The sequence below is a fragment of the Rhizobium acaciae genome, assembly GCF_025941625.1.
Taxonomy (GTDB): Bacteria; Pseudomonadota; Alphaproteobacteria; order Rhizobiales; family Rhizobiaceae; genus Rhizobium; species Rhizobium acaciae.
This window is the reverse complement of the sequence record NZ_JAPCZO010000004.1, coordinates 285,236-371,170: the sequence shown is the minus strand read 5'-3', so window position 1 is coordinate 371,170 and position 85,935 is coordinate 285,236. Positions and strand designations below refer to the sequence as shown.

The window sequence follows — 85,935 nt, the reverse complement described above, 5'->3', positions numbered from 1 at the left end:
TAGACTTCGCTCTCGGAAGCACTCCTCCAGTGTTTCCAGCCTTCACCCTGTATGAGCCCGTGATCGGACAGGTCCTTCCAGCTTCTGTAGGTGCCCGTATCGTCGTAGACGAAGTCATCCATGTCCTTGCCTGAGGAGTATACGGTATATTCTTCCGTATGTTGGGACCGGTGTGCCTCATCGGCGACCTTGTGCACGAAGGTCGACAGGAACTTGAAATGCAGAAGGGCGCCGGATACGCCGAGCGCTCCGCGCATGTCGCCCAAATTCAGGGAGAGCGGCCAGACCTGGTGCGATGATTTGAGAAACAGACGTTCACCCGCCACATAGACGAGGGGTATCTTGTTGAGCGCGGGGCCGTCCCAGAGCCGGTCGTGGAAATAGACGCGCCCGCGAACGCCGCCCTTGATCCATATCGTCTCGTTGCGTTTGTCGAAATGCGCCACATAGCCGGAGCGGTCGAAGAGATTGCAGACCTCGAGCGGGTTGCGACCGGGTTCGCATATGTTTTCGAGAACGGGATGCGGGCTGTACATGTCGATCATGACCGAGCGGAGGGAATGGCCGCCCGTGGAATCGATATAGGAAGTCAATTGATCGATCGGCCGTGTGTCGCAATGCGGATAGACCAGGAACTCGTCTGCATCGACATACAGGACCCACTTCTGCCGGCAGTGGCGGTTGATGACTTCGTTGATCCAGTCGTTTCCGAACCTCGCCGCCTTATAGGACCCGTGAGCTGAAAGAAGGGAGACATCGTCGAAGCCGGACAGCAACTCGGCCGTGCCGTCGGTCGAGCCGTTGTCGATACAGATGAAGTGCTCGAAACCGAGATCGCGATAATACTGAAGGAAGAAGGCCAACCGGTGCCCCTCGTCACGGATGACGCAGATGACGACGTGGCGCGCTTGCTTGAGCCCGTTGCGCAGCAGGTCATAGCGGACCTGCCGAGCCTTAAGCGACCGGCGCAGACGGGCTTTCACGTAATGCGAGATACTGGCGGCGGAAGCCCTATAACTCATATTCTGTCCTGAAGATTATCCATTCCCGGAATGAATGGATGAATACTTTGCGCTTCCGTCTGCAAATCCACGGCTCGACCGGCGACGCTGAGTTCAGTCACGCGGACATTCAAGTCGGACCAACAATACATCATCATACGGCGTAGTCGCCAACCAGCAGGCTCTGGACCCTGGGATTAGGTCCTTCTTTCTCAACTGCGTGCTCGATGCGCGCCCGTATCGACCGGTATTTATACAGCATCTTCCGATCGAAGGTTATTCCACGATACAGCGAGTTGTAAATCGGATGTGCTTTGCGCAGGTCGACGTACACTTGGCTTTCCTTATCGGTCCAGGGAAAGAAAGTTCCATGCCATGGCTTCGGATGCGCCATATAATGGACGATCGACAAGGAGGACATGTTCACCAGATGAAGGAATTGTTTGGGAAAGTTCCAGCGGTTCGACACCAGGATGAGCGATGAACCGCAGACATAATTCAATGCACCCTGATCATGTTTGCCCTCGCAGGCCTCGGGATTTCTAGCGAAAAGCTCGAGCGCCTCCTGCCCGATCCAGCCGTTTCGATGGAATTTCAGGACGCCTGCGTTGAAATAGTGGCTGTCCTTGCCGGTGTCGAGGAAGTCATGGATCGCCGTGTAATCGCGCGCCGCGAAAAACCTGCCTTCGGGCACAGTGGCACTTTCGAACGCACCGAGATCGCTGACGATCTGCGTATCCCCATCGAGGTAGATGATCTGGGTATAGTTGGAAGGCAGGATCTCGCAAAGGACCAGCTTGGCCATTGTGCTGACGCTGATGCGTCCTTGGAAATGCGAACTGTCGAGCTTGCCGAGCGAGTCCTGCAGCGCTTCGGTCGCATCGGTCAATATGACCCCACTCCTTGCGAGCAGGGCTTTCAGCTCTTCGAAATTGTCGAGATGTTCCGACATCAGAACGCAGACGTCGGTCGCGGGGCTTGCGAATTTGCGAGCCTGAAGCGCCGAGAGAATGGTCGGAAATGAATACTCGACATCCGTGACGTAGACGACGCACTGGTTGTTCATGTCATCACCTTTCCGATTGTGCGCAATACAAGTGAATCGGTATTGTCTTTGCGAGGCGAGGGACCAGTTGTGAATTGAGCCGACGGGTCTGTCATATGAAGGCCCTGTTCGGTATATATAGGCCAGCATCCAGTGCGCTGGTGCTGAATCGGTGTCTGGCTGTCGGCGGCTTTTGTATGTTTCATTGTTGAGATATTCACCATGAAGATTGCCTTGCCTGTCATAAGGCTATGTTTCGACATGTTGTTTCGCGGTACAGCGATTGGTGCCGGGATCCTTGTCGGAATGCAGAGGGAAGGGGGATTGTCATGTTGATCACCACACTCGGGGCAGCCGTGATTTCGATCGCTGCCGGGGCTTCCATCCGCGCCTGGGCTTTCGCGATTTTTGCAATCCTGGTGGCAATCGGCTTCGGCGGCGTGGCTTTCGCCGACGGGTCTTCCGTGATCGCGGCCGTGCTCTCCGGTATCGCCATCCTCGTGCTCATGGAAATCGGCTATCTGGCAGGCGTGTTCCTGTCGGGGCTTTTGCGGCGCAGTGCCAAGCTGCGCGAAAACAATTCCGTTGCAGATAGCGTCGCGACCACCAGCGAGCGTCCGCAAGGCTGATGTCGACATAAAACCTACAGCATAGCCTTCCGCGACTGACCTCCGACGGCGTTTGTTCGATGGACTGCTTTTACAGGCGATCCTTGAAAGATGCGGTGCGGCCGGCCGGCTTCGGCCCAATGCGAGCACGCCGATGGCTCGACGAGATTGCCATCCCGCGCCGTGGCGGAGTTCCAAAGCGGGCGTCATCGTGTTGAAAACATCGGCGCTCTCATCAGAGATGTCGATGTCTCCAGCGGGGTTCGATTAGCGAGCGATCGGGTCGCGCGCCGGGGAGAGGTATTGGTTGCCAGGCAGCCGGCCGCCAGACCTGCCGTGGTGCTGAACAGCAAGCCGAGATCCGTGCCGCTCCCCGATATCGCCGCGGAGGCGACCTGCGCGATGGATGCCATGACCGCAGCGTTTCCGATCGCGTGCGTCTCCCGATCGCCTGACATGTGCCGGCCGGAGGCCCTTGCAAGGCTGTACAGGAAGGCGGCGAAGAGAAGAGTGCCGGTCAATCCGACATTGGAGAGCAACGCAGCGATAAAACTCGAGGCCCGAACCGTGCCGAGCCCGGCGCCGAAGGTGGCGGTATCGACGAATGCGATCAATGCAAGTGTATTCCAGGCGGTGCGCTCTTCACCGGATTGCGATTGGAGCTTGTCCGACAAGGTGGTGCTCATCAGGCCGGCGATGGAATTCCACGCATCGGGGACAAGGCTGAGTGCGACGATGGCGCAGGGAATCAAAAACAGCGTGATCACCAGGAAAGTCACATGCGGGGTCTTCGCGGGGCCGCTAATCAGTCGTTTCAGGCAAAACAGAACGAACATGCAGACAACGAAAATGCCGGCAATATAGGCGGTTGTCGATGTGCAGAGGACGATCGTCGGGCCGATGAAAAGCGTTGCAAGTCCTGCCATACGGCTTTGGACGCGCTCCAGCCAGAGCAGAAGCGTGAAGGAAAAATAGGCTAATGCGACTGCGCCGTAAGTGCTTGCTTCGGGGAACGGGCCGACGATGCGTTTGAAGCCGCTGATCGTCTCGGCCGTATGCATCGTATAGTTCGCGTTTCTGATGACATCGAGCAGGTAGGACTGGTCGGTCAGGAATGTTCCGATATCAATGAGTGCCAGGGTAAAACATGCGATCGAGGCGACGATTAACTGCAGTGCGATGAAACGGGCATAGCCGAGCCTGGCAAGCCCCGAGACGACGGCAAAGCAGGCGAGGTCGCCGAGCAGATAGACAGACTGGCTGAGATTGGACGAACCCGGCGACAGGGGAGCGGCCACCGTCGACATCATGCCAGTGGTGTCTCGCGCAGAGGAGTAGACGAGGGTCGCGCCTGCAAAGATGCGCGGCAAAAAGAAAGATGATGCCACGGAAAACAGGATGTAGGCGGCAAACCAGAAACCGGGACCCGGATAGGCCATGCTGGCGAGCGTTGCCTGTGTTTGAGCCGGGCGCAGCAGGGCGGCTACCACGAGAAAAAGCACGAGAAGATGGCTTGGCTGGATGCTGCTGCCGCCGAGCGCGGGCAATTGCAGAGCCGCTGCCGCTCCGAGCAGCGTCGACAGGCAAAGGGTCGTGATCGCAAAACGCGCCCCGTTGACCATGCTGAGCAGGCCAAGCAGCAGAACGATGAAGCCGATCGGTTCTATCGACATGCTTCAGATCCCGATCCGGACGGAGCGGCGGAGGCATCGGGTTTGCCGAAAACCGGCATCCGCCTTCCGATGCAATGCCCGAGGCGAAAGCCGCCAGCTGTCGTTAATGGTCACGACCGCCCCCTAATTCGATCCCGTCTGGGATATCCAGCCGGGAGCCGTCTGATTGTCTCCTGCCACATCAGACAGCGGGACTGCCGAGCTTTGCTGCTGTGGCGCGGACTGCAGCTGCAGCGTAGGCGACGGCGTCTGGAGATCCGTATCGATGCCGATTTCGACGACATCATGCGGCCGCAAGCTGGTCGTCTCGTCCGCCTCGATATTGCGATAGGTGCCATCGTCGTTGCGCCGCACGATCCTGTAGTTCTTCTGCGCTCTGCCAAGACCCGGCGTGTCCATGTTCATCTGGGCGAGTTGAGCGCTGTAGCCAGCCTGTTCACCCAGAAGCTGGGCCACCTGGATGTCGATTGCCGCTCTGCCGATCGCGAGATTGACCTGGTTGAGCAACTCCTGGTTTTCGCTGTTCTGCCGGTTGACGATATTGATCTTCGAGCGATCGGCTTCGCTGAGCCCCTGGCGAGCCGTGGTCAGGGCGACCTCGAGATCGATCAGGGTGCCTTGTGCATCGGCAACGCCACGGTCGACCGTGACCTGCCGGGAATTGCTGACCAGACCCTTGCTCACCAGGCTGTTGACATTGTCCAGTTCCTTTTGCGCAAGGTCGATCTGCCGCTTTTGCGAATTGATCTTGGCCTCGAGCGACTGGACCTGCTGGCCGTAGAGACGGACGAGGTCGCTTGCCGCTTCGATCTGGCTTTCGATATCGACGCGTCGCAGCCGCATCAGGTTCAATTCCTGCGCCTTCAGCTTGTCCACGTCGGGTGTTCCGGCGAGTTCGGCAGGGATCTCGAAACTCTGTTCGCCGGCGATCTCGGCGCGCAACCGCGCCTGGCGCATCAGAAGATCGCGCCGGTTGAGAATGGCCGTTCGGTAGGCGCCGGCAGCCTCGATCCGGTCGCGCTCGAAGACGGTATTCTCCTCGCGCTCCCGAAGGAAGCCGCCGGCGATGCTGACGGCCTTCATGACCGTCATATCGGCTTCAAAAGCATAGCGCCCAGGGGTCTGCACGGTCCCGGTTACGAAGATCGGCGCATGCTGGGCAATTTCCACGGCGATGAACGGCTTTCCCGGCAGTTCGGCCTTTTCGGAGAGCGCGGTGGCGATCGCATCGGAAACCTGCTCCGTCGTCTTGCCGATCGCCTGCACCTGGCCGGCGATCGGGATAGCCAGATTGCCGGCATCGTCGACTGTATATGTTCCACCGAGCGCTTCCCAGCTGGCATACCGGGAATCCGACGATCGCCATTCGACGACACGCAGTCTCACCTGATCTTCCGGCACGAGGGTATAGTTTTCCGCATGGGCGACGCTCCAGCCGGTCACGCCGGAAAATACCAGCAAGGCAAGGGCGATGGAGATGAGGCGACCGGACAAGGATGTACGCTGCATTGTCTGCTATCTCCGTTTCGTTGCGATCGACGGCGAAGGCATTTCGCGCGGCGCGGGATTGCCGAATTCCAGGATGCGGGACGGAGAGGCGCGGCCGACAAGAAGATCGGATAGCGCCAGCAAATTGCCGTTCAAGCGTCCCCATCGGTCGATCAAGCGGTCATTGAATAACAGGCCCCGCGTATTCGCCAGGATGTTGCGGCAGATCTGTGCGACAGCACGGCCCTTCGACATCGTGCCCTTCCGGATCAGGTAGACAGGATTGGCAACCTGCGAATAGCCGAGCTTTCGGCCGGGCTGGCGCCCGGATCGGACGCCGAGATGCACGCCGCGAGCGCCTTCGACACGCACGGACCTGCCGTAGCGGGCGATGGACCGGCTGAAATCGACATCTTCGAGCCAGCCGTAGAGCGGCAGTTTTTCATCAAAGGCCAGCGCGTGCTCGACAACGGGTGAAAGGCGAACCGCCATGTTGCATCCGTAGGCGTTATAGACCTCCGTCACCTGCCCGGCACCTTCGCCCGCAGTTTCAAGAACCTGCAGGGCCTTTGACATGTTGAGGCCGCCATCGAGGATGCCGTCGGCCAGGACTTCGCCAGTGGCGATCGCCACATCGGGGCTTGCGGCGAAAACAGCCGCCATCCGCGACAGGAAGGTCGCGGCGGGAATGAAATCGTCATCCAGGAAGATCAGAATATCCGTATCGGCGGCGGCCGCCTGGATGATCCTGTTGCGCTGGGAGGTCAGGCCACGGCTGCCGACGATGACTTCCACATCGAGGCGGTCGGCGAGGCCGGCGGCGTCGTCGATCACGGGCACGCAGACGATCAGCCGCTCCGCCTGGTCCGGCAGGGCGGTCAGATAATCGACGGTCTCCCGCAGTATCGAGGGGCGGCCTGCCGAAGCAATTCCCACAGCCACACGCAATGGGCGGCGCGCCCGGCCCGCGATGGCTTTAGCGCCGCAAGGAACAGGCGCCGGTCCGATCGGGCCGTCCTGTCTGGTTGCTTCTGCCGAAGGTGAAGTCATGACTCTATTCTTTTCGGTGCATGGTTGATGATCGCGCCGAGGATCTCCGCGCCGATATTCCGCAGGGTCTCGATGACGTGCATCGTATCGTCGATCGAGGTGTGCCCGTGCGAGGTGACCACGAGGACACCGTCCAGTTCCGGCGCGATCGCATTGGCATCCGGCGAAGCAGAGAATGCGGAAATGTCGACGAATATGGCGTCGAACTCCTTTTTCAAGTCGGCGAAGCTCAACTGGGTGCGGCGGGAACTGAGGCGAATGGCCGGCGTCACCGCTTCGACTTTGCCGAGGGGTAGGAATTTCAGCGTCGGGGTGAGGGGCAATGCCGCCGTCTGGATCAGTTCGCCATTGTCGAGAACATCGACGAGGCCTGTGGAACTATGGGGCGCGATCGACTTGCTGAGCGACGATTTCTGCGCAGCCGCATCGATCAGCAGCGTCTGCGCTCCTGATATCGACGAGAGCATCGCAAGTTCGCATGCGATGGTCGATGCCCCGCTGCCGGGATTGACGGCGACGATTCCGATGACGACCCGGCGTTTGCGCCGAAGACCAACGACCGTCGCGCTCAGCTCCGCCATGCCCGGAATAACAGGATAGGCAGGTGCGGTGCTGCTGCTGCCGGTACCGGCGGCGAGGAAACGCGCAGAGTGACCATCGCGGGTCCTCGATGTCGCCAGCAAAGTGACAAAGGGCAGCCCACCGGCTTCCGCGATCTGGTTGGGCCGGACGATCCGGCGATCGCCGGCGTGCCTTATCAGGGCGAGTGCGAAGCCGACGCCAAGACCAACCGCCGCCGCAAAGGCGATGATGAGCGTGCTGCGTGGCCTGGCTTTCGAAAGAGGCAGGGTGGCTCGAGAGACGATCGTGGCATCCGACACCGGGTAGGTGATACGCTGCTTGGCTTCGGTCAGCTGATTCAAGGTATTTTCATAGAGGGTGCGGCGAGCGTCAGTCGCGCTCTGCAGCTCTGCAAGCTTGAACTGATCGCGCGGATTGCTCGTGAAGCTGGCCAGGGCGCTGGCAGCTTCGGCCAGTCCGCGCTGCTGCTCGCTTACGAATCTGGTCAGCCATTCGCTGTATTGCCGGGACGCATTGGCCTTCATCGCGATATTCTTCTGGATATACTGCCTGGCCAGCGTGTCGGCGATGTCGACGGCCTGCTGCGGGGTCGATGCTGCAGCCGATATCTCGATGATCGTCGAACTCCCGATCCGGCGTACTCCCATCATGTTCAGCAGTGTGGCGACCGCCCTATCATGGATCCGCCCGTCCTCGATCTGCTGTTGCGGCAGTGTGTCACGCGCTCCTGCGCCCGCCGTTTCCTGCGATGCCGTATCCGGTTCGGAAGAAGCGCCCATCAACCAGTTCTTTGCCCTATCCTGCAGCGAAGGCGTCTGGTCGACAAAGTCAGGATCGGTATCGAGACCAAGTGCCGTTACCGTTCCACCGACGACATCGCTGGATTTGGCGATCTCCAACTGTCCCTCGATGAACGCGTCTTCCGCGAAAGCCCTCTGCGCTTCGGAGCCGCTGACCTGGGGGACGATCACAAGTTGCGTGTTGGCAACGAACGTCGGTTCGGCGGTCAGCACGTAGCTCCCTGCCAATACGAGGAAAGCGAAAGTCGTCGCCGCAATCCACAGCCAGCGCATTCTGAGAAAGAAGAGCATATCCCGCAAGGTGAGCGGCGAATTGCCGCCGGTGGGTGCGGCAGGCAAAGATATCGGAGAAACACCGCTGAAGATCGTGCTTGAGGTCATGTCGTCCTAATCCAAAATGGCGAGATCACGGAGTAACCAGGTAGTGGCAGCTTGGAGGGACGGGGGAGTAGCGTGTCTTCCGATTCCAGGCATGATCGGCGGCTCTCCCCGTGAATGCTCAATACGAGCCGCGCTGCGAAAACAGAGCGGGAATGGTCTTGGCAATGATGATGAAGTCCCGGCCGAGCGACCAGTTGTTGAGATAGTGAACGTCGAGGGAAACCCGGTACTCGTAACTGACATCATTGCGTCCGCTGGTCTGCCAGTGACCGGTCAGGCCCGGGCGGACGGCCATGTAGGCCCATATATGCTCGCCGTAGCGCGGCAATTCCTCGGCCGTGATCGGTCGGGGGCCGACAAGGCTCATGTCGCCACGCACGATATTGATCAGTTGGGGAAGCTCGTCGATGCTCGACCGCCTGAGGATATCACCGACGGCCGTGATCCTCGGATCGTCCTTCAGCTTGCGTGTCTCTTCCCATTCGCTTCGCGCAGCCGGGTTGTTTTGCAGCAATTCGGCAAGCTGAGCACTCGCATTGGTCTTCATCGTGCGAAACTTGAGGCATCCGAACGGCGCTCCGCCGACGCCGATGCGCGTATGGGAATAGAAGACCGGGCCGCGGTCGCTCATCTTCACGATCATTGCGACGATCAACAGAAGCGGGGAAAGCAGGATCAGCGCCGTGACTGCGACGACAAGGTCTAGCACGCGCTTCGACGATCTGCCTGCCGCACGAGGCCGGGACGAATGGAGATCGCCGTCTTTCGCGGACCGTCCGACACGCGACCAAGCCTCGAAACTATGTGCTTCCCATGTCATCGGTGGTCTCCAAAACATTCCGATTAAGAACCGTTCAAAGTTTGCTGCGCCGCACTCTGGTTGTCTGTTACCAAGGTCATAATCCTTAACAAATTCTTTATGCTACTAACGGGCAATCGAGAATTCGGATTACACCTTGATGGCCATTTTTTCATCTAAATCGACAATCTAATCTAATTCGTGGTGATTATCTGCTGACATTTATTTATCAGTTTTGATGTCATCACTTTGATTATTGCCGATTTTTATTCAGTAAGCCATTTTAATAGGCAAAGATCTTCGGTCTCGTGGCGGTTTTTTTGGCTTCTTTGGGATTTTTGTCCTTTTTGCGGTGTATATTTCGTTTTGAAGTTAAATATATACTTTATCTTTACGTCATATCTCCGTGATGTTATTTGACTCTCATATTAAGACGATATAAATGATGCAGTGCAGCATTGCCTATGGTTATCGAGTGGAGTTATGCGCATGGATGGGGCGACACACGCATCAGATCGCAGGGCCGGCATCGGCAAGGCGGCGGTATCGGCTAACGGCGGCATTCATCTGAACAGCCGCATCGTCATCGACGACGAATTCCTTTCCTGCCGGTCGAGCGTCCGGCGTTTCCGGCGCGGCGAGATCATCGCCGGGGCCGGCGTCCTCGTCGATACGTTCGCGCGCGTTCATTCGGGGGTGGTCAGCGCAAGCACGATGCTGCCCGACGGCAGGGAATTCATCGTCGAGATCATTCCGAAATCCGGCCTCATCGGCGAGCTCGAGGTTCTGCGCAGGCAGACATTGAGCCTCGAATACCGTGCTGGTTCCGCCTGCGAGCTGCATTTCTTCGAAGGCCGGCTGCTGCGCGACATGTATGCCAGCGATCCCTGCTTTCGCGAAAAGGTCTTCTCCAGGGCGTTGGCGCGTATTTCAGAGCTTGAACTCCGGATCATTGCGAATGCGGCGTCGAGCCTGCAATCGAGGCTGGCCAGCACGCTGCTGCGGCTCTCCACTGTTTATGGAAAAGATGCGGCAAACAGCGGCGACGAACTGATCATCTCGCAAAATGATCTGGCCGCGACGCTGCCGGCGTCCCGCGAGAAGGTCAATCAATGCCTGCGGCGCCTGCGGGAGGGCAAGATCATCGACGGGGGCCAGGGCAGGATCCGCATCCTCAACCGCAAGGCGCTGGAGGCCTGTGCCAATGGCGCGGTTTCGGTGAAGTGATGCGCCCGTCGCTTCCCGAGGCCCTCCGATCCGCCGCAAATGTCGGCCGGTTTGCCGGCCCCGGCACGACAAAGATCGATCGCGTGGTCATCATCGATGATTACTCGATGGCCAGAGGTGGCGCGACGGCGCTGGCGGTGCTGTCCGCCAAGCTTTTTCGGGGCCTCGACATCCCCGTGACCTATATTTGCGGAGATGACGCCGCCAATGCGGAGCTCGTCGCACTCGGGGTCTTGATGGTCGGGTTGAACAGCCGCGATCTGCTCAGTGCCGAGCGTGCGAAGGCTTTCGTGACCGGTATTCACAATGGCGCCGCCGTCCGCATGGTCGGGAACTGGATTGCCGCAAACGACACCGCCAATACCGTCTACCATGTGCATGGCTGGCACCAGATCCTGTCTCCGGCGATTTTCAGGGCGTTGATGCCGGTCGCCAGACGATGCGTGGTGCACGCGCATGACTTCTTCACGGCCTGCCCCAACGGCGCCTTCTTCGACTATCAGGCGCAGGAAGTCTGCCTTCGACGCCCGCTCGGCGGAGGCTGCATTGCGACGGCCTGCGACAAGAGAAGTTATTCGCACAAATTGTGGCGGGTTGCCCGCGGCTCCAATATCCTCCGGCGGCTGAAGGATCAGGCCGATTTCGGCCGGATAATCCTGCTGCACGACAAGATGGCAAGCTTCCTCGTCGGCGCCGGATATCGGCCCGAACGACTGACGACAATCCGCAATCCCGTTGCTCCGCTCTCCATCAAACGCATCGAGGCAGAGGCCAACGAGGAGTTCGTCTTCATCGGGCGGCTGGACGAAGAGAAGGGCATAGAGGACGCCGTGGCCGCCACACGCAAAGCCGGCGTCAGGCTCTGCGTGATCGGAGACGGGCCGCTGATGCCGCTGGTTGCGGCTTCGGGAGATCACGTCAGGGCCGTCGGCTGGCAGTCGCATGCGGAGATCGGCCCGACCATCCGCAAGGCGCGTGCACTATTGATGCCGTCTCGCTATCCCGAGCCATTCGGCCTCGTCGCTATCGAAGCGGCCAGGAGCGGTCTGCCGGTCATCATGTCGCAAAGCGCCTTTCTTGCCGAGGAAATGCAAAGAGCCGGCATGGCGATCGCCTGCGATACGGCTGACGAAAGCACCTTTGCCGATACTTTGACGCGATTTAGCCAAATGCCGAGGCACGAGGTCCGCGCCATGAGCGAGCGGGCTTTCCTGAAGTCACCGGATCTTGCGTCGACACACGAGGAATGGCGCGACGCGCTTCTTTCCGAATACCACAGCCTGATTTCGACGAATGCGGTTCCCGAGCTGACAGACGATGTGGCGATACAAGGAGTATTGAGTTGACCCTTAAGGCAACAACCTCTCTTCCCGACGCGAGGGCATTTCTCGGCGATGCGCCTGTCATGGCGAAAAGACGTGTCACCGAGGCCGGAAGCGCGAGCGATACCAAGCAGCTTCGCGTCGCCATCGTGCATTATTGGCTCGTTTCGATGCGCGGCGGCGAGAAGGTCGTCGAAGAGCTGTGCCGCATGTTTCCGCAGGCCGACATCTTCACCCTCGTCTGCAACCGGGATCGCATCAGCGATTTTCTGAAGACGCGGAACATCCGCACATCCTTCCTGCAGAAGATCCCCGGTGCAAAGCGGCATTATACCAAGATGTTGCCGCTGATGCCCTTCGCGCTCGAGCAGTTCGATCTGCAGGATTACGATCTCGTGCTGTCGAGCGAATCCGGACCCGCCAAGGGCATCATCACGCGCGCCGACGCCCTGCATGTCTGCTACTGCCATTCGCCGATGCGCTACATCTGGGATCAGTTCCATGTCTACCGCCATGGCCTGCCCTGGGTGGGTCGCGCAATGATGTCGATCACCGCACCGATGCTGCGCGCTTGGGACGTGACGACCTCCTCGCGGGTCGATGTGTTCGTTGCCAATTCCGATTATGTCGCAAGCCGCATCCGCCGCTTCTACGACCGGGAATCCATCGTCATCCATCCGCCGGTTGCGACCGACGATTTTGCGGTGGGAAAGGGGAAGGGCGAATTCTATCTCTATGCGGGACAGCTGACCACCTACAAGCGGCCGGATATCGCCGTTCGCGCCTGCACAGAGGCCGGCAGGAAACTGGTCGTGATCGGCGAGGGAGAACAACTGGCCCATCTGAAGTCGATCGCCGGACCGACCGTTGAGTTTCTGGGCCATCAGCCCTTCAACGTTCTACGCGACCATCTGTCGCGATGCCGTGCCCTCTTGTTTCCGGGCACGGAGGATTTCGGCATCCTGCCGGTGGAAGCCATGGCATCAGGGCGGCCTGTCCTGGCTTTCGACGCCGGCGGCGCCAGGGAAACCGTTTCCTCGCCGCAGGTCGGATTTCGCTTCGCGCAGCAAACTACGGAAGCTCTATTGGAAACAATGGCGGCGTTCGAAGAGGTGGAGGACGATATCGATCCGCATGCCATCCGCGCGCACTCGCTGAAATTTTCTTCCGCCGTGTTCCGCGACCGCCTGTCCCGCCTGATCGAGCAGCAACTGTCGGACCAAGGCGACCGATCCGCCGAGGTCTTCAGAAGACGGGCGGGCTGAGGGCAAGGAACGGAGCTGCCTGTCTTGCCGCCGCGACCGAAACCGTCGACGAGGAATAGAAAATAGATCATGTCAAGCGTATCTCACAGGACGGCGACGGCGAGTATCTGGACTATCAGCGGAAAGTTCCTGGCGCGACTGCTCGATTTCGTCAGCCTCCTGATCCTCGCAAGGCTTTTAAGCCCGGCGGATTTCGGCCTTGTCGCCATCGCGACCTCGGTTCTGGTCATCGTCGAGACAATCCTGGATCTGCCGCTGACGCAGGCCTTGATGCGCCAGCCGTCGCCTTCGGACGATATGTTTGCCACGGCCCTTACCCTCAGCCTGCTTCGAGGCGTGGCCATCAGCATGCTGATGATGTTCATCTCCTGGCCGATGGCTCTGATCTATGACGATCCTCGGCTTTTCTCCCTTGTCGCCGTGCTCTCGATTGCACCGGCCATGCGCAGCGTCATCAGCCCGCGCATGGTTCTGTTCATGCAGCGGTTCGATTTCAAACGCGAGTTCGCACTCGATCTCATCACCAAGGGGTCGACACTGCTGTTCGGTGTCGGGGTGGCGGTCGCGACCGGCAGCTATTGGGGACTGGCGATCGGCGCGGTTGCAGGCCCGACCGCCGCGGCGATCACCTCCTATGTCTTTGCGCCGATGCGACCGAGGTTCAGCCTTTCCGAGTGGAAGCACTTTCAGGACATGATCAGCTGGAACACCGTCTCGCAGGTGCTGAGTTCGATCAACTGGCAACTGGACCGGCTGCTTTTGCCGCGCTTTACGGGCTTGTCGACTTTCGGCGCCTTCAGCGTCGCCGACAATATCGCCGCTATTCCATACCAGACCTTCGTCGGGCCATTGTTGCGTCCGCTGATGGCGGCATTCTCGACCGTCGATGACCGTCGTAATCTGATCGCTGCCTATCTGAAGGCGACGAACGCGATCACCTTCGTCGCAGCGCCCATCCTCATCGCGCTCGCCTTGCTTGCCGAGCCGGCCGTGCGGATCATCGTCGGCGAGAAATGGGCATCCGCCGCGCCGATTCTGCAGTGGTTGTGCATCGGCAGTCTGCTCGGTCTTCCGACGAACATGATGCCGCCATTGGCCATGGTGCTGAACAAAACCCGTTATCTCGCTCTCCGGATGTTTGCCGAGTTCGCCGTCAGGGTTCCGGTCACCATCCTGGGCATTGTCTATTTTCAGGTGGCAGGAGCACTGGGCGCGCGGATCGTGGCGGTGCTTGTCGCCTATGCTGCATCGCTGATCATCACGCGGCGGCTGATCGGCGCGACGTTCGCCGCTCAGTTGCACGCCTTTTTAAGGCCTCTGGCCGCGAGCTTGCCGATGATCGCTTTCCTGCTGTGGATGGAGCCGATTCTCGCCGCCATGCCTGTCGGCCTCAACCTGGTCGCCAGCCTGGCGCTTTGCGGCGGGGCGGCAGTGGCGATCTTCTGGGCCTTCGCGCTGCTCGTGTGGCAGGTTGTCGGAAGGCCCGACGGCATCGAGACCATCGTCGTCCAAAGGCTCATGCCGCGACGAAACGGAGTTCTCATCTCATGATCCAGACAAGTGCAACCCAAAAATTGGTTTGGCGTTTTCGGAGGAGCAGAATGCGTTACGGGATATCTTCTAAGGCTCTGGGTTTGCTTATCGTTCTTGGTCTGGGTGCGTTGCCCGGCCAACCCAGCGTGGCTCAGGAACCGCTCAATATCAATGCGTACCAGCTGACGTTCGAGGAAAGATTCGACAGTCTCGACGTCTCGGCCTGGGGGGAGAGAAGCTCCCGCTGGATCGCACATACGCCCTGGAACGGCGATTTCGGTGACGCTCGCTTTACAGATCCGGCCCCCGGCTTTCCGTTTACCACCGATCAGGGAATTCTGAAGATCGAAGCGCGCAAGGAGGCGGATGGAACCTGGCGCTCGGGCCTGCTGTCGTCGGTGAACCCGAAAGGCGAAGGGTTCTCGCAGCAGTTCGGCTATTTCGAAGCAAGGATGAAACTGCCGCCCGGCAAGGGCGTCTGGCCGGCCTTCTGGCTCATCGGGCTCGACCGGTCGAAATACACCGCCGAGATCGACGTCCTGGAATATTATGGACGCGCGCCCTACGAATTCAGCATGGGCTTTCATATCTGGCGTCAGAGCCAGGGCGGCCAGAACACGACCGGCGGCCATTGGCAAAAGGTCCAGGACGGAATTTTGAACAGCGAATATCACACCTACGGCGTCGATATCCAAGCCGACAAAACGAGCTTCTACTTCGACCGTCAGTTCATCTGGAGCTTCGACACGCCGAAGGAATTCCACATGCCGTTCTATCCGCTGGTGAACCTGGCACTCGGCTCGGGTTGGCCGATCGATGAAACGCCAAATCCTTCCATTCTGCTCGTCGACTATATTCACGTCTACCAGCGCAAGCCTACTGACGCAGCGAATTGACCAACTGAAGGAGATAGCCGTTCCGTGGCTAAAGCGCGTCGCGATCTTTCAGATTCGCTCCTCGCGCTTTAGGTCCTTGTTTTTAGGCATGTCGTTGTCGCGAAATCGCTGCTCGTTTTTGCGCGACATGCTCTGGAGAATGATGCCGAAAAGAGTGAGCGGTTTTCGGACGACATCATGCTCTAACTATATAATGCAGAACAGGATTCAGATTTTAGGCCGACCCGGCCTAAAATCATCCTGTTCTAAGCTGAGACCGGTTTCCGGGTCGAAGAGATGCATTGCCTCCTCGTCGAAATAGAGGGTGAGCTTTTCGCAGTCGCGGATCGGTGTGCGTGGCGGCAGGCAGGCCATCAGGCGTTGGTTTCCGGCAAGGGCGGTGACGACGAGTTCCGGGCCGGTCAGCTCTGCGACCTCAAGAGTTGCCTCGATCGACGGGCCAGTGTCGTCCGTGCGAAGTGCCTCGGGACGGATGCCGAGGATAAGGTCGCGGCCATTGCCGGCCGTCTCACGGAAACGAGCGGGCAGGGGCAGGATCGCATCGGAGCCTGAAAGCGCCAGCCGGCCGTCCCGCGCCGTTGCCTTCAGCAGGTTCATCGGCGGCGCGCCGACGAAGGTCGCGACATAGAGCGTTGCGGGATGGTTGTAGATCTCCTCCGGCGTGCCCAACTGCTCGATGCGGCCGTCGCGCATGACGGCGATGCGGCTTGCAAGGGTCATCGCCTCGATCTGGTCATGGGTGACGTAGACGACCGTGGTCTTCAGCATCTGATGCAGCCGCTTGATCTCGGTGCGCATCTCCATGCGCAACTTGGCGTCAAGGTTGGAGAGCGGCTCGTCGAAGAGGAATACCTCAGGTTTGCGCACCAGCGCGCGGCCGATGGCGACGCGCTGGCGCTGACCGCCGGAAAGCTGGCTCGGCTTGCGGTCGAGGAGGTTTTCGATCTGCAGGAGCTTTGCAGCATCGTGTACGGCCCTGTCGCGCTCCTGCGCCGGCACCTTGCGCATTTCCAGGCCGAAGCCGATGTTCCGGTGCACCGTCAGATTGGGATAAAGCGCGTAGGATTGAAAGACCATGGCGATGTCGCGGTCCTTCGGATGCACGCCGAGTACCGAGCGGCCGCCGATCCTGACATCGCCGCTCGTCGCCTCGGCAAGGCCGGCGATGATGTTCAGCAGGGTGGACTTGCCGCAGCCGGAGGAGCCGAGCAGCACCAGGAACTCGCCGCTTTCCAACGAGATGTCGATGCCTTTCAGCGTCTCGACGTCGCCATAGGTCTTGCGGATGTTTTGAATTTCGAGCGCGCTCATCGCACGGGCTCCTGAAGAGATGTCGGGCCGCCATAGTTGCGGGGAAGAGTCGATATGGCGCGCGAGGCAACCTCGGTTCCCGCCATCAGGCAGGAAACCAGCGGCTCACCGCTTGCGAGCGCGGCGAGAAAGGCGGCGTTGAAGACATCGCCGGCGCCGATCGTATCGACGACTTCGACAACGGGTGCTGCCACCGAAACCAAGCTGCCGTCCGGCCCGATCGCGAGAGCGCCGTCCGGGCCGCGTTTGACGACGACGATCGCACCCGCGGGCATATGTGATTTGATGTGACGCGCGGCCTCGATCGGATCGGCGATGCCGGCAAGCGTCGTCGATTCGACTTCGTTCAGCAGCGCGATGCCGCAGCGGGAGAGCCAGGCGCGCGTCGCTGCGCAATTCTCGTCTGTCCAGCCGTCGAGCGGCCAGCCGGTGTCGAGCGCGACGATGATGTCATGGCTGTCGGTCCAATCGAAGAAGGCGTCATATTCCGCCGTCAAATCGTCGGTCAGGAACGAGCCGCAGAGAAGGGAGTAACCGCCGGCGAGGCGTGCGCTGTCGAGGACCGCGAAGACATCTGCCAGGCTGAAACGCGGCAGGTGGCCCCTCGTCGTGAAGAAGGTGCGCTCGCCGTCCGGATGGGTGATGCCGACGGAGAGCGTCGTTTTCTCAGGACGTACCGGCCACTTGTCGGAACGGTGGCCGAAGGCTTCGCTCAGCCAGCGACCGAACTGATCACTGCCGATATTGGCGGCGATCTCGAATTCGACGCCGAGCGCTTGCCAGGCGAGCGCGCTGTTGCCGGCGGCCCCGCCGACGCGCAACTCGTCATGGTCGACGATGATTTCCGTCCCGGCCTTCGGCCAGGGCGCGGCCGGGCCAAGGATCAGGTCGACATTGACGTTGCCGATGACTGCAAGCGGCCGCATTCATTCGCTCCGGGTGATTTTGGTGGATCGAACCGGCGTTCCCGCATTCTCCACGCGGGCATCGGCAAAGGCGATCATCAGCCGCTGGGCGACCGGCAGCATGGCGAAGATCGCGGCAAGACCGGTTGCAGGCGCAAAGCGGATCGTCACCGCGCCAGCGACCGGCGCTTCGCTGGACGCGTCGAACAGGATGACGGAGGCGCCGGTCTCGACGGCGGATATCGCCATTGCCGTCACCAGGCCGGCCGTCTCTTCCAAGCCGCGGAACAGCACGACGCCGATCTCCGGCCCCAGCATCTCCATCGGCCCATGGCGCAGCTGGCCGCCTTCGAGCGAGAAGCAGGGACGGCGCGACAGCTCGGTCAATCCGAGTGCCAGCGCCTCGGCGACACCCTGCAGCCGGCGGCCTGACGTGACGACGGTCGCGACGTTTTCGAGTGCCGAGAGGGCGGCGGCGATGTCACGGTCTTCCGGCGCCTTGAGGGCGGTAAGTGCGGCGCTGGGATCTTCGCCGAGGGCGGAAAGGATTGCCAGATGCAGGGCGAAGGTCACCGTCAGGCTGCGGGTCGCGGCGAAGGCTAGCTCGGTGCCGCCGCTACCCACCAGCGACGGGGCGGTTCTTGCGAGGAAGGAGCCACCTTCGAGCGTCAGGCCGAAAGTCTCTTCCGTGCCGCCGGTCTCGTTGAACCAACGCACGACTTCGGCGCTTTCGCCCGATTGCGAGGTAACGAAGATCGTCCTGCCGGTGATCGGCAGCGGCTGGCCGAGCTGTTCGGACAGCGGCAAGGCGACGGCGTCGATGCCGAGGGCCCGGTAGAGTGGCTCAACGGCGCGGTTGACGGCATGCGAGCCGCCCATGCCGATGAGCAGCAGCCGGCCGGTCTTCTTCAGCGAGGCGGCGGCCCTCGCCGCCATCGGCTGGGCCGCTTCATAGGAGACGATCGCATCGGCATGCTGGCGCGCCATTTCGCGATCGATCGCGGCAAGTCCGGCCGGCCGGGGTCTTTCTGATGTCATGTTCATCCCTTGACGCCGCCGCTGGTGAGCCCCGAAATCAGGGCGCGTTGCATGACGAGACCGATCAGCACCGGGGGCAGGGCGGCGAGCACCCCTGCCGTCGCGATCAATCCGTAATCGGAAACGCGGCCGCCGGCGAGATCGGCAATGGCGACGGTCAGCGTCTTGGCGCGCTGGTCCGAAGTGAAGAGCAGCGCGTAGAAGAATTCATCCCACGCAAGCAGGAAGGCAAAGAGGCTTGACGTCGCCACCACGGGGGCGGCCAGCGGCAGCGTGATGATCCGCAGCGTCTGGAAGAGACCGGCGCCGTCGATCATCGCGGCGGATTCGATCTCGCGCGGGATGGAATCGAAGCCGGATTTCATCAGCCAGGTGGTGAAAGGCGCAAGGATGGTGAGATAGACGAGGGCGAGGCCGAAGACGTTGTTCAGCATGCCGAGATGGGAAAGCCCCATATAGAGCGGCACGGCGAGCGCCACCGGCGGCAGCATGTAGGTGGCGATCACCATCGACAGCGACCAGCCGATGGACGGCGTGCGTGATACTGCCCAGCCGGCCGGAATGGCCAGCGCAATGGCGGCGATCGTCGCCATGCCCGCCACCTCGATGCTGTTTCGCAGCGACGAGGTGAAGGCGTCGCCGGCGCTGTTTTCGAGCGTCGAGAGCAGCACGCCGTAGCGCGAGAAATCCGCCGTCTGCGGCCACCAGCGCAGCGGCTTTGCCGCAAGGTCGGCGGCCGGCGAGATGCTCATGATGAACAGCCAAAGGATCGGCGCCAGGATGACGGCGGCAAGCAGCAGCGCGCAGAGGTGGATGAAGGCGGAAAAGAGCGTGCTCCGGCGTTCCATCAGGCAGCACTCCCGGCCGTCTTGCGCACCAGAGCGGCGTAGCTGGCGGCCAGCAGCGTCACCAGCAGCGTGACAATCAATGCCAGTGAGGCGCCCGAGCCTGCCCGCTGGAAGGAAAAGGCTTCCTGATAGACCAGGATCGACAGCGTGCGCGTGCTGTTGGCCGGGCCGCCGCGGGTCATGACCCAGATGATATCGAACACTTTGAAGGCCTCGATCGTGCGCAGCACCAGGGCCACCATCAATGGACCGGCGAGATAGGGCAGGATGACGAAGCGGAAGCGGGCGAAAGCGCCGGCGCCGTCGACCAGCGAGGCGGCGGTGATGTCGCGCGGCACGGCCTGGAGTGCGGCCAGCGCGATCAGCGCCACCAGCGGGAAATTCTTCCAGCAATCGGCGACGATGAGGGCCGCCAGCGCCGTGCCCGGTTCGCCGAGCCAGGAGCGGTAAGCCTCCAGCAGGCCGAGTTGAGTCAGCGCGGCGTTCAGTGCGCCGTATTCCGGATTGTAGATCAGCCGCCAGAGCGTGGCGTTCACAACGGTCGGCAGCGCCCAGGGCAGGATCATCAGAGCGCGAAGCGCGGTGCGGCCGCGAAACTGCTGGTTCAGCAGCAGGGCTGCCAAAACGCCGATTACCATTTCGGCGGCGACCGAGATGATCGCGAACCATGCGGTGGTAACAAGCGTGCGCTGGAAATTCGAGCCGGAGATCATCTTCACGTAATTGTCGATGCCGACGAAGTTTCCTTCCGTGCCGACGAGCTTGGCATCGGTGAAGGAGAGGCCGACGGTATCGATCAGAGGCCAGCCAATGACTGATATCATGACCACGAGAAGCGGCAGCATCAAAAGCCACGCGCGGGTTGTCAGCCAAGTGCCCGACATCAAGGCGACCCTTCTTCCTTATAGGTGTTCGAGACCGGGCGACGGCAGGCGCCGCCCGGGTCTTCATGCTTGATCAGAGGCCGCTATTGTCGGCGGCCGACTTCAGCGCGTCCTCGGGAGAGGACTGGCCGAGCAGCGATTCCTGGATCGCCTGCTGCAGCGCGGTCGAGAGCTCCTGATATTTCGGCGTCGTCGGACGCGGATACATCGCGGCAAGGCCGATCTTGGCGGCGGAGATCAGCTCTTCCTGGCCCTTGGTGACATCAGGGTCCTCATAGGACGACGCCCAGATCGGCAAGCTGAGCTTGGCATAGGCATTCTGCGTCGCCTGCGAGGTCATGAAGGTGATGTATTTCCAGGCCTCCTCGGGATGCTGGCTGGCCGAGGTGATGCCGAGGCCCATCGAGCCGTTGACGGCCGAAGCCTCGCTCTTGCCGGCAATACCCGGCGCCGCCACGACGCCGACCTTGCCCGCGACCTTGCTGTCCTTCGGATTGTTGGCCATGTTGTACATGTAGGTCCAGTTCAGCGCGAAGGCGGCATCGCCGTTTTCGAAGACCTTGCGGACGTCCTCTTCCAGGAATTCCTTGGAGTTCGGATTGGTGAGGCCCGAGGAATAGCTGGAAACCATGTATTTCAACGCATCGAGGCCGCCGCCGGTCTGGAAGGCCGGCTTGCCGTCTTTCAGGAAATCGCCGCCATAGGCGCTGACGAGCGTGGTGTAATCGCAGATCGCGGCTTCGGCCTGCGACCAGCTCCAGGCGATCGGGGTGGCGAGCAGGCCCTTGTCCTTGATCGTCTTTGCCTGCTCGGTCAGCTCGTCCCAGGTCTTGGGTGGAGCCTTGATGCCGGCCTTTTCGAGGATTTCCTTGTTATAGAACAGATATTTAGTGTCGAGGATCCACGGCATGCCGTAATATTTGCCGTCATATTGCACGGTGGTCCAGGCACCCGGCAGCACGCCCTTCTTCATCTCGTCGGTGACGCGCGAGGAGACGTCGACCAGCACCTTGTTGGTGGCGTATTCGGCCGGCCAGATGACGTCGAAGAGGACGACGTCATAACCACTGCCGGAACCCTGCGCCAGCACCGTCTTGTCGTGCAGGCCTTCATAGGGAACGAATTCGAGATTGACCTTGATATCGGGGTTCGCCTTGGCGAAGGCGTCGGTCATGGCGCGCACATCGGCCTCGCTATAGGCGGCCTGCGCCATGAAGAGCGCGTTCAGCGTCGTTTCGGCGAAAGCGTGCGGCGCAAGGGATGCGCCGATCAAGGCCGCACCCAGAAGCGTCTTGTTAAAGGATTTCAGCATTGCAGCCTCCAGTTTTTGACAATTACGCATTGCCGAGGGCGGTCCTCCGCCATCGGTGTTCGAGAGGGCACGCGCGGAAAGCGTGCCGGTTCGTCGTCTCGGAGCGTCGTCGGAGCCGTTGCCCAGCTCCTGCGTTCCCTGGAACTCTCCGGTTCCTCATTAAGTCAAGTGTCTTGACTTATTACTTCTTCAACATTCTATTGGAGTCAAGAGGGAATTGCACATGAATGACAATCGCCCGATCCGGGCCAAGAGCGGCACCAATCACGAAGGCACCAGCGCGCATAACCGGCGCGTGATGATCGATGCCCTGAGAATCAACGGTGCGCTTTCACGCGCCGATCTGGCACGGGCGACGCGGCTGACCAAGCAGACGGTGTCCAATATCATCGAGGAACTCGAGCGCGACGGTCTCGTCAGTTCGCAAGAGGCGGTGAGGAGGGGCAGGGGGCAGCCGTCGACACCTTATTGTCTCGTGCCCGAAGGCGCCTTTGCGATCGGCCTGCAGATCGACCGGCATGTGACGCGGGCGGTCGCCGTCGATCTCGTCGGCAGCGTTCTCGTGCGTGATGAGGCCGGCCTCCCGCCCGGAGGTCCGTCGAACGGGACGAAGGTCATCCTCGATCTCGTCGCCGGCATACGCTCAAAGCTTGCTGGGATCGTCCAACAGTCGGAAAAGCGGCTGGTCGGCCTCGGCGCCGCCATGCCCGGGCCCTTCGGTGTCGCCGGCAGCGGTGACGATCCGTGGATGATGGAGGCCTGGCAGAAATTTCCGCTGCTCGAAACGCTGGCCGCCGGCACTGGGCTCGATGTCGGCCTGCAGAACGACGCGGCCGCGGCCGCCACCGCCGAGCGCATGGTGGGCGCCGCCCACGGCCTCGACCATGCGGTCTGCCTCTTCGTCGGCTACGGCATCGGCGCCGGCCTCATTCTGAACGGCGAGCTCTATCGCGGCACCAATGGCAATGCCGGCGAGATCGGCATGGCACTGCTGTTTGCCGACGGCAAATCGACGCCGCTCGAACATCGCGCCTCGCTCGCCTCTCTCTATCGGCATCTGTCGGTCGATCCCGCCGATCCCGGCCTTTATGCACGGATCAACGACCTTGCATTGCGGGGCGATCAAAGCATCGACGCCTGGGTCGAAGCAGCGGCAGTGGACCTGCGCTGGAGCATCCATCTCATCGAGACGCTGTTCGATCCGCAGACGGTGATCCTCTGCGGCAGCGCGCCGGAAGCGCTGGTGAACAGGTTGATTGCGGCAATCGGCCCGTTGCTGCCTTCGATCGCCGAACGTCGTGGCCGGACGCTGCCGCGCCTGCAGCCCGGCATGGCCGATCCCTGGTCTGTGGCGCTCGGGGCTGCCGCGGGACCGATCAGCCGTGCATTCGACCCGCGGTTTGCTGCAATTTTGAAGGATTCCCTTTGATTTTGAGGCTGAAACCGAGCGTTGCACAGCAGTGCAACGGCAAAATGCGGCTGTTTTTGCAAGTTTCATTCCAGCTGGACGCACGAATAAAGGCGCTTTCTTCCAATATAATTCAACATTAAACGCCTTCTAAAATTGTGTTTATTTTAATGTAGATATATAGTATTTCAAATACATTTGAGAGCACCGCTAAGTTCCTCTAAATATTTCTCGAAATGTTACGAATAATGATTGTATGACTGTTTTGTGACAACTAGAATTGGAACATTTCATGTCATGTAATATTCATTGGCGGCGGCAATTTGAACCAGCTAATAGGGCGTGCGCTGAAAGTGCGCGTCCTTTTACGTTCGAGGTTCTCATGCAAGCCAAGCTTCTCGGCGCCGTTGGCGCCCTTCTCGCTACAGCGTTTCTTGCTGGTCCCGCTGCCGCCGCCGATAAGACCAAAATTGACTTCTGGTTCGGCAATTCCGGTGACATCGCAAAGCGTGTCCAGGAGCAGTGCGATCGCTTCAACCAGTCGCAGGCCGACTACGAAGTCGTCTGCACCAGCCAGGGCAGCTACGACGCGTCCCTGCAGAACACCATCGCTGCCTTCCGCGCCGGCAAGCAGCCGACCATCGCCCAGGTCTCCGACGCCGGCACCCTCGACATCATGCTCTCCGGCGCCTACTACCCGGCCAACAAGCTGATGACCGACATGGGCTACACCGTCGACTGGAAGGACTACTTCTCCGGTATCTCCGGTTACTACGCGACATCGAAGGGCGAGATGTACTCCTTCCCCTTCAACTCCTCGACCGCTCTTCTCTACTGGAACAAGGACGCCTTCGCCAAGATCGGCAAGGATCATGCTCCGGCGACCTGGAAGGAAGCAGGCGAGGACCTCAAGGCTCTGAAGGATGCAGGCTATGCTTGCCCGCTCGGCTTTGACATCTCCAACAACGAAGTCTGGCAGTACATCGAGCAGTTCGAAGCCGTCAACGGCGAAGCGATCGCCACGAAGAAGAACGGCTTTGAAGGTCTCGACGCCGAGCTGGTGTTCAACAAGAACCCGCTTCTCGTCAGCTACATCAAGGACCTCAAGTCCTGGTACGACGACAAGCTGGTCGTCATCAAGAATAAGGCTGTCGGCCAGACCTTCGTCGAAGCCTTTGCCGCTGGCGATTGCCAGGTCATCCTGACCTCCGTCGGCGACCACGGCAACGTTGGCCGCACCGCCAAGCAAGGCATGAACTGGGACGTTGCCATGCTCCCGACCTACGGCGACGCAACCCGTCACAGCTCTTATGTCGGCGGCGCTTCGCTCTGGGTTCTGCAGGGTCACTCCGACGCCGAATACAAGGCTGCTGCCGCCTTCTTCAACTTCATCGCAAAGCCGGAAGAAGCTCTTACCTGGTCGACCGTTACCGGCTACATCCCGGTTCGCAACTCCGGTTTCGAATATCTGAATAAGCAGGGCTTCTATGGCAAGGCGCCTTATGCCGGCCGCGAACTCGCCATTCAGAGCCTGACCGCTTCGCCGGCTGGCGACGCGGCTCCGCAGGGCATCCGCCTCGGTGGCCTGCTGCAGGTCCGCACCGAAATCGCCAATGGTCTGCAGGCAATCTTCGTCAACAATGCCGATGTCCAGGCTTCGCTCGACAGTGCTGCCGAACGCGGCAATACGCTCCTGCGTCGCTTCCAGCAGACCTACAAGAACGTTCAGCTCCCCTGATCGGCTGATATGAGCCGCACCCGGCCCGCATTTTGCGCGCCGGGTGCGTCTTTGTAAGTTCTTTAGTCGGCCGCGGATGCGAGCTCGCCGCCCGCGCCTGAAGCGCGCCGCAATCTTTCAGGTTCGCTCCTGGCGCTTTAGATCTATATTTTTACGCATCTCGCTACAGCAAAACTGCTGCACAGTTTTGCGCGACATGCTTTAAACCAAACCAGGACGAAAACGGCCACTCATGGAAAAGCGCGTCACTTTCTCCTCGACGACGATCGGACTGCTCTTCGCATTTCCGATGCTGTTGCTGATCTTCGTCTTCTTCTACTGGCCGAGCGCGCAGGCGCTCTATTGGGCGTTCACGCTCGAGCAGCCATGGGGCGGCGGTAATGCCTGGGTCGGTTTCGACAATTTCAGACAGTTGCTCACCGATCCTGTTTATTGGGACTCGATCACCCGCAGCATGATCTTCGGCTTCAGCTCGACGGCCATCGCCATGGGGCTGGCGCTGATCCTGGCGCTTTTGACGGATCGTGAACTGCGCGGCCACAAAGTCTACCGGTCGGTCTTCATCTGGCCTTACGCAATTGCCGCCCCCGCTCTCGGCCTCGCCTTCCGCTTCATCCTGGCACCGGAGGCCGGCCTTCTGTCTGTTATCAACCACGTCTGGCCCGGCCTCTGGAACCCCGCGCTCGACGGCAAGGACGCGATGATCGCGGTCGTCGTCGCCTTCTCCTGGAAATATATCGGCTACAACTTCATCTTCTTCCTCTCAGCGCTGCAAGGCATTCCGCGCTCGCTGATCGAGGCCGCCGCAATGGACGGTTCGGGGCCGATGCGCCGGATCTGGGATATCCAGCTGCCCCTGCTGACGCCGACGCTGTTCTTCCTGCTCGTCATCAACATCACCGAGAGTTTCCAGGATTCCTTCGGTATCGTCGACGTCATGACGCAGGGCGGCCCGGCGCGCGCCACCGAGCTCATGGTCTACAAGATCTATTTCGACGGCTTCAGAGGTCTCGACTATTCGGGCGCCGCAGCGCAGTCCATCATCCTGATGGTGCTCGTTGTCCTGCTCACCATCTTCCAGTTCCGCTTCATCGAGCGGCGCGTGCATTACAAGTGAGGTCGCGGACATGATCGAACGCACGCCGATATTCAACTTCATCTGCTATACGCTTCTCGCGCTCGGCATGGTGATCGCGCTTCTGCCTTTCGCCATCGTCATCATCGCCTCGACGCTTGATCTGGAGACGGTCAATCGCGTGCCGCTGCCGCTGGTTCCAGGCTCGCATTTCTGGGAAAACGCGCAGACCGCCTGGGTTCGCGCCGATCTCGGCAACAAGCTGTTCCACAGCATCATCTTCGCCGCAACCGTCGGCGCCGGCAAGGTCATGCTGTCTTCCATGGCAGCCTTCTCGATCGTCTACTTCCGCTTCCGCGGCCGGTATGTGATTTTCTGGATCATCTTCATAACGCTGATGCTACCGCTGGAAGTCCGCATCGTGCCGACCTATTCGATTGCGGCCAACGCGCTGCAGCCTTTCCAGACGATCCTCGACGTCACCGGCATAAGCTGGCTCGTCGCGCAGATCACCGGCGTCCAGATCAAGCTCGAATGGGGCCTGTTGAATTCCTATCCCGGTCTCGTTCTGCCGCTGGTCGCAACCGCGACCGGCACCTTCCTATACCGGCAGTTCTACCTGACGGTTCCCGACGAACTGGCCGAGGCCTCGAAGATGGACGGATCGGGCCCGGTCCGGTTCTTCTGGGATATTCTGCTGCCGCTCTCGCGGCCAAATATGATTGCGCTCTTCACCATCATGTTCGTCTGGGCCTGGAACCAGTATCTCTGGCCGCTGCTGATCACCACCGATCCGAATTTCGGCATCGCCGTGACGCAGCTCAAAACCCTCATCCCGTCCGAATTCGGCCTGCCCGACTGGAACGTCGCCATGGCCGGAACCCTGATCATCATGTCGCCGCCATTGATCCTCGTCATTCTGATGCAGCGCTGGTTCGTACGCGGCCTTATCTCCACCGAGAAGTGAAGGAGTATTTCCCTTGGCACCGATCTCCATTCGTGGCGTGAAGAAAAACTACGGCAAGATCCCCGTCGTTCACGGCGTCGATCTCGACATCCAGTCGGGCGAGTTCATCGTCATCCTCGGCCCGTCCGGCTGCGGCAAGTCCACGCTGCTGCGCATGATCGCCGGCCTCGAGGAAATCACCGGCGGTGAAATCGCCATTGACGGCCGCGTCGTCAACCAGTTGGAGCCGCGCGAGCGCGGCTGTGCCATGGTCTTCCAGAACTATGCGCTTTATCCGCATATGAGTGTTGCCGAGAATATCGGCTACGCATTGAAAGTGGCCGGCGTCTCGAAGGCGGAGCGTCAGCAGCGCATCGGCGAGGTCGCCAAGGCGCTCAGCCTCGAACCCTTCCTCGAGCGAAGGCCCGCCGCTCTTTCGGGCGGTCAACGCCAGCGCGTCGCCATGGGCCGCGCGATGATCCGCGAGCCAAAGGTGTTTCTCTTCGACGAGCCGCTGTCGAACCTCGACGCCAAGCTGCGTATCGCCATGCGCGCCGAAATCCGCCGCCTGCACCGCCGCCTCGGCGCCACTTCGATCTTCGTCACGCATGACCAGACCGAGGCGATGACGCTGGCCGACCGGCTGGTGGTGATGAACGGCGGCAGGGTGGAGCAGGTCGGCACGCCCGAAGAGGTCTATCATCATCCGGTTTCGCGCTTCGTCGCGGGCTTCGTCGGCACGCCGGCGATGAACCTGCTCGAGGGTACGATCAATGACGAGGGCGTCTTCGTCTACGATCAAAGCCGCAAGGTCGCACTGCCGCGCGAGCGCGCCGCCCCGCTGAAAGGCAAACGCGTCGTGCTCGGCATGCGCGCCGAGGCTGCCCGGCTGGTGGCCCCGGATGCGCCGGGCGCCCTCACCGCAACGGCCGATTTCATCGAAGAACTCGGCGCAAGCCGCGTTGTCCACGCCGATTTCGATGGGCTGCCCTTTGCCGTGGCGCTGACTGAGGCCGTGAAGGTGAAGTCGGGCGATCCGATCGGCATCGCGATCGATTACGACCAGATCCACCTCTATGCCGCCGATACCGGCCGGATCATAGAGAACCCCGTTATGAACAGCGCAGGCGCCGTCCACGCCTAAAGCGTCTGCGATGATCCTTAGAGAGCGTTCGGCGGCTGAGGATGTCAGCCGCTTGCTCGAAGGTGAATTGCTCTATCGGTGGATCGGGTCGATCCACGCGACGTCCTCTGGCTTTTCGACCGGCTCGATATCGAGGTTGACGACGACCGGTTCCTGGGCTGAGCGGACGAGCACGCATTCCAGCGTCTCGTCGCGGCTGGCGTTGATCTCCTGATGCGGCACATAGGGTGGAACATAGATGAAGTCACCTGGGCCGGCCTCGGCGGTATATTCCAGATGCTCGCCCCAGCGCATGCGGGCCTTTCCCTTGACCACGTAGATGATGCTTTCGAGATCGCCGTGGTGATGTGCACCGGTCTTGGCGTTGGCATGGATCGTCACCGTGCCGGCCCAGATCTTCTCGGCTCCGGCGCGCGCATTGTTGATCGCGGTCGCGCGGTTCATGCCCGGCGTTTGTGCGGTGTTCGGATCGAGCGAATTGCCGGGAATGACCTTGACGCCATGTTCCCGCCAGTCGACATGGTGATGCTCGTGGTCGTCGCTCATGCCTTATCTCCGCTTTCGATGTGGTCAGTCTAGGCTCGAGCCGGGCGGTGGCCAAGCGGATTTGCCGCGCGCGGCCACACGACATCTCGGCACCGATAGCTTCTGTGCGCCTAAGGAAAGAACGGACCCGATGAGCCACCTCCCGCAGATCGACTATGACACCGCTTCGGAAGAGGTTCGTGCGGCGCATGACGAGGAAGTCAGGCTACGCGGGCGGATGACCAACATGAAGCGGACGCTGCTGCATTCGCCCGCCGCCCACCGCATCTATGCCGAATGGTTCACGCTGCGGGCGGAGCTCGATCCTGCTGTCAGCGACCGGGCGATCTGGATCTTCTCGCATGCGATCTCGAAGGCGGCGAAATCGAAAATCGCCATCACCTTCTTTCGCCGGGCGCTGATCAACAAGGGTTTCAATCCCGATGCGCTGGAGCTTTCCGACGAGGAAGCGCTGCTCGACGCCTTCGGCAAGGCGGTCGTCGCCGATTCCAACGCTGTTCCCGCCGAACTCTGGGCGAAGCTGAAAGAGCGCTACGAGACCAAGGTGCTCGTCGATCTCGTCGCCTTTGCCGGCATCATGCTGGCGACCGCCGTCTTCAACAATGTCGTCGAGGTCGACTTCGACCCCGAGCTTGAAGCCTTTGCCGAAGGCGCCAGTTCATCCGCATCCTGAAGTTTCAGCTGTCGAGCGGCAGGATCAGCACATCGCGCGGCGGCACCTCGATGCCACTATTGCCGATATGGTCGATCGGCCAGACTGCCTGGCTTTGCGCAAGCGTTCCTCGGGCGAGCGTCACCTCGGTCTTCTGCGCCGTTCTCGTTGGATTGACGAGCCAGAGGAAGCTGCCCTTTTCTCCCTCGTGGATACGGGCGAAGAGTGCGGTATTCGATAGCGTCACATGGCGTTTCTTCCCGCTCCATCTCAATAGTTCAGCGAAGAAAGCGCGGTTCGCCTTCCCTTGCGTGCGGTAACAGGCAACGGAAGGATTGGTGCCGATCAGCAGCGTGCGGCCCTTGCCATAGGCATTTTCGACGACGGCAAGACGGCCGTCGGTGAAGTGGCCGCGTCCCGTTCCGCCGGTCAGCCGATAAGACTGCAGGAAGCCGCCACCATCGACCGCGGCGCCGTCGAGATCGAAATGGATGCGGTCGCCGATATCGGGCATGAATTCGACTTCCTCCTCGCGCGCGCCGAAGACCTCGTCGAGGCCCATGTTCGGCTGCACGGTGCCGACATGGCCGCGATCGCCGAAATAGCCGGGGCATGCCTCGGCAATCAGCGTGCCGCCGTTTTCGACCCAGGCTTTCAGGCGTTTCGCCTGTTCCGATGTGAACATGATCGGATAGGGGAAATAGAGGAAATCATAGGCTGCGATATCGTCGATATGCACCCAGTCCGGCTGCACGCCATTTTCGAGGAAGGCACGATAGGCGCCCCACATGGCTTCGGGATAGGGCTTTTCCTTGCGGTCGTGGTTCAGGAGGTAATCGAACTCCTGCGTTTCGCGAACGACAAGGATGCCGACCTCGCCGCGCACGGGCTTTGCCTCCCAGAGGGGGCCTTGCGCCTTGTCGTTTGCCCATTTCGCCATGGCGCTTGCCATGTCGGAGCGCGGCGTGCGCGAGCCGTCCATGCCGTAGGAGCCGAAAGCGCCGAAGAGCGGGCCATCGAGCAGCGGGCGCCAGCGCAGATTGATCACGCCGCGGGCGCCGCCGGCAAGCGAGGTCATGCTCCAGAGGCGGATATCCTCGGGCTCGGCGATGCGGCCATCCTCCTTGTCGCGGCCGATCACCTGCGGCTGCAGCCAGAGCGGGCCGCCCTGGCGCTCGGCGTGCCAGAACGGCTTGCCGCGGGCGGCAGCGCGGTTGATGTCGACGCCGTACCAGTTCTTCCAGGCTTCCGACCCCTTGCGGGCCTGGATCCAGGTGAAGCCGTAAACCTCGACCTTGGAGGCGGCGAGCCAGTCGTCGCAGCCGTTGGCCGCCATGTTGGGAATTGCGCCGGATATGCCGTGGGCAACGATGGTGTTCTTCTGGTCGACGGCGCGGATGGTGTCGATGCGCCATTGCATTTGGTCGTAGAAATTGTCGCGCTTGAACTGCAGCCAATCGATACATTCGGGGTAGGGCGCCATGTGCACCGGCGGCTCGATATCGTCCCATTCGGCATAGCTGTAGCGGTACCAGGCTTTCGCCAAGACCTTCAGGCTGCCGTACTTCTTCTCCAGCCATTTGCGAAAGGCTGATTTGGCATAGGGGCTGTAATCGACATCGGCGGAATAGTTGCACTCGTTCCAGACGTCATAGCCATAGATCGCCGGATGATCCTTGTAGCGGGTGGCGAGCGCGGTCAGGAATTTTCCCGCCGCTTCCTTCACTTCGGGGCAGTTCAGCGTCAGGGCGCCGGCGCCGCCACCATTGTTGGAGAAGCCGCCGGTCGCCGACGAGACGCCCATATAGGAACCGAGTTTGGTGCCGTCGGCATTGACCTGCAGCGCATGAGCATATTTGCGCACTGCCCAGTCCGGCACGGCATGGATCAATTCGGCGATGACGGTCTTGATGCCGTTTGCAGCGGCAAGGTCCATCTGACGGTCGTATTCCTCCCAATCGTAGACGCCGGGGGCGGTTTCGATCGCGCTCCACATGAACCAGTGGCGGAAGATGTTGAGGCCGTCCTGCCCGGCGGTGGCGTAGTCGCGTTCCCAATCTTCGCGGGGCGGGTTGGACTTGCGGAAATAGACGGCGCCGTAGGGCAGCTGGATATCTTTGTTGAGCATTTTCCTGTCCTTCTCTATCGATGACCGGACATGGCTTCGCCGTCCGGAAAGAAGGCTCCGGCAGTCGGCAATCGAAGATGTCGTCCGGTTGTTCTAAAAAGCGTTGATCTAGCGCGGCCCTCCGGCGAGGAGTTCCAGGGTGCGGATGAGGGCGGAATGGTCGCGTTCGCCGTCGCCATTGGCGATCGCGGCATTCATCAGCTGCTGCGTGGCGGCCGTGTTCGGCAGCGACAGATCGAGTGCGCGGGCGGCATCGACGGCAAGCGTCATGTCCTTGCGGTGCAAGCGGATGCGGAAGCCGGGCTCGAAGGTCTCCTTGACCATGCGCTCGCCATGCACTTCGAGGATGCGCGAGGAGGCAAAGCCGCCCATCAGCGCGGTGCGCACCTTGGCCGGATCGGCGCCGGCACGCTTGGCAAACAGCAGCGCTTCGGCAACCGCCTCGATCGTTAGACCGACGATGATCTGGTTGGCGACCTTCGCCGTCTGGCCGTCGCCGCTACCGCCGACATGGGTGATGTTCTTGCCCATCTTCTCGAAAAGCGGTTTGGCGCGTTCGAAAGCCTGCTCCTTGCCGCCGACCATGATCGTCAGCGAGGCGGCCTTGGCGCCGACCTCGCCGCCGGAAACCGGGGCATCGAGATAATCGCAGCCGAGCGCCTCGATGCGTTTGGCGAAAGTCTTGGTGGCGACCGGCGAGATCGAACTCATGTCGATAACAAGCTTGCCCCGGGAAAGGCCGGCGGCGACGCCATCTTCGCCGAACAGCACCGCCTCGACATCTGGTGTATCCGGCAGCATCAGGATGATGATGTCGGAGGCCTCAGTCACGGCCTTGGCGCTGGCGGCGGCTTTGCCGCCCTTGTCGACAAGATGCTGCGAAGCCTCCTTCACGCGGCTCAGATGCAGCGTGTGGCCGGCGTCGATCAGGTGTTCCGTCATCGGGCGGCCCATGACGCCCAGTCCGATAAATCCGATGTTCATGCTGTCCTCGCTGACGTCAGATAGGGTTTCATCCAGCCGAGGCCTTCGCTGGTGCCGGATTTCGGCTTGTACTCGCAGCCGACCCAGCCGTCGTAGCCGAGGCGATCGAGCTCGGAGAGGATGAAACCGTAATTGATCTCGCCGGTGCCGGGTTCGTTGCGGCCGGGATTGTCGGCGATCTGCACATGGGCGATCTTCTCCTTCAGTCTTGTGAAGGTGGGGATCAGGTCGCCCTGCATGATCTGCATGTGGTAGAAATCATACTGGATGTAGAGATTGTCCGAGCCGACCCGGTCGAGAATGCGTTCGGCATCAGCGGTGGTCGACAGGAAGAAGCCGGGAATATCGCGCAGGTTGATCGGCTCGACCAGCAGCTTGACGCCGACGTCGGCACAACGCTTTGCAGCATATTTCAGATTGTCGACCAGCACATTTTCCAGCGTTTGAAGGTCCGCACCCTTCGGCACCAGCCCGGAGATGACATTCACCTGCCGGCAATCGAGCGCTGCGGCATAGTCGAGCGCCTGCGCGATCCCGTTGCGGAACTCCTCTACGCGCTCCGGCAGGCAGGCGATGCCGCGCTCGCCGCCGGCCCAGTCGCCTGATGGCACGTTGAAGAGCGCCTGTTTCAGGCCGCTCGCCTCCAGCGCCTCGGCGACCTTCTCCTTGGGTTCGGCATAGGGGCCGAGATATTCGAGGGCGCCAAAGCCGTCCTCTGCGGCTGCCGTGAAGCGGTCGAGAAAGGGCAGGTCCTGGTAGAGGAAGGAAAGGTTGGCGGAAAATTTCGGCACGGGATCGTCCTTAAATATTGGCAGGCGCGACGAAACGATGCCGGTGCAGCATGCGCTTGTCGCGAGGGTCGGGATTGGGAACGGCGGAGATGAGGCTCTTCGTATAGGCCTCCTCGGGAGCGGTGCAGATCTGTTCGGCCTCGCCGAGTTCGACGATTTTGCCGCGATGCATGACGGCGACGCGATCGCAGAAATAACGCACGACCGAAATGTCGTGCGAGATGAAGATAAAGCTCAGGTTCAACCGTTGACGAATATCGAGCAACAGGTCGAGGATCTGGCTGCGGATCGAGACGTCGAGTGCCGACGTTGCCTCGTCGGCGATGATGATGCGCGGATCGAGTGCAAGGGCGCGGGCGATGCCGATGCGCTGGCGCTGGCCGCCGGAGAAGGCATGCGGATAACGCTCCATGCCCATCGGATCGAGGCCGACCAGGCGCATCAGTTCGGCGACGCGGTCCTCCAGCGCCTTGCCCTTGGCCAGACCGTTGACAACAAGCGGATCGCCGATCACTTCCTTGACGGTCATGCGCGGATTGAGCGAGGCGAAAGGATCCTGGAAGACCAGGCGGACTTCGCGGTGGAAGGTGCGGAGTTCGCGCTTGGTGAGTTTCGTGACGTCGATCTCGCTACCGTCCTTGCCGCGATAGCTGATGCTGCCCGATGTCGGCTCGACGGTGCGCAGGATGAGCCGGCCGAGCGTCGTCTTGCCGGAGCCGCTTTCGCCGACGATGCCGAGGTTTTCGCCGGGATAAAGATCGAAGCTGGCGTCGTCGACGGCGCGCAGCGTATTGGCCTTGCCGTGCCAACCGTAGATCTTGCCGAGATTGCGGACGGACAGGATCGGCTGCGGTGCCTCCGGCGACAGCGCCACGGCGGGCAGCCTGCCTTCGACATGGTGGGTGAGCTTGACCGTCGAGGCCAGCAATTGGCGGGTATAGGGATGCTCGGCGGCGTGGTAGATCGCATCGACCGGTCCGCGCTCGACGATGCGGCCGAAGCGCATGACGGCAACATCATCGGCCACTTCGGCGACGATCCCCATGTCATGGGTGATGAGCAGCATGGCCATGCCGCGTTCGACCTGCAGCCGCTTGATCAGGTCGAGGATTTCGGCCTGGGTGGTGACGTCGAGCGCCGTCGTCGGCTCGTCGGCGATGAGAATATCGGGATTGCCGGCAAGCGCCATGGCGATCATGGCGCGCTGGCGCATGCCGCCGGAGAATTCGAAGGTGTAGCGGTCGGCCATCTTGTCCGGGTTCGGGATCTCGACCTGGCGCAGCAGTTCGACGGTCCTTTCGCGGGCGGCGCGATGATCGAGATTGCTGTGCAGGCGCACCGCCTCGATGATCTGCGAGCCGATGGTGTGCACCGGCGACAGCGAGCTCATCGGCTCCTGGAAGATCAGGCCGATGCGGCGGCCGCGGATGGCGCGCATCGCCCGGTCGGACGGCTTCAAGGCGGCAATGTCGATGACCCCGTTACCCCCGTCGCCATTGCTGAGCAGGATGCGGCCGGAAACGATGCTGCCGGGGCTGTCGACGATCTGCAGCAGCGAGCGGGCGGTGACGCTTTTGCCGGAGCCGCTTTCGCCGACGAGGCAGAGCGTCTGGCCACGCTTCAGCTCGAAGCTGACATTTTCGACGGCGTGCAGGATGTGGGTGCGCAGCCTGAAATCGATCGAGAGGTTTTCGACGGAGAGAACGACGTCTTTTGAAAGATCGGCCATGGTTTCCTCCTCAATTGTCGTAAGGGTCGGCGGCATCGCGCAGGCCGTCGCCGAAGAAATTGAAGGATAGGACGGCGACGACGACTGCGAGCGACGGCCAGATCAGGAGCCACGGCGCGGTAGCGACGGTGCGGATGTTCTGGGCGTCCTGCAGCAGCACGCCCCAGCTGACGACCGGCGGCTTGAGGCCGATGCCGAGGAAGGACAGCGAGGTCTCGGCGACGATCATGGTCGGCACGGCCAGCGTCACGACCGCAAGGATGTGGCTCGTCAGCGACGGCAGGATGTGGCGGAAGATCAGCCGCGCTTCGCTCGATCCGTCGAGCCGGGCGGCGACGACGAAATCCTCGCTGCGCAGTGCCAGGAACCGGCCGCGCACCTCCCGCGCCAGGCTGGTCCAGCCGAGCAGCGAGACGATGATCGTTATGACGAAATAGACATTGACCGGCGACCATGTCAGCGGGATCGCCGCCGCCAGGCCGAGCCATAGCGGGATGGTCGGCATGGCGCTGACGACCTCGATGACGCGCTGGATCAGCGTATCCACCCAGCCGCCGTAGAAGCCGGAGATCGAGCCGAGCACGACGCCCAGGATCAACGACATGGCGACGCCGACGAGGCCGATCGACATGGATACGCGGGTGCCGTAGACGAGGCGCGAGAAGACGTCGCGGCCGAGCCGGTCGGCGCCGAGCAGATACATTGGGTCGTTCTTGTTAAGGGGGCCGATCAGGTGACGGTTCATCGGGATCAGGCCCCAGAGATCGTAGGCCGCGCCTTTGACGAAGAAGCCGATCGGGACGACCTTGGTTTCGTCGACGACGAAGGTGCGGCGCAGCGCCACCTTGTCGATCTCGACCTTGTAGCCCTTCACGTGGAAATTGAACTCCGAGCTGCCGTCCGGTTTTTCGACGAAGAAGCTGAAGCCCTGCGGCGGTGCATAGGTATATTGCGGCCGTGAGGTCATCGGCAAAGCCGGCGCCAGGAATTCGGCGAAGAGGCCAACCAGATAGAGGAAGAGGATGATGGCGCCGGCCACCATCGCCACTTTCTGGCGGACCAGTTTGCCGGCGACCAGCCGCCAGGGGCCGATCGCGGCGGTCGAGACGGTCTTGCCCTGTTTCAGCGGGCTGATCGAGGGACCGTCGGCAACAGTGTGAAGCGGACCAGCATGGGCTCCGAAGGTTTCGTGCGTGCTCATCGCATCCCCCTCAATTGAACCGGATGCGCGGATCGAGCAGCGCCAGCAGCAGATCCGACAGCAGCATGCCGACAAGGGTCAGCGCGCTCAATAGCAGGATGAAGCTGCCGGCGAGATACATGTCCTGCGAGATTAGCGCGCGGAAGAGCAGCGGGCCGGCCGTCGGCAGGTTCAGCACGATAGCGGTAATGGTGACGCCGGAGACAAGATGCGGCAGCACCCAGCCGATCGCCGAAACGAAGGGATTGAGCGCGATTCTGACCGGATATTTGAGGATCACCTTGTATTCCGGCAGTCCCTTGGCGCGAGCGGTGACGACATAGGGCTTGTGCAGCTCGTCGGTCAGGTTGGCGCGCAGGATACGGATCATCGCTGCCGTTCCGGATGCGCCGATGATGATGATCGGTATCCAGAGATGAGCGAGGAAATCGCCGACCTTGGCGAGGCTCCAGGGCGCCTCGGCATATTCCGGCGAAATCAGCCCGCCGACGCTCTGGCCGAGATATTTATAGGCGACGTACATCAGCGTCAGCGCCAGGATGAAGTTCGGTACGGCAAGGCCGATGAAGCCGAGGAAGGTAAAGACATGGTCGCCGATGGAGTGGCGGCGGACAGCGGAATAGATGCCGATCGGCAAAGCCACGATCCAGACGAAGAGCAGGCTCAAGAGCGAGATTACCAGCGTCGAGCCCATGCGCGCCCAAATCAGCCCGGAGACGGGCTGGCCCCACTCGAAGGAGTAGCCGAAGTCGCCGCGGCTGACGATGCCCCAGATCCATTTCAGATATTGGACATAGAAGGGGTCGTCGAAGCCGTAGATTTCCTTCAGCCGCTCGATCTGCGCGGGATCGACGGTCTGGCCGCTGTCGCTCATGGTGGCGATCATCGACGTCAGATAGTCACCCGGCGGCAGCTGGATGATCAGGAACGAGATCAGCGACATGCCGAACAAGGTCGGGATCATGTAGAGCACGCGCTTGAAGATATAGCCAAGCATCGAAACGTTTCTCCTCCCGTCGGGAACGCTGTGACGCGCTTCCCCCGGATCTTCATCCGCCTTCGGCCCTCCAGGCCGAAAGCGCTCCTCCGTCGCATGTCATCTCATTTCCAAGTGAGATGCAGGACCTCCAGCCGATCGATACCAGGTACCTCCACCTGGGCGCGGCCATTCCCGAGGCTGAAGCTTGCGGCGCGGTCGGCAACGACGAGCCAGGCCTTCGCCACCGATCGGCCCTCCGGAATCTCCACCGAAACGGTCTGCGCTGCCAGAGGGTAATTGTCGCGGATCGGGCCTTTCATCATCATCGGGTTGGTGAGGTTGAAGAGGCTGAGCGCCAGACCCTCACCGCTTTCGCGCAACGCCAGATCGATGACGCCCTTGCCCTTGACGGTGACGCGTGGCGTCTTGCCGAGTGCCCAATGGACGGCGTTGGCGATGAGACGGGCGTGGTCGACGGCAAAGACCTCCCAGAAGATCTCGCCGATGTTCCAGGGGATGTAGACCGTGCGTCCGCCCCTGCCGGTTTCGCGGGCGATGACGGCAGCACCTTTCGGGGCCTCGCGCGGGTAGACCTCTTCCATCGGCAGGTCGGGAAAATCGGGGACATAGAGGAAGGGCGTCTTCGAATCGGCCGACGGTTCGGCGTGGATCAGGCGGGTGCCGCCCATGATGCGTTCGGCGCCGTCGAAGCCCCGATTGATCGGGTGATCGCCGGAAAGGGCGACATAGGTGTTCTTGACGATGCCGCGCGGGCCGGAGACGTATCTGGCGCCGAGCACGTCGGCCAGACCGAATTCGTCACGCTTCTTGCCGAATTCGTCACGCAGCGACGTCTCGTAGGAGGCAATGACGCTGCCGCCGCGATCGACATAGGCGCGGATCGCCGCGTTCTGCGCATCCGAAAGGCAGGAGGCGTTGGCGAGAATGATGAGCTTGAAGCGGTCGAGGTTTTCCGCGGTCAGCACCTGGTCCGAGAGCAGCTCGAAGGGCAGGCGGGCTTCGACGAGGGCATGGTAAAGACCGAGATCGTGCTTTTCGGCGGAATGCCGCTCTTCCGGCGCCCAGTGGCGCAGCGTCGTCGAGGGATCGACGACGGCGATTTCGGCGGTCGGCTTCATGCTTTCCAGCACCGGCTCGACGGCTGCCTGCAGGCCGAAGGCGTCGGCGACCGGCTCGACCCAGCGTTTGTCGGGCACGACACCGTTGAACTTGGTGAACCAGGCATAGAGACCGTGGGCGGTGCCGTCATTGATCCAGAGCTGCATCTCCTCACCCGAGGTGACGGCATCCTTCCAGCGATATTCCTCCTCCGGGCCGATCGAGGTGATCAGCACGACCGGGCGGTCGGGGAAGGTGGCGCGAATGCGCTTGCCGTTGCGGCCAGCCGACCAGCCGAGTTCGAGCCCCTTGCGGCCCTGATGGTCGACTACGAGGAAGGGGCAGTGCCTGGCGATGACCGAGAGGTCGAATTCCATCAGCGACGCGCCGCCCATGTTCGGAATGAAGCTCGCATGCGGGCGGATCGCTTTGACGGCATCGTCCCATTGCGCGATCATGTCGGTGAGCACGCGGCGGCGCCATTGCACCCAGGCCTGCCAGGCCGGATCCTCGGCATCGGGCTTCTTCGGCAGAGCATGGCCGGACATGTCTTTGAAGCGGCGGGCGCTGTCTTCGCTATAATCGACGCCGTGGCCCTGCCAGCGATTGGCGAAGACCGCATCGATATCGTATTTGCGGACGATCTCCTTGACCACCTCAGGCATGAAGACGCTGTTGTAGTCGCCATAGGCATTGGTCACCCAGACATCGGGATAGGCCCAGTGGCGGCGCGGCGTGCCGTCGGCATTGATCATCACCCATTCGGGATGGGCTTTGGCGGCATCGTCATGGATCGCATGCGGGTCGACGCGGGCCATGACATGCATGTCGAGCTTGCGGGCGGCATCGACGAGCGCGCCGAAGATATCCTTGTCGCCGAGATACTTGCTCACATAGTGGTAAGGCACTTCGCTCGGATAATAGGCGATATAGCCGCCGGCACTGAGGCAGACTGCGTTCGATTTCGTGCGTTTGAAGACATCGATCCAGAAGGCCGGGTCGTATTTCTCCGGATCGTCTTCCACGAAGGTCAGTTGGGTCCACCGGGTCGCCGTCTTGAACCAGTCCGGCGTCCTCAGCGTGTGGGTATTCTGTTTTCTGGCATCAAGCATCGTCTTCATCCAATCATTGGCAAAAGAAGAGCCTCGGCGCCAACCGGAGGGCCGGCGCCTGGCATGCATCATGGAGAAAAGGCCATCAGGCCTTATAGAACTGCTCCGGCATGGTCGGAGCGGGTGTCGGCCAGCCGAAGGAGTTCGGCATGATCTTCGTGATGTTCTTCATGTTGTTCTTGACGATGCCGTAGCCGTCAGGCGGAAGCGAGATGCCGAAGACATAGAAATTGTCGGCGGCGCCTTGAAGGATCTGCTTCATGACCTCGCGCTGGCCTGATGCGTCGGAAGTCGCCTTCAGCTTGTCGTAGAGCGCAAGCTGGCTCTTCGTGCTTTCCGGCGGTTCCTCGGCATTGGCATTGGCGCGGTCGCGATACCAGAGTTGCCAGGCCGGGGCATACATGGCGTTGGCATCGGTCGGCACATAGTAGCGCGGGTCGAGCATGGCGGCGACGCCGCCATTCGCGCCGAACTGATGGGCGGTCGCATCGAAATCACGGCCCTGGCGGACGCGCGTCTCCCAGAGCGAACGGTCCATCGAGCGCATCTGCGCATCGATGCCGACCGCCTGGAACATCGGGATCACCAGCTGGAAGAGGTCGAGGAAGACGGCACGCGCCTGGTCGATCTCGAAGATGATCGTCAGGCGGCGCCCCTTTTCGTCGAGGCGGAAGTTCTGGTCGTCGCGCTTCGGCACGAGCTGGTCGAGCATGGCATTCGCCTTGTCGACGTCATAGGCCGTGAACTGCGTGGCGAGCTGCTCGTTGTAGAGCGGGTCCTCCTTCTTGATCGACGGCTGGGCAGCCGCGCCCTGGCCGACGAGCACCGCATCGATCAGCGACTGCCGGTCGAGTGCTGTCGAGAGTGCCGCACGGAAATCCTTATTCCGGAAGAGCTTCCGCTTGGTCTCGTCATTGTGGTTCAGGTTGAAGATGAAATTCATCACATTGGCTTCGGTCGAGGTCAGCGTGTAGAAATCATAGCCGCCCTGCTCACGCGCATCGTAGAGAACCGACTTGTTGTTCGGCGTGGCGATGTACTGGTCCATCAGGTCGACTTCGCCCTGCATTGCCTTCAGCAGCAGAACCTGCGGGTCGGCGACCATCTGATAGACGATGCGGTCCATATAGGGCAGCTGGTTGCCCTCGGTATCGACCTTCCAGTAGTAGGGATTGCGCTCGGCAACGGCGCGTTCGGTGTTTTCGCCGGGCGCTATCGTGAACATCCAGGCATGCACGCAGGGCTTCTTCGAGGAGTTCAGGAAGAAGGCGTTGTCATCCTGGAAACCGGCGGCCGCCTGGAAGGAGGCGATCCAGCTTTCGAAGCCGCGTTGCTTGGCGAGTTCATCAGCCTTCGGATTAAAGTCGATGTGAAACTGCTCGAGATAATGCTTCGGCGTGCGCGTCGTCTGGTCGTTGTTCGCCCAGGCGACCTGCAGCGGGAACAGGCCGTTCGGCTTGTCGAAGATGACCTTGAAGGTCTGCTCGTCGACGATCTCCAGCTTGGCCGGCTTGCCGCCGGACTTCCAATGATCCTGACCGACAAAGGCGACGCGCTTGTCGGTGAAAACGGTGTCGTACCAGAACTTGATGTCGGCGGTGGTGTAGGGATGGCCGTCCGACCATTTCATGCCCTTGCGCAGGCGGATCGTATAGACCTTGGAGTCGGCGTCGCCCTCAAAGGACTCAGCGACATTCAGCGTCACGCCAGACCAGTCGGGCGTATAGCGCAACAGCGGCTCGTAGGCCTGGTAGCGGAACAGCATCGACAGCGACCCGCCGCCGACCAGCGCCATGTTCCAGTCGCCGCCGTACTTGCCGACGCTTTCGACCGGTTTGACGACGAGCGGATTTTCAGGAAGCCGCTCCTTCACACCCGGCAGGGCGCCGCTCGACACTTTCGCTTTCAAGATACCCGCTTCCTTGAAGTCAGCGGCGAAAACCGGCAGGGCCGGCGATATCAGGGCGGCCGACGTCCCGGCCAGAAACGCACGTCGTTTCAGCTTGATCATAGGGATCTCCTCCAAAAATCCGTGCCCTTATCATTATTTTTGCTGTGGGCTGGGATGAGGGAAAGATTACATTTGGATATTGTTAGGTAAAGCGTTATGTTTCTGTTAGTGCGAAAATTTGCCATACCGGCGCGGTTGATATAGCCAGCGTCGCATCAATCGAACGGCGAGGTGCCACGTGGGAAGCAGGGGCCGGGTTACATTGCAGACGATCGCGCGGGAGGTCGGCCTGTCGAAATACGCCGTGTCGCGCTCGCTTGCCGGCAAGAGCGGCGTCAGCGAGGAAACGCGCGCGCTGATCCGCGAGACGGCGCAGCGCCTCGGCTATACCAAGCCCGCCGGACAGGGTGCTGCCGGCGAGGTCGCGGTTGTCTTTCACGATCTCGATGCCGTCAACAGTGAGCTCTATATGCAGGTACAGAACGGTGTGCAGCGCGAGGCTCATCGGCTTGGCATGACGCTCCGCGTACGCTGGACCCATGATGCCGGCCAGTTGGAAGAGCTGGCGCGCAGCTGCGATGGACTGATGCTCGTCGGTCCGCATGCCCGTGAGGCCGTGGCGGCTGTGAGTGCCACCGGCGTTCCGATCGTGCGTTTCGGCTGGGTCGATGCGCTCGAACAGATCGACCATGTCGGCGGCACCGACCATGAGGCAGGGCAGGCGGTGGTGGAGTATCTGGTCGGGCTCGGCCATCGGTCCATTGTTTACGTCTATGGAATGCCAGGCCTGCGGGGGCGCCAAGAGCGGCACTACGGCGCCCGCGAAATCGCCGAACGTTATCCTGACGTTGCGCTTCATGTTATGCAGTTCGACGAAGAGAATGGCTTCAGCGCGGCCTTCCGGGCGCTCGTGGAAAAAGGCATCCGGCCGACGGCTTTTTTCTGCGCCCATGACGGGCTGGCGCTGACCGTGGTTTCCGAATTGCTCGGTCAGGGATACCGCATTCCCGACGATATTTCGGTCGTCGGGTTCGGCGACTACTCGCCGGCAACGCAGATCTCACCGGCGCTGACGACGGTGAGGATGGAGGGGCAGGAATGTGGGGCGGTCGGCCTGCGGCTTTTGCTCGAGCGCATCGAAAATCCGCGCCTGCCGGGCATGCCGGCGCGGCGCATCATGATTGCCTCGCGCATAATCGAGCGCCGCTCGGCCGGACCCTGCAAGGCGGCGGCAAGCGTCGATGCCGCCGAGGTTTAACCGCCGAGCGAAGCAATCGCGGCCTTGACCGCGTCCGCGCCGGGCCTGGTCGGCCGGTATTCCAGACCGACGGTGCCGTCGTAACCGTTGGCGAAGATCCAGTCGAGGCGTCGAGCAAGGTCGATATCGCCGGAGCCCGGTTCGTTGCGGCCAGGGTGATCGGCGACATGGACGTGGATGATACGGTCGAGACGGCCGTTCAGCACCTCCTCGGTGCGCTCGTCCATCACGGCGGAATGGTAGATGTCGTAGACGATACCGATCTCGAGGCGAGCGACGTCATCGATGATGTCGAGACCTTCGCGGGTCGAATCGAGGAAATAGCCGACATGGTCGATGCGGATGTTGAGCGGCTCGACGCCGAGGCGGACACCGCTGCCTTCGAGGATGTCGGCGCCGGCTTTCAGCGTTTCGGTAAGCGCCCGGCGCTGTTCTTGGCGGGTCAAGCCTGGGAGATCGTTGCCCGCCTGGGCAATCAGCACCGGCGCGCCGAGACGCTTGGCGACAGCGGCGGAATCGGCAAGGCCTTTCAGCCAGGCCTGCCGGTTGGCGGCGTCGGTCAGCGCGATCATCGGTTCGGCGACGAGGCTGGTGACGGCAAGGCGGGTTTCTTTCAGCGCCGCTTCGATCGCATCCAGATCCTTGCCGGTCCAGCGCCAGAATTCGATCGCCGTCAGGCCGGCCGCATGGGCGCGGCGGATGCGATCGGGAAAGCTGTCGCCCTCTTCGGCAAACAGCCACTCTATGCAGGCTGAATAACGTCGCATGAAAACTCCTCCCATCAGTTGATGCAGGCATGCGACAGATCGGCGCCTGCCGCAAGAGGAGTGTGGGCGCTTGACGCCCGGGGTTCATTGGCGGAACACTCAGCACATCAGGCCGGGATCTCCGGCCGTTTGCGGAGGAAGACATGGATCTCGGATTGAAGGGCAAGACTGCCGTTATAACCGGTGCGTCGGTTGGTATCGGGCTGGCGATCGCCGAGGGGCTGGCGGCTGAGGGCGCCGACCTCGTGCTGGCAGCGCGCGGCGGTGAACGGCTCGAGGCGGAAGCCGCCCGTATCGCCGAGAAGTACGGCGTCAGCGCCGCCGCTGTCGCGGCCGATGTGGCGACGGTTGCGGGAACCGAGGCGATCATCGCGGCGGCGGCCGAAAAAGGTGGCGCCGATATCCTCATCAACAATGCCGGCACCGGATCGAACGAGACGGTGATGGAGGCGCCCGACGAGAAGTGGCAGGACTATTGGGACCTGCATGTGATGGCCGCCGTGCGGCTGGCGCGCGGCATCGCGCCGCAGATGAAGCAACGCGGCGGCGGGGTGATCCTGCACAATGCCTCGATCTGCGCCGTCCAACCGCTCTGGTACGAGCCGATCTACAATGTCAGCAAGTCGGCGCTGATGATGTTTTCGAAGACGCTTTCGACCGAGCTCATCAAGGACAATATCCGCGTCAACTGCGTCAATGCCGGCCTGATCCTGACGCCCGACTGGATCAAGACCGCCAAGCAATTGACGGCGGAAACCGGCGGCAACTGGGAAGGCTACCTGCAGAGCGTCGCCAACGAGCACGCCGCCTCCAAACGCTTCGGCATGCCCGAGGAGCTAGCCAACGTCTTCGTCTTCCTGAGTTCGGAGCGTGCGAGCTATTGCATCGGCTCGACCTATTTCGTCGATGGCGGCATGCTGAAGACGATCTAATTGAGCCAGCTGCCAAGATGCGCGGCGGCCGGTCCTTCTTAAGGCTGCCGCGCGAGCCTGTGGACGTTGCCGATACAAGCTATAAATAATAGCTATTTTGTTGTATGTTCACGCTTTTGACGCTATTTGCCTGCTATTAGCAGGATAAATACTGCGATTTCTACAAGGCGACGACGATGCTGACGAAAAAGGGAAAATACGGGCTGAAGGCGCTGGTCGACCTGGCGCGGCTGGCGCCGGGTGAGACCGCCTTCATCAACGACATCGCGGCCCGCAACAATATCCCGAAGAAGTTTCTCGACACGATCCTGCTCGAATTGCGCAATGTCGGCATCCTGCGCTCGAAGAAGGGACCGGGCGGCGGTTATTCCCTGTCGCGGCCGGCAACCGAAATCCGCATCGGCCATGTCATCCGCACGCTCGACGGGCCCTTGGCGCCGATCCGCTGCGCCAGCCGTACGGCTTACGAGGCCTGCGACGACTGTGCCGATCCGGAAACCTGTCAGGTGCGGCGCTCGATGACCGATGTTCGGGACGCGATCGCCGCCATTCTCGACAATATGACCCTCGAGCAGTTCGTCGCCGACGGCGGTCGCATCGACGGCGCCAAGGAACAATTCCCGATCTCCGCCGCCAGCTGAATTAGGCTCTCCCAGGCTCCGACATATATTCGCCTGCGGTGCGCATTAGCTTATCCCGCGGCAACGACAGCGCGTGAATGCGGATGTTGCGCCAATGGCGATCGAGATTGAGCCCGATGCCGGCCGATGTTTCCCCTGCAAGTTCGAACAGCGCGTTTGCGGTGTCGAGCGCCGTTTCCCCGGCAAGGATCGCGGCCGCCGAGGCGGAGAAATGCGCGTCCGCCATCGCGGCGTCCACAGGATTGACCTGGGCAATGTCGAGTTTGCGGCCAGCCCGTTCCAAGGCTGCCGCCGTTGCTTCGATCCGGATGGCGCGTTCGCCGATCCGGGGAAGGACGGTCGTGCTGCGATCGCCAATTGCGGTCATCAGGTCGCTCCATGCGGCCCGGGCGATGCCCAGGCTGACGCCCGCTTTGAGCAGCAGGCCGAGCGAGATGCCGGTCGAATGTCCGGAGGATGGGGCAGGCGCAATCGCATCGGCATTGACATGAAGCGTTCCGACGATCGCCGTCGCCGATCCATTGGTGCGCTGGCCGAAGCCGTCCCAATCGTCGACCACCTGCACGCCTTCTTCACCGCGTGCGAGGTAGAGTGTCACCGGGCGGCTGGGAGGAGCGGTGGCAGCAGCGGCGATCCAGTCGGCGAATAGAATACCGGGCACTTGGCGCGTGCGCCCGCTCAGGCGGTAGCCCGGGCCTTCGGCGGTCAGTTCGGTCCCGTCGGTGAGGGCGGCGCCCGCGAAGCGGTCGCCGAGCAGCACACGGGCAAACAGCGATGCCTTCAAATCCTCGGCAGCCTGAGTGCGGAGAGTTTCCAGCGCAGAAAAATGATTTTCCAGCGTCTCGCCGATCGATGCATCGCCCTCAGCGATGATTGCAACGATTTCGGCGAGCAGGGCGTTCGACACGTCGAGCCCTTCATGGTCTGGCGGAACAGTGATTGCCGTCAGCCCCGATACAGACAGCGCATCAAGCTCGGCAAAGGGCAGGATGCGGTTGATATCACGTTCGCTCGCCTGCTGCCGGAATGCGGCGGCGAGGTCGCGGGCCGTGGATATCGCCTCCTCTTCGCTTTCGATGCGATGCGCGGGAGGCCTCAGGCTCTCTTGAAACTGCGATACCGTTCCCATCGGTCACTCTTTTCTCGACGGATACAGGAGTGAGGGATTGCCCCTCGAATGATAAGGCCGGTTTTTCTACAAAACCCGTGTGCTTTGAATTTTCTTGCCAGCTTGATTGCCCTGTTCTCCACGCTACTTACGGTGAAGTGGGGTTTCCTTGATCGAGAAATATGATGAGCGACTCTCGTGCTCGCAACAGCGAGGTTTCGAAAATGGCACGCCAGCCGAGACCACGCCTGACGCTGGATATTGCCGCGATCCCAACCTATGCGATCGGCGATATTCACGGTCGGTACGATCTGCTTGTGAAAGCCGAGGAGGCGATCCTGCGTGATGGCGCGCGGCTGCCCGGGCAAAAGCTGATCGTCACGCTCGGCGACTATATCGACCGCGGCCCTGAATCGGCACAGGTCATCACCCATCTGATGGAGCCTCCGCCTGATGGATTCGACCGCATCTGCCTTGCCGGCAATCACGAAGTCGCCATGCTCGACTATATCGATGGCTGGATCTCCTATGACGATTGGATGCAGATGGGGTCGGCGGAGTCGCTCAAATCCTACGGCCTCGATCCGGAGCATCTACCGCTGGTCTTTCCCTCCGGCGCGAAGCTCGATGCCTTCATCCGCCAGTCGCTGCCGCGTACGCATATCGATTTCATGCGGGCGATGCCTGTCCTGCTGGAGACCCCGAGCGTGATTTTCGTGCATGCCGGCATCAATCCGAAGCTGCGGCTCAGTGAGCAGACGGACGAGGATCTGGTCATCATCCGCCAGCGGTTTCTCGAAAGCCGGGTGCCGTTGCCGAAACTCGTCGTTCACGGTCATACGCCGAACGATGAACCCGACATACGGCCGAAGCGGCTCAATATCGATACGCGCGCCTATCGCAGCGGCAAACTCACCGTCGCTCGCTTGTGGCAAGGCCGAGTGAATCTGTTTTCGACCTGACTTCCGTTTCCTCAGCCGATGGGATCGTCTCAAACAACCCCTTCCTCGACCGGCTCTGTCTTCGCTGGTTCTACAGTGGCCGGCCGCTTGCGTCGCCAGCCGCGCAGCACGACGTAGAAGACCGGCGTCAGGAACAGGCCGAAGATCGTCACGCCGAGCATGCCCGAGAAGACGGCGGTGCCAAGCGACTGGCGCATTTCGGCGCCGGGGCCGGTGGCGATGGCAAGCGGCAGAACACCGAAGATGAAGGCGAATGCCGTCATCAGGATCGGGCGCAGGCGAAGATGGCTGGCCTCGATGGCCGCCTCCACCGGTGACTTGCCCTCGTCTTCCGCCTGTCTCGCGAACTCGACGATCAGAATGGCGTTCTTGGCCGCAAGGCCGATCAGAACGATCAGGCCGATCTGCGTCAGGACATTGTTGTCCATTCCCCTCAGCGAGACCCCGATCAGCGCCGCAAGCACCGCAAGCGGGACGATGAGAATAATCGCGAGCGGCAGAACCCAGCTTTCATATTGCGCCGCCAGCGCCAGGAAGACGAAGACGACAGACAGGGCAAAGATGTAGATGGCGGTGTTGCCGGTGTGGGTCTCCTGATAGGCGAGTTCCGTCCATTCGAAGGTGGTCCCCTGCGGCAGGATCTTCGCCGCTAAGGCCTCCATCTTGGCGATGGCATCGCCCGTCGACGTGCCTGGCGTCGGATTGCCCTGAAGCGGCACGGAGACATACATGTTGTAGCGCTGGACAAGCGCCGGGCCGCTGGCATCCTGGATATCCATCAAGGTTCCAAGCGGAACCAGCGCGCCGGTCGCCGAGCGGACCTTCAGGGCGAGGATGTCTTCCCGGTCCATGCGGTATTGCCGGTCGGCCTGGGCGCGAACCTGGTAGACGCGGCCGAACGCATTGAAATCGTTGACATAGGCGACGCCGAGATTGATGGAAAGGGCGTTGAAGATATTGGGAATCGGCACATTCAGGAAACGTGCCTTGTCGCGGTCGATCGCCAGGAAGTATTGCGGGCTGGCATCCGAAAATGTCGTAAAGACGCCGGTCAGCCCCTCGGTCGTTGCCGCCGCACCCATCATTTGCCGGGCGAGGCCGAGCACGCGGGTCATATCGGCGTTTTCGAGATCGGAAATCTGCATCTTGAAGCCGCCGGAATTGCCGACGCCACGCACGGATGGCGGTGGGATGGCGATGATGAAGGCTTCCTGGATGCTTTGCAGTTTGCCGTAAAGCTCGCCGATGATCTTGTTGGCGTTCTCGCCACCTTCTTCACGTTCGGCAAAGGATTTGAACGGGACGAAGACGACGCCGGCATTTGAGGCATTGGTGAATGTCGCCCCGCTGAAGCCGGCAAATTGCACGGCATTGCCGACGCCGGGCACGGTGCGGGCGATATCGCCCACCTGTTTGACGACGGCATCGGTACGCGCAAGCGAGGCTCCATCAGGCAGCTGTATGACGATGATGGCGTAACCCTGGTCCATGGTCGGGATAAAACCCGCGGGGACTTTCGTGCCCATGTACCAAGTCGCTCCGAGCAGGCAGACGAAGGTGACCATCGCGGCTGTCAACCCAATCCAGCTGCTGACCAGATGCCGAACGGTCCATGAATAGCCGGAACTCAGCCGATCGAATCCATGATTGAAGCCGTCCGCAAGCCCTCTTCCCAGACGGGATGCGACATTCATGCGTTTGGTTTCGTGGTCATGGGCTTTCAGCAATATACCTGCAAGCGCGGGCGACAGTGTGAGCGAATTCAATGCGGAAATTGCAGTGGTGACGGAGATCGTGACCGCGAACTGCCTGTAGAATTGGCCAGAGATGCCTGGAATGAAGGCTGTCGGCACGAACACGGCGATCAGCACCAGCGAGATGGCGACGACGGCGGTTCCGACTTCGTCCATCGTGACATGGGACGCCTGCTTCGGCGTCATCCCGCGTGCCAGATTGCGCTCGACGTTTTCCACCACCACGATCGCGTCGTCGACGACGATACCGATCGCCAGCACGAGGCCGAACAGGGTGAGCATGTTGAGCGAGAAGCCGAAGGCGAGCAGGACGGCGAAGGTGCCGATCAGCGATACCGGGATGGCAATGATTGGAATGATCGCGGTTCGCCAGGATTGCAGGAAGACAAGAACGACAATCGCCACCAGGATGGCCGCTTCGGCGATGGTCCTATAGACCTCGGTGATCGAATCCGAGATGAATTCAGTCGTGTCGTAGACGATACGATATTCCAGACCCGGCGGGAAATTCTGGGATATGTCCTTCATCAGCGTCTGCACTTGATGGGCCGTGTCCAGGGCGTTGGTTCCCGGCCGGGCGAATATGCCGAGAGCAACTGCAGGATCGTTGTTGAGATAGCTGTTGGTGACGTAATCCTGTGCGCCGAGTTCTATCCGGGCGACATCCTGCAACTGCACGAGCCGGCCCGAAGTCGTCGATTTCACAATGACATATCGGAACTCGCGCACGTCGGAGAAGCGGCCGTCCGTTCGCACCGTATACTCGAATGCATTCTTGCCGGTGACGGGTGGGGCGCCAATCTTGCCGCCTGATACCTGGACGTTCTGGTCTCTCAACGCGGAGACGACGTCATCTGATGTCATCCCGTAGGCGGAGAGCTTTTCCGGATCCAGCCAGATTCGCATCGAATACTGGCGCTCGCCAAAGATCTGCACGTCGCCGACGCCGTCTAGGCGCACGAGAACGTCGCGGATGCGGTTGCGGGCGTAGTTCGAGACGTAAAGCTGGTCATAGCGGTGCGACGGCGAAAGCAGATGCACCACCATCATCAGATCCGGCGAGCTTTTGTCGGTGGTCACGCCAAGCCGCTGGACTTCTTCGGGAAGACGGGGAAGGGCGATGGAAACGCGGTTCTGGACAAGCACCTGGACCTTGTCGAGATCGGTGCCGAGCTTGAAGGTGATCGTCAGCGACATGGCGCCGTCGGCGCTGGAGTAGGATGACATGTAAAGCATGTCTTCGACGCCGTTGATCTGTTGTTCTAGCGGCGTCGAAACGGTATCGGCGATCGTCTGCGGGTCGGCACCCGGATAAGAGGTGCGTACGACAATGGTGGGCGGCGCTATCTCGGGATACTGCGATACCGGCAATTGCGTATAGGCAATGCCGCCGACGACGAGAAAAAGGATCGAGATGACCGCCGCAAAGATCGGCCGGTCTACGAAAAAATGAGCAAATCTCATTGTCCGTTCTCCGCGCCGGCGGTTTCGGGCGCAGTGTCCTGCCGCTCCGGCGGCAGTTCGGTCATCTGAGGCGTGATCTTTGCACCCGGCCGGGCGCGCATCAGGCCGTTGACGATGATCGTCTCTGTGCCGTCGAGGCCCTCGCGTATGACGCGGTAGCCGTAGAGACGCGGTCCGGGCCTTACGGGCTTGGTCGACACCGTGCCGTCTTCGGCGACGACATAGACGACGCGCTCATTCTGGTCCGAGCCGATTGCCTCGTCGGGGACGAGAATGGCCTGGTAGGTGTTGGAGGCTTCGACCTGTATGCGACCGAAGAGGCCGGGCTGAAGGACGAGATCGGGGTTGGGGAAGCGGGCACGCAGACGAATAGTGCCACTCTCATTGTCGACCCGGTTCTCAGCGAAATCGAGCTTTCCCTTGAATGGCTTGGCGGTGGGATCCGAGATCGTGACCGATACATCCAGGCCGCCGCCACCCTGCTGGAGGTCCTTGCCCAGTTTGCGCGCGGTGTCGGCGAAGTTCAGCAGCCGGCGCTCGTCGACGTCGAAATAGAAATCGATCGGGTCGAGAGAAACGATCGTCGTCAGCACAGTCTGATCGGTCTGCACGAGGTTGCCGGCCGAGATCAGCCGGCGGTCGATGCGGCCGCTGAGCGGCGCCTTGATCTCGGTATATTCCATGTCGAGAGACGCGCGATCGGCTGCGGCCTGTGCGCCGCGGACATTGGCTTCGGCCGAATCGAATTCGCGGCGGCGATCATCCAGCGTCTGCGCCGACTGGCTGCCGCTCGAAGCAAGCGATTGCGTGCGCTTATACTGCGCATCAGCAAAGACCAGGGCGGATTGCGCCGATTCGAGTGTCGCCTTGGCCTGATTGAGCGCGGTTACGAACGGCCGCTGATCGATGACGAAGAGCAGGTCGCCCTGCTTGACCAATGCGCCATCCTGAAAATGGATTTCCTGCAGGTAGCCACCGACGCGCGAACGAACGGAGACTTCGTCGACCGGCTCGAACCGGCCGATGAATTCGTCGCTGTCGACGACATCGCGAACGACCGGCTTGGCGACGGTGACGGGTGGGGGCGGCGGGGCGCTCTGGGCCAGCGCGGGGAGGGGCATGAATGCGGCGATACAGCCAAGCACCACCATCTGTCGAAGCGCGTAAGTCATACCGGTCCTCCAATCTCGACGGCCGATTCGCTGCCGCCAACCTCAAGATGAAGTGATGCTATTCATGTCTTGCTGCTTTGACCGAGGGTCTCCGCCCCCGTGATTCCCCCGGCGTTCGATCCCTTGGAAAAGGAAGGCCGGCACGCAATGCACATCGGAAAAATCGTAACCCTATGGAATTGGACTATAAACGGCAGCGGCGAAAAATTGCAAATGCCAATTGGTAACGATTCCGGAATCCATCAAAACGTCTCAGAGGGCATCAGCTCTCGACGATCTCGTCTCTGCCGGGTGGTAGAGCGGCGAGTTCGGCACAGTCGAGTTCCTGTTCCAGCATGTGAAAGACATCATCGTCGATCTCGTCGGCGCGGTGCTGCGCGACTCCGCCGGAGGCTGTACCTACCGCAGAATTAGGGCAGAGCTGGGCTGCGGCATTTTCGCCGCTGCCGTTGAATCTGCCGTTCATGCCCTTGTGCAGTGCACATGCTCAATATATCTACCGATATTATAAGGGTGCTTATAAATAACGGTCACAGGTTTTCATGAACGCCACTCCGACCCTCGGTTTCCTTCTCCACGACGTCGCAAGGCTGCTGCGCAAGCGGTTCGAGCAGCGTGCGAAGTGCCTTGGGCTGACCCGGTCGCAATGGCAGACGCTTGCCTATCTCTCGAACAATGAAGGTATCCATCAGGGCGGCCTTGCCGAAATCCTCGAAGTCGAGCCGATCACGCTGGTGCGCATTCTCGACAAGCTCGCCGAGCGCGGGCTGATCGAGCGCCGCCAGCACCCGACCGACCGGCGTATCTGGTTGCTTTATATGCGCGACGAGGCGCACCCGCTGCTTGCCGAAATGCGCGAGCTCGGTGACACCACCCGCGCGGAAGCGCTGCAAGGTGTTTCCGCCGAGCAGCGCGAGCAGCTTTTCCACATCCTATCCGTAATGAAGACGAACCTGGTTCAGGCTTGCCGGAGCCCGGTTGACGAGAATGAGACGAACGATGGCTGATCAATCCCCCCTCCGCGTCGTTGCCGACGCCAATGCCAAGACCGAGACTCCTGTCGAAGACAACGAAGCGAAACAGCAGGAAACGGTAGCCGAAGCGCCTTCATCCAATTCAGCGCCGGCTGCCGCCGTGGCTGCGCCTGGCGGCAACAAGGTCCGCCGCCGGCGCAGTCTCACGCGGCCCATCCTGTTTGCCTTGCTGCCGGTGGCGCTCGTCGTCGGTGGTTATTATTACGTCAATGGCGGCCAGGTGATGTCGACCGACAACGCCTATATCCAGGCCGACATGGTCGGGCTGACCACCGATGTGTCGGGCATCGTCGACCAGATCAACGTGCATGAGAACGAGGCGGTCAAGGCGGGACAGGTGCTCTTCAGCCTGCGGTCGGATTCTTTCAAGATCGCGCTTGATGGCGCCAAGGCGCAGCTCGGCGCGCAGCGCAACCAGATCATGAATCTCAAGGCCAGCTATCAGCAGTCGCTTGCCGAGATCACGCAGGCGCAAGCCGATCTGCCCTATTATCAGGATCAGTTCGACCGGCAGCAGAACCTCGTCAACAACGGCAGCGCGACGCAGTCGGCCTATGACGAAGCCAAGCACAATCTGGAAGCCGCGCAGCAGAAGGTTGCCGTCGCCAAGGCGGAAGCCGCAACGACACTCGCCCAGCTCGGCGGCAATGCCGACCAGCCGGCAGAGGAAAACCCGCTCTACCTGCAGGCCAAGTCGCAGGTCGACAATGCCCAGCGCGAACTCGACCACAGCGTCGTCAAGGCGCCGTTCGACGGCATCGTCACCAATGTCAACGCGCTGCAGGTCGGTTCCTACCTGCAGGCTTCGCAGCAGGCCTTCTCGCTCGTTGCCACCGACCATCTGTGGATCGCCGCCAGCCCGAAGGAAACCGAGCTCACCTATGTCAAGCCCGGCCAGACGGCCGATATCTCCGTCGACACCTATCCGGGTGTGGTCTGGAAGGGCAAGGTCGAGAGCATCAGCCCGGCCTCCGGCTCCAGCTTTTCGCTGCTGCCGGCGCAGAACACCACGGGCAACTGGGTGAAGGTCGTCCAACGCATTCCGATGCGCGTCAGCATCGAGGACGCCGACGGCAAGCCGCCGCTGCGCGTCGGCATGAGTACGGTGGTCGATGTCGAGACCGGTCATACCCGCGGCCTGCCTGATTTCGTCAACAAGCTTCTGGGCCGGCCTCAGGGCAAGGATCATGAGTAACGCTCCCGCTTCTCCGGCGACGCCGATTGCCAATCGCGGCGCGATCACGGCCTGCGTCATTCTCGCCGTCATCATGCAGGCGCTGGACACGACGATCGCCAACGTGGCGCTGCCCTATATCCAGGGCAGCGTGTCGGCCTCTGCCGACCAGATCAACTGGGTGCTGACCTCCTATATCGTCGCGGCGGCAATCATGACGCCGCCGTCGGGCTTCCTTGCCGCCAAGTTCGGCCGCAAACGCGTGCTGCTCGTCGCCATCGCCGGCTTCGTGGCGGCCTCCGTTCTCTGCGGCCTGGCGCAATCGCTGAACCAGATCGTCGCCTTCCGCCTGCTGCAAGGCCTGTTCGGCGCGTCGCTGGTGCCGCTTTCCCAAGGCATTCTCCTCGACATCTATACGGTCGAGGAGCGTGGCTCGGCGATGGCCCTTTTCGGCGTCTCGGTGATGGTCGGGCCGGTGCTTGGGCCTGTCATCGGCGGCTGGTTGACCGACAATATCAGCTGGCGCTGGGTGTTTTATATCAACGTGCCTATCGGCGCGTTGGCCTTCATGGGCATTGTCGTCTACGTCACCGAGACAAAGAGGGATCTGCTCGCCAAGCTGGACTGGTTCGGCTTCGGGATGATGAGCCTCGGCATCGCCGCGCTGCAGCTCTTTCTCGACCGCGGCGAGCAGCTCGACTGGTTCTCTTCCAGTGAGATCATGCTCGAGGCGTTGATCTGCGCCTCAGCCTTCTATCTGCTGATCGTGCATACGCTGACGGCGGAGAAATCCTTCGTGAATCCGAAGCTGTTCCTCGACCAGAACTTCTCGATCAGCATGATCTTCATCTTCGTGGTCGGCATTACCTATCTCGCCTCACTGGCGCTGATGACGCCCTATCTGCAGACGCTGATGGGCTATCCCGTCATCACCGCCGGCATCGTCATGGGGCCGCGCGGGCTCGGCACCATGCTCTGCATGTTCATCGTCGGGCGGCTGGTCGGCAAGGTCGATACGCGCGCGTTGCTGGCGCTCGGCTTGGGGCTCACCGCATGGGCGATGTACGACATGACCGGCTGGACACCCGACGTCTCGCAATGGACGATCGTCTCGGTCGGCTTCATCCAGGGCGCCGGCCTCGGCTTTCTGTTCGTGCCGCTGACGACGATCGCTTTTTCCACGCTGCCCGCCCATATGCGCGGCGACGGCACCGGTCTCTACAACCTGTCGCGAAACATCGGCTCGGCGGTCGGCATCTCGATCGTCTCGGCGCTGATCGTCGAGAACACGCAGAGCAATCATGAATCGATCGCGGCCTATGTGACGCCATTCAACCACGCCTTCAATGCGGTGGCTGCGCAGGGGCTCAGCCCGGTGACGGCGGCCGGCCGCGCCTCGCTCAACGAGATCATCACGCTGCAAGCGACGATCATCGCCTATATGGACGATTTCAAGCTGCTGATGCTGATGTCGCTTGCGGTTATTCCGCTGGTGCTGCTGCTGCGCAAGCCGAAGGCAGCACCCGCCGTCGACCATAGCGCGGTGATGGAATGAACTCCAAGTTTTAGGAAGTTCATAGAAATCGCCTCACATTTCCTTTGAATTGCTGAGTTCTGAAAGCTGAGTTAGAGCGCAAAGCGCATCGCCTATGCCCGGCTTATCAAAAGGCCGGCACAAATAGGAGTTGACTGAAAAGAGATGATTGTGCGGAATAGGTTGTCGAATGGGGAGTTCACGGCTGCCTTTTTGCTGCATGTATGGAAGCCGTGAAACGAGGGACATAAGGCTTCAGCCGTGACAGAAACTTCATCAAGGCCTGAAGGAGATAGAATTGTAATTGAGCTTTATCCGGGTGACCCGATCGCGCTCGGTGACCTCTCCAATAGTTTTGCCGCCTTGGCGCGGATCTATGAACGCCATTACCGACAAAGCGGCGAAACCGCGCCAAAACTCCATATAACCAAGTTGGAAACTGGCTCCATCCTCATGGAGATTGCCCCCTACATTACCATGATGGGTGTGCTCACTATTGCGGATAACACGGTAGTGGTAGCGGATTTTGCTAACAGGCTTTCGCGTGGGATCAAGGCGTTCTCATCGCCTGCCGATGCTGCCCCTCCGATAGACCCGCCATCAACCGATGATGCAAGAGATATTCGAGAGTTTACCAAGCCTCTTCTTGGTAAAGTCGGCTCGTCTCTTGGCATAAAGCACGCGCGCTATAAAAAGACTGATGGGCAAAAAACAGTTGTGGTCGAATATAGTTTTGCAGAACCTGAATTAAACCGTGCCGCCATCAATATAGAGAGGCTTATAGACGGCCCTGCCATGATCGAAGGCCTGGTCGAGATGGTGGCGTTGTCTCCGCCGAGCGAACAGATAAAGCGCGAAGTCATGCTATTTATGGATCAAGCCAACCGGCATCCCGGCAAAGAAAGCGGTCGCACCGGAGATAGGGGAATTATTCCGTCAATCTCGGAGAAGGCCTTGCCCGTTTATTTCCGCAAAAGCTTTCAGGATATCAAGGGGCACATGACTCGCGACGTTAATCCGCTAACCAGCACGTTCGTCGTTGATGTGCATGTACAGTACCTCGGAAACGAGCCAAAGGGCTATGTGATCACAGATGTGCACCAAGCTATACGCGCGGATGACACTGAATAACTATTGATCTTTTGCTACACTGGGCCGTGGAATTGCTTAGCGGAATGGCTTGCTGAGATATCGAGATCCCTGAATGCCGAAGCGCCATGGTGTTTCGGCATTTTTCGTGATGCCGATGCGTTTTCCCGAGACGATCGGCACAGGTGCCGACGGCGCGATCGCATAGGGCGGGCGATCGAGCAGCCTGTCATTGATGGCGATATCGATGCCGAGCGCCTGGCAGAGTTTGCCGGGGCCGCTGCAGAGCGACGTCAGCATATCGGTGCCGCGCCGCTCCATCATCTGAGGGATTCCCGTTTCCGGCTCCAGGGCGCGGATGAGTGCAGCCGAGCCCGGATGGCAGACGAAATTCAAGCACCAGTACATGCCGTAGATGCGGTAGATATAGACATTGCCCGGCTTGCCGTACATGGCGCCGTTGCGCTTGGTCGGGCCGCGGAAGCTGTGCGAAGCCTCGTCATCGGGGAAATAGGCTTCGGTCTCGGTGATGCGTCCGCCGACGCCGTCCACGGTCAGATGGCAGCCGAGCAGGTCGCGAGAGACGGCGATCGCATCGCGCTCGAAAAACGTCCTGAGGCTTTCGCCGGTGAGGGTGCCGGTGCCCATCGCACCTGATATCGTTCCACCATCGGTCATGGTCGACGCAGATAACATTCAGCGCGCTCGCCGTCATCCCGAAACCGCTTCATGTTTTTCGGCCAGAAACATCAGCGGCCGGCATTCGGATCGCGCATCGGGATCGAGGATGATGTGACCGAGACCGGGTCGCTCGCCGGGAAGGAATCTTCCAGACCCTCCTCCAGCTCTTCTTCGAGCAAAGCGGGATCCTTGCTGCGCGCGCCGTCGCTATGGGCAGGTTCGATTGCTGTGGCAAGCAGGGCCTTGGCCCGCAAGACGGCGTTTTCCGACGTCAGCTCAGGCGTGCTCCGCAGCGTCACGGCAATGCTGTCTTCGCCTTCGCCGCCGAATTCGACGACGAAGCCGTCTTCCGTCTGATAGACGGTGATATCGTTGAGTGCCATGGCCGTCCTCCGAGGGCGCTCACATTAGCAATATGCATTTTAGTGAGATGCATTTTAGTGAAGCGCGTTTTCGGAATTTTGTCGAGCGAAGACCTTCACCAGCCAGTCGATGAAGACGCGCACGCGTGGTGAAAGCTGGCGGTTGCGGGGGTAGAGCAGGGAAACCGGTGTCGGGGTCAGCGGAAAATCCTGCAGTATCTGGACCAGCGTTCCCGCGGCAAGGTCTTCTTCGGCGTGATAGCGCGGGATCTGGATCATGCCGAGGCCGATCCTCGCCGCTGAAATATAGCTTTCGGCGGCGTTGACCGCGACGGTGGCGGGAATTGTGATGTCACGCACCGTGCCGTCGACGATGAATTCCAGCGGCAGCAGGCTGCCGGTGCCGCTGGAGTGGAAGCCGACCATGCGATGGCCGGCAAGCCGGTCGGGATGCTGCGGCAGGCCGTGGCGGGCGATATAGGCAGGAGAGGCGAGCGTCACCTCATCGAGCATGGCGACGCGCCGGGCGACCATGTCGCTATCCCCAGGCGTGCCGACGCGCAACACGCAATCGATGCCTTCGCGCACCAGATCGACCAGCCGGTCGCCCTCGCTCATGTAGAATTCGATGTCAGGATAGGTTTCCAGGAAGGACGGCAGGCTCGGCAATACGAAATGGCGGGCAAGTGTGCCGTGCACGTCGACACGCAGCATGCCCTTCGGCTTGGCGCCGGCAAAGGCGCCTTCAGCTTCCTCGATATCGGCGAGGATCGACAGGCAGCGTTGGTAATAGGCTTCGCCATCAAGCGTCGGACTGACGTGGCGCGTCGTGCGCTGGAGCAGGCGCACGTCGAGGCGGGCTTCCAGCCCCTTGACCGCATCGGTGACGGTCGAGCGTGGCAGACCGGTGTCTTCAGCGGCAAGTGTGAAGCTGCGGCGTTCCACGACACGGCAAAACACACGCATGGCGTCAAATCTGTCCATCTGTTTGTTCGTCATTCCCGGATAGTGATACCGAAGAATGCCCGATTATCCGTAAAAGGAAAAGGGCGCATCTTCTCCTCATCGAAAACGCGCTGCGGCGCAGGATGAAGGAGAAGGACAATGGCTTCCAAAGAAAACGGCAAGGTGGCACTGGTCACCGGCGCTTCCCGCGGCATTGGCGCGGCAGTCGCCCGACGCCTCGCCAAGGACGGTTTCACCGTCGTCATCAATTATTCCGGCAATGCCGCTCCGGCCGAGGAATTGGCCCAGGAGATCGAGCAGGCCGGCGGCAAGGCGCTGACGGCGAAAGCCGATGTCAGCGATGCCGAAGCCGTCCGCCGCATGTTCGATGCCGCGGAAACCGCTTTCGGCGGCGTCGATGTGCTCGTCAACAATGCCGGCATCATGATGCTCTCTGCGCTTGCCGAGGCCGATGACGCCAATTTCGACCGCCAGATCGGCGTCAATCTGAAGGGCACCTTCAATACGTTGCGCGAGGCAGCCAAGCGTCTGCGCGACGGTGGCCGGGTCGTCAACTTCTCGACCTCAGTCGTCGGCCTGAAGCTTGAAACCTACGGCGTCTATGCTGCTACCAAGGCTGCCGTGGAAACGCTGACGGCGATCATGGCCAAGGAGATGCGTGGCCGCAACATCACCGTCAACGCCGTCGCGCCCGGTCCTGTCGCCACCGACCTTTTCCTCAACGGCAAGTCGGACGAACTCATCGCCCGCACGGCGAAAATGAATCCGCTGGAACGCCTCGGCACACCGGAAGACATCGCTTCTGCGGTTGCCTTCCTCGCTGGCCCGGACGGCGGCTGGATCAACGGCCAGACGCTGCGCGCCAATGGCGGCGTGATCTGACGAGACCGGCGGCTTCCGGCCGCCGCTCATCCAAATTTTCACTCCTCAATCAGCCAACCGAATCCAGAAGGAATAGAATCATGAGCAAGCAAGTCATCGTCATAACCGGCGCTTCCAGCGGTTTCGGCGCTCTCACCGCCCGTGCGCTCGCCAAGGCAGGCCACACCGTCTATGCCGGCATGCGCGCCACGGAAGGCCGCAACGCTCCCGCCGTCGCCGATGTGGCTGAATTCGCCAAGGAGAACAATGTCGATCTGCGCTCGGTCGAACTCGATGTCGCCTCCGACGCGTCGGTTGTATCAGGCATCGCCAGGATCATCGCCGATGTGGGTCGCCTCGATGTCATCATCCACAACGCCGGCCATATGTCCTTCGGCCCGGCCGAGGCCTTCACGCCGGAACAGTTCGCCGAACTCTTCGACATCAACGTGCTCTCCACCCAGCGCGTCAACCGCGCGGCACTCCCCTATCTGCGCAAGCAGGGCAAGGGCCTGGTGGTCTGGGTATCGTCGTCGAGCAGTCGCGGCGGTACGCCTCCCTACCTCTCGCCCTATTTCGCCGCCAAGGCGGCGATGGATTCACTTGCCGTCTCCTATGCCGGAGAGCTTACCCGCTGGGGCATCGAGACCTCGATCATCGTGCCTGGCGCCTTCACCAAGGGCACCAACCATTTCGCCCATTCCGGCTCGCCCGCCGATACGGCCCGCGCCGCCGAATACAATGAAGGACCCTATAAGGGCGTGCCGGAACAGGCGCTGCAGGGCCTGGCAGCACTCGAACCTGCCGACGCCGATGCCGGCGCGGTTGCCGCGGCCATCGTCGATGTCGTCGGCAAGCCCTTCGGCACCCGGCCGTTCCGCGTCCATATCGATCCGTCCGAGGACGGCGCGGAGATCGTCAACGGCGTCGCCGATCGTGTCCGGGCGGAATTGTTCCGCCGCATCGGTCTCGAGGACCTACTGAAGCCGGCGGTCGGCAATTGAAACCCGGTTCGCCACCGCGCGCAGGAACAACCGCGCGGGGAACGATAGCCAAGCCATCATCGCAATTATGTGAACGTGATTGCGGAATTTTTCCTTACAATCCTATGGGGAGTGCGTATATCTGCTTTATCGCGAGAGAGTGGAATTCCCTGCCGCTCTCTTTGCGAACCTCCAGAGCCTGCCGCGCCCTTGCTACGGTGCGACAGGCTTGATTTTCAAAGTTATAGATTGCGGCCCGTCGAAGGTTTCCCCTGCCTTCCGGGCCGTATTTGTCTTGGCGCTCAGACGTCGTTCAGTTTCGCCTCGACCAGAAGTTTCACCAGCCAGTCGACGAAGACGCGGACCTTGTTGCTGAGGTGGCGGTTCGGCGGATAGACGACATAGAGCGGCAGCGGATCGCGACGCCAGTCCGGCAGCACGCGGACGAGTTCGCCCCTTGCCATCGGCTCGCGCGCCATGAAGATCGGCACCTGCGCGATGCCGAGGCCGGTCAGCGCAGCCGTCAGATAGGTGCGGCTATCGTTGACCGAGGCGATGTATCGCGGACTGGTCTCGATCACCTCGTTGTGCCGGCGGAATTCGAAGGGCAGCGTCCGGTTGTTCTGGGCGCGAAAATAGTTGACGGTGTAATGATCCGCCTCCAGATCCTCCGGCCGTTCGGGCATACCGAATTTCTGGATGTAGCTCGGAGAAGCGCAGGTGATCATCTCGACTTCGGAGACGCGCCGTGCAATCAGCGATTGGTCGGCCGGCGTGCCGGCGCGTAGCGCGCAATCGACATTTTCCGCAAGATAGTCGACCGTGCGGTCGCCGACACCGAGGTCGATACGGATATCGGGATAACGCTGATAGAAATCGCAAAGTGCCGGAACGACGATCCAATCGGCGAAAGCGCCGGCCATCTCGACACGCAGCCGTCCACTCGGCAAGCTCTGCGAATTGGAGAGGCTGCCATCGAGCTCCTCCAGTTCCGAAATGATCTGGGCGGCACGTTCGTAATAAAGCGCGCCGTCCGTGGTCACCATGACCCGGCGCGTGGTCCGATTCAAAAGCTTGGTGCGCAGATGCGCTTCCAGGCCCTGGATGAGATTGGTCACCGTCGCCTTGGGCATGGCGAGCATGTCGGCGGCGCGGGTGAAATTGCCCGTCTCTACGACACGAATGAATACGCGCATTGCCGAGAGCTGATCCATCGGTTTCAAATCCGCAGTTTGCGTTGCACCATTGTTCGAGATCTGGAACAGTGTTATCGCGTTATAGCTTCTTATTCCCTGGTTGGAATAACAATATCTTTTTTGTACAAAATGCAAGCGGCGGACGTTGTCTGCTTGTGGCCGACAAAAGAGACCGGAAGCATGACGGTGGAATGGAAAGATATGATGCTGGATAAGGTGGCCATCGGCCCCGTTTCCGCACGCATCTACCAGGGCGCCGATTATGGCAAGGGTCCGCCGATCGTGCTTTACCTGCATGGCGGCGCGTTTCTGGATAGCGACAAACACGTCGACCGGCCGGTGGCGATGAGCCTCGCCAAGGCCGGCGCTATCGTCGTTGCCGCCGATTACAGCAGCCTTTCCGGCAATCTCTTTCCGAAGGCGCTGGAAGTCTCCTTCTCCGTTTTCACCTATCTCGCCAACAAACGCGCCGGTCTCGGCGACCGCAAGTCGCTGCTCTTCGTCGCCGGCGAGGAGGCGGGCGGCAATGTCGCCGCCGGCGTGGCGCTGAAGGCTCGCGACCAGATGCCGGACGCGCTCGACGGCCAAGTTCTGATTTCGCCGCTGCTCGATCCCTTCATGGGCACTTCCTCGATCCGCAAGGCTGAAGCCATCGGCATGCGCCAGCGCTGGGCGGAAGGTTGGAGCCACTATCTGAGCGGCGGCGGTTGCCACCCTTATGCGGCGCCTTGCCTCTGTTCGCGTATTTCAGGCGTCGCGCCAGCGCTGATATTTACCGCGGAGGATGATCCTCTGCACGACGAAACGATTGGTTACGGTGTCCGCCTGAAACAGGCCGGCGTCGGTGTGCGCCAGCATGTCCTTCCCGCCGGGACGGGCTGGCCCTCGATTTATGGTGGGAAATCCGACGGAGCGCCCGACTGGCAGGAAAACGTCAGCCGCCATTTCGGAAGCTTCCTTCGGGAGGTAAGCATCCAACCGCAATTGCATTGAAGAAGACCTGATATTTCGGCGGCTTAGAGCCGCAAGGAGAGTACTAATGACGTCCAGAAGTAAGCGCTGGGCCCTGATGGGCGCCGGCATAGGCCTTATTGCGTCCATTTCCGGCGCTGCATTGTTTTTCGAATTGCCGATGAGCACGACCGCCACGGCTGCTTCCGCCCCCGCGCAGGCTCCCGCTGTGCCGGTGACGGTTGCCGTCGTCGCGGCGCGCGACGTGACGGCCTGGGAAAGTTTCTCTGGCCGTCTCGAAGCGGTCGATCGGGTGCAGGTGCGTTCCCGTGTCGCCGGCGCCATCCTTTCGGTGGCGTTCCGGGAAGGGGCGCTGGTCAAGCAGGGCGACCTGCTCTTCACCATCGACCCGGCTCCCTACCAGGCGAGCGTGGCACAGGCGCAGGGCCAGGTCGCTTCGGCCGAGGCCAAGGTCAGCCTGGCGCAGACCGAACTCGATCGCGGCCGCAGGCTTTCCGACAACCGCACCATCTCCCAGAGCGATCTCGATCAGCGCCAGAGCGCGCTGGCTGAGGCTCAGGCGGGGCTGCGTTCGGCGCAGGCCGCACTGCAGTCTGCGCAGCTCGATCTCGATTACACTGAGGTGCGGGCTCCGGTCTCCGGCCGCATCGGCAAGATCGAGGTGACCGCCGGTAACCTTGTTGCGGCCGGGTCGGCCTCGCCGGCGCTGACGACGCTCGTTTCGGTCGATCCGATCTATGCGAGCTTCAATGCCAGCGAAGAGATGGTGACGCGGGCGCTCGCCCAGCTTCCGCAGACGGACAGCGCCCTGCCTCCCGTCGAGCAGATCCCTGTCGAGGTCGGCACGCTGACCGACAGCGGCACGCCGATCAAGGGCAAGCTGCAACTGATCGACAACGAGGTCGATGCATCAAGCGGCACGATCGGCGTTCGCGCCGTGTTCGATAATCCGGGCGGGCGTCTCATCCCCGGCCAGTTCGTGCGGGTGCGCATGGGCCAGCCGAAGGCAGAGAACAAGATCGTCATCAGTGACCGCGCCGTCGGCACGGACCAGGACAAGAAGTTCGTCTTCGTCGTCGATGGCGAGAACAAGGTCGCCTATCGGCAGGTCCAGCTCGGCACCGTGGCTGACGGTCAGCGGGTGGTCGATAGCGGCCTGAACGTCGGCGAGAAGATCGTCGTCAACGGTCTGCAGCGCATCCGTCCAGGCGCAATCGTCGCGCCTCAGATGGAAGAGAAGGTCGCGACCGCGCAGTAAAGACTTTCGCCTTCCCCTGAGGGGGAGGGCCAATACTCGAAATGATACGACCCGCCGGCGGCTCCCAAACCGCCGGAGAGGGACTTTGCATCCATGTTCACCCCGGAGAGGGCTTTGATATGAACATCTCCAGATTCTTTGTCGACCGCCCGGTCTTTGCCGGCGTTCTTTCGGTCCTCATCCTGGTTGCCGGCCTGATCGGCCTGCGCGCGCTGCCGATTTCCGAATATCCGGAGGTCGTGCCGCCGTCGATCGTCGTGCGCGCCACCTATCCCGGCGCCAACCCAAGCGTCATCGCCGAAACCGTGGCGACGCCGCTCGAAGAGCAGATCAACGGCGTCGAAGGCATGCTCTATATGGCCAGCCAGGCGACATCGGACGGCGTGCTCAACGTCACCGTTACCTTCAAGCTCGGCACCGACCCCGACAAGGCGCAGCAGCTCGTGCAGAACCGCGTTTCGCAGGCCGAACCGCGCCTGCCGGCGGAAGTCCGTTCGCTCGGCATCACGACAGTCAAGAGCTCACCCAACTTCATCATGGTCGTCAACCTCGTCTCCGACGGGAACAATCACGACATCACCTATCTTCGCAATTACGCGACCCTGAACGTCAAGGATCGGCTCGCCCGCATCGCAGGCGTCGGTCAGGTGCAGGTCTTCGGCGCCGGCGACTATTCCATGCGTGTCTGGATCGACCCGCAGAAGGCCGCCGAGCACAATCTTGCCGCCAGCGACATCAGCAGCGCCATCAGTTCCCAGAACATCCAGGCCGCCGCCGGTATCATCGGCGCATCGCCGAGCCAGCCCGGTGTGGACCTGCAGCTCAACGTCAATGCCCAGGGCCGCCTGCGCACGCCCGAGGAATTCGGCAACATCATCGTCAAGACGGGCGCCAATGGCGAGATCACCCGCCTTCGCGATGTCGCCCGCATCGAGCTCGGTGCTGCGGACTACACGCTGCGTTCGCTGCTCGACGGCAAGCCGGCCGTCGCCGTCGCCGTTCTTCAGGCGCCCGGTTCGAACGCGATCGAGATCGCGGACAATGTGAACGCGACCATGGATCAGCTGCAGCTCGCCATGCCTGAGGGCGTCAAATACGAGATCGTCTACGATACGACGAAATTCGTGCGGGCCTCGATCGAGAAGGTGATCGACACGCTGCTCGAAGCCATCGCGCTCGTCGTCCTCGTCGTCATCCTGTTCCTGCAGACGTGGCGCGCCTCGATCATCCCGCTGATCGCCGTTCCCGTCTCGATCATCGGCACTTTCGCGGTCATGTATGTCTTCGGCTTCTCGATCAACGCGCTCAGTCTGTTCGGACTGGTGCTTGCGATCGGTATCGTCGTCGACGACGCGATCGTGGTGGTCGAAAACGTCGAGCGCAATATCGAGGAAGGCCTGTCGCCGCGGGCTGCCACCTATAAGGCGATGAGGGAAGTCTCCGGTCCGATCGTCGCGATCGCGCTGGTGCTCGTCGCGGTCTTCGTGCCGCTTGCCTTCATCTCCGGTCTGTCGGGTCAGTTCTACCGCCAGTTCGCGCTGACGATCGCGATTTCGACCGTCATCTCGGCCTTCAACTCGCTCACTCTGTCTCCGGCGCTGGCAGCCCTTCTCCTGAAGAGCCATGATCAGCCGAAGGACTGGCTGACGCGGTTCATGGACACTATCTTCGGCTGGTTCTTCCGCGGCTTCAACCGTGTCTTCGGCGCGGGCTCGAATGCCTACGGCAAGGGCGTTGGCGGGCTGTTGTCGCGCAAGAGCATCGTCATGGTGATCTATCTGGCGCTGGTCGGTGCGACCTACAGCCTGTTCAGCACGGTCCCCGGCGGCTTCGTGCCGTCGCAGGACAAGCAGTATCTGATCGGCTTTGCCCAGTTGCCGGATGCCGCAAGCCTCGACCGCACGGAAGACGTCATCAAGCGCATGACCGACATTGCGCTGGCGCAGCCGGGCGTTGCCAATGCGATTGCCTTTCCAGGCCTATCGATCAACGGCTTCACCAACTCCTCGAACGCCGGCATCGTCTTCGTGACGCTGAAGGACTTCGAAGAGCGCAAGACGCCTGATCTCTCGGGCGGTGCAATCGCCATGGCGCTGAACCAGAAGTTCGGCGTCATCCAGGATGCCTTCATCGCCATGTTCCCGCCGCCGCCGGTCAATGGTCTCGGCACGACGGGCGGTTTCAAGCTGCAGATCGAGGATCGTGCCGGCCTCGGCAACCAGGCGCTCGACGAGGCGACCAAGGCCGTGCTTGCAAAAGCCTACCAGGCGCCTGAGCTCGCCGGACTGTTCTCCAGCTTCCAGATCAACGTGCCGCAGCTCTATGCCGATCTCGACCGTGCCAAGGCCGAGCAGCTCGGGGTTTCCGTCACCGACGTCTTCCAGACGCTGCAGATTTATCTCGGTTCGCTCTATGTGAACGACTTCAACGCCTTCGGCCGCACCTACAGCGTCCGTGTGCAGGCCGATGCGAAATTCCGCGCCCAGCCGGAAGATATCGGCCAGTTGAAGGTCCGGTCGGCATCGGGTGAGATGATCCCGCTTTCGGCCCTCTTGAAGGTGGAGCCAAGCACCGGTCCTGAGCGTGCAAACCGCTACAACGGCTTCCTTGCCGCCGATATCAACGGCGGTCCGGCACCGGGCTTCTCGTCGGGGCAGGCGCAGGCGGCAATCGAGAAGATTCTTCACGAGACCCTGCCTGCGGGCATCGACTTCGAATGGACGGATCTGACCTATCAGCAGATCCTGGCCGGCAATTCGAGCATCGTCGTCTTCCCCCTGGCACTGTTGCTCGTCTTCCTGGTGCTGGCCGCCCAGTATGAAAGCTTGACGCTGCCGCTTGCGATTATCATGATCGTGCCGATGGGCGTGCTGGCTGCGCTGACCGGCGTCTGGCTCACCGGTGGAGACAACAACATCTTCACCCAGATCGGTCTTGTCGTGCTTGTCGGTCTATCGGCGAAGAACGCGATCCTGATCGTGGAATTCGCCCGCGAACTGGAATTCGAGGGAAGGACACCGCGGGAGGCCGCGATCGAGGCCAGCCGCCTTCGCCTTCGCCCGATCCTCATGACCTCGCTCGCCTTCATCATGGGTGTCGTGCCGCTCGTCGTTTCTACAGGCGCCGGCGCGGAAATGCGCGCGGCCATGGGTGTCGCGGTCTTCTCGGGCATGATCGGCGTGACCTTCTTCGGCATCTTCATGACGCCGGTGTTCTATGTGCTGCTGCGGCGGCTGACGGGCAACCGTCCGCTCATCCAGCACAAGCCGGACGAACACAAGGAAGAAGAGGCGGAGGTCATCCGGCTCGCGGCGGAATAAACGGAATTCAACCTTCCTTTGTCGAGTAAATCGGGCGGGAACTTCGGTTCTCGCCCGTATCGTTTTCAGGGAGTGCGCGCGGCCTTCCGACAACGCCCTCCAGGGCATGTGACAAAAATGCGTTACGTCCGTCAAAACGGTTTGCAACGATGGGCGAGGGGACTATCAAAGACGGACAACAGTTGGGAGGACTGAATGACGAGTTCGAGAGAAGGTCATGACGGCAGGCGGATCGCCTTTCTCGGCACCGGCCTGATGGGCGCGCCGATGGCTCGCCGGCTGCTTGGCGCGGGCTTTGCCGTCACCGTCTGGAATCGCGATCCCGGCAAGGCCGAGCCGCTTGCGGGAGACGGCGCGATCTGCGCGAAAACACCTGATGATGCCGTCTCGGGCGCCGACGTCGTCATCACCATGCTCACCAACGCCGAGGCGGTGAAGGACGTGTTGTTCGATCGCGGAGCGGCCGATGCGATGACGCCTGGCACAACCGTCATCGACATGAGTTCGATTGCCCCGCATTTCGCCCGCGACCATTCGGCGAGGCTTGCCGACCGCGGCATCCATCATGTCGATTCGCCGGTATCTGGCGGTGTCGTCGGGGCGGAAGCGGGTAGCCTCGCGATCATGGCGGGCGGCGACAAGGACGTGGTCGACGGGCTTGCGGATGTCTTTGCGCCGATGGGGCGGGTGACCCGCGTCGGTCCAAGCGGGGCGGGCCAGCTTGCCAAGCTTGCCAACCAGCAGATCGTCGCGGTGACGATCGGCGCCGTCGCCGAAGCGATGATGCTGATCGAAGCGGGCGGCGGCTCGCAGGCGGCCTTCCGGGACGCCATTCGCGGCGGCTTTGCCGAGAGCCGTATCCTTGAACTGCACGGCAAGCGCATGGTCGAGCGGCAGTTTACGCCAGGCGGTTCGTCCAGCAACCAGTTGAAGGATCTGAACGCCGCCATGGAGACGGCCAAGTCCCTGTCGTTGACGCTGCCGCTGACTGCGGCGGCACATGCCGAATTCAGCGAATTCGTCGCCAATGGCAATGGCGAAAAGGATCACAGCGGCCTGCTCCTCCATCTCGAAGAGAAGAATGCCCGGCCGGGAGGAAAGAAGTGACGGACAACCATTCGCCGAAGCGGCGCCTGCGTTCGCAGGACTGGTTCGACAATCCCGATCATATCGACATGGCAGCGCTCTATCTCGAGCGCTTCATGAATTACGGCATCACGCCGGAAGAGCTGCGCTCCGGCAAGCCGATCATCGGGATTGCCCAGAGCGGCAGTGATCTTACGCCCTGCAACAGGGTGCATGTCGAGCTTGCCAAGCGCGTGCGCGACGGCATTCGCGATGCCGGCGGCATTCCGATCGAGTTTCCGACACATCCGATCTTCGAGAATTGCAAACGCCCGACAGCCGCGCTCGACCGCAATCTCGCCTATCTCGGCCTCGTCGAAATCCTCTACGGCTATCCGCTCGACGGTGTCGTGTTGACCACCGGCTGCGACAAGACCACGCCTTCGGCGATCATGGCGGCTTCGACGGTCGATATCCCGGCGATCGTGCTCTCTGGCGGCCCGATGCTCGACGGTTGGCACGAGGGGGAGCTGGCGGGCTCCGGCACGGTGATCTGGCGGATGCGGCGGAAATATGCGGCAGGCGAGATCGATCGGGAGGAATTCCTGCAGGCGGCGCTCGATTCTGCGCCTTCCGTCGGCCACTGCAATACGATGGGCACCGCTTCTACGATGAATGCGCTGGCCGAGGCGCTCGGCCTTTCGCTGACCGGCTGTGGCGCCATTCCGGCCGCTTACCGCGAACGCGGCCAGATGGCCTACCGCACCGGGCGACGCGCCGTCGAAATCGTGTTCGAGGATCTGAAGCCGTCGGATATTCTGACGCGCGAGGCTTTCCTGAATGCGATCCGCACCAATTCGGCGATCGGCGGCTCGACCAACGCGCAGCCGCATCTGGCCGCGATGGCGAAGCACGCCGGCGTCGAACTCTATCCCGACGACTGGCAGGTGCATGGTTTCGATATCCCGCTGCTGGCCAATGTCCAGCCGGCGGGCGCCTATCTCGGCGAGCGCTATCATCGTGCTGGCGGCACGCCGGCGATCATGTGGGAACTGCTGCAGGCCGGAAAGCTCGATGGCAACTGTCGCACGGTGACGGGCAGGACGATGGCCGAGAACCTGGAGGGCAAGGAAGCGCGCGACCGCGAGGTCATCACGCCGTTCGCCGAGCCGCTGAAGGAGCGGGCGGGCTTCCTCGTTCTCAAGGGCAATCTCTTCGATTTCGCGATCATGAAGATGAGCGTGGTCTCGGAGGACTTCCGCCGGCGCTATCTTGAGGAACCCGGGCGCGAAGGCGTCTTCGAGGGCAAGGCGGTGGTCTTCGACGGTTCCGAGGACTATCACAAGCGCATCAACGATCCCGAACTCGGCATCGACGAAGATACCATCCTCGTCATCCGCGGCGCCGGGCCGCTCGGCTGGCCGGGTTCGGCTGAGGTCGTCAACATGCAGCCGCCGGATCATCTCCTGAAGCGCGGCTTCCGCAGCCTGCCGACGATCGGCGACGGCCGCCAGTCGGGCACGGCGGACAGTCCCTCGATCCTCAACGCCTCGCCGGAAAGCGCCGCTGGCGGCGGCCTCGCCTGGCTTCGTAGCGGAGATATCATCCGCATCGACTTCAACCACGGGCGCTGCGACATGCTGGTCGATGACGCTGAGATCGAACGGCGCAGGGGCGATGGCATCCCGCCAGTGCCGGCGGATGCGACGCCATGGCAGCAGATCTACCGCCGCTCGGTTACGCAATTGTCGGACGGCGCGGTGCTAGAGGGAGCGGCGGAATTCCGCCAGATCGCAAAAAATCCGCCGCGGCACAACCACTGATCTTGATGGTGCCGCAGACTGCAAGTCCTTTGATCCAAAAGGGGAAAGTCGTAACGAACAGTTCACCTAGTCACTAGTTCGGTCATCAGGACAAGGCTTCATTAATGCCGGCTTGAGACCATATTGCCGTTATGCAAGCTTCTAAGGCTGGGACCGCGTTGCCAGAGAAAAAAGCCACACGATCCGAACACGAGTTTCAGGATCTTCTGCGTCGGCTCGAACTCGCTCTCGATGCATCCCGGATCGGTGTCTGGGAGCACAGCATCGAGCAGGACGGGATCTTGTGGGATGCGCAGATGCATCGTCTCTACGAGACCGGCGAGACCTGCCGGTTGGTGCCGGCATCGCTATGGTCGAACGCCATCCACCCCGATGATCTCGAGCGGGCCGAACGCGACTTCGAGCAGGCGATCGCGACGCGCGGCGCCTATAACTCACAATTCCGGATCGTGCTGCCGAGCGGCGAAATCCGCCACCTGCGTTCGCGCGCGCATTTCTATGTCGATGCGGAAGGTCTTCCCTCCTTCATCGGCGCCGAATGGGATGTGACGGCCGACGTCCTGCTCAACGCGGAACTCGCGCGGCAGAAGGTGGTGGCCGAGGCGAGGGCGCTGGCGCTGGAAGAAAGCAATGCGCGCATCGAGCATGTCGCCGACCACGACTATCTCACCGGCTTGCCGAACCGGCGCCTTCTCGACAAGCGGCTGGCGGAGCTGCCGGCCGACAAAAGCATCACGACGCTTGGCGTACTGCATCTCGACCTCGACCAGTTCAAGCAGATCAACGACAGCCACGGTCATGCGGCAGGCGACGCCGTGCTCAGGGCCGCGGCCCTTCGCATCACCGCTGCCATTCCTGCGAATGGCATGGTCGCCCGTGTCGGCGGCGATGAATTCGTCATCGTGCTGGTCAATTTCACCGATCTCACCGAGCTGAAGCTGATCACCGAAGACGTCCAGCGCCGGCTGCGGAAGAAGATCCGCTTCGGCCAGGAGATGCTGCAATCCGGCGCCTCGATCGGCGTTTCCTGGAGCGGCGATCGGAGGGCGCGCAACCTGCTTGCCGAATCCGACTTGGCGCTCTACCAGGCCAAGAAGCTCGGGCGCAACCGCGTCGAATTCTTCACACGGCAATTGCAGGAGGATTTGCGCTCCAAGCGTCGCCTCGCCGAAGAGCTGAAGCTGGGGCTGGAGCGCGGCGAGATCCTTCCCTATTATCAGGTGCAGCTCGACGCCCGGACCCGGGAGGTCATCGGCTTCGAGGCGCTGGCGCGCTGGAAACATCCGGAAAAGGGCGTGCTTGCTCCGGGAGTATTCCTGAAGATCGCCGACGAGCACGGACTTGCGGCAGAGATCGACGCGGCGATCCTCAAAAGCGTTCTCGAAGACCGGCTGTTCTGGCTGTTGCGCGGCCTTGCGGTTCCGCGCATCGCCGTCAATATCTCGGCGTCGCGCCTTGCCGATCCGGCGTTGCTCGACAAGCTGAGGAAACTCGACGTCCCGCCCGGCGTGATTGTCTTCGAACTTGTGGAGACGATTTTCCTCGACGACAGCGACGAAAAACTGCTCGCTCATATCGGCGATATCAAACAGATGGGCATCGACATCGAGATCGACGACTTCGGATCGGGCCATGCTTCGCTCATCGGTCTCGTCAAGCTGCGGCCGAAGCGGCTGAAGATCGACCGGCAGCTCGTCACCGAGGTCGTCAGCTCCGCCGAGCAGCGGCGCGTGGTGGGTTCGATCGTGGAAATCGCCAAGGCACTCGATGTCGAGGTGATCGCCGAGGGCATCGAGACCGAGGCGCATGCCGTCGTGCTGGCGCAGCTCGGCTGCGACGGCCTGCAGGGTTATGTGTTCGGTTACCCCGCACCGGCGGCCGAGACGGAGCGTCTCTTCTCGTCGATGACGAGCCGAATCGAAAAGCAGAAGAGCGCGATCGGCAACTGAACGGCCGGTGATCCTTCCGCGGGCGACGGTCGTCGCTCCCGGTTTTTTTGCCGCGTCGCGGAGAATGCTTCTCTCGTCTTTCAAATTGGCAGGCGGTATCTTTTCGGCGCGCGGCTTTTTATTCGCATCGGCTGGAAGATAATTGAGGCGCAAGTAATTTTCTTGAGCTTGCAACGGCATTGTTTCATGGTAATGCGGAAACGAAGCTTTCTGTATTGCATCGAAAAATGATTATACGCGTCGTCAAGTCCATGAGCGCGGCTCTCCATCATTCGCAGGTGCAATCGGGGGCTGGGGCCTGACAATTGCTTTGCCGTTGCCGGGATGGACTTGCGGGACATTCAATCTGGGAAAGTTGCATGAATTCGGAATTTGCCGTTCGTTCGATGCGGCCCGGCGAACTGGAACTCGTGCTCGAATGGGCGCGTCAGGAAGGCTGGAACCCCGGCCTCGACGATTCGCTTGCATTCAACGAGGCCGATCCGTCGGGATTTTTCGTCGGCTCCATCGGTGAAGTCCCCGTCGGCTCGATCTCGGTCGTCAAATATGGCGATACTTTCGCCTTCCTGGGCCTCTACATCGTCCATCCCGATTTTCGCGGCAAGGGTTACGGCAAGGCGATCTGGGCGGCGGGTATCGCCAGCGCGGGAGACCGAACGATCGGTCTCGATGGCGTCGCCGCGCAGCAGGACAACTACCGCAAGGCCGGCTTCGAACCCGCCTATTCCACCATTCGTTACGGCGGTGTCGCTACTTCCTTGCCAGTCTCGACGCTTGTCGCGCAGCCGGTGCTGGATTCACGCCTCGAAGGCTTGCAGCGATATGATTCGGCGATCTTTCCGCAGCCGCGGGATGCCTTTCTCGCTGCCTGGTGCACCGCCCGCAAGGGTCGTCGTTCGGCGGTGGTGCGCAAGAGCCACAAGATCCGCGGTTACGGCACCATCCGCCGCTGCTACGAGGGCTACAAGATCGGCCCGCTCTTTGCCAACGATGCCGACAGCGCCGCGGCGCTGCTTGCCGAATTGATACCCGAGGCGAAGGGAGCCGCGGTCTTCATCGACATTCCCGCAGAGAACCACGAGGCGGTCGCGCTGGCCGAAGGCATCGGCCTTCAACCGGTATTCGAGTCGACACGCATGTATCGCGGACCGGCGCCGGCCATCCCGCTGAAGCACGTCTTCGGCGTGACGACGCTGGAGCTTGGTTAAAGCCTTTCCTGATCAGGAAAGGTTTTTAATCCACGGGTGAGGCGGTCACGGTCGGCGACGAAGCTTTCGGACGGCCCTTTTCGGCGATCGCGATGCCGCCCAAGGTCAGCACCAGTGCGATCACATGGAAGGACTGCAGTCTCTCGCCGATCAGGGCGACGGAAAGCAGCGTTCCGAACACCGGCACGAGATTGATGAAGAGGCCGGCGCGGTTGGCGCCGATTGCCACGACGCCCTTGATATAGAGGATTTGCGCCACCAGCGACGGGAATATCGCCGTGTAGAGAGTGATGACCCAGCCGGCCTGGTCCGGCCACTGCGCGGCCCCCCGGCCGGCTTCCCAGAGGAGCAGCGGCAGCGAGGTCAGCATCGCGCCGAGCGCCGGGACCGCCATCAGCGTGCGCCAGTCGAGCGGCGGCTTCCAGCGCAGGAAGATCGTGTAGACCGAATAGGCGGCAATGGCGATCAGCATCAGCCCGTCGCCGCGGTTGAGGCTGAGTTGCAGCAGCGTTGCGAGGTCGCCATGCGCGGCGGTCAGGGCGACGCCGATCAGCGTCATGCCGAAACCAAGACATTGCGCCAGCGAGATGCCGGTACGGAAGAACATGAAATTCAGCAGGAAGATCAGCATCGGGATGCCGGCCTGTTCGATGGCGACGTTGATCGCCGTCGTATATTGCACGGCCGAATAAAGCATAGCGTTGAAAAGGGTGTAGCCGATGACGCCGTAGAAGAGGAGCAACGGCAGGTTCTTCCTCACCACCGGCCAGTCCTTCCGCAGTTGCGGTACTGAAATTACGGCGATCATTGCGACGGCGAGGAACCAGCGCAGGAAGGTCAGCATCATCGGGCTGATATGCCCGAGCGCGAGTTTGCCGGCGACGGAGTTGCCGCCCCAGCAGAGGGTGGCGATAACGAGGCAGATATAGGCCGTGGCTTGCAAGAGCGTTCTTCCCGTCTTTCCGCGATCGCCGAGCGGCGTTTTGTGACGGGAAATAGCCTGTCGGCTGCTGATTTGTCACGTAAAAAGCCCAATCTGCTGTGACAACAGGGTCGCTTTCCAAAAAACAAAGCTTTATAGATGCGCGGGTTTGAGCAGGTGCGCGGTTCCGCGCCGGTAACAGGAAGAGTTGGATGACGAACGTAGTCGTGGTCGGTTCGCAATGGGGTGACGAAGGCAAGGGCAAGATTGTCGACTGGCTTTCGGAGCGCGCGGATATCGTTGTGCGCTATCAGGGCGGACACAATGCCGGCCATACGCTCGTCATCGACGGTACGAGCTATAAGCTCTCGCTGCTGCCGTCCGGCGTCGTGCGCCCGGGCAAGATGGCCGTGATCGGCAACGGCGTCGTCGTCGATCCGCATGCGCTGATCGCCGAGATCGGCCGGCTGGAGGCGCAGGGCGTGACGGTCACGCCTGACAATCTGCGCATCGCAGACAATGCGACGCTCATTCTTTCGCTGCACCGCGAGCTCGACGCGATGCGCGAGGATGCTGCGTCGAACAGCGGCACCAAGATCGGCACGACGCGCCGCGGCATTGGCCCGGCCTATGAAGACAAGGTCGGCCGCCGCGCCATCCGCGTCATGGATCTTGCCGATCTCGAGAGTCTTTCCGGCAAGGTCGACCGTATTCTGACGCATCACAATGCGCTTCGCCGCGGCCTCGGCGTTGCCGAAGTCAGCCACCAGGCGATCATGGACGAACTGACCTCGGTCGCCGATCGGGTGCTGCCCTTCCGTGATACGGTCTGGCTCTTCCTCGACAAGGAGCGTCGCAAGGGCTCCCGCATCCTGTTCGAAGGCGCGCAAGGCACTCTGCTTGATATCGATCACGGCACCTATCCCTTCGTCACCTCTTCGAACACGGTGGCCGGCCAGGCGGCAGCCGGTTCCGGCATGGGACCCGGCTCGCTCGGTTATATCCTCGGCATCACCAAGGCCTATACGACGCGCGTCGGCGAAGGTCCGTTCCCGACCGAGCTGAAGGACGCGATCGGTGAATTCCTTGGGGAAAAAGGTCATGAGTTCGGCGTGGTGACCGGACGTAAGCGGCGCTGCGGCTGGTTCGACGCCGCACTCGTGCGCCAATCGATCGCCACCAATGGCATCACGGGCATCGCGCTCACCAAGCTCGACGTGCTCGACGGTCTCGAGGAATTGAAGATCTGCGTCGGCTATATGCTCGACGGCGAACAGATTGATCATCTTCCCGCAAGCCAGGGAGCGCAAGCTAGAGTCGAACCGATCTACATCACGCTGGAGGGATGGAAGGAATCGACCGTCGGCGCCCGCAGTTGGGCGGATCTGCCGGCACAGGCGATCAAATATGTTCGCCAGGTCGAAGAGCTGATCGGGGCGCCCGTCGCGCTCCTGTCCACCAGCCCGGAGCGGGATGACACGATACTTGTGACCGATCCGTTTGAGGATTAAGCTCACGGGTCACTGTGGAGGATGGTTCGGTAGAGTACCGGACTTCTTGAGAAAGTACTGATGGCGGATTTTATTGCAGTCATTCGGCGGGCCGTCGACGGCCTGGCTGAAAATACCCCCGAGATGCGGGTGAAAGTCTACGAACGTGCCCGCGGCGCAGTGCAGCGGCAGCTCGAGAACATGAAGCCGCGTCCGCCGGAAGCCATGCTGCAACGCCAGCTCGAAAAGCTCGAGGCTGCCATCCGCGAAGTGGAAGGCGAACATTCCGAGGCGATGCCGCTCGATGAGTCGGTTGTGGCCGTCGCCGCGGCGGAATCCTTCGAAGAACAAGCGGTTCCCGACGAAAGCGAACTGGCGCCGGCGCCGGAGACGGCTGTCGAGGAACCGGCATACGAAGCCTATGCGGAACCGCAGGCGGCCGAGGTCGCCGACGAGCCCGATCACGTGGAAGCCGCCGCGCCGGAGGAGGCTGAGGAAGAGGTCGCTGCCGAGGAGCCTCTTTCCCAGGAAACACTCGTTTCCCCTGAAGCATCCGTTCCCGCGGAAACCCCTGTTTCCGCCGAGACACCGGTTTCCCTTGAAACATCCGGTCCGGCCGAGACCTACTGGCATCCCTCTCAGGAGGAGGAAGCGCCGGCCGAGGAATGGCATGCCAGCGAGGCGCGCGACGTCGCTGCCGAAGACGTGCCGGCTGAACATGACGGCTGGGAAGCGCCAGCCTCCGAGCATCGCGACGAGCAAGCCGACGAAGACCGTGCCGACGAGCAGCATCTCCTGGACGCCGACGAGATCGCGGACGAACCTGCGGCGGTGGGAAGCGAGGAGCCGGAGGCCGAGGAAGCTTATGAGGCCGTCGAGCCGTTGCCGCCGATCACCCGCGGCATAGACCATGCATCCAACCGCCTGGTGGAGCCGGTCGCCGATTTCGATCGTCCGCAGGAGTTCGTCGAGCACAGCCGCGAGGAGCCGTTGCAGGCCGAAGCTGCGGCGCATTTCGACCCCGTCTGGACCGAGCCCGTTGCCGAAACCCCGGCTCCGGCGCCCAAGGATGCGGAGACCGAATGGGCGGAAGAGGAACTCCGGCAATATTCGGAGACGGCGCCGGCGCTGGCGCCGATTACCGCCGATGCCTCGGCGCGCGCCTTCGAAGAGGTGATATCGAGCCTCGAAAAAGTGGCACCCGCGGCTGTCATGCCGGCCGCCAAGGAAAGTTTTTCCTGGGAGACGGCCGCCTTCGACGATCTGCCGCCGATCGAAGCCGGGAACAATAAGAAGACGCCGGTTGCCTCTCATTTCGACGATGTCGATATCTTCGCGGAAGTGCACAACGGCAAACCGGCACCTGCTAGCGGCGCGCCGAGCGAGGACTGGCGAGAGGCGAAGGCGCTGCGCGGCTACGACCGCCGCGGCTCTGTCGCCGCTGATGACGATGACGCCAATCCGTCGATGGATATCGATCAGATTGTTGCCTCCAAGCTGCAGGGCAAGAGCTTCCGTATGGAGCCGAAGCGGCGCCGCTTCGGCATCGGTACCGTGATCACGCTCATCTTCGCACTCATCCTGATCGGCGGCGGCGTCTATGCCGGCTGGACGAACAGAGAGGCGCTGGTGGCGATGGTCGACGGGCTCGTCAGCTCGGCACCGTCGCAGGCGACCAGGAACGAGGCGGCAACGCCGCCGGATGGCTCGGCGGCGCCTGCCCAGCCGGGCGCGGTGACGCCAACCCAGCCAACCACACCAGGAGCGCAGAATACTCCAGCGGTGCCGGCGCAGCCGAACCCGAACCCGAACACGCAAGTAGCGTCAGTGAACAATGACGGCGCTGCGGCCAATTCGAAATTCACCCAGCGGCTGCTGACCGATGGAACCGAGGTCGACAGTGGCCCGGCGACTGTGCCGGGAACGCCGACCGCGGAAGGAAAATCGGTCGCCGAACAGAATGTCGCGGCAGCCGATACGCCGCCTGCCAGCGCGCAGGGCGATGCGGCACCCGCCGACACGCGGACGCCCAATGGCCCGGTGGCATCGCCGCCGCAGACGGCGCCCGTCGGTTCGTCGCAAAAGATGTTCCTCTATGAGGAGCGCATCGGCCAGAGCTCGCCGACAGCGATCGAGGGATCGGTCGTCTGGAGCGTGCAGCACGAGGCCGGCCAAGATGGCCGGCAGGAGGCGACGGTGCAGGGCAATGTCACGGTTCCTGAGCGCAATCTCTCGGCTCTCGTGACCTTCAAGCGCAATTCCGATCCCTCGCTGCCGGCAAGCCATCTCGTCGAGATCGTCTTCTCAGTGCCGCCGAATTTCGAAGGCGGCAGCATCGACAGCGTCCAGCGCATCTCGATGAAGCGCACGGAGCAGGACCGCGGTGACGCGCTGATCGCGGTTCCGGCCAAGATCACCGACGATTTCCACATGATCGCGCTCAACGATTATCCTGATGCGCGCAAGGCCAATCTCGACCTGATGTCGACCCGCAACTGGATCGATATTCCGATCACCTACCGCAACGGCCGCCGCGCGCTGCTGACGATGGAAAAGGGCGGTACGGGAACGGACGCCTTTAATACCGCGATCAAGGAATGGACTGCGCTCGGAGATGTGTCGACGAGCCAGTGACGGTTTCCCGATCTTGGTGTGGTGCCGAGGCTGCGGAGAAAGATGAATGAAAAAGAGAAGGCGGGCCGCAAGGACCCGCCTTCTTCAATTGTATCACGCGACAGGTTTATGCCGTGGCTTCGACGACCCGGACGGCCTTGGCGCGTTCCAGGGCTTCCTTGCGGACGGCGTCCTGCACCTTTTCGAAGGCGCGGACCTCGATCTGGCGAACGCGTTCGCGACTGATGTCGAATTCGGTCGAAAGGTCTTCCAGGGTCACTGGATCCTCGGCGAGACGGCGAGCCTCGAAGATGCGACGTTCGCGCTCGTTCAGCACGCTCATCGCTTTCGCCAGCATGCGCCGGCGGGTGTCGAGCTCATCCTGTTCGATCAGCACGTCTTCCTGGCTGTCGTGGTCATCCACCAGCCAATCCTGCCATTGGCCGCCGTCACCTTCGGCTGCCTTGATCGGCGCGTTCAGCGAGGCGTCGCCGGAGAGGCGGCGGTTCATCGAAATGACCTCCTCCTCCGAGACGTTCAGCTTGGTGGCGATCTCCGAGACGTGCTCCGGCTTCAGGTCGCCGTCATCGATTGCCTGGATGCGGCCCTTCAGCCGGCGCAGGTTGAAGAACAGGCGCTTCTGGTTGGCGGTCGTGCCCATCTTCACCAGCGACCACGAACGCAGGATATATTCCTGGATCGAGGCCTTGATCCACCACATGGCGTAGGTGGCGAGGCGGAAGCCGCGCTCGGCATCGAACTTCTTGACGGCCTGCATCAGGCCGACATTGCCTTCGGAGACGACTTCGCCGATCGGCAGGCCGTAGCCGCGATAGCCCATCGCGATCTTCGCAACGAGGCGAAGATGGCTGGTGACGAGCTTGTGGGCGGCATCGCGGTCGCCATGCTCGGCATAACGCTTGGCGAGCATGTATTCCTGCTGCGGCTCCAGCATCGGGAACTTGCGGATTTCGTCGAGGTAACGATTGAGACCGGCTTCACCGGCGGTAATGGACGGCAAGGTATTTCGGGCCATAGTGCACCCTCCTAAAGTGAATTCCGGTTCCCGATGGAAACGCATCCTCGCGTTAAAAAAGGCAAACCGGGACGTGCGGCTCTACTGCGAGCCCGCACTAAGTCAATATACAGATAAGTGTGGCGAAACGGCGGTTCAAGGTGCCGCTCACGCAGGTGTGAGTTGGGCAGGCGGCATTCGGGAGCCCGCTTTATCGCCGCAGCGCTTCGACCAGTTCGACCATATCATCCGGTAGCGGCACCTCGAAATGCATGATTTCGCCGGTGCGGGGATGCTCGAACTGCAGCATGAAGGCATGCAGCGCCTGGCGGCCGAAACCGTTGACGACCTTGCGGATCTCTTCGGGCAGGAGATTGGCCTTGGTCTTGAAGCCGGCGCCGTAAACCGTGTCGCCGAGCAGCGGATGGCCGATATGGGCCATGTGGACACGGATCTGGTGGGTGCGGCCGGTTTCCAGGCGGCACTCGACCAGTGAGGCGAACGCGGTTGCGTCCGGCTTCTCATGGAAGCGCTCGATCACCTGGTAGTGCGTGATCGCCTCGTCGGCGTCCTGACTGTCGGGGCGTTTGACGGCGCGGCGCGTGCGGTCGCCGGTGGCGCGGCCAAGCGGCGCGTCGACCGTGCCCGACAGCGTGCGGGGCCGGCCCCAGACGATTGCCTGATAGGCCCGCTCGAGCGGCATGGTGCGGCCATGGTCGGCAAATTGCAGCGACAGGTGGCGATGGGCAATGTCGTTCTTGGCGACGACCATGACGCCTGTCGTGTCCTTGTCGAGACGATGGACGATGCCAGGGCGGCGCACGCCGCCGATGCCGGAAAGTGTATCGCTGCAATGGTGGATCAGCGCGTTGACCAGCGTCCCCGTCCAGTTGCCGGCGCCGGGATGGACGACGAGACCAGAAGGTTTGGAGATGACGATGACGTCGTCGTCCTCATGGAGGATATCGAGCGGGATGTCCTCGCCCTGCGGCGTCGGGTCTTCCGGCTCGGGCAGCGTGAGTTCGAAACTGTCGCCGGTGCGCACCTTGCGCTGCGGGTCGGTGACGGGTTCGCCGCGCAGAAAAACCTGGCCGTCCTTGATCAGCGCCTTGATGCGGCTGCGCGAAAATTCCTCGCCGACCTGCGCCGTCAGCCAGGCGTCCAACCGGCCTTCGGCAGTTTCATCGGCGGTCAGGACTTTTCTATTGCCGGCTGCTTGTTTAAAGGGGTCGCTCAAGACGCTTCTTCTCCGACGTATTTTTTAGAACGGGACGCACAGATGACAGCAATCGAGCCAGACGACCAGGAAGAGAAGCCCCTTGATCCGGCGATGGAAAGTGTCCGGCGCAAGATGGTCCGCCTGCAGATCGTCTCCGGCGCCATCATGTTCGTGAGCCTTATGGCGGTCTTCGGCGCGGTTGTCTACAAGGTGATGCACAGCGAGCCGAAGGAGACGGCGTCGGCTGTTACTGCCTCCGGCGTGCCCTCGGATGCGCCGCTTGCGGCAACCGTTTCCCTGCCACTCGGCTTCAAGGTGCAGTCCACCTCGTTTTCGGCAGGGCAGCTTCTGTTCTACGGCGAAACGGTCGAGGGCAAGAACAAGGCGCTGGTCTACGATCTCAGGACCGGCCGCACCGTCGCTGACGTCACTGTTACGGGCAATTGAGGCCGGCATGGCCGCCGTCCCGATCGACATCGACAGCGCCGACGATCCGCGCGTCGCTGAATTCCGCGAGATCCGCGAGCGTGACCTGACGGGCCGAGAGAACCGCTTCATCGCCGAAGGCACGGTCGTGCTGCGCATGCTCGCCGAGGCGCATGCGGCAGGCCACGGCTTTTTCGCCGAGAAGATCCTGCTGCTGCGCAACCGCGTCGAGGGCGTGCTGCCCATCCTGGAGCGGTTTCCGGTCGATGTGCCGGTCTATGTCGCCGGGGCGGATGTGCTCGACGGCGTCGTCGGTTTCCATCTGCATCGCGGCGTTCTCGCGCTCGGCCGGCGACAGGACCGCGGGGAGGCGGCAATTCTCGACGCGCTGCCGGAACGGGCGCTGGTGCTCGTCGGCTGCGGTATTTCCAATCACGACAATGCCGGCTCGATGTTCCGCAATGCGGCGGCCTTCCGGGCGGATGCGGTGCTGCTCGACGAAACCTCCTGTGATCCACTCTACCGGAAGGCGCTGCGTGTTTCGGTCGGTTCGGTGCTGAGCGTTCCACACCGCCGCGGCGGCAAGGCGCTGGATGTACTCGTGGCGCTTGCCGAACGGGGCTTTGCCATCTGGACGCTTTCACCGCACGGCAAGACCGATATCCGCGCCATTCCGGCCTCGACGCGCATGGCGCTCGTCGTCGGCACCGAGGGCGAGGGGTTGCCGGAGGCGCTGCTTGCGCGCTTCCAGAGCGCGCGCATTCCACAGTCGGAGGAACTCGACAGCCTCAATGCCGCGACGGCGACGGGGATTGCGTTGTTTTCGATGGCCTCGGCGATGGGCCGGGTCTAACGCATACCCTCTCAAATCGGAATCGATTTTCAGGGTTCTGCGTCAATTCAAACATGATGGTCAAACATGCGCGCCGCGCGTCCTATCGGACGCTCGGGGGATCGGCGAGGATCGCGGCTGCCCTGTCGGCAAGATTGACACGATCGTTGGGACTCTTTTCCGCACCTTCGACGAGCAGCGCGCGGATCGGCGAGGAGGGACCCTCGTTCAGTGCGGTCAACGCCACCATATTGGCGGCGATCGAGGCGATCTCCTCGCGGATCGCACCATCGCGTCCGCCTACGGCCTTTGCCTTTTGCAGGCGCTCGGCCAGGGCGGCGCTGCGTTTACGGACATCCTCGCCCATCTCAGCCGTGACGACAGCGGTGTCGAGCGTCGATGTGGTCGTGTCTTCGGCCGTCATTTCCGCCGGCAGCTCCGCGACCATCCCGGCAAGGCCGGCGTCGCGCAGCACCCGGTTGACCTTGCGGATCTCGGCGTTGGCGGTCTTCAACTGCTCCTTCAACCTGGCGATCTCCTGCTGGCGGCGAGCGACCAGGGTTTCCTTTTCGATGGCGGAAGCGCTCTCTCGCGCGGCCTTATCCTCCAGGCGGATCACCATATGCTGCTGCTGCGTCAGTTTCTGTTCGGCATCCTTGGCGCGCTTCTGCAGCAGACTGACGTCCTGGCGCAGTGTGTCGCGTTCGTCGCGCAGCGCGTTGACGCGGAATTTCAGGCTCTCCGCCTCGGTCTCGCGCGCGGCCAGGTCTATTCGCAGCCCATCGGCCTGTTCACCGAGTTTGCTCAGCCGCGTCCTCATCGTCGCCAGTTCGCTCTCCTTGTTGGCAGCGGACTGCTCGGCAATATGCAGATTGGTCTTCAACTGGCTGATATAGTTCTCGTCCTTGCGCAGATGCGAGCGCTGGTCGGCCGCCTCGACATGCATCTCGCCGATCTGGGCCTGCAATTCGCCGATCTCGGCGGCAAGCCTGCCGGCATCGACGGCGAGGGCGTCGTGGCGAAGCTGGAACGACAGGGATTTCTCGCGCTCACGCAGAAGATCCTGGGTGGTGCGGGCGTTTTCGGCGGCATAGAGCGCGCGCACCATGTCTTTCTGGGCGCGGACCTCCTGCGGGCTCAGCGGCATCGTCGCTTTCAGCCTGTTCTCCGTATACCAGACGATGCGGCGGTGAACGGCGGGCGAGACCAGAAAGACGAGGAAGGCCGCGGTCAGGAAGCCCAATCCGAACAAGAGAGCATATTCGATCACGGCGCGGCCATCGGTAAGAAGGTTGATACGAGGTCAGCCGCGATGATTAAGCACGCGTGACGCGCATGGCAAGGCCGCCGGTGGGGACGGCGGCAGATTCCAGCGGCTTTGAGGCCTCAGAAGGGGTTCCAGGTCGGCGCCTGGGTGATCTTGAGATAGCCGACATTGACGCCGAGGCGAGCACCGACGCCGGTGCGGATCGGCACGACCAGCACGTCGTTGTTCTTGAGCAGCGTCATGCCGAAGCCGGCGATCACATAGGCCGAGCCGCTGACGCCGCCGAACCGGGCATAGATGCCGTTGACGGAGGGCAGGTCGTAGACCAGCATCATTACGCGTGAGCCCTGGCCGCCGTAATCGAGGCCGAGCGAGGGGCCCTGCCAGTAGAGATTATGTTCGCCGGCGTTCTTGGTGTTCAGCTGGCCTTCGCCATAGGTCAGGCCGGCGATGAAGGCGCCGCCGCCTTCCTGTCCGAGGATATAGCCGTTCGGCAGGCCGTATTTCTGGAAGGCACTCTCGACCACTTTGGCAAGTCCGCCGCTGGCGGAGCCGAAGAAGGAGTGGCCGGCGTCGACGATTTCCTGCATCGTGTACTGGCCGTTGTCCTGGGCGGCAGCCGGCCCGGCAACCATCAGCGAGGAGAAGATGAGGGCCGAAAGTAACCTGCAGAAGCCGATGAATCGGTGCGGAAATTGAGGGCGCATGGTGTCATCCGTTCGTCGTTTGGCTAAGAGCGGGCAACCGCTCGCGGCGATTGGTGCATTTTGCGCCGATGATCTTAACAATCGGTTTACCAAATATGGTGTCATTATGGCATCGAGTACGATCGCAAACTTCGCGCAATTTTGATGAAGCATATTCCGGGCGCAATGAAATTGCCGCCCATCAGGAGACAATGATGTCCAAGAACCCCAATCTCACCCTGTCCGGCCCGGATCTGGCCGCGCTTCTTTGCAGCCGCGTTTGCCACGATGTCATCTCGCCGGTCGGCGCGATCAATAACGGGCTGGAGCTCCTGGATGAAGGCGGCGCCGATGCCGATGCGATGGACCTGATCCGCACCAGCGCGCTCAATGCTTCCGTCCGCCTGAAATTCGCACGTCTCGCCTTCGGCGCGTCGGGCTCCGTCGGCGCCTCGATCGACACCGGCGAGGCCGAGCGCGCAGCCAAGGATTTCGCCGTCGCCGAAAAGAAGACCGAGGTGATCTGGAACGGACCGCGCGCAATCGTCGCCAAGAACCGTGTCAAGCTGCTGCTCAACCTCTTCCTCGTTGCCTATTCCGCCATTCCGCGCGGCGGCGTGCTCGAGGTAACGCTCGAAAATCCCGAGTTCGATGCGAAGTTCAAGCTGACGTCCAAAGGCAAACTGATGCGCCTGCCGCCGAAGTTCGTCGAGATATCGACCGGCACTATCGAGGAAGCGATCGATGCCCATTCGATCCAGCCCTATTACACCGTGCTTCTGGCGCAGGAGTGCGGAATGGCGCTTGATCACAGCGCCAGCGCCGACGAATTGGTGTTCACGGCAGTGGCTGCGGCAGCCTGATTTCGGGGCGCGCACCTGTGACGGCGCCCCGTCCGGTAACAATTCGTTAGCCTGATGGACCTATTCTCCAGGGTTGTAAGAGGCCTCTTGCTGCGACGAATGCGGGGGCAAAGGAGCGGCCATGCAAAGGTTCATGATCACCGATAATTCGGACATCGTCCGCAAGGTCGGCAAGCGCATTCTCTCCGAACTCGACTTTCTCGTCAGCGAGGCCTCCAACGCCGGCGAGGCGCTGCAGCGCTGCCAGGCGGAGCTGCCGGAATATCTGATCGTCGATTCCGGCATGGAAGGCGCCCTCGACCTCATCGCTGCCATCCGTGCCATGGAGGGCGGCAAAGAGGTCAAGATCTACTACTGCGTCGTCGAGGCGGATCTGAAGAAACTGATGGCAGGCAAACGGGCCGGGGCCACCGACTTCCTGCTGAAGCCGTTCGATCGCAAGATCCTGACCGCCGTTTTCGGAAACCGCGCGATCGCCGCCTGACAGGCAGATCTCTTTCCGCCGATATCGGCATCGCTGGAGCATGATGTCGCGTGCAAGCCGTTTCGGCGCCCCGCACTATTTCCTAGATCGAAATAACGGAGGATCTCAGGCCGATCCAGCCTGAGATCATGTGCTGCGAGGGCGGATTCTTATTACTATTACCGTAGGCAGAAACGAAAAATCCCGCCGAAAGGGCGGGATCTTCGTTTATCCGATAAGGGGGATCGGAAAGAAATAATCAGGCGGTTTCGGCGTATTCGGCACCATCCGGCTCGCGAAGAACGTAACCACGGCCCCAGACGGTCTCGATGTAGTTGGCGCCGCCGGCAGCATTGGCGAGCTTCTTGCGAAGCTTGCAGATGAAGACGTCGATGATCTTCAGTTCCGGCTCGTCCATGCCGCCGTAGAGGTGGTTCAGGAACATTTCCTTGGTGAGGGTGGTGCCCTTGCGGAGCGAAAGCAGCTCCAGCATCTGATATTCCTTGCCCGTCAGGTGGACGCGCTGGCCGCCGACTTCGACAGTCTTGGCATCGAGGTTGACGATCAGCTCGCCGGTCATGATGACCGACTGGGCGTGGCCCTTGGAGCGGCGGACGATGGCGTGGATGCGGGCGACGAGCTCGTCCTTGTGGAACGGCTTGGTCATGTAGTCGTCAGCGCCGAAACCGAGGCCGCGAACCTTGTCTTCGATGCCGGCCATGCCCGACAGAATAAGGATGGGCGTCTTGACCTTGGACAGCCGGAGAGTGCGAAGCACTTCATATCCGGACATGTCGGGCAGGTTCAGATCGAGAAGGATGATATCATAATCATACAGCTTGCCCAGATCGACGCCTTCTTCACCGAGATCGGTGGTATAAACATTAAAACTCTCTGATTTAAGCATCAACTCGATGCTCTGCGCTGTCGCGCTGTCATCCTCGATTAGAAGTACCCGCATAATTATCCCCTTTACCGCCGCCGAAAGGTGGTCTGGCCCCCTACACGATACCGAACACGCTACGTGATTTGAAAGCTGCCACGAAATGGTTAACAAATTCTAATTCACTCTGGCAAGGAGTATCGAATTTATTAAACAATTTTTCCATTTCTCTGTTTTCCAATAGGAATCTCA

The 85,935-nt window shown here is 61.5% G+C and carries 72 protein-coding genes; 35 read left to right on the top strand and 37 right to left on the bottom strand.

Annotated elements, in window-relative coordinates; genetic code table 11:
- Together OLZ32_RS09245 and OLZ32_RS09240 are read right to left on the bottom strand one after the other, a co-directional pair.
- On the bottom strand, positions 1 to 1,022 hold a 1,022-nt coding region (locus OLZ32_RS09245; protein WP_264420637.1), incomplete at its 3' end, for a glycosyltransferase family 2 protein.
- Positions 1,023 to 1,155: 133 nt separating this feature from the next.
- Complete coding sequence (locus OLZ32_RS09240; RefSeq protein WP_003562063.1) at positions 1,156 to 2,067, bottom strand: glycosyltransferase family 8 protein; 912 nt, start codon at positions 2,065 to 2,067, stop codon at positions 1,156 to 1,158.
- Positions 2,068 to 2,375: 308 nt separating this feature from the next.
- Here OLZ32_RS09240 and OLZ32_RS09235 point away from each other — a divergent pair, with 308 nt between their 5' ends.
- Positions 2,376 to 2,675 (top strand): hypothetical protein, encoded by a 300-nt coding sequence (locus OLZ32_RS09235; protein ID WP_026159996.1) that lies wholly within the window; start codon positions 2,376 to 2,378, stop codon positions 2,673 to 2,675.
- Between the two features lie 185 nt (positions 2,676 to 2,860).
- Here the strand turns inward: OLZ32_RS09235 and OLZ32_RS09230 are convergent, their stop codons facing one another.
- From OLZ32_RS09230 to OLZ32_RS09210, 5 genes are all read right to left on the bottom strand, one after another.
- Positions 2,861 to 4,327, bottom strand: a complete 1,467-nt coding sequence (locus tag OLZ32_RS09230; RefSeq protein ID WP_017989291.1) for a hypothetical protein — start codon at positions 4,325 to 4,327, stop codon at positions 2,861 to 2,863.
- Between the two features lie 123 nt (positions 4,328 to 4,450).
- Positions 4,451 to 5,836: a polysaccharide biosynthesis/export family protein gene (locus OLZ32_RS09225; RefSeq protein WP_017989290.1), complete on the bottom strand. Its 1,386-nt coding sequence runs from the start codon at positions 5,834 to 5,836 to the stop codon at positions 4,451 to 4,453.
- Between the two features lie 6 nt (positions 5,837 to 5,842).
- Positions 5,843 to 6,865 carry a glycosyltransferase family 2 protein gene (locus tag OLZ32_RS09220; RefSeq protein ID WP_264420635.1) on the bottom strand — a complete coding sequence of 341 codons (1,023 nt, stop codon included), beginning with the start codon at positions 6,863 to 6,865 and terminating at the stop codon, positions 5,843 to 5,845.
- Complete coding sequence (locus tag OLZ32_RS09215) at positions 6,862 to 8,628, bottom strand: GumC family protein (RefSeq protein ID WP_264420633.1); 1,767 nt, start codon at positions 8,626 to 8,628, stop codon at positions 6,862 to 6,864. The genes OLZ32_RS09220 and OLZ32_RS09215 overlap by 4 nt, the downstream gene beginning before the upstream one ends.
- A 118-nt stretch (positions 8,629 to 8,746) precedes the next feature.
- Positions 8,747 to 9,448: a sugar transferase gene (locus OLZ32_RS09210; protein ID WP_003542492.1), complete on the bottom strand. Its 702-nt coding sequence runs from the start codon at positions 9,446 to 9,448 to the stop codon at positions 8,747 to 8,749.
- 468 nt (positions 9,449 to 9,916) lie between these two features.
- On the opposite strand from OLZ32_RS09210, the gene OLZ32_RS09205 reads away from it, so the two are divergent.
- The 5 genes from OLZ32_RS09205 (at position 9,917) to OLZ32_RS09185 (ending at position 15,670) form a co-directional block, all read left to right on the top strand.
- Positions 9,917 to 10,654, top strand: coding sequence for a Crp/Fnr family transcriptional regulator (locus OLZ32_RS09205; protein WP_003542491.1), 738 nt, complete (start codon positions 9,917 to 9,919; stop codon positions 10,652 to 10,654).
- Complete coding sequence (locus OLZ32_RS09200; RefSeq protein ID WP_264420630.1) at positions 10,651 to 12,000, top strand: glycosyltransferase family 4 protein; 1,350 nt, start codon at positions 10,651 to 10,653, stop codon at positions 11,998 to 12,000. The genes OLZ32_RS09205 and OLZ32_RS09200 overlap by 4 nt, the downstream gene beginning before the upstream one ends.
- Complete coding sequence (locus OLZ32_RS09195; RefSeq protein WP_264420628.1) at positions 11,997 to 13,241, top strand: glycosyltransferase family 4 protein; 1,245 nt, start codon at positions 11,997 to 11,999, stop codon at positions 13,239 to 13,241. The genes OLZ32_RS09200 and OLZ32_RS09195 overlap by 4 nt, the downstream gene beginning before the upstream one ends.
- A 69-nt stretch (positions 13,242 to 13,310) precedes the next feature.
- The gene (locus tag OLZ32_RS09190) at positions 13,311 to 14,792 is read left to right on the top strand and encodes a lipopolysaccharide biosynthesis protein (protein WP_264420625.1); all 1,482 of its coding nucleotides are present in this window, start codon (positions 13,311 to 13,313) and stop codon (positions 14,790 to 14,792) included.
- A 50-nt stretch (positions 14,793 to 14,842) separates the two neighbouring features.
- Positions 14,843 to 15,670 (top strand): glycoside hydrolase family 16 protein, encoded by an 828-nt coding sequence (locus tag OLZ32_RS09185; RefSeq protein WP_264420623.1) that lies wholly within the window; start codon positions 14,843 to 14,845, stop codon positions 15,668 to 15,670.
- Positions 15,671 to 15,877: 207 nt separating this feature from the next.
- Here the strand turns inward: OLZ32_RS09185 and OLZ32_RS09180 are convergent, their stop codons facing one another.
- From OLZ32_RS09180 to OLZ32_RS09155, 6 genes are all read right to left on the bottom strand, one after another.
- Positions 15,878 to 16,981, bottom strand: coding sequence for an ABC transporter ATP-binding protein (locus OLZ32_RS09180; RefSeq protein WP_264420620.1), 1,104 nt, complete (start codon positions 16,979 to 16,981; stop codon positions 15,878 to 15,880).
- Positions 16,978 to 17,907: a PfkB family carbohydrate kinase gene (locus OLZ32_RS09175; RefSeq protein WP_264420618.1), complete on the bottom strand. Its 930-nt coding sequence runs from the start codon at positions 17,905 to 17,907 to the stop codon at positions 16,978 to 16,980. Before OLZ32_RS09175 ends, OLZ32_RS09180 begins: the two co-directional genes overlap by 4 nt.
- Positions 17,908 to 18,930: an SIS domain-containing protein gene (locus tag OLZ32_RS09170; RefSeq protein WP_264420616.1), complete on the bottom strand. Its 1,023-nt coding sequence runs from the start codon at positions 18,928 to 18,930 to the stop codon at positions 17,908 to 17,910.
- Positions 18,927 to 19,772: a carbohydrate ABC transporter permease gene (locus tag OLZ32_RS09165; RefSeq protein WP_017989278.1), complete on the bottom strand. Its 846-nt coding sequence runs from the start codon at positions 19,770 to 19,772 to the stop codon at positions 18,927 to 18,929. Before OLZ32_RS09165 ends, OLZ32_RS09170 begins: the two co-directional genes overlap by 4 nt.
- On the bottom strand, positions 19,772 to 20,656 hold the full coding sequence (locus tag OLZ32_RS09160) for a carbohydrate ABC transporter permease (RefSeq protein ID WP_264420614.1): 885 nt from the start codon (positions 20,654 to 20,656) through the stop codon (positions 19,772 to 19,774). The genes OLZ32_RS09165 and OLZ32_RS09160 overlap by 1 nt, the downstream gene beginning before the upstream one ends.
- A 73-nt stretch (positions 20,657 to 20,729) precedes the next feature.
- Entirely contained in the window at positions 20,730 to 21,968 is a 1,239-nt protein-coding gene (locus OLZ32_RS09155; RefSeq protein ID WP_017989276.1) for an extracellular solute-binding protein, read from the bottom strand.
- 223 nt (positions 21,969 to 22,191) lie between these two features.
- On the opposite strand from OLZ32_RS09155, the gene OLZ32_RS09150 reads away from it, so the two are divergent.
- From OLZ32_RS09150 to OLZ32_RS09130, 5 genes are all read left to right on the top strand, one after another.
- Positions 22,192 to 23,397, top strand: a complete 1,206-nt coding sequence (locus tag OLZ32_RS09150) for an ROK family transcriptional regulator (protein WP_264420612.1) — start codon at positions 22,192 to 22,194, stop codon at positions 23,395 to 23,397.
- Between the two features lie 361 nt (positions 23,398 to 23,758).
- On the top strand, positions 23,759 to 25,114 hold the full coding sequence (locus OLZ32_RS09145) for an extracellular solute-binding protein (protein ID WP_003542468.1): 1,356 nt from the start codon (positions 23,759 to 23,761) through the stop codon (positions 25,112 to 25,114).
- A 232-nt stretch (positions 25,115 to 25,346) separates the two neighbouring features.
- Positions 25,347 to 26,231: a carbohydrate ABC transporter permease gene (locus tag OLZ32_RS09140; protein WP_003542466.1), complete on the top strand. Its 885-nt coding sequence runs from the start codon at positions 25,347 to 25,349 to the stop codon at positions 26,229 to 26,231.
- Positions 26,232 to 26,241: 10 nt separating this feature from the next.
- Positions 26,242 to 27,156, top strand: coding sequence for an ABC transporter permease subunit (locus OLZ32_RS09135; RefSeq protein ID WP_003542464.1), 915 nt, complete (start codon positions 26,242 to 26,244; stop codon positions 27,154 to 27,156).
- A gap of 13 nt (positions 27,157 to 27,169) precedes the next feature.
- The gene (locus OLZ32_RS09130; protein WP_264420609.1) at positions 27,170 to 28,279 is read left to right on the top strand and encodes a sn-glycerol-3-phosphate import ATP-binding protein UgpC; all 1,110 of its coding nucleotides are present in this window, start codon (positions 27,170 to 27,172) and stop codon (positions 28,277 to 28,279) included.
- 72 nt (positions 28,280 to 28,351) lie between these two features.
- Here the strand turns inward: OLZ32_RS09130 and OLZ32_RS09125 are convergent, their stop codons facing one another.
- The gene (locus tag OLZ32_RS09125; RefSeq protein ID WP_264420607.1) at positions 28,352 to 28,825 is read right to left on the bottom strand and encodes a cupin domain-containing protein; all 474 of its coding nucleotides are present in this window, start codon (positions 28,823 to 28,825) and stop codon (positions 28,352 to 28,354) included.
- Positions 28,826 to 28,955: 130 nt separating this feature from the next.
- Here OLZ32_RS09125 and OLZ32_RS09120 point away from each other — a divergent pair, with 130 nt between their 5' ends.
- Positions 28,956 to 29,498, top strand: coding sequence for a carboxymuconolactone decarboxylase family protein (locus OLZ32_RS09120; protein WP_264420605.1), 543 nt, complete (start codon positions 28,956 to 28,958; stop codon positions 29,496 to 29,498).
- A gap of 4 nt (positions 29,499 to 29,502) precedes the next feature.
- On the opposite strand, the gene OLZ32_RS09115 is transcribed toward OLZ32_RS09120, so the two are convergent.
- The 8 genes from OLZ32_RS09115 to OLZ32_RS09080 all read right to left on the bottom strand — a co-directional run bounded on the left by OLZ32_RS09115 (position 29,503) and on the right by OLZ32_RS09080 (position 41,531).
- A complete protein-coding gene (locus OLZ32_RS09115) occupies positions 29,503 to 31,605 on the bottom strand; it encodes a beta-galactosidase (RefSeq protein WP_264420603.1) in 2,103 nt (700 codons plus the stop codon).
- Between the two features lie 108 nt (positions 31,606 to 31,713).
- Positions 31,714 to 32,589, bottom strand: coding sequence for a 2-hydroxy-3-oxopropionate reductase (locus OLZ32_RS09110; protein ID WP_264420600.1), 876 nt, complete (start codon positions 32,587 to 32,589; stop codon positions 31,714 to 31,716).
- Entirely contained in the window at positions 32,586 to 33,380 is a 795-nt protein-coding gene (gene otnI, locus OLZ32_RS09105; RefSeq protein WP_264420599.1) for a 2-oxo-tetronate isomerase, read from the bottom strand. The genes OLZ32_RS09110 and otnI overlap by 4 nt, the downstream gene beginning before the upstream one ends.
- 10 nt (positions 33,381 to 33,390) lie before the next feature.
- Positions 33,391 to 35,109: an ABC transporter ATP-binding protein gene (locus OLZ32_RS09100; RefSeq protein ID WP_168271779.1), complete on the bottom strand. Its 1,719-nt coding sequence runs from the start codon at positions 35,107 to 35,109 to the stop codon at positions 33,391 to 33,393.
- Positions 35,110 to 35,119: 10 nt separating this feature from the next.
- A complete protein-coding gene (locus OLZ32_RS09095) occupies positions 35,120 to 36,310 on the bottom strand; it encodes an ABC transporter permease (RefSeq protein WP_264420594.1) in 1,191 nt (396 codons plus the stop codon).
- 10 nt (positions 36,311 to 36,320) lie between these two features.
- Positions 36,321 to 37,307 (bottom strand): ABC transporter permease, encoded by a 987-nt coding sequence (locus OLZ32_RS09090; RefSeq protein WP_011653237.1) that lies wholly within the window; start codon positions 37,305 to 37,307, stop codon positions 36,321 to 36,323.
- Positions 37,308 to 37,411: 104 nt separating this feature from the next.
- Positions 37,412 to 39,520, bottom strand: coding sequence for a family 10 glycosylhydrolase (locus tag OLZ32_RS09085; protein ID WP_131603406.1), 2,109 nt, complete (start codon positions 39,518 to 39,520; stop codon positions 37,412 to 37,414).
- Between the two features lie 85 nt (positions 39,521 to 39,605).
- Positions 39,606 to 41,531, bottom strand: coding sequence for an ABC transporter substrate-binding protein (locus tag OLZ32_RS09080; RefSeq protein WP_264420588.1), 1,926 nt, complete (start codon positions 41,529 to 41,531; stop codon positions 39,606 to 39,608).
- 178 nt (positions 41,532 to 41,709) lie between these two features.
- On the opposite strand from OLZ32_RS09080, the gene OLZ32_RS09075 reads away from it, so the two are divergent.
- Positions 41,710 to 42,729, top strand: coding sequence for a LacI family DNA-binding transcriptional regulator (locus OLZ32_RS09075; RefSeq protein WP_264399464.1), 1,020 nt, complete (start codon positions 41,710 to 41,712; stop codon positions 42,727 to 42,729).
- On the opposite strand, the gene OLZ32_RS09070 is transcribed toward OLZ32_RS09075, so the two are convergent.
- Positions 42,726 to 43,496: a TIM barrel protein gene (locus tag OLZ32_RS09070; protein WP_264420586.1), complete on the bottom strand. Its 771-nt coding sequence runs from the start codon at positions 43,494 to 43,496 to the stop codon at positions 42,726 to 42,728. The two genes, OLZ32_RS09075 and OLZ32_RS09070, sit on opposite strands and share 4 nt — an antisense overlap.
- Positions 43,497 to 43,639: 143 nt before the next feature.
- Between OLZ32_RS09070 and OLZ32_RS09065 the strand changes: the two genes are divergently transcribed.
- Positions 43,640 to 44,428 (top strand): SDR family NAD(P)-dependent oxidoreductase, encoded by a 789-nt coding sequence (locus OLZ32_RS09065; RefSeq protein WP_003542436.1) that lies wholly within the window; start codon positions 43,640 to 43,642, stop codon positions 44,426 to 44,428.
- Positions 44,429 to 44,604: 176 nt separating this feature from the next.
- Complete coding sequence (locus OLZ32_RS09060) at positions 44,605 to 45,069, top strand: RrF2 family transcriptional regulator (protein WP_003542434.1); 465 nt, start codon at positions 44,605 to 44,607, stop codon at positions 45,067 to 45,069.
- 1 nt (position 45,070) lies between these two features.
- On the opposite strand, the gene OLZ32_RS09055 is transcribed toward OLZ32_RS09060, so the two are convergent.
- A complete protein-coding gene (locus OLZ32_RS09055; protein WP_003542432.1) occupies positions 45,071 to 46,198 on the bottom strand; it encodes a monooxygenase in 1,128 nt (375 codons plus the stop codon).
- Between the two features lie 164 nt (positions 46,199 to 46,362).
- Between OLZ32_RS09055 and OLZ32_RS09050 the strand changes: the two genes are divergently transcribed.
- On the top strand, positions 46,363 to 47,139 hold the full coding sequence (locus OLZ32_RS09050) for a metallophosphoesterase family protein (protein WP_017989263.1): 777 nt from the start codon (positions 46,363 to 46,365) through the stop codon (positions 47,137 to 47,139).
- Between the two features lie 29 nt (positions 47,140 to 47,168).
- Here the strand turns inward: OLZ32_RS09050 and OLZ32_RS09045 are convergent, their stop codons facing one another.
- From OLZ32_RS09045 to OLZ32_RS09035, 3 genes are all read right to left on the bottom strand, one after another.
- Positions 47,169 to 50,357 carry an efflux RND transporter permease subunit gene (locus OLZ32_RS09045; RefSeq protein WP_264397461.1) on the bottom strand — a complete coding sequence of 1,063 codons (3,189 nt, stop codon included), beginning with the start codon at positions 50,355 to 50,357 and terminating at the stop codon, positions 47,169 to 47,171.
- Positions 50,354 to 51,529: an efflux RND transporter periplasmic adaptor subunit gene (locus OLZ32_RS09040; RefSeq protein ID WP_003542426.1), complete on the bottom strand. Its 1,176-nt coding sequence runs from the start codon at positions 51,527 to 51,529 to the stop codon at positions 50,354 to 50,356. Before OLZ32_RS09040 ends, OLZ32_RS09045 begins: the two co-directional genes overlap by 4 nt.
- 262 nt (positions 51,530 to 51,791) lie before the next feature.
- Positions 51,792 to 51,995 (bottom strand): hypothetical protein, encoded by a 204-nt coding sequence (locus OLZ32_RS09035; RefSeq protein ID WP_003542425.1) that lies wholly within the window; start codon positions 51,993 to 51,995, stop codon positions 51,792 to 51,794.
- 76 nt (positions 51,996 to 52,071) lie between these two features.
- Here OLZ32_RS09035 and OLZ32_RS09030 point away from each other — a divergent pair, with 76 nt between their 5' ends.
- The 4 genes from OLZ32_RS09030 (at position 52,072) to OLZ32_RS09015 (ending at position 56,402) form a co-directional block, all read left to right on the top strand.
- Complete coding sequence (locus tag OLZ32_RS09030; protein WP_003542422.1) at positions 52,072 to 52,536, top strand: MarR family winged helix-turn-helix transcriptional regulator; 465 nt, start codon at positions 52,072 to 52,074, stop codon at positions 52,534 to 52,536.
- Positions 52,529 to 53,758, top strand: coding sequence for an HlyD family secretion protein (locus OLZ32_RS09025; RefSeq protein WP_003542420.1), 1,230 nt, complete (start codon positions 52,529 to 52,531; stop codon positions 53,756 to 53,758). The genes OLZ32_RS09030 and OLZ32_RS09025 overlap by 8 nt, the downstream gene beginning before the upstream one ends.
- Positions 53,751 to 55,292, top strand: coding sequence for a DHA2 family efflux MFS transporter permease subunit (locus OLZ32_RS09020; protein WP_264420583.1), 1,542 nt, complete (start codon positions 53,751 to 53,753; stop codon positions 55,290 to 55,292). The genes OLZ32_RS09025 and OLZ32_RS09020 overlap by 8 nt, the downstream gene beginning before the upstream one ends.
- Before the next feature lie 240 nt (positions 55,293 to 55,532).
- Entirely contained in the window at positions 55,533 to 56,402 is an 870-nt protein-coding gene (locus tag OLZ32_RS09015; protein WP_264420581.1) for a hypothetical protein, read from the top strand.
- Between the two features lie 36 nt (positions 56,403 to 56,438).
- Here OLZ32_RS09015 and OLZ32_RS09010 read toward each other — a convergent pair whose 3' ends face one another.
- The 3 genes from OLZ32_RS09010 to OLZ32_RS09000 are packed head-to-tail and all read right to left on the bottom strand — an operon-like array spanning position 56,439 to position 58,387.
- Positions 56,439 to 57,056, bottom strand: a complete 618-nt coding sequence (locus OLZ32_RS09010) for a DNA-3-methyladenine glycosylase (protein ID WP_264420579.1) — start codon at positions 57,054 to 57,056, stop codon at positions 56,439 to 56,441.
- Positions 57,057 to 57,109: 53 nt separating this feature from the next.
- Positions 57,110 to 57,424, bottom strand: coding sequence for a hypothetical protein (locus OLZ32_RS09005; RefSeq protein ID WP_003542413.1), 315 nt, complete (start codon positions 57,422 to 57,424; stop codon positions 57,110 to 57,112).
- 54 nt (positions 57,425 to 57,478) lie between these two features.
- On the bottom strand, positions 57,479 to 58,387 hold the full coding sequence (locus OLZ32_RS09000; protein WP_264420578.1) for a LysR family transcriptional regulator: 909 nt from the start codon (positions 58,385 to 58,387) through the stop codon (positions 57,479 to 57,481).
- Positions 58,388 to 58,507: 120 nt separating this feature from the next.
- On the opposite strand from OLZ32_RS09000, the gene OLZ32_RS08995 reads away from it, so the two are divergent.
- Both OLZ32_RS08995 and OLZ32_RS08990 read left to right on the top strand, forming a co-directional pair.
- On the top strand, positions 58,508 to 59,251 hold the full coding sequence (locus OLZ32_RS08995; RefSeq protein WP_029872455.1) for an SDR family oxidoreductase: 744 nt from the start codon (positions 58,508 to 58,510) through the stop codon (positions 59,249 to 59,251).
- 80 nt (positions 59,252 to 59,331) lie between these two features.
- The gene (locus tag OLZ32_RS08990) at positions 59,332 to 60,234 is read left to right on the top strand and encodes an SDR family oxidoreductase (protein WP_264397467.1); all 903 of its coding nucleotides are present in this window, start codon (positions 59,332 to 59,334) and stop codon (positions 60,232 to 60,234) included.
- Positions 60,235 to 60,515: 281 nt separating this feature from the next.
- Here OLZ32_RS08990 and OLZ32_RS08985 read toward each other — a convergent pair whose 3' ends face one another.
- Positions 60,516 to 61,427, bottom strand: coding sequence for a LysR family transcriptional regulator (locus OLZ32_RS08985; RefSeq protein ID WP_184500896.1), 912 nt, complete (start codon positions 61,425 to 61,427; stop codon positions 60,516 to 60,518).
- A 162-nt stretch (positions 61,428 to 61,589) separates the two neighbouring features.
- Here OLZ32_RS08985 and OLZ32_RS08980 point away from each other — a divergent pair, with 162 nt between their 5' ends.
- From OLZ32_RS08980 to OLZ32_RS08950, 7 genes are all read left to right on the top strand, one after another.
- Complete coding sequence (locus OLZ32_RS08980; RefSeq protein ID WP_264420576.1) at positions 61,590 to 62,402, top strand: alpha/beta hydrolase fold domain-containing protein; 813 nt, start codon at positions 61,590 to 61,592, stop codon at positions 62,400 to 62,402.
- A 46-nt stretch (positions 62,403 to 62,448) separates the two neighbouring features.
- The gene (locus OLZ32_RS08975) at positions 62,449 to 63,639 is read left to right on the top strand and encodes an efflux RND transporter periplasmic adaptor subunit (RefSeq protein WP_264420574.1); all 1,191 of its coding nucleotides are present in this window, start codon (positions 62,449 to 62,451) and stop codon (positions 63,637 to 63,639) included.
- A gap of 119 nt (positions 63,640 to 63,758) precedes the next feature.
- Positions 63,759 to 66,959, top strand: a complete 3,201-nt coding sequence (locus OLZ32_RS08970; RefSeq protein ID WP_264420572.1) for an efflux RND transporter permease subunit — start codon at positions 63,759 to 63,761, stop codon at positions 66,957 to 66,959.
- 195 nt (positions 66,960 to 67,154) lie between these two features.
- Positions 67,155 to 68,066 (top strand): NAD(P)-dependent oxidoreductase, encoded by a 912-nt coding sequence (locus tag OLZ32_RS08965; protein ID WP_264420569.1) that lies wholly within the window; start codon positions 67,155 to 67,157, stop codon positions 68,064 to 68,066.
- Complete coding sequence (locus OLZ32_RS08960; RefSeq protein WP_264420568.1) at positions 68,063 to 69,847, top strand: IlvD/Edd family dehydratase; 1,785 nt, start codon at positions 68,063 to 68,065, stop codon at positions 69,845 to 69,847. The genes OLZ32_RS08965 and OLZ32_RS08960 overlap by 4 nt, the downstream gene beginning before the upstream one ends.
- A gap of 131 nt (positions 69,848 to 69,978) precedes the next feature.
- On the top strand, positions 69,979 to 71,796 hold the full coding sequence (locus OLZ32_RS08955; protein ID WP_264420565.1) for a putative bifunctional diguanylate cyclase/phosphodiesterase: 1,818 nt from the start codon (positions 69,979 to 69,981) through the stop codon (positions 71,794 to 71,796).
- 359 nt (positions 71,797 to 72,155) lie between these two features.
- Positions 72,156 to 73,004 (top strand): GNAT family N-acetyltransferase, encoded by an 849-nt coding sequence (locus OLZ32_RS08950; RefSeq protein ID WP_017989246.1) that lies wholly within the window; start codon positions 72,156 to 72,158, stop codon positions 73,002 to 73,004.
- Positions 73,005 to 73,029: 25 nt separating this feature from the next.
- Here the strand turns inward: OLZ32_RS08950 and OLZ32_RS08945 are convergent, their stop codons facing one another.
- Complete coding sequence (locus OLZ32_RS08945) at positions 73,030 to 73,947, bottom strand: DMT family transporter (RefSeq protein WP_003542383.1); 918 nt, start codon at positions 73,945 to 73,947, stop codon at positions 73,030 to 73,032.
- A 191-nt stretch (positions 73,948 to 74,138) separates the two neighbouring features.
- On the opposite strand from OLZ32_RS08945, the gene OLZ32_RS08940 reads away from it, so the two are divergent.
- Both OLZ32_RS08940 and OLZ32_RS08935 read left to right on the top strand, forming a co-directional pair.
- Complete coding sequence (locus tag OLZ32_RS08940; protein ID WP_003542381.1) at positions 74,139 to 75,437, top strand: adenylosuccinate synthase; 1,299 nt, start codon at positions 74,139 to 74,141, stop codon at positions 75,435 to 75,437.
- A gap of 60 nt (positions 75,438 to 75,497) precedes the next feature.
- Positions 75,498 to 78,050 (top strand): hypothetical protein, encoded by a 2,553-nt coding sequence (locus OLZ32_RS08935; RefSeq protein WP_264420562.1) that lies wholly within the window; start codon positions 75,498 to 75,500, stop codon positions 78,048 to 78,050.
- 106 nt (positions 78,051 to 78,156) lie between these two features.
- Here OLZ32_RS08935 and rpoH read toward each other — a convergent pair whose 3' ends face one another.
- Positions 78,157 to 79,065: an RNA polymerase sigma factor RpoH gene (gene rpoH, locus OLZ32_RS08930; protein ID WP_003542378.1), complete on the bottom strand. Its 909-nt coding sequence runs from the start codon at positions 79,063 to 79,065 to the stop codon at positions 78,157 to 78,159.
- Between the two features lie 190 nt (positions 79,066 to 79,255).
- Complete coding sequence (locus OLZ32_RS08925) at positions 79,256 to 80,281, bottom strand: RluA family pseudouridine synthase (RefSeq protein ID WP_003542376.1); 1,026 nt, start codon at positions 80,279 to 80,281, stop codon at positions 79,256 to 79,258.
- A gap of 42 nt (positions 80,282 to 80,323) precedes the next feature.
- Here OLZ32_RS08925 and OLZ32_RS08920 point away from each other — a divergent pair, with 42 nt between their 5' ends.
- Positions 80,324 to 80,710, top strand: coding sequence for a hypothetical protein (locus OLZ32_RS08920; protein WP_003542374.1), 387 nt, complete (start codon positions 80,324 to 80,326; stop codon positions 80,708 to 80,710).
- A gap of 7 nt (positions 80,711 to 80,717) precedes the next feature.
- Positions 80,718 to 81,542 (top strand): TrmH family RNA methyltransferase, encoded by an 825-nt coding sequence (locus OLZ32_RS08915; protein WP_017989242.1) that lies wholly within the window; start codon positions 80,718 to 80,720, stop codon positions 81,540 to 81,542.
- Between the two features lie 82 nt (positions 81,543 to 81,624).
- Here the strand turns inward: OLZ32_RS08915 and OLZ32_RS08910 are convergent, their stop codons facing one another.
- Together OLZ32_RS08910 and OLZ32_RS08905 are read right to left on the bottom strand one after the other, a co-directional pair.
- Positions 81,625 to 82,791, bottom strand: coding sequence for a coiled-coil domain-containing protein (locus tag OLZ32_RS08910; RefSeq protein WP_003542370.1), 1,167 nt, complete (start codon positions 82,789 to 82,791; stop codon positions 81,625 to 81,627).
- 116 nt (positions 82,792 to 82,907) lie between these two features.
- Positions 82,908 to 83,495, bottom strand: coding sequence for a DUF1134 domain-containing protein (locus OLZ32_RS08905; RefSeq protein WP_003542368.1), 588 nt, complete (start codon positions 83,493 to 83,495; stop codon positions 82,908 to 82,910).
- A gap of 194 nt (positions 83,496 to 83,689) precedes the next feature.
- Here OLZ32_RS08905 and chpT point away from each other — a divergent pair, with 194 nt between their 5' ends.
- Positions 83,690 to 84,337: a histidine phosphotransferase ChpT gene (chpT, locus tag OLZ32_RS08900; protein WP_131665238.1), complete on the top strand. Its 648-nt coding sequence runs from the start codon at positions 83,690 to 83,692 to the stop codon at positions 84,335 to 84,337.
- Positions 84,338 to 84,458: 121 nt separating this feature from the next.
- Complete coding sequence (locus tag OLZ32_RS08895; protein WP_003542364.1) at positions 84,459 to 84,821, top strand: response regulator; 363 nt, start codon at positions 84,459 to 84,461, stop codon at positions 84,819 to 84,821.
- Between the two features lie 238 nt (positions 84,822 to 85,059).
- Here OLZ32_RS08895 and ctrA read toward each other — a convergent pair whose 3' ends face one another.
- Positions 85,060 to 85,761, bottom strand: a complete 702-nt coding sequence (gene ctrA, locus OLZ32_RS08890) for a response regulator transcription factor CtrA (protein ID WP_003542362.1) — start codon at positions 85,759 to 85,761, stop codon at positions 85,060 to 85,062.
- Positions 85,762 to 85,935 lie beyond the last annotated feature (174 nt).

Bases quoted from the DNA above. Each gene is read 5' to 3' on its own strand.
- OLZ32_RS09240 (WP_003562063.1), bottom strand. From the start codon at position 2,067: ATGAACAACCAGTGCGTCGTCTACGTCACGGATGTCGAGTATTCATTT.
- OLZ32_RS09235 (WP_026159996.1), top strand. From the start codon at position 2,376: ATGTTGATCACCACACTCGGGGCAGCCGTGATTTCGATCGCTGCCGGG.
- OLZ32_RS09230 (WP_017989291.1), bottom strand. From the start codon at position 4,327: ATGTCGATAGAACCGATCGGCTTCATCGTTCTGCTGCTTGGCCTGCTC.
- OLZ32_RS09225 (WP_017989290.1), bottom strand. From the start codon at position 5,836: ATGCAGCGTACATCCTTGTCCGGTCGCCTCATCTCCATCGCCCTTGCC.
- OLZ32_RS09220 (WP_264420635.1), bottom strand. From the start codon at position 6,865: ATGACTTCACCTTCGGCAGAAGCAACCAGACAGGACGGCCCGATCGGA.
- OLZ32_RS09215 (WP_264420633.1), bottom strand. From the start codon at position 8,628: ATGACCTCAAGCACGATCTTCAGCGGTGTTTCTCCGATATCTTTGCCT.
- OLZ32_RS09210 (WP_003542492.1), bottom strand. From the start codon at position 9,448: ATGACATGGGAAGCACATAGTTTCGAGGCTTGGTCGCGTGTCGGACGG.
- OLZ32_RS09205 (WP_003542491.1), top strand. From the start codon at position 9,917: ATGGATGGGGCGACACACGCATCAGATCGCAGGGCCGGCATCGGCAAG.
- OLZ32_RS09190 (WP_264420625.1), top strand. From the start codon at position 13,311: ATGTCAAGCGTATCTCACAGGACGGCGACGGCGAGTATCTGGACTATC.
- OLZ32_RS09185 (WP_264420623.1), top strand. From the start codon at position 14,843: ATGCGTTACGGGATATCTTCTAAGGCTCTGGGTTTGCTTATCGTTCTT.
- OLZ32_RS09180 (WP_264420620.1), bottom strand. From the start codon at position 16,981: ATGAGCGCGCTCGAAATTCAAAACATCCGCAAGACCTATGGCGACGTC.
- OLZ32_RS09175 (WP_264420618.1), bottom strand. From the start codon at position 17,907: ATGCGGCCGCTTGCAGTCATCGGCAACGTCAATGTCGACCTGATCCTT.
- OLZ32_RS09170 (WP_264420616.1), bottom strand. From the start codon at position 18,930: ATGAACATGACATCAGAAAGACCCCGGCCGGCCGGACTTGCCGCGATC.
- OLZ32_RS09165 (WP_017989278.1), bottom strand. From the start codon at position 19,772: ATGGAACGCCGGAGCACGCTCTTTTCCGCCTTCATCCACCTCTGCGCG.
- OLZ32_RS09160 (WP_264420614.1), bottom strand. From the start codon at position 20,656: ATGTCGGGCACTTGGCTGACAACCCGCGCGTGGCTTTTGATGCTGCCG.
- OLZ32_RS09155 (WP_017989276.1), bottom strand. From the start codon at position 21,968: ATGCTGAAATCCTTTAACAAGACGCTTCTGGGTGCGGCCTTGATCGGC.
- OLZ32_RS09150 (WP_264420612.1), top strand. From the start codon at position 22,192: ATGAATGACAATCGCCCGATCCGGGCCAAGAGCGGCACCAATCACGAA.
- OLZ32_RS09145 (WP_003542468.1), top strand. From the start codon at position 23,759: ATGCAAGCCAAGCTTCTCGGCGCCGTTGGCGCCCTTCTCGCTACAGCG.
- OLZ32_RS09140 (WP_003542466.1), top strand. From the start codon at position 25,347: ATGGAAAAGCGCGTCACTTTCTCCTCGACGACGATCGGACTGCTCTTC.
- OLZ32_RS09135 (WP_003542464.1), top strand. From the start codon at position 26,242: ATGATCGAACGCACGCCGATATTCAACTTCATCTGCTATACGCTTCTC.
- OLZ32_RS09125 (WP_264420607.1), bottom strand. From the start codon at position 28,825: ATGAGCGACGACCACGAGCATCACCATGTCGACTGGCGGGAACATGGC.
- OLZ32_RS09120 (WP_264420605.1), top strand. From the start codon at position 28,956: ATGAGCCACCTCCCGCAGATCGACTATGACACCGCTTCGGAAGAGGTT.
- OLZ32_RS09115 (WP_264420603.1), bottom strand. From the start codon at position 31,605: ATGCTCAACAAAGATATCCAGCTGCCCTACGGCGCCGTCTATTTCCGC.
- OLZ32_RS09110 (WP_264420600.1), bottom strand. From the start codon at position 32,589: ATGAACATCGGATTTATCGGACTGGGCGTCATGGGCCGCCCGATGACG.
- OLZ32_RS09100 (WP_168271779.1), bottom strand. From the start codon at position 35,109: ATGGCCGATCTTTCAAAAGACGTCGTTCTCTCCGTCGAAAACCTCTCG.
- OLZ32_RS09095 (WP_264420594.1), bottom strand. From the start codon at position 36,310: ATGAGCACGCACGAAACCTTCGGAGCCCATGCTGGTCCGCTTCACACT.
- OLZ32_RS09090 (WP_011653237.1), bottom strand. From the start codon at position 37,307: ATGCTTGGCTATATCTTCAAGCGCGTGCTCTACATGATCCCGACCTTG.
- OLZ32_RS09085 (WP_131603406.1), bottom strand. From the start codon at position 39,520: ATGCTTGATGCCAGAAAACAGAATACCCACACGCTGAGGACGCCGGAC.
- OLZ32_RS09080 (WP_264420588.1), bottom strand. From the start codon at position 41,531: ATGATCAAGCTGAAACGACGTGCGTTTCTGGCCGGGACGTCGGCCGCC.
- OLZ32_RS09070 (WP_264420586.1), bottom strand. From the start codon at position 43,496: ATGCGACGTTATTCAGCCTGCATAGAGTGGCTGTTTGCCGAAGAGGGC.
- OLZ32_RS09065 (WP_003542436.1), top strand. From the start codon at position 43,640: ATGGATCTCGGATTGAAGGGCAAGACTGCCGTTATAACCGGTGCGTCG.
- OLZ32_RS09060 (WP_003542434.1), top strand. From the start codon at position 44,605: ATGCTGACGAAAAAGGGAAAATACGGGCTGAAGGCGCTGGTCGACCTG.
- OLZ32_RS09055 (WP_003542432.1), bottom strand. From the start codon at position 46,198: ATGGGAACGGTATCGCAGTTTCAAGAGAGCCTGAGGCCTCCCGCGCAT.
- OLZ32_RS09050 (WP_017989263.1), top strand. From the start codon at position 46,363: ATGAGCGACTCTCGTGCTCGCAACAGCGAGGTTTCGAAAATGGCACGC.
- OLZ32_RS09045 (WP_264397461.1), bottom strand. From the start codon at position 50,357: ATGAGATTTGCTCATTTTTTCGTAGACCGGCCGATCTTTGCGGCGGTC.
- OLZ32_RS09040 (WP_003542426.1), bottom strand. From the start codon at position 51,529: ATGACTTACGCGCTTCGACAGATGGTGGTGCTTGGCTGTATCGCCGCA.
- OLZ32_RS09035 (WP_003542425.1), bottom strand. From the start codon at position 51,995: ATGAACGGCAGATTCAACGGCAGCGGCGAAAATGCCGCAGCCCAGCTC.
- OLZ32_RS09030 (WP_003542422.1), top strand. From the start codon at position 52,072: ATGAACGCCACTCCGACCCTCGGTTTCCTTCTCCACGACGTCGCAAGG.
- OLZ32_RS09025 (WP_003542420.1), top strand. From the start codon at position 52,529: ATGGCTGATCAATCCCCCCTCCGCGTCGTTGCCGACGCCAATGCCAAG.
- OLZ32_RS09020 (WP_264420583.1), top strand. From the start codon at position 53,751: ATGAGTAACGCTCCCGCTTCTCCGGCGACGCCGATTGCCAATCGCGGC.
- OLZ32_RS09010 (WP_264420579.1), bottom strand. From the start codon at position 57,056: ATGTTATCTGCGTCGACCATGACCGATGGTGGAACGATATCAGGTGCG.
- OLZ32_RS09005 (WP_003542413.1), bottom strand. From the start codon at position 57,424: ATGGCACTCAACGATATCACCGTCTATCAGACGGAAGACGGCTTCGTC.
- OLZ32_RS09000 (WP_264420578.1), bottom strand. From the start codon at position 58,387: ATGGACAGATTTGACGCCATGCGTGTGTTTTGCCGTGTCGTGGAACGC.
- OLZ32_RS08995 (WP_029872455.1), top strand. From the start codon at position 58,508: ATGGCTTCCAAAGAAAACGGCAAGGTGGCACTGGTCACCGGCGCTTCC.
- OLZ32_RS08990 (WP_264397467.1), top strand. From the start codon at position 59,332: ATGAGCAAGCAAGTCATCGTCATAACCGGCGCTTCCAGCGGTTTCGGC.
- OLZ32_RS08985 (WP_184500896.1), bottom strand. From the start codon at position 61,427: ATGGATCAGCTCTCGGCAATGCGCGTATTCATTCGTGTCGTAGAGACG.
- OLZ32_RS08980 (WP_264420576.1), top strand. From the start codon at position 61,590: ATGACGGTGGAATGGAAAGATATGATGCTGGATAAGGTGGCCATCGGC.
- OLZ32_RS08975 (WP_264420574.1), top strand. From the start codon at position 62,449: ATGACGTCCAGAAGTAAGCGCTGGGCCCTGATGGGCGCCGGCATAGGC.
- OLZ32_RS08970 (WP_264420572.1), top strand. From the start codon at position 63,759: ATGAACATCTCCAGATTCTTTGTCGACCGCCCGGTCTTTGCCGGCGTT.
- OLZ32_RS08965 (WP_264420569.1), top strand. From the start codon at position 67,155: ATGACGAGTTCGAGAGAAGGTCATGACGGCAGGCGGATCGCCTTTCTC.
- OLZ32_RS08955 (WP_264420565.1), top strand. From the start codon at position 69,979: ATGCAAGCTTCTAAGGCTGGGACCGCGTTGCCAGAGAAAAAAGCCACA.
- OLZ32_RS08950 (WP_017989246.1), top strand. From the start codon at position 72,156: ATGAATTCGGAATTTGCCGTTCGTTCGATGCGGCCCGGCGAACTGGAA.
- OLZ32_RS08940 (WP_003542381.1), top strand. From the start codon at position 74,139: ATGACGAACGTAGTCGTGGTCGGTTCGCAATGGGGTGACGAAGGCAAG.
- OLZ32_RS08935 (WP_264420562.1), top strand. From the start codon at position 75,498: ATGGCGGATTTTATTGCAGTCATTCGGCGGGCCGTCGACGGCCTGGCT.
- rpoH (WP_003542378.1), bottom strand. From the start codon at position 79,065: ATGGCCCGAAATACCTTGCCGTCCATTACCGCCGGTGAAGCCGGTCTC.
- OLZ32_RS08920 (WP_003542374.1), top strand. From the start codon at position 80,324: ATGACAGCAATCGAGCCAGACGACCAGGAAGAGAAGCCCCTTGATCCG.
- OLZ32_RS08915 (WP_017989242.1), top strand. From the start codon at position 80,718: ATGGCCGCCGTCCCGATCGACATCGACAGCGCCGACGATCCGCGCGTC.
- OLZ32_RS08905 (WP_003542368.1), bottom strand. From the start codon at position 83,495: ATGCGCCCTCAATTTCCGCACCGATTCATCGGCTTCTGCAGGTTACTT.
- chpT (WP_131665238.1), top strand. From the start codon at position 83,690: ATGTCCAAGAACCCCAATCTCACCCTGTCCGGCCCGGATCTGGCCGCG.
- OLZ32_RS08895 (WP_003542364.1), top strand. From the start codon at position 84,459: ATGCAAAGGTTCATGATCACCGATAATTCGGACATCGTCCGCAAGGTC.
- ctrA (WP_003542362.1), bottom strand. From the start codon at position 85,761: ATGCGGGTACTTCTAATCGAGGATGACAGCGCGACAGCGCAGAGCATC.